This window comes from Pelotalea chapellei, assembly GCF_018531195.1.
Classification (GTDB): Bacteria; Desulfobacterota; Desulfuromonadia; order Geobacterales; family Pseudopelobacteraceae; genus Pelotalea; species Pelotalea chapellei.
In genome coordinates, this window is sequence record NZ_JAHDYS010000007.1 from 1 (window position 1) to 115,343 (window position 115,343).

The following is a 115,343-nucleotide window of genomic DNA, read 5'->3' on the forward strand; positions in this document are numbered from 1 at the left end:
TTTGTAAAAATAATTGAAAAAGAACAAAAGACCGAAAAACCTAAGTTAAACCTGGTTTTAATGTAGGGGTAAGGTCAGATGAAAACACATAGAATCATTAGTGACAAAGATCAAAGCTAAATATGAAAGTGGGCTTGACATCGAAGTTGGTGATGACAGCCTTTGGATCGAGAGGATCAGGGGCCAACCAAACTGCCATCCGGATCAAGGCAGATGACATCAATTGTTTCAAAAATGTATCAGTCACTGACTACTTGGACAGCTTGGACAGAACGACCCAGGAACTTCACCGGAACAACTATGGCAATAGAGCAACAATAAAATTGACCTCTTTGGAGAAGGTGCATGCCGCATTTTTAGCGTAGCATGAGCTATAACCACTTAGCGATACGCGGCCTCCGCTACCCTACGCCGGTGCGCCTCGGCCACGTTGAAAGGATACATGATGATTGAAAAATTAATTAACTCACCAGCTGACCTACACGAATTGGCCTCTTCGTTTAGAAAAACCCATCCCATTTTCAGGGGGCTAAGCGATTCCTCTTTTCAATTAATCCCTAGGTTTGGCCGAAGCATTATAAAAAACAGAGAATTTAGAAGTAAGAACCCAACATTTTCATACGTCATTGACCAAGCAAAAGAGAACGTAGTGCTAAATCAATTCAAAATTCTAACAGCGCCTCATCTTACTTCACGTCCGGTAAACGAGTGGGAGTGGCTAGCAATTGCTCAACATCATGGTCTACCCACAAGATTGATGGATTGGACAAGCAACCCCCTTGTTGCGGCCTACTTTGCAACTTCATACAGTCCATCAAAATCAGATACTGTCATCTATGTTATCAGTAATAAATATACTCTGAAGGAAATCAGTTTTGAGAAATCACCATTTGATTTAGATAAACCTGCAGTTTTTACACCTCGTCATACAACTCAAAGGATAACAGCTCAATCAGGAGTTTTTGTCATAAATCCTATAGTTGATGAGCCTTTCTGTTGTGACGGTATGGAGAAGTGGATTGTGAGCAAGAAGTGTCGAATTGAGATGGAGATAATGCTATGCCGCTATGGAATTACCCACGCTTCCATGTTTCCTGGTCTTGATGGAATAGCTAAATTCCTGGTAAGCGATTATGGACTATGATGGAAGCAGTGTGTAGCTATACGCCTGCAAGGTGATTCCGATTCGTAAGAGGCACCGGTCGAAAAACCCGCCGGTGATCTTCCGCACCGTTATCTGAGAAGAAGTATGAAACCAAAAATTGCGGGACAATAAGGGGACACGGGACAATAAGGAGACGGGCTGATTATCGAGATTTATGAGCAAACCTTCCGCTACATTCCCTCGATGCCTCTTTATCCTTACAGGGTACCAACAAAACAGGGAACTTCTCTTTCAACGATCCCCGAACTAACTCCAGCACATCTTTCGCCTATTCGGTATGAAAGAGCCGATATAACAGGCCCGCCGATAGCAGGACTAAAACAGACAAGGGGACCAACTGAGTTTTATTAATAAAGCTCGGTTGGTCCCCTTTTTCATCAGCTCGATCATGCGCTGGCTTAATAGCTGGAATTGGAGTGTGAAATCTCCAGGGCATTCACCTGCAGAAAAGCGGGTACAACAATCGAGGTGGGGTTGCGAGCCCCATAACTCATCGACGTGTTATAGACGGTCTGAGTCCGGGAAAGCCAGGCCAGTCTGTCCCCGAAAATATCCGACAGGCTCTGGGTGATACGCACGTTATAGGGCACGGCAACAGAGCCATCTTTCTTGAGCAGCAGCGCTCCAAAGCGCGAGCTGGCGGTGATCAGGCCCTTTGAAGGGTTAACGATGTTCATGTAATGCAGAAAGGGAATATAGAGCAGGTCGTTCTCGCGCGGCAGATTGACCAGCTCTTCGAGCGTGCCGACCTCCCTGCCCCCACCCTCCAGCACAAGACTGTTGTGCATGACCGTATGCCCCGTGGGTGTTGCGCCAAACTCATCGGCATCATCCTGGGACCAGGTGAAGGAATTGAAAATCCCCTGCTCAAAAATGGGGAACGGTTCACGGGACATGCCGGTCATATCGCGCCGGAATGGAAATGTTTCCAGGCGGGTGGGATCATCGGTCAGGTTGAATTTGTCTGAAAACACCTGCTGCCCCACCTGATCTTCTGCAATGAAAGAAAATCCGCGTTTCATCGAGCCACCGTCAAAACCGATGTAGTTCATGATGCTGATCAGCTCGGCAATGGCGGCTGATCCGAAGACTATGTCATAGGAGCCCACGGGAAGTTGCTGCGGCGTATCGTGCAGATAACGCTCCAGCAGGAAAGCCAGATCCCGCCGCAGCAGGGCCGGGTTCAGCTCGGTTTTTTTCTGGGCTGACTGCTCTGCAATCACTTCCCACTTGAGGGTGCTGTGGGAAAGGACAACACTGATCTGTGCATCGGTACTCTTGAAATACTGAAGATGCTCCGAACGGGTGGTGATCTGAGCGATGGTGTTCACGCCGCAGGAGAAAATGCCGGAGAGTCTGATTTCATCCGTTTCCAGCCCTGCCACCGCCTGGTTGAAATACCCCAGGCGCTCTTCGTTGCCAATCCCCGCCAAAGCAGCGTCGTAAGAGGTCTCATCGATATGGGTTTCCCCATAGGCAGGCACGGTGGGCTGGTAATTCAAAGCCTGGGCATGTTTGACCATTTCCGCTGCGATATCCACGCCTTGTTTCATTTCATCCAGCTTGCTCAGATCAGTGATCATTTCATAGCTGGCGCGCTTGCGGTCTTCGTAGGCAGTAATCTCCAGGCGAATGAGGTGTTCATTGGTGTTGAGCGAGATAGCCGAGTTGGCGAAACGCATCAGATAGCTCTCTTCTTCGTGATAGAAAAAGGTTGCATCAACGTTTTTAGAAAGGGCATAAGCGCGCAGGTCACACAAAGTCTGCAGAATCAGTTCCTTCACGGTTACTCTCCTATGGTCACATTGTCAAAACGGCAGACCGGAATGCCATGCCCAAGTTGCATGACCTGATTGGGTTGTCCCTTGCCGCAGTTATCCACGCTGCGCACTTCCCAGGTGGACTCATCCCCCACCGCTGAAAGTGAATTATAGAACGGGACCGTCTCCCCCTTGTAGGTTGGATTTTTGACGACTCGCGTGACTTTGCCATCTTCCACCAGCCAGCCGATATCGGTGGCAAAGTGAAACTGCTCGCGGTTGGACCCGATCGACCAGCTCTTGTCGCCATCCAGAATGATCCCTTTTTCGGTATTTTTCACGATATCATCCAATGACCCATCGCTACCGGGATCGATGTTGATGTTGGTCATGCGCTCAATCGGCACCCGATAAAACGCCGTGGCACGGTTGGCGCCGCTGCTGCCGTTAAAAATCGCTTTGCCGGCGCGAACATTGGCCTCTTCCACCATCTGACGACCGGTGATTGCACCAACAAGCAGGCCCTTGTCGATCAGCAGATTATCCTGAGCGGCAACGCCGTCGTCATCATATCCAAAACTGCCGGGGCTGTTGGGGAGGGTGGCATTGGCGCGGGCGGTCAGCTTAGGGGAACCATAGCGCAGCTCACCGAAATCGCCCAGTTTGACGAAGGACCCGCCCGCGTAGGCCAGTTCGTAACCCAGAATACGATCCAGTTCGAGCGCATGCCCGATGGTTTCGTGGGTTTGCAGGTACATGATGCCGGGAAGCAGAATCACGGAACGCTGGTCAGTGGGACATGTTTCCGCCACCAGGACTTCATTCATCTCCCGCACGATTCGCTCGGCATTTTCGCTGAACAGGTGCGGATCAAGCGTCTCCCAGCCCCGGGTGGCACCGCTGAGCGACGGGCTGAACTTCCGCGAATGGGACTCGCCCTGTGCATCCACCCCCATCACCTGAATGCTGGGAAACACTTCGATAATGTTCTTCTCGATCTCGCTCCCTTCAGAATCGAAGTATACGATCTGCTTGCGCATGAAGATCAACTCGCACACCCGCTGGGCAACACCCGGCTGGTTCAATTGCTCATCCAACTTTTTCAGGAACTCGACTTTTTCCCCTAGCGGCACGGAAAAGGGATCAATCCGGTTCGGGCTTTTGAAAGAGGCCTGAATGGATTCTTTCTCGGCCAGCCGAACCGGGAAGGTCACCCGCTCCGCAGCCACACGGGCATTATCCAGGGCTTTGTCAAAGAGCGAAGTCAGATTGCCGACATCCGAAGATGCCGAAAAGCCCCACGCCCCCTTGTAAAGCACACGAATCCCCACCCCGCTTTCTCGCGACGAGGAAACGGTCTTCAGGTTCCCATTCCACATCATCAGTTGGTTGGTTTCTTCAACGGGATACCAGCGCGCGTCGACGTAGGTCGCCCCCGCCGCCTTGAGCCGCTGGATCTGCTCTTGAAATTTGTTTCGCATTAAATTCTCCAATTGGGACAATCACTTTTCCGCACATCCACCGCCACGTCATACAAGGTGCTGCCCCGCCCTCCATCAGTCAGCCGTTGTGATGTCAGAGCATTCACGCCGCGTTCACCGGGAATGAATTCCCTCCACCAGACCCCTTCAGTGACCACTGTGCCAGATGGAACCCGATCAGTGATCTTCAAGGTGAACGTGACCTGGCCACGTTCATTACAGGCGATCACCTGCTCTCCATCCGCCAGACCGCGCTGCTCAGCGTCTGAGCGGCTCATCATCAGCACCATTGGTTCCTGTCGTAGCCGCAGATCATCCTGCTCATAAAAACTGGAGTTGAGTGCATAGGGGGTCGTTGCCGGCTGCAGTCGCAGGGGCAATCCATCCTGTTCGGCATGGGTCGCCAATAACCGCGGCAGCGATTCCGCCTCCTGCTCATTCAGAATCTCGATACGTCCGGAGCGGGTCTGCCAGGGACGTTGCGGGTCGAGCGGCGGATTGAGCAGCACTGGCTCTCCATCAGACAGCCGCCTGGTCAGGGCAGCGTCACGCCAGGAGGTATCGTAATCAAGCAGCTGGTCGATCAGATCATCGGCAGATTGACGGAAGAAAGGCTGATCCCACCCCATGCCCTCCGCGAGTATGGAGAACACCTCCCAATTGCTCTTGGAAGCCCCCACTGGCGGAATGGCGGCAGAGCAGCGCTGGGCATGATAACCGCCGTAGCTGCGGTACAGGTCCGGATGTTCCAGTGACGAGGTGGCAGGCAGAACGATGTCGGCGTAGCGGGCGGTGTCTGTCATGAAGCGCTCATGCACTACCGTGAACAGGTCCTCTCTCTCCAGCCCCTGAATGACTGCATTCTGATCCGGGGCTATGGCCGCGGGATTGGAGTGATAGACATACAGGGACATGACCGGTGGCTCATCAAGGGTGGTGAGGGCGCTGCCAAGCTGGTTCATGCTGACCAAGCGGGTGGGATGTTCCAGAAAGTCTTCCCTGACCACACGGGAGAGCGGAAAAGCGCCTCCGGTAGAGGTCCCGCAGAAGATACCTCCACCCCGTCGCTGCCAGGCACCCACCAGGGCCGGCAGACAGGAAATGGTGCGTACGGTCATGGCGCCGTTGGCGTAGCGGGTAAGCCCGCTTCCAAGACGGATGAAGGGTGCCTTTGCATGGGCGTATTCCCGTGCCAGACGCTCGATGTTTTCCGGAGATACTCCGCAGGCAACGGCCATCTTTTCGGGAGTGCAATCAGGAAGTATGTCCCGGCAGAGCTGCTCGAAACCTTGAACATTGGCGGCGATAAAACCTTCGTCGATCAGGCTCTCGCGCACCATGACGTGCATCATGCCCAGGGCAAGCGCGCCATCACCGCCGGGCTTGACCAGGAATACCTCGTCAGCCGCCTTGGCCGTGGGGGTCTGATAAGTATCGATGACCACGATCCGCGCGCCGCGCCTGCGGGCATCCTTGGCATCGCGCATGGCATGAATGCTGGTAGCGGCGGCATTAATACCCCACAGGATCACGAGGTCACTGTGAGCTATTTCCCCCGGATCAATGGCAGGAGTTTCCCCCATGATCATCTTCCAGCCGGCATCTTTGGCAGGTGAGCAGATGGTGCGCTCCAGCCGTGAGGCTCCCAGCTTGTGAAAAAAGGGATGGCCGCTGTTCCTCTGCACCAGCCCCATTGTCCCGGCGTAAGAGTAAGGCAATATGCATTCGCCACCGTAGGCTGCAGTGAGTTCTTTCCAGCGCGAGCAGATCGTGGAGATGGCCTCTTCCCAGGAGATCGGCCGGAATATGCCCGCGCCTTTTGCGCCCACTCGCAGCAGCGGGGTGGTCAAACGCCGATCGGAGTGAACCGTCTTTTCATAATGGTTCATCTTGGGACAGAGCAGACCGCGGGTCATGGGATGAGCCGGATCCCCGGCGACCGCAACACAGCGATCATTTTCAACCTCAACCAGCATTCCGCAGGTATCCGGGCAATCGTACGGGCAAACTGAGCGGGCAGTGAATCTGGCCATGGACATTTTCCTTTCAGGGCGTATTATTGGAGCTTCCATATTTAACAAAAACATTTGCAGATGAAAACGAATGGTGATAACCAGATTGCATCAAATTCTACAGAGGCTTTCCATGAAACATCATCCAGAAAAAGCTCATTATGCCGTTTCCGTTGTCGGCAAGGATCAACCGGGCATCGTAGCCGGCATCGCGGAGGTGCTGTTCCGCCTTGGCTGCAATATTGCCGATTCCAGTTGCACCATGCTGGCCGGCGAGTTCGCAATGATCCTGATCGTATCCCACATGAAGCCGTTCAGCAAGAGTCGCTTGTTCGAGGAACTGCATCCTGCCTGCGAGCAGATGGGAATGTCACTGGCAGTGCGAACCCTGCACGCCGATGAAGTCACCCGTCAGGAGTCGGTTGGAGAGATCTGCCTGGTATCGGTCTACGGTGCCGATCAGCCCGGTATCGTATTCCATGTAACGCGGGAACTGGCCCAGCGAGGCATCAATATAACCGATCTTTCAACCAAACTAATCGGGACTGAGACAGAACCGGTATATGTGATGATGCTGGAAGCTGCGGTGGGACAAGGAATGACCCCGGAAGATGTTGAAAATTTGCTTGAAAACCTTAAAAAGGAGCTGAACGTGGAGATTGGCGTGCGTATCGTGACGCCAGTCTCTCTTTGATAATATGCCAGTCCAAACTATTTTGCGCTACCCTCACCCGCTGCTGAAAAAAATCTGCAATGAGGTAGATTTTGTAGACGAGCAACTTCATACCCTCGTTGAAGACCTGTTGGACACCATGCGGGCCGGCCCCGGTTCGGTGGGCGTGGCAGCCCCTCAGATAGGCGTCACCCTGCGCGTTTGCGTGGTTGATGTATCGGCCAGCCGACATGGCAAAGACAACAACCATGGCCTGCTTACCATGATCAACCCGGAGATTCTGGAGAGCAGAGGAGTCGCCACCATGCGTGAAGGGTGCATGAGTGTTCCTGATTACACCGGCGACGTGGACCGTGCCACGGAAATCAGAGTTCGATTCAGTGAACTGGACCAGACCGTGCGGGAGTTCACGGCCACCGGCTTTGAAGCTGTTGCCATCCAGCACGAGATGGATCATCTGGATGGAATCCTTTTTCTCGATAGGATCATCAGTGTCAAGACAGGGCTCTTCCGACGAAAAAATTATAAATAAAATGGTTTTGTTCTAAAAAAATGAAGCCGGAAGAAGGCGACCGGATTACCGACAGGAGGAGTACACATGTCCGAGCTGCTAACAACCGCAGAACAAAAAGAATTGCTCAAAATCGCCCGTGAAACCGTGATGGCTTGTGTCAAAGCTGAAAAGCTCCCGGTTTTCACAGTCACCTCTCCCGGGATGTCAGCGGCGCGCGGGTGCTTTGTCACCATAAACCAGGAGGGTCATCTGCGGGGATGCATCGGAAATTTCGTTTCTGACAAGCCGCTCTACAGCCTGGTTCAGGAAATGGCCATTGCTGCAGCCACCCAGGACCCCCGCTTTTATCCGCTCAAGCCCAAAGATCTGGAAAATTTTGAACTGGAGATATCGGTACTGTCAACACTGAAAAAGATCTCATCAGTCAACGAAATCCAGGTCGGCACTCACGGGCTGTACATTATTAAAAATACCTATCGTGGTGTACTGCTTCCACAGGTTGCTGCCGAATACGGTTGGGACCGGGAAACGTTCCTCAACCATACCTGCATCAAAGCCGGGCTCCCGGAGAATACCTGGAAAAAAGAGTGTGAAATTTACACCTTCACCGCCATGGTGTTCCGTGAAACAAATATCATCTAAAACTGCGTTACAACACCTTGATTTCGGTCTCATTAAAGAGTAAATTACTCGGGAATTTATTTCGAGGTGAATTTATGTTTTTGTGGAATCTGTACCGCAACCAATCCATCAAGGTCCGTTTTTCAATCCTCTGCGTCTGCTACACGTTCTGCATGGCAGGAGTCGCAGTAGCCGCTCATTTCGGCGATCTGGCTCTCTATGCCACATTCATCATATTCACAGTGTTGGGAGCTATTTTCGGTATTGTGAACATTGTTTCAGTGACCGGCCCCATCCAAAGGGCCATCGGTTACCTTCAGGAAATGGCACGCGGTGACCTTTCCCGCCAGGTCGTTATCCGCCGCAAGACAGAGATGAGTACCATGTTCCTGGCGATTATCGATCTGCAGCAGTCCATGAAGGGAATGATTTCCGAAATGCAGACAACATCAGGGCAGGTCGCCGATGCCTCCACCACGCTGCGCAGCTCCTCTTCACAAATCGCCATCGGTACTGCAAATGCATCACAGCAGTCGACGTCCATATCCACTGCAGTCGAAGAACTGGCCTCTGTCAGTACCTCGATCTCACGCAGTTGCCAGGAAATGGCTGAAAAGGCTTCTGAAACAGAGGATGCAACACGTAGCGGCGAGACAATCATCTGCAGCATGACTTCTATGATGGGGGAAATTGAGCGCATGGTGATTGGAACAACCGAGGCGGTCAAGGCCTTGGGTACGAATTCCGAACGCATCGGGGACATCGTGATCGCCATTAGCGATATTGCTGACCAAACCAATCTTCTGGCGCTCAATGCAGCAATCGAGGCTGCCCGGGCAGGGGAACAGGGACGCGGTTTTGCGGTCGTTGCAGATGAGGTGCGAAGTCTGGCGGAACGGACCACCAGGGCAACGCGTGAAATCCAGAATATCATCGGGGCTCTGCAGAAGGATGTGACCAATGTGGTGACTTCCATGGAACAGAGCGCGGGCAGTGTCCGAAACGGTACCCGCGACGTACAGCTCTCAAGTCAGGCCATGGGGACTATCAGGGAACATATCGGTCCGCTGATGGATCATGTTTCCCAGGTAGCAACCGCCGCTGAAGAACAGTCCGCCACCGCTGCCAACATTACCGACAGCATTCACCAAATATCCCAAATCATCGATACGGCAGCCAAAGGTGCCCATCAAACGGAAATGGCCGCCGGCGACCTGGCAAGGACTGCAGGAGATCTGGATTCAAAAGTGCGTCGTTTCAAAGTAACTTCCTGACCAGAAACAAATAAAGTTGATAAAAAAAGAGGTGGATTCCAACGAATCCACCTCTTTTTTTGTACTTAACCTGAATGTATTCTTAGGCAGCCAATGCCGCATGCGCAGCAGCCAACCTGGCAATAGGCACCCGGAAGGGTGAACATGATACGTAATCCAGTCCGATGTTATGGCAGAAAATAACAGATGCGGGATCACCGCCATGCTCGCCGCAGATGCCGAGCTTTATTCCCGCGCGGGTCGAACGTCCCAGTTCACAGGCTATCTTGACCAGCTTTCCAACCCCGCTCTGATCAAGCGACACAAAGGGGTCTTCAGGCAGAATGCCGTGATCAACGTAAAAAGGCAGAAACTTGCCTGCGTCGTCACGGGAAAGACCGAAGGTGGTCTGGGTCAGGTCATTGGTACCGAATGAGAAAAATTGAGCCTCTACGGCAACCTCATCGGCGGTCAGAGCGGCGCGGGGAAGCTCGATCATGGTGCCGATCAGGTATTCGACCTTGACGCCGTAGGAAGCTATCACCTCTTCGCAGATCGCCACTGCATTCTCTTTGAGCACTTGCAGTTCTTTGGCTGTAGCTATCAAGGGAATCATTATCTCGGGAACGATATTGAAGCCCTCATTCTTGACCAGCTCACAAGCGGCCTCCATGATGGCACGCACCTGCATGTCGTAAATCTCAGGAAATGTAATGCCGAGGCGGCAGCCACGGTGCCCGAGCATGGGGTTGAACTCGTGCAGGAATTCGACCTTGTGCTTGATGGCATTAACCGTGACTTTCATCGTTCTGGCCAGATCTTCAATATCCTTTTCAGCCTGGGGGAGGAACTCATGCAGCGGCGGATCCAACAGACGGATAGTGACTGGCAGCCCCTTCATCTCGCGGAAAATGCCGATGAAATCTCCTTTCTGCATGGGCAGAATCTTGGCAAGTGCCCGCTCGCGCCCTTCCAGTTCCTCTGAAAGAATCATTTCGCGAACAGCTGCAATACGCTCGGCATCAAAGAACATATGCTCGGTTCGGCAGAGGCCGATTCCCTCGGCACCGAAATCACGTGCAACCCTTGAGTCGTGTGGCGTATCGGAGTTAGCGCGCACTTTCATTGTACGGAAGGTATCCACCCACTCCATCAGTGTCCCAAAATCGCCGGTCAGCTGAACGGGAACAGTTGGCACTGCACCCAGCATCACTTCTCCGCTGGAGCCGTCCAAGGTTATGATATCCCCTTTTTTAACCGTCACGCCGTTTCTGGCGCTGAAAGTCTCGCCATTATAGTCAACCTTGATATCGCCACAACCGGCCACACAGCACTTGCCCATGCCGCGCGCAACAACCGCCGCATGGGAAGTCATTCCGCCCCGGGCAGTCAGGATTCCCTGGGCTGCATGCATGCCGTGAATATCTTCAGGCGAGGTTTCAATGCGAACCAGAATTACCTTGTGCCCCTGCTTGGCAGCAGTTTCCGCCTCGTCGGCGGTGAAGACCACTTCTCCTGACACAGCTCCCGGGGATGCCGGCAAACCTTTGGCAATAACCTTCTTTTCTGCTTTTGGATCGAGCGAAGGATGCAGAAGCTGGTCAAGCTGAGCCGGCGCCACACGCAGAACAGCGGCCTTTTTATCGATCAGCCCCTCGTTGACCATGTCCACGGCAATCTTTATCGCCGCAGGCGCGGTACGCTTTCCGTTGCGGGTCTGCAGCATGTAGAGAATGCCCTTTTCAATGGTGAATTCAATATCCTGCATGTCTTTGTAATGGGTTTCAAGAATAGTGCGGATCTGGGCAAGCTGACGGTAGCATTCCGGGAGGACCTCCTCCATGGAGGGAAGCTTGCCATCCTTGTCCTTGACGCGATTGATCGGCTGCGGAGTACGAATGCCGGCCACCACATCCTCTCCCTGGGCATTGACCAGGAATTCTCCGTAGAAGTAGTTTTCACCAGTCGAGGGATCGCGGGTAAAGGCAACGCCGGTGGCGCAATCATTTCCCATGTTGCCGAATACCATGGACTGCACATTAACTGCTGTGCCCCACTCGGCAGGGATGTTGTTCAGCCTGCGATAGGTAATTGCCCGCTGGTTCATCCATGAACCGAAAACAGCTCCAATGGCTCCCCACAGCTGCTCTTCCGGATCTTCGGGAAATTCCTTGCCCAGCTCTTCCTTGACTGCGGATTTGAAAACGGCCACCAGCTCTTTCCAATCCTCAGCAGTCAGCTCCGTATCCAGATGGACGCCACGCTGCTCTTTTTTCTTTTCAAGAAGATGATCGAGAATCTCTTTCTCCATGCCCATTACAACATCAGAATACATCTGGACAAAGCGACGATAGGCGTCGTAGGCAAAACGCTCGTCACCGCTCTGGGCGATGATACCCTGCACGGTGACATCGTTGAGGCCGAGGTTGAGCACAGTATCCATCATGCCGGGCATTGAAGCCCTGGCTCCTGAACGAACGGAAACGAGCAAGGGATTGACCGGATCGCCGAATTTCTTGCCCATCAGCTCTTCAACCCGTTTCAGGTTGGCTGAAACTTCAGCAGCCAAGGATGAAGGATACTTGCGATCATTCTTGTAAAACTCGGTACAAACTTCTGTACTAATGGTGAAGCCCGGGGGGACCGGCAAGCCGATGCTGGTCATTTCGGCCAGATTGGCGCCCTTGCCGCCCAGCAGATTTTTCATATCAGACCTTCCATCTGCCTGGCCATTACCAAAGAAATACACAAATTTTTGAGCCATGGTTTTTCAAGCCCTCCTGGGATGATAAGATAAAGCCTTTAGACGTGCTAAAAACTTTTATTCATAATAAAAATAATAAGTTAGACAAAAGAATATATGCGCTCGAATTAAAAAATACAACTATATTCGAAAATAACAACCGGGAAAGATGCACTGTTGACGGCGGAAAAACTGAGGGAATAAAAAGCAGTTCAGGGAGTTGGACATGTGCCAACCCCCTGAAAATGTGTAGCGAGGAATATGCGTCAGGCTATTTTACGTCCCAACTGGAGATATCGGCATTTTTGCCCTCCCCACCTTTGACCCCATCCCCCCCGTAGGAAGAAAGATCATAGTCTCCATGCTCGCCGGGCGAAACGTAGATATAGTCATTGCCCCAGGGATCCTTAGGTACTTTGTGGCTCTCAAGGTAACCACCCTCCTTATAACTGTTGGGGATGATACCGACAGCAGGCTTGGCGACCAGAGCGCTCAGTCCCTGCTCGGTGCTGGGGAAATTACCGGTATCCAGTTTGTATAGCTTGAGTGCAGTCTCAATGTTCTTGATCTGCACCCTGGCATCAGTCATTTTGGCATCGTCGGTTCGACCCATTAATTTAGGGCCTACCAAAGCGGCCAGCAGAGCCAGGATAACGATCACCACCATGATCTCGATCAAGGTAAAACCACCTCTGTTTTTAAGCTGTTTCATCCTCTCATTCCTCTCTTTTGTATTATGGACAACGTCTTAACTTTACACATACTGACCGCTGTAAGGCAAGTTTTACAATGACGGAAAATGGTTTCTGGAGCAGATATACGACTGAAAAGATATGACGAATACCTTAATTGCGGCAACCGATCTTCCCTGGCCGGATTCCGATTTTAATCTTTGTACAGGTAATTCCAGCTGATACGAAGATTTGAGGATCTGGCACGGTAGTTGAAGAATAAAATCCAGATTTAAAAGACATCCTCCTGCTAACAGGATGGAAAACAAAAAGAAGGAGATTCACATGAAAAAAATCATCATCACCATGCTTGGACTAGTCGCATTCGCAGGAACCGCTTGTGCTGCCGACATCATTGATCTGCCCGCCTCCATGGGAAAGGTCGCTTTCCCTCACAAGCAGCACCAGGAAGCTCTGAAAGACTGCAAGGCCTGCCACCAGAACGGTCCGGGCAAAATTGCAGAGCTGAACAAGGATTGGGCACACAAGACCTGCAAAGGCTGCCATGCCGAGATGAAAAAAGGGCCTACCAGCTGCAAAGAGTGCCACAAAAAATAATTTTTTACCTGAAAGTGGAATCAGGCGGGGCAAGCTATATCAGCTTCCCCGCCTTTTTTATTTGCAATCCTGCACTTCCAACAGACTGTTAAAGACCAAGGTTGTTCAAAAATAGTCAGATCGTCGCACCCGGAGCAAGCCCCGCGGAGGCCAGCCCTCTCTCTATCTCTCCCCCAGAGGGGGAGAGCATGCCTTGCCCTCTCCCTCTGGGAGAGGGATTGGGTGAGGGTCTGCAGCGCTACGACGCACAAGCGGGCTGACGAGGACAGCGGCGAGATGGCTGTTTTTCAACAACCTATCAATGCTGCCTGACGTACACCTCGTCACCTTCCCTGACAACAAAACCTTCCCGCTCCATAGCCTGCAGATTCCTTTCAACAGCCAGAGTGTCCGCTTCCAAAGCAGCAGCCAATGCACCTGCCGCCACGCCTGAATGTGCCATGATCATGCTCAACATACGGCTGCGCAACTGGCGGTTCGATCCCTTGAAAGGAGATTGCTGTGCGTAGTGTGCGCTGCGCCGTCCAGGATTCACATGACAGCGCTTCAGCATCACACCGTAATCCATCAGGGCGTAATACCACTCCCTCGGATTTCCATGATCAATGGTGGCTTCCACCAGCGGCATAATTTCGCGGTCATGGACATGTTCTCTGCCGTGAAAAAAGAAATGAAGAAAAACGGTGCGAATATTGGTCTCTATAAAAGGTTCGACCACCCCAAAGGCAAAGAGCGCCACCGCCCGTGCCGTATAGGGACCGATGCCGGGAAGGGACTCCAACTCAGCCACTGTTCCGGGGAATGACCCTTCGAAACTGGTCATGATCTCCTGGGCACAATTTTTCAAGGCAATGGCGCGCCGGTTATAGCCCAATCCCTGCCAGACTCCCAGCACCGCCGGCAGTGAAGCTTTGGCCAGGGCGGATACTGTGGGAAATGCAGCCAGGAACTCTGCATATTTGCTTTTCACCCGCTCCACCTGGGTCTGCTGCAGCATTATCTCGGAAACCAGAATACGATAGGGATCGCTGGTCTCGCGCCACGGCATTGGACGTGGGTTGTCGCGAAAGTGACTATGGATCGTTTCCTGAAATTTGCGGATCAAGAGGGGAGAGATTGTGGCAGCAGTGCCATACTCTTCTGAAAAGTACTCGGGGCGTATCATTTATCTCAGTGTCAGCTCCATTTCTTCGAGTTTTTTGACCCTGTCCCTCAACTCTGCCGCGCGTTCGAAATCCAGCTCCTTGGCAGCAGCCAGCATTTCCTTGCGCAGCTTCTTAACCGTCTTGGGAATATCCTTGAGGGCAACATCGTACCCGACACCCGCTTCGGCCACCGCTCCCGGTGGAGTCACATAATCTTTCTCCTCGATCGATCCGAGAATGGTGCGCATCCCCTTTTTGACCGTCTCGGGAGTTATGTTGTTCTCCTCATTGTAGGCCAGCTGCTTGGTCCGGCGGCGCAGGGTCTCGTCAAGACAGGCCTGCATGGAACGCGTCACCTGATCAGCGTACATCAGCACCCGGCCATTGACATTGCGGGCCGCCCGGCCACAGGTCTGGATCAATGAACGTGTGGAGCGCAGGAAGCCTTCCTTGTCCGCATCGAGGATTGCCACAAGCGACACCTCGGGCAGATCGAGCCCCTCCCGCAAGAGGTTGATCCCCACCAGTACGTCATACTCCCCCAGACGCAGGTCACGCAGGATCTGCATCCGTTCAATGGTGTCAATGTCGGAATGCAGATAGCGAACGCGCACCCCCAACTCACGATAATAGTTGGTCAACTCCTCGGCCATGCGCTTGGTCAGAGTGGTTACCAGCACCCGCTCGCCGCGGGCCACGGTCTCGCGCACCTCGTGGAGCAGATCATCGACCTGGCCGGCTGCGTTGCCGTCAGCAGTCGCAGGACGCACCTCTATCACCGGGTCCACAAGCCCTGTAGGGCGAATGACCTGCTCTACGAACACGCCGCCGCTTTTCTCCATCTCGTAATCAGCCGGTGTAGCCGAAACATAGACCACCTGATTGATGCGTGATTCGAACTCTGAAAAGTTGAGCGGGCGGTTATCCAGGGCAGCAGGCAGGCGGAACCCGTAATTGACCAGAGTTTCTTTGCGGCTGCGGTCACCGCGGTACATGCCCCCCACCTGGGATACACTGATGTGGGATTCATCTACAAAAAGCACAAAATCCTTTGGAAAATAATCAATCAGTGTGTAGGGAGGTTCATTCTCGTTGCGCCCGTCGAAATAACGTGAATAGTTCTCGATCCCCTGGCAGAACCCCATTTCCTCCATCATCTCGATGTCAAAGAAGGTGCGCTGCTCGATGCGCTGGGCCTCCAGCAGCATGTTCTGCGATCGGAACCAGCGGATGCGCTCCTCCAGATCGAGACGAATCTGTGCCACTGCCCTCTCGAGAGTTTCACGGCTGGCCACGTAGTGCGAAGCGGGATAGATGGCGCATTTAGTCAATCGGGTCAATACAACGCCCCGCAAAGGATCGATCTCGCTGATCGCTTCAACCTCATCGCCGAAAAACTCTATCCGCAGTGCCTTTTCATCATCATAGGCAGGAAACACTTCGATCACATCACCGCGCACCCGGAATGTTCCGCGGTGGAAATCGGTATCGTTGCGCTCGTACTGAATCTCCACCAGCTTCCTGAGCAGCGTGTCCCGGCCATACTCCTCCCCCTGTCGGAAAAATATATGCAGACTGGCATAGGCCTCGGGGGAACCAATGCCGTAAATGCAGGAGACAGAAGCAACGATGATCACATCCGGGCGGGTCAGCAGACTGCGGGTGGCCGAGTGACGCATCTTGTCTATTTCATCATTGATAGCGGAATCTTTTTCGATGAAGGTGTCGCTGGTGGGAATGTAAGCTTCCGGCTGATAATAATCGTAATATGAAACGAAGAACTCCACCGCATTCTCGGGAAAAAGATCCTTTAACTCACCGTAAAGCTGGGCGGCCAGTGTCTTGTTGGGCGCAAGAACCAGCGCCGGCCGGCCGGTACGGGCAATTACATTGGCTACGGTAAAGGTCTTGCCAGAGCCGGTGACCCCCAGCAGGACCTGATGCTTGTCGCCCCGTTCGATTCCCTCGGTCAATTCATCAATGGCCCCGGGCTGATCGCCGCGAGGTGTATAGTCTGTAGCAAGATTAAAAGAAGACATTATTTATGCGTCCCCGGGTCAATGCAAATGTATGTGAGTTCTGTTACGGATTGGGAGGAGGTATGTTTACCTGCCTCCCAAGATTAATAAGTGTAGCATGATTCACAGTGCTAAAAAAGTGGCTGTTGTTTATTGGTGTATCAGATCCTGAATCCGCTACGGGAGCTGATACCTTGCAAGATCTTGATCGATTTGATAGGTTGTGATGTTTTTAATGTTTGTCGTTCTATCAGGAAGGAACCACTTTTTGGCTCATCTTCGACTGCAATTGGTAGTGATGATAATTGTAATACTTGCGGCGGCAGCAGCATGGGGAACTCCCGCGCCGCTGAGTGTCGCTTTCTATTATGCCGACAATCCCCCTGTCAATGAACTCAAGGCCTTTGATATCGTTGTGGTTGATCCTGATCACAGCCTGAATCCAGCCAGCTATGGCGATGGCCCCAGCCGGCTTTTTGCTTATGTAAGCGTAGGGGAAGCGGATCCGCAAAGAATATCCACCAATAAAATGGACCCGGCCTGGCTGATCGGCGACAACAAAGCCTGGAAATCACGGGTAGTTGATGTTTCCAATCCCGAATGGCGGCAGTTCTTTCTGGACAAGGTCGTTGAGCCGCTCTGGCAAGCGGGCTACCGCGGTTTTTTTCTCGACACTCTCGATTCCTACCATCTGGCTGCTTCCAAAGAGGCCCTGCCAGCCATGCAAGCGGGTCTCGTCGAAACCATCCGAGCCATCAGAAAACGACATCCGGAAGCACGTTTGATCCTCAACCGGGGCTTCGAGATCTTCGAGCGTATCAAGGGTGATGTTTTTGCAGTGGCTGCCGAATCGCTTTTCCATAATTTCAATCCTGCTACGGGGCAATACGGCTCGGTTACGGAAGAAGACAGACAGTGGCTGCTGTCCAGATTGAGCGAAGTGCAGAAGTCCGGGGTTCCGGTTATTGCCATTGACTATGTCCCGCCAGGCAACCGCAGCCTGACGCGGCAGACAGCAGCAAAGATCAAGGCCCTGGGTATCACGCCATGGGTAAGTGACAAGGCGCTTTCCGGCCTGGGTGTCGGCAGGCTGGAGGTCATGCCGCGCGTCATACTCGGCCTGTATGACGGGGCAGAGGGAGATGGTGACGCCTTTTTTACCAACCTGCAGCGCTATGCGGTCATGCCGCTCAACTACCTCGGATATTCAGTCAAACTGCATGACCTGAGCACCCCGCTTCCCGCGGAGATTCTAGCTGGACGTTACGCCGGTGTGGTTGTCTGGGCAAACTCGGGCCAGTCGGGCGAAAAGCAGGACCTTAAAAAATGGACGCTGCGCTGTATTACCGAAGAGGTACCGATCGTTTTTCTTGAACGATTCGGCTTCCCTCTTGACAGCGAATTCGCCGCCGGGTTGGGATTGGAACTGACTCCTTTCAATCGACTTGCCCCACCGGCCCGGGTTGTATCCAAAGATGCAATTTTCGGCTTTGAACAGCAACCCTTGCCGAACATCGAGACCTTTTTGCCAATGAAGTTAAAGTCGGGCACCCCGCTGCTGCAACTTGCCTCAGCCAACGGTATTACCAGCGATGCTGCAGCGATCACCCCCTGGGGGGGCTACGTGTACGGCAAGTATGTGCTGACTCAACTACTGGAAAGCCAGGCTGCCTGGGTAGTGGATCCTTTCCGGTTTTTCAAACAGGCGCTACGGTTACCCGACATGCCGATTCCTGATACAACCACGGAAAATGGGCTGCGCCTGCTGCTGTCCCACGTGGATGGAGATGGTTTCGAGAGTCGCGCAGAATGGCGGGGAGGCAGACTGGCGGCCGAGGAACTGAAAAACTCCATCTTGGATCGCTACAAAATTCCGGTGACCATATCGCTTATTACAAGTTCCCTGGCCCCGGATGGACTGTATCCGAAAAAATCTGCCCAGCTTGAAGGAATCGCCCGGGGCATCCTCGCTCTTCCATGGGTGGAGGGAGCCAGCCACTCCTTTTCTCACCCCTTCCGCTGGAAACCGGACCAGAGCGATACAGGCATCGAGGCGGAGAGCTGGCATACGGTCAAGGTTCCCAATTACACCTTTAATCTTGATGCAGAGATTAGCGGTTCACTCAACTATATCAACGAGCGCCTGATGCCCCCCGGCAAAAGAACACGCATTTTCCAATGGACCGGAAACTGTCTGCCGGGAGAAGATGCCTTGCGTCTCGCCTATCAGGCAGATGCCCTCAATATCAATGGGGGCAGCACGCTGATCTCCACATCAAACCTCACCGTGACAGAGGTGGCTCCGCTCGGCATCTCCCGCGGACCCTGGTTCCAGGTTTTCGCACCCAACCAGAACGAAAATGTCTATACCAATCTCTGGTCCGGGAATTTTTACGGTTACAGCCGCATCATCGAGACCTTCCAATTAACCGATTCCCCTCGCAGACTCAAGCCGGTCAACATCTATTATCACTTTTATTCGGCCACCAAAGAAGCCTCGTTGAACGCGCTGCGCCGTGCCTACGATTGGGCGATGGCACAGCCCCTCTTCAGCATCTACACCTCCGAATACATCGAGAAGGTGCTTGATTTCAATCGTACTGTCATCGCCAGAGACGATGACTCCTGGCTGGTGCGTAACAACGGCAAGTTGAGGGAATTGCGCATTCCGCGTGAATCCGGCTATCCCGATCTGACTGCAGGCAGCAATATTGCCGGCTTCACGGATAATAACGACAACCGTTACCTCCATCTGGGCCCGGGCGGAGAAGCCCGCGTGCGTCTGACTTCATCAGTGCCGGCCGCCCCATATATAGAAACTTCCGGAGCTTATCTCGATGCCTTTGAGCGCACACCAGCCGGATTGCAGATGATCACGCGCGGATATGTCCCTTTTGAAGTCAAAATTGGTAACGGGCAAGGGTGCCGCCTGATCACACCATCTGCACCGGTACTCCCCGGTGCGTCAGACACAACATCAATCAAACTGCCGGAAGGAAGCCATGCACTGGCAGTCTCCTGTCAATAAACCCGAAAACGGTCAGCGGGAACGATTTTCGTCTCCTCTGGCAGTGCTGGGAATTTTCTGTTCTTTTTTAGCAGTGCTTGCCCTGCTCTTTCCGGAACAAGGACTGCTCAGCATCCTGGATCAGGGGGACGACCCCGCAACCAGTCGTTATCGAGAGGTACTGCTAAGGGTACGCCCCAATGACACCGACCTGCGCCTCAAAGTCGCATCTTCCCATCAGAGCTCAGGTAATCCGCACCAAGCCCTCGAAACACTTTCACTCCTGCCATCCCGGTTGACAGCCGAACAGCAGCAAAGGGCTGTGGAACTGCGCTATCAGGCCCTGGTCGGCATGTTTGCCCAAGCCCGGCCAAACGGCACTGAATGGCAGCGCCTCCGGCCGCAAGTTGCCACTGCTGCGAGGGAGCTTGCCGGTCCATCCCCACCCGCCTGGCGCCTGAATGCTTTTGCTGCCGATGCCCGTAAAGCGGGGGATCTGGAGACATCGCGCGAATACCTGCGCAAGGCTGAATCACTGACAGTCGCGGAGAAACAGCCGCCAAAGCCGCTCGACCCGGTGGCTGACGCAATCGCACGTGGAGAATACCGTGCGGCGGCGGCTCTCTGTTTTCAGGATATGGGCAAGGCGGTCACACTGAACCGACGCCGTGCAATGTTCATGCGCGGAGTGCGCATCCTTCAGGCGGGAAATCTGCCACTGGAGGCACTGGATGCCGGGGAACGCCACCTGAACGGACTTAGCGGCGACAAGACCACCCTCATCTTTCTCACCCGGGTCGGATTAGCTGCAAATCAGCCGGCACGCGCACAGTCGATAATCAGGAAAGCACTCGGCATGGACGTTGACACGTCGGGAGCAGGCCCCTCATGAGGCGCATGCTGATCATAATTCCCCTGCTGTTGCTGGGCGTCCAGCAGATCACCGTCCCTGCCTGTTTCGGGAAAGAGCCCCAATCTACCACTGCAGGAATGGCCCCTTTTGATGCTGAACTGTTCACTCTCGGCTATGAAGTTTTTCTGGCCAACGGCAATCCGAAGGAAGCCTTTCGGCTTGCGGAAAGAGCGGTGGCGAACCTGCCGAACGATCCTGACTGGCTCCGCAGGGCTGCACAAAGCGGAGAATGGTCCGGCAACAGTGTGCAGGCGCTCGATCACTGGTTCCACCTTGCAACAACCACCGGACAGCCCGAGGCCGAAGACAATGCACTGCGCCTGGTCCGGAGCCTGGGGGATAACCGCCGTCTGAAGCAGCTTCTGGAGAAACGGGGAGTGGACTCTAATCCGGAACTACGGGAATATGTGGCGGCGTGTGAGGCACTGGGAAGTATTGAAGATGCCATTTCTGCCCTGGAACGCCAGCGGCAGGGGGCAGGCCGCAGGTATGCTCTGGAGCAGCTTGCCCGCCTGTATGAAGCAACCGGCCAACCCGACAAAGCTATCGAAGCTCATTTGGAAGGAATCTCCAGCTATGGCGCAACTGCCCCGGCCATCCTGAAAGCAGCCTCACTTGCTTATGGTACTCGTGATGTGCTTTCAGCTTACACCATCCTTACTCTTGGCAAACGTCTTCCTGCCGCTGAGCGGGAGTACTGGCAAAACTTGGGGGACCTGGCCTGGACGCTCCAGGACATACGCACAGCCGAACTGGCAGGACGGCACCTGCTGGAAACCGGCGCAGGCCGGAAAGAAGATTACCAGCGACTGATCCTGATTACCCGCGACAAGGACACCCAGGAAGCATACCGCCTGGCAATGGCAGGCTGGAAGCGGTTCGGCATTCCGGATTATTTGAATGCTATGCTCGAGCTTGGTATCGCCATGAAAAAATACGATCCTCTGGTTACCTTTCTGCACGATGCAGAAAAAGCAGGAACCTTGAAGCCCCAGGAGATGGACGCATACTACTGGAATCTGGTTTCCCAGGTGTACCGGGGAACCAATGATGCCAGGACCAGTCTACACAGTTTTCAGGAAGCGCTGAAGCGTGCCCCGGCAGATGGTGAACTCGCAGCAGGCTACATCTGGCTGCTGCTGGATCTCGATCGACGCGAAGAACTGCACCGGACGCTGCTGGAGTGGAAGGGGCGCGAGAGGCGCATGCCGGTTCTCAACGATGCTTTCGGAGCAGCCCACGCCTATCTGGGGCAGTATCGGGAGGCTCTTGGTTTCTTTCAGGCGGGGTACGGGCGAAAAAAGAACGATCCCGGCTGGCTGGCAGCCTATGCCGACATTCTGGAACAGTCGGGGCGGTCGGAATCGGCCTTTACCGAGCGTCTGCACGCCTTGCAGGCGGCACGGCAACGCATGCAGGCGGGTGATGCAACTATGACCACTGACACGCGAACCTTGCAGATGGATTACATACGGGTTGTAATGCACGTTACACCGGGAGACCCGCTGAACAGCCTCATGCAGGGGGTGGTTCGCAATCGTCAGGATGAGATAAGCCGTGAGCTGGTGGCAGCCTGGGCACTTTCAGAACAGCGCAGTGATCTGGCCCGGCTCTGGTTCTGGCGTGAATATGCCCGCCTCACCCGGCGTCCGCGATGGCTTGAACTGGCCCTGGCCCTGGAGGACAATGACCGGGAGCGCATCGCCCGGCTGCTGGAAGCTGACCTGGAGCGCCTTCCCTACCGGGATGCGGTGGAGGGAGCGGTCCGAACCGGTCAAATACCGCTGGCAGAGACCCATGTTTTCGAACGTTTTCAGGTGAATGACCAAGACCATCTGCTCGACCAGCAGCTCAGACAACTTTACGGTTCCCGTCGGGGAGGCTTCGGATACCACCTCTCCCTGATGGAGCTGAGCGGCGTCGGATTTCTTGCGCAACAGATTTCGCTGACCTCTGCCCTGACTCCTCGAATTTCCCTTGGGGCGGAGCTTGGTAATACCGATATCCGGCATCAGAAAACAGGGGCGTTGGGGGCCTACCCCGCCAGCGAACAGACAGCCCGACTGGGGCTCATCTATCGTCATGACAAGGGAAGCAGCGAGCTTTTCGGCGGCATTCGCGACGGCCTTTCCCGGCATGCCATGGCCGGTATCCAGGGGGACTGGAAAGTCGATCACCGCCTCACCCTTGAAATGGCACTGCTGGCTGGGGCCGATGCGCCTGAAAGTGTAGGACTCAGGATTGGTGGCATGAAAGATGAAATCCGTCTGGGGTTGCAGCAGGGACTTACCCCGCGCGACATCCTCGGTCTGCGTATATCCGCCAGGAATCTCCGCGACCAGGATTATAACAGCCTGGGAGATGGTGTTTCCGTTGAAGGGGATCTGAACCACCGCTTGCTGGCAGAATGGCCGGACACCACACTGAGACTGTATGGAGGCTATCATTATTACGGCCGCAACGGCACCCCAACCGGCAAGGCCCGCAGTCTCATGCCGGCAAACGCTGACGGTTCCTGGTTCGTTCCATCATCTTTCAGCCAGGCTGGGGCAGGAATCGCAGTCGGCCAGGAGGGGCGCAGTGCCTACATTCGCAACTGGAGGCCGTTCGGCATCCTTGATACCGGTTGGAACAGCACCACAGGCATTGGTTTCCATTACGAGCTGGGTCTGGTCGGGCCGGTATTCGGCCTGGACAAACTGGAAGGTTCCTTCTCCCAGGAGAACGGCACCTTTGGCACAAGCGACATCACCAGCCGCTTCGATGTCCGCTACAGGTATTACTTCGAATAGCGAATAGGATCTATCATGGGATTTAAAGATATTCCGGCAAAAACCGCTCTGGCTTGTACGCTCCTGTTGGCGCTCTCCGGCTGCAGCAAGGAAACCCTGAATGGAAGCGGGGGTACACAATCGGGCGGTGGCACTCCCCCACCCGCATTTACGGGGCCTGATCCAAACGCAGGTTTTCTCAGTTCTAAGAAACTACGCGAAAGAGCCGCCAATGCTGATTCATATGCCATTACCTACGGCGCCTTAACTCCCTCGATAATCGCCACCCTCAAAACCTACCCGCTGGTGATCGTACACCCTTACAACGGTGACATTACCCGCGACCAGATCATGCAGATCAAACAGGGAGTAAAGGCAGACGATCCGAGCGATAACGTTGTGGTGCTGTGCTATATCTCCATCGGCGAAGACTCACGCACCTTTAAGCTCAGCGATGCTCAGATGCGGTCGGATGCCAGGTTCACCGGAGACGGCAGCGGCCCGGTCATCGATCCCCGCGGGCCAGGGCCGAGCGGCAGGCCGCTGACAGGTCTCGATCCCCGGGGGACTCCAACTAACGGAGGTTTTGCGTCATATTATGTCAACGACAATGCCGTGCGCTGTAACGGTGCACCGAACAAGAGTCCCGACCAGAATGGCAACTTCCTGACGCGCTTCGTCAATGCCGGCGATCCACTCTGGTATGCGACGGTCAAGGACATGCTCATGGATATCAGCAGCCACACTCCGCCGGGGCTGAGGGAATTGTTTACCGAGACCTATGGCCGTGGTCTTGGCTGTGACGGCGTTTTCCTGGATACGGTCGATACGGCAGCGCCGAACAAATATACAACCTGCAGCGACAGCAACCATTCCAGCTCGGAATGGACCGCAAAAGGTTTTTCCGACTTCATCGGCCGGATGCGCAGTGATTATCCCGACAAGGTCATTTTGCAAAACCGCGGCCTGTTCTTTTTTGATCCTCGTGAACCGCATTACCAGGTCTCTGCCCGTGGCAAGATCGATATCGGCTTCTTCGAAAGCTATCATTTGGACAATGATTCACTTAGCACCATCTCCCCCTATTTCCCGGACAACAAGTACAACTCGGCCCCCAAGCTGATGGCTGAAGCCAACCGCCCGGACGGCTTCAAGGTACTTTCCCTCGGCTATGCCGACGGTTTCAATGGCCCTAAACCGGGCATGGATCTCCTGACGCTGCTGAACAACAGCGGCAATGGACTGCAGATATTCAAGGATGACATCCAGGAAGCCCATTCGGTCGGCTTCAGGCATTACATCACCAACGCCCAGGTCGACTTTGTTAATTCTTTTGTGAAGAACAATGCCGACATGACTGACACTTCTCCACCGGTATGGTCCAGCGTGTACAATGCGAACTATGATCCACCCGAGGCAATGGCCCCCAGAGTCGGCATCCAACAGGCTGCCTCGAATAACGCGGGCAGTGTCGCGGTTTCATGGGATGTGGCCCTGGACATGAACAGAGTCAACTATGTCCTGTACTACGCCCCCTTTGATTTTTCTGCGGATCCAGATTTCGCAAACGCCACCAGAGTCGTGCTGTCTCCAGCCGTTGGTGCAGGCTACTCCGATATCTGGAGCCAAGCCAATCCAAACACCGCCCTGCAGTCATTCTACCCCTACCAGTCAACAATAAGCGGTCTGACCCAGGGTGTTACTTATTACTTCATAATCAGGGCTGTGGACAGCAAGGGCAATGAAGACAGCAACAGAGTCGTTTTGACAGCACAACCATAAGAGTCACAGACCTTAATTCACCGCACTCAGCGTCTAAAACATGGAGGAGTTATGAAAAAGATTATGATCCTGGCGATTGCCCTGCTCATGGCCGGTTGCGTCACCCTGAACCAGGGGGGGCGTTCGGTATCGTTCCAGGAAAGCTGGGCGCTGCTGCCGTTCATCAACAACACCGAGACCCCCTATGCAGGGGAGCGGGCCGAGGCGGTAACCGCCGCGCTGCTGTATGCCCGCGGGGTGCAGCAGCTTAAGCGCGGCACGGCAGAGCCTGCAAAACCTGAAGAAATCAGCCTTGACCGGGGTGAACAGCGCCAGCGTGCCGCCATGGAACTGGCCAAACAGAAAAAAGTGAAGTACGTGCTGATGGGGACGGTAAACGAATGGCGTTATAAGGTCGGGCTGGATGGCGAACCAGTGGTGGGTTTCACCCTGCAAGTAGTGGAGTTGCCGGAAGGGCGGGTGATCTGGAGCGGGGCAGCGGGCAAAAGCGGCTGGAGCCGTGATGCAGTCAGCTCTGTTGCCCAACAGGTGCTTGAGCGCCTGCTTTCCGAGTTTACAGAGAAGAAATAAACCATGGCCAGCGTACGTCTAACGAAAGTTGTTGCCGGTAAATTGGAGTGTTGGCTTGAAACAGTCATAATCACTGCTCTCTTCCTGATCGGCGGCTACTATTTCAACTCTGATGATCCGTTTTTCATCCAGGCCCAATTCCCCTGGATCTGGTTCGGCCCACTGCTGATAGCACTTCGCTACGGCATTGGGCCCGGCATCACTTCTGTCGTTATCATCAGTATTGCATGGCTTGTTCTCCAACACCAAGGGGTCCTGAAAGAAGATTTTCCAACCGAATTCATTCTGGGAGGGACACTGCTTACTTTGATCAGTGGTCAGTTCAGCACCATCTGGCATCAGCGCCTGAGACGTTCGGACCAGTTGAGCAGTCATGCCGCCGAACGCATTGAACAGCTCTCACGCGCCTATTTCATGGTGCGTCTTTCCCATGATCGCCTGGAACAGAACCTGATCAGTCGCCCTGTCACCCTGCGTGATGCCATGCTGGACCTCCGCAATCTGCTGGCACAGCACGCCGGACAACTTGACAGGGAAACCACTGGGGCGCTGATGTCGATTCTCATTCATTACTGCAGCCTGGAGAGTGCGGCACTTTATCCGGCTGACAGTAAGGGACGCCTGCAGGAAGAGCCGATAACCACGTGCGGCAAGGGCGCCCCGCTTGCTGCCAATGACCTGCTGCTTTTGTCCGCGATGGAATCGGGGCACACCGCTTACCAGGCGGTCAACCGCCTGCAGGAAACCGAATCCAGCGCATACCTTGTTGCTGCCCCCTTGCGCACCAGCAAAGGCGCGTTATTGGGTATGCTGTTGATCACGGAAATGCCTTTTCTCGCCCTGCAGCGCGAGACTTTGCAGATTCTTGGCGTGCTGCTGGCGTATGCGGCCGACCATGCCGACTCCGCTTTGGAGGCACGCCCCATACTGGCCTACTTACCGGATTGTCCGACTGTTTTTGCTGCCGAAATGGTGAAAATGGTCCGGTTGAGGCGCGATCTAGACATCAGCAGTGCCCTGGTGACTGTCTGCATTAAGCCTGATACACGTCTTGATGAGATTTGCACTGCACTGGAGCGCCAGCAAAGGGGGCTGGACCATTCCTGGCGTCGCAATGTCGGCTGGGGTGTGCAATTCACGACACTGATGCCTTTTGCCGGGCCGGCCTCCATCGAGGGGTACCAGGCACGGCTGAATGAACTGCTGCGGAAACAGTTCGGCAAGACGATCGGTGAGGAGGGATTGACAGTCCGTTCAACAATGATTGCAGCTGACGAACCCCTGTATCAGCTAATCGACCTGCTTGTGGAAAAAGCATGAATAACTGGTTACCTTTCCTGATTTGGATATTCAGCCAGGTAATGGCAGTGCTGGCATTGTTCGGCAGCCAACCGGCCTGGAACAGGTTGCTGCTTTTCGTGACCGGACATGCGATTGCTTCCGCCTGCCTCTCTCTGTTGCTTACCACAGCACTCCCCCGGCGAGTCAATGATCGGCGCTGGAGCCTGGCATTATTTTTCAGCTTCTCTTTTTTCATACCGATTCTCGGAAGTCTGGGAATGCTCGCAGCATTGGTTTACTTCCGTTTTTTCCAACGTTTCGAGGGACGTACGGAATTTTCCAGTGTCCCCATGTCCCCTTTCATGAGTGAGTCCGGCACCCCCGCCACTGGTATGGGGGAGGGAGGGGCCTGGTCGCGGCTAAGAGCGACCCAACTTCCGCGTCAGGTGCGTCTCAAGGCGATCATGGCAGCAAGTTCCGGCGGTGGTCCCAATACTACTCGCCTTCTGCAACTGGCCACGAGCGACAGCGATGATGAAATTCGGCTGTTGGCCTTCAATCTTTCCGATCGTCTGGAAAAGCTGATCAGCTCCGCTATTTCCGAATCGCTGAAAGCATTGCGCGCAACGGCAACTGAGGCTGACCGTGCACCACTCTGTCGCAAGCTGGCCTTTTCCTACTGGGAAATGATTTTTAATGATCTGGCGACAGAGGAACTGGCTGCTTTCTTTGCCCGGCAGTCACTTTTCTATGCCCGGCAGTCATTTGAAATCACCCCCATTGATGCTCCCCTGCTGGTCTTAATGGGACGACTGCATCTGTGGCAGGGAGATGTTCCTTCAGCCGAAATAGCGATTACCAACGCCTTGGAACAAGGTGCGCCCCGTGATCGGGTTGTTCCCTATCTTGCTGAAATTGCTTACCGCAAACGTGATTATCTGTCTCTGAAACGATATTTCGAGACAGATCCCCTGCTGCGGCATAAGCCTGAAATTGGCCAGGTTGCCAAGTTCTGGATGGATATACAATGAACGCATTCCCAAAAGCCGATCACGTCGACATCATGCTACTCCTGGAAGGCACTTTCCCCTACGTCAGCGGTGGTGTATCCACGTGGGTGCACCAGATCATCAGCGGATTCCCTCAATATACCTTCGGAGCGGTTTTCATCGGCAGCAGACGCGGCGATTATGCAGAGATCAAATATGAGCTGCCTTCAAACCTTATTCACCTGGAAACCTGCTATCTGTACGACTTTGCCGATGCGCCGCTGATTGAGGAGCTGGCCGGAAGCCGCACACCATTTGACACTATCCGGCACATGCATGCCATGTTTCACAAGCGGGATTTGACAGAACTTGAAAACTCTCTCAAAGTTCCTGATTTCTTCCTTGATCCTGTCTCCGGAGTCGACTTTCAGAACTTCCTTCACTCCCACCGGTCATGGGAGCTGATTTCTCAGCTTTATCAGCAACGCTGTAAAGACCCATCCTTTGTTGATTACTTCTGGACTGTTCGCAACATGCACGCTCCGATCTGGCTGCTGGCGAAGACTGCCAACACACTTATCCCCGCACGCCTCTACCATACCGTATCTACCGGGTATGCCGGATTTCTTGGCACATTGCTGCATCACAGCAGCGGCCGCCCTCTACTGCTGAGCGAACATGGTATTTATACTAAAGAACGCAGGATTGACATTTTCAATAGCGACTGGATCCAGGACAACCGTAACGCCTTGCAAAGAGATCCCACAGAGGTCAGCTATTACCGGGACCTGTGGATCCGTTTCTTTGAAACGCTGGGACGCTTTTGCTATGGCGCATCCAGCACCATTGTCTCACTGTATGAAGGAGCCCGAAATCGGCAGTTGGATGATGGTGCACTACCGGAACGCACTACTATAATCCCCAATGGAATAGACATTGACCGCTATGCACCTCTGCGCGAAGTCGTCCATGAAACCCCTCCCCTCGTTCTGACTCTGTTGGGCAGGGTCGTACCCATCAAGGACATCAAGACTTTCATCAGGGGATTACGCCTGATTGCCAACCAACTGCCGTTTGTTCAGGGTTGGATTATCGGCCCTGAAGATGAAGATCCGGAGTATGCGGCGGAATGCAAGGCCCTTGTGGAAAGCCTCGATATTGCGGACCAGGTTCGCTTCATGGGGTTTAAAGACCCGCTGGACATCTTCCCCGGCACTGGCCTGGTGGTGCTAAGTTCGGTCAGTGAGGGATTGCCGCTGGTTGTTCTGGAAGCTTTTGCCGCAGGCATACCTGTTGTAGCCACTGATGTGGGCGCCTGCCGGCAGTTGATCCTGGGCTCTGGCGCTGAAGACGAGGCAATCGGGTCTGCTGGCGGAATTGTGGGCATCAATAACCCCCTGGCTCTGGCGGCTGAGTCACTGAGACTGCTCCAGGATCCGCAGCAATGGAAACAGGCCAGACAGGCGGGAATCGACCGCGTGGAACGTTTCTACAAGCACCGGCAAATGTTTGACAAATACCATGAACTGTACCATATGGGGCTGGTCTGATGGCGGGAATAGGGTTCGAACTTCGCAAGCTGCTCAAACGGGATTCATACTTTTCCCTACTCCAGACCTATGCCTACGCCGGCATCATCAGCTCGGGACCCTGGATACTTTCAATCATAGCTGTGCTGATCATTGGTATCATTTCCGTGCCGGTCGTCATTCCTGCGGTGCTGGTTTCCCAATTCCAGACTTGTATCACCTACCTGATCGCACTCTCCCTGATCTTTACCGGTTTGATGCAACTCTCCTTTACCCGCTATTGCGCCGACCGGATCTTTGAAAAGGAGCACTTCAGACTGTTGCCCAACCTGAACGGCCTTTTGCTGATCGTCACCACCCTTGGCGGCATCATTGCCTTTCCTCTGAGCCTGGTTCTTTTTCCCGATAATTCAATTATTTTCCGGTTGGTGTTTGCAACCACATTTGTTGTGCTCTCCTGCGTCTGGGTAGCGGCCATTCTTCTTTCCGGCCTGAAGGCCTACAAAGCGATATTGATAAATTTTGCGGCCGGCTACGGGATCGCTTTGATCCTGTCTATTTTTCTGCGTTTCTGGAAATTGGAAGGATTGATGCTCGCCTTCCTTACCGGGCAGTTCGTGCTGCTCAAAGGGATGCTTTTTGTTATTTTCCGCAATTACCCCTCACGCAATTTCATAGAATTTGATTTCATCCGTCCCCGACGCATGCACGTGTCCCTGATTTTGACCGGGTTGTTCTATAATTTAGGGATCTGGATTGATAAATTTGTCTTCTGGTTCCATCCGTTTACCGGCTCAAATGTGATTGGTCCTTTAAGAGCTTCCGAAATTTATGACCTGCCCATTTTTTTGGCATACCTTTCCATTCTCCCCGGAATGGCCGTTTTTCTGGTACGCATGGAGACTGATTTCGTTGAATACTACGATCGATACTATGATGCAGTGCGCGAAGGTGGATCTCTCAGCTACATTCAGGAGATGAAGGATGAAATGGTGCGCATGGCGCGCGAGGGGATCTACGACATCATCAAGATCCAGGCAATTGCCACTATTGTAGTTTTTCTAGCCGGCCGCACATTGCTTGAGATGGCGGGAATCTCAGTCGTGTACCTTCCTCTGATGTATATTGATGTGGTTGGGGCAGGTTTGCAGGTCGTCTTTTTGGGAATAATCAATATTTACTTCTATCTCGACAGACGTGGCAGGGCATTGACTCTTACGGGGGTTTTCGCAGCGCTCAATTGTGGGTTTTCTATATTTTCCATCCTCCTTGGCCCCTACTTCTATGGCTACGGCTTTGCCGGCTCGCTCTGCATCAGCATTCTGTGCGGCATGCTACTGCTCGATCGGGACCTGGTTTCCCTGGAATACAAGACTTTCATGCTGCAGTAAGCGTGAGGAACTGGGACTGGGAACCAACTGGGAATAGTAAAATTTATTCAAAAGCTTACGAAAAAGCCCCTCCGGCCATATGACCGGAGGGGCTTTTTCGTGGTTTAGAATCCCACCTTATTGGTTAGATTGTTTCAAGTAACAGTCCGCCTTATAGAGACTGGCATCTGCCGCCAGGGGAGATGCCGGATCCGCTGCCAGGAAGCGATCGAAAAGATCAAGAGCAGTGCGACAATCATCCTGCCGATACGCTTTCATGGCACGCTCAAATAAATTTTGTGCTTGTGCCGAGCGGTTATCAGCAGCAGGAGCAGAAGACTGCTGCGGTGCAGGTGCAGCAACAGGCGAAGTGGCCTTGGTAGCAGGAACAAAAATTTCCTTTGCCGACTCACGCTTGATTGGTTTCTTGACGCTGGTTCTCTCTGTTTGTTTCAGATCGTCCGGGGAAAGTTCGGCCTTTGGTTCTGCCGATCCTTTAACTGAGCCTTTAGGAAGATGTGCAGATAGAGGCTTCTTTCGTGGTCCCACAGCATGTTTGGGAGCAGTGCGCTTTTTTGTTTGCTCTTCCGGTTTCCGTGTCACCGGAACCTTGAGAGTATCACCGGCATAAATCAGATCAGGATTGCTGATATCATTGAAAAGCAGAATCTGTGGGAAATATGTCCCGTGCCCGCTGAATTTTCGCGAGAGTCCGGACAGTGTATCCCCCTTCTTCACAGGAACCTCTCGCACCAGAACACCATCCTTGGGCTGGCTCTTCTCTTCATCGGAAACCGGAGCAGGTGAATAAAGATAGTATTGCTGCCCAAAAACCGGAACTGCCATAAGAAGCAAGGCTGCCAAGGTAATTCCCGGTGCGCGTCGAGTCATGTCAGTACCTGTTCCCCAGTTGATCTTCATACTTCAGAACATTGGTTACCTTGATGTTGGTGCCTACACTCGTGCCGAATTTTATTCTGAACGAGACTTTTATGCTTCGCTTTTCACCGGCACCGAGCTCTTTGAATTTCCAGACGATATTGCCACCACTTACCGAGCTGTTGGCCGGATCGGATGCGACCAACTCCAACTGCTCCGGCCAGGCGCTCTGCAGCTCCACAACCTTGGCCAGATTGGACCCACGATTGGTAATAGTCAGGTCAAATGAGGCAACTTCGCCCGGTTTAAGACGACCGTTTTGTCCGGCCATAGACATCTGCAGGACCGGGCGTGAGAACATCAGGTGGGTCGATGCCACACCGGCCCGAATTGGTTCACCTTCGGGTGCGAGAGTTATTTGAATAGTTCCTTCGGAACCATCAGCGGCCGTACGCGTTGTTGTAATCTCCAGCCCAAAACTGGCCTCTTCCTTTGGTTCGAGGGGACCCAGTTCAGTAATGACCGGCTCATTGGCCTGCCTGATACTGTCACGGTTAAGATCGTGGAAAATCGTTATGCCCTGTACACCGGTTACGGTGGGAGCCAGTCTGAATTTTTCACGGACGTTACCGGTATTAGTCACCACGAAAGGAACCGTAAAGGTCTGCCCGGGAATAATGCTGAGACGCTCGGAACCGGCCTTGACTGCTACGCCATGCACTGCTTTGACATTGGCTATGTTCGAAACAAACGCGGCACTGGTACCGAGTTGTTTATTGACCAGATCGGCCCGACAAAGTAGTTCCTGACCAGCAAGCGAATCCTCCTTGAGCTGGAAGGAAAGCAGGTATTCCTTGCTTTCGCCCGATTTGATCTGGAGACCGTCCAGCACGAGTGCACCCTTGGATTCAAGCCTGAATCCTGCAGCGGCAAAATCGACAGGCTCAAGCTGTGGAGGGAAACTGAGCCGGAAGGTTATGTCCTGGCCGGAGGTTGATCCGACATTAAGCACAGCCACGCGATAGGTAATTTTTTCACTCGGCAGCGGTTGTGGCTTGTCAACTTTAAGCACAGCCCTCAACAGAGGCGCCGCAGCAATTAGGCCGAGCTCACGTGACTGACTGGCCTCGCTCGCTAAACGGGAAGAAGCTTTGACCGGATGAGTTATTCGCAGCCCATCGATACTGGCAGAAGGAATTGTCAGACTTACTACGCCTTTGAAGGCTTCACCCGGAGCGAGTGAAGGAGTCTGGGTAATTGCCTGGTCAGGCGCCGCTGCTGATGCGAAAACAGTATTGAACCCGACCGGAAAGCCGGATTCCAAGGAGAAGGAATCGTTACCATTGCCACGATTGATAACTTCGAACGGAACGCTGATGCGACGGCCGACTTCATAGGAGGGCAAGCGCTCCAGCAGGTTGAATTCAAATCCGGCAAACTGGGCTACTTCCAGCCTGAGTACCTGGGCGTTTTCCGGCAGCTCGGTCGGTGCAGGCTCGGTTGCTGCAACTTTTGGCGGCAGGGCCACGGCAACCCCCAGCTCTTTGAGCTTAGCAGTTGCTGATGCGGCAGCAGTGGAACCGGGATACTTTTCAAGAACTGATTGATACTGTGCAATGGCCTTTTCCCGCAGTGCCGCTTTTGCGATACGAGCCTTCTCATCCGACTCGCGCTGACGCGCCACGCGCTCTTCCTCGGCCTTGACCGCTGCCTGGCGCTGCTCCTCCTGACGAACGGCGGCCTGGCGGGCCAACTCGGCATCCGCTGCGGCTCTTTCGGCTGCCAAGCGTTCCTGTTCCTGTCGAGCGGCAGACAGACGCGCAGACTCTGCAGCGGCAGCAGCCTGCTGCTCTTTTGCAACTTTTTCAGCAGCTGTCCGTTCCTGTTCAGCTTTCAAAAGGGCCAGGCGCTGTTCTTCTGCCCGTTCCCGGGCAAGCCGCTGCTCTTCGGCCTGGACTCGGGCAAGCCGTTCCTGCTCCAGTTTCTGGGCTGCCTGTCGAGCAGTTTCTTCAGCAGCGATACGTACCTGTTCGGCTTTTACTGCAGCCTGACGATCCTCTTCAGCTTTAAGCGCCGCGATCCTGACCTGTTCAGCCTGCTCTGCAGCTTTGCGATCCTCTTCAGTCTTTATTGAAGCGAGACGATTCTTTTCTGAAACAGCAATGCGCTCTTCTTCAGCTTTTTTGGCAGCAGCTTGCTCCTGCTCTATTTTTGCGGCAGCCTGACGATCCTGTTCTGCTTTTAGCGCTGCGATCCTGGCCTGTTCAGCCTGCTCTGCAGCTTTGCGCTCTTCCTCAACCTTTATTGAAGCAAGGCGATTCTTTTCTGAAACAGCAATGCGCTCTTCTTCAGCTTTTCTGGAAGCGGCCCGCTCCTGCTCTATTTTTGCGGCAGCCTGACGATCCTGTTCTGCTTTCAATGTCGCCAAACGCGCTTTTTCATTTTCAACAGCTATTCGCGCCTCTTCAGCTTTCGCAGCAGCATTCCGCTCTTCCTCGGACTTCAGAGCTGCCAGCCTTTGCTGTTCAGCTTTCTGGGAAGCCTGTCGATCTTCTTCCGCCTTCAGCGCTGCCAGTCGAGCCTGCTCAGCAGCCGAAGCAGCCGCGGCTCGGGCCTCTTCCGCCTTTACAGCCACAATGCGCTCTTCTTCAGCCTTGGCGGCAGTGATTCGCTCCTGCTCGGCCAATTTGCGTGCCAGCTGTTCCTTATCCGCCTGTTCTTTGGCAAGGCGGTCCTTTTCAATTTTGGCCTTCAGAGCTGCCGTCTGAACCGGCTTCCCGGCAGCCGAGGCACCACTGGACAGTTTCTCACCCTTTTCATAACGACTGGTCAGGGCGAGAAGTTCTTCTTCAACAGTACCTCTAAGCGGATTATCGGGATATTCTTTGGAGAATTGGGACATGAAGCGGGCAGCATCCTGCTGATTACCGCTTTTGAAATAGGCGCGGGAAAGCCAGAAAAGTGCCATGTCCCGCAGAGGAGTGTCGGGGTACTTTTGCAGTACCTCGTTCATCTTGGCTATTGCACCGGCATAATCTTTTTGTTGATATGCGTTGAATCCGGATATGAAAACCTGAGAGTCTTCGGTTTCCTGACAGAAACCGGGTGGGACCACAAGTGATGAAATTAGTGCCAGCGCGACGAAGAGCCGGGAAAAGGTGTTGCGGCATAATTTCAATGAAATCACAGTAATGGACCTCTTATGGCCGGCACGGGAAAAAGGCGCACGGAGAGCGAATATATATCAGGTAAAATGGGGATTAAATAGCACCTCTCCGTGGTATTGTCAACGAAAGAAACAGGTTCAAAGTGCGGTAGGTACGGCACTTTCAGGGATTTTACTCCATCTGGATATTAGCGGACGTGGTCTTCTGGGTATGCTCCGATTTTATGAATGCTCAGGTCAGCACCATGATACTCATCCTCTTCCTCAAGGCGTATGCCAAAGATTTTTGATAGTAATCCATAGACGACAACGCTGCTGATCACGGCAAAAGCAACAGCGGCGACTGTGCCGGCCAACTGGGAAATGAAACTGACGCCCCCCATGCCTCCCAAAGCCTTCTGCCCAAAGATACCGGCCGCAATGCCTCCCCAGGAACCAATCACTCCATGCAACGGCCATACACCCAGAACGTCGTCGATTTTAAGTACTTCCTGCTCATAATGAAAGCCATACACAAAGATGATTGAAGCAATTACGCCAACAGCAAAGGATGCGAGAGGATGCATGATGTCACTGCCTGCGCACACTGCAATCAGCCCGGCAAGGGCACCATTGTGGATAAACCCGGGGTCGTTTTTGCCTGCTACTAATGCAGCCAGGATGCCCCCCACCATGGCCATCAATGAGTTGACCGCTACCAGACCGGAAATTTTTTCGAGGTTTCCCGCGCTCATCACATTGAATCCGAACCAGCCTATGGCAAGAATCCAGGAACCAAGAGCCAGAAAAGGGATGTTGCTGACCGGAATAGGATGAGATTTTCCGCGGATGTAGCGTCCCATACGCGGGCCAAGAATAATTACAGCAGGAAGGGCGATCCATCCGCCAATGGAATGAACTACTACGGAACCGGCGTAATCATGAAATTCTGCACCGCCGATTTTCTTAAAAATGCCCTGGAGCAGGGAGGCGTTCTGACCCCAGATAAGTGATTCGAATAGAGGGTAGGATAAACCGGCAAAGATTGCACCTGCTGTCACCTGGGGCCAAAACTTGGCACGCTCGGCGATACCGCCGGAAATGATGGCAGGTATGCAAGCGGCAAAACAGAGCAGGAAGAAAAAGTGCACGAGATCATAGCCCTGTGTTTTGCCGAGCAATTCTTCGGCAGGTTTGAAAAAGGAAATACCGTAGGATATGGGAAAACCAACGAGGAAATAAACGAACGTAGAAACCGCCCAGTCAGTGAGGATCTTGACAAAGGCATTAACCTGATTTTTCTTCCGTACAGTTCCGACTTCCAAAAATGCAAATCCGGCGTGCATGGCAAACACCATGACAGCACCCAGCATCAGAAAAAGAACATCCGCACTACCCTTTAGCCCTGTCACCGTTGACATGGTCTCCATGTACTACCCCCGCCATTTTTAATTTACCAACTACGGCCCCCGCCAGCAGCAAGAAGGCTGCCAAGAACGACATTGGCCTAACACTCTAAAAAAACTGAAATTGCTTATTTTGTACACACCGAACCGAGCCATATAATTAGGCAATAGTGCCTCTATTTTAAGCAGCAGATCCACTTTAAGAGCACTTTTAATTCCGGCCAGGACCGGCTAGAATGTCTGGCATGAACATTGAGGAAAAACTACGACAGATTCCCCCATCGCCGGGAGTGTACCTGATGCGGGACGCCCAGGGCGATATTATCTATGTTGGCAAGGCGCGCAGCCTGAGGCAACGTGTGCGCAGCTACTTTGCCGCCTCGGGTGACTCCCGCTACCACGTCAAGTTTCTGGTGGCCAGAGTGGCTGATATCGAGGTGATGCTTACCGATACGGAAAAAGAAGCTCTGCTGCTGGAAAACACGCTTATCAAGCAGCATCATCCCCGCTATAATCTCAGCCTGAAGGATGATAAAACCTACTTCTCCCTGCGCCTGGACCCTCGTGAACAGTTTCCCCGCTTCAACATCGTGCGTAAAGCACCCCGAGATGGCGCACGCTATTTTGGGCCTTATGCATCTGCATCCTCTGCCCGGGATGTGCTGCGCCAACTGCAACGCATGTTTCCGTTGCGCCACTATCCGCTGGCCCGCTGCATGTCTCGTGATCGTCCCTGCCTGTACCACCAGATCGGCCAGTGCAGTGCCCCCTGCAAGGGGAAGATATCATCGGCCGACTATGCCATGCTCGTTGCCGGAGCCACACTTTTTCTGGAAGGAAAAAACCGGCAGCTGATGACTGAATTCAAGCGACGGATGCTTGAAGCTTCCGAAGAGCTGCGATTTGAAGAAGCTGGGCGATGGCGCAACCTTTTGCGTTCCATTGAAGTCACTGTCGAAAAGCAGAAGATGATCACGCGCGGCGGCGACAGCGATGCGCTCGGTTATCATCGTGAAGGAGACCGTCTGGAGCTGGCGCTGCTCTTCATAAGAGGAGGAGTTGTCACAGGAAGTCGCCTGTTTGATCTTAAATGGGAACTGGATGACGCCGAAGGTATCGCTGCTTTCATGCATCAGTATTACAGCGATGAGAACTTTATTCCAGAGGAGATACTGCTGCCCCTGGAGATTGAAGAACCAGAAGCATTGGCCGAGTTGCTGGGGGAGATCAAAGGGCGCAAGATCACTATTTCCCGTCCGGTACGCGGCACAAAGCGGGAACTGGTAGAACTGGCGGCCAAAAATGCTGCGGCCGCGCTGCGAGAGCGCCATGATCAGCGCGCATCCATCCAGACGACACTGGAATCCCTACAGCAGCGTCTACACTTGTCCAGACTTCCACGCCGCATCGAGTGTTATGACATCTCCACCATCCAGGGGCGCTTCTCGGTAGGCAGTGGCATTGTTTTCAGCGATGGGAAACCTGACAAGGAACGCTACCGCCGTTACCGCATCCGTGAGGTAGAAGGTCAGGATGATTTTGCCATGCTGTCCGAAATCTTCAGCCGGCGGTTTCGGCAGGAGGTTGTGGACCGGGAAGGATTGCCCGATCTGGTGGTTGTGGATGGCGGCATCGGACAGCTGAATGCGGTACGCGCCATCATTGACGGCTTGGGCCTGGAGGGCAGCTTTGACCTGGTATCGCTGGCCAAGAGTCGGCTGGACAGTGATATGACGGGCTCATCCCTGCAGAAAAGCACTGAGCGCATTTTTTTACCGGGGCGGCGCAATCCGGTGGTGCTCAGACAGAACTCTGCACCACTCCTGCTGCTTGCTGCCATCCGTGACGAAGCCCATCGTTTTGCCATTGGATATCACCGCAAATTACGCGGCAAGGGCAGCAGCAGCTCTGCGATAGAAGAGATTCCGGGCATCGGTACCAAGCGCCGCAATGCGCTGCTGAGGCATTTCGGAAGCCTGCAGCGGCTGAGGGAAGCCACCCTGGAAGAACTGGCGGCGGTTGAGAGCATGTCACACAGGAGTGCAGCAGCAGTATATCGCTGGCTGCACGGCGAGGACCGGACTTTGCTTCCGGTTCCGAAGGAGTAGCCGTGGCAGCAATAGACCACCAGGAAATCGCATGCCAACAGGTACTGGTCGAGGATTCCTCCGTTTTTTCCATCCAATGGAGCATCTTTCCACATGCAATTGCAGCCGGTTTAACCCCTCACCTGCTACTTGAACGTTACCTGTGTCATATCCGCCGCTGCACATGTACCCTTATCCGTCCCCGCTATACACCGGAAGGGATTGAATTCCGTCTGGCTGCCAGCAACATGAGCCTGATAAGCCTTCTACCTCCCGTGATAGAAGAGGGGGCTCTTGTGCTGCGGATCTGTGGGGGTTTTCTTGTGCAGCCCCAACAGTGCGAACGGGGCGAATTACGCTTCAGCGTCGACTCAACTGAAAAGGGAGTAAAGGTTGTGCTTCAGCTTTCGGACTACTGCCCCCTGCTCCTGGGAAGCCCCTCCCCCTCTTTTATCAGGCGCTGGTTTTACCGCTGGACCCAGGCTGCCATACACCGCCTGGTAACGGTGCGTTTTCTTACCTTGCTGTACCGGGACCTGACCGGCAGCCGTTCGCCTGTCAGCATTATAAAGGTCAGGGAGCGCGAGGGACGGTCCATCTGAGCCACCCCCTATTGTTCCAGTATTTCCAAAGGGATACCTCTTCGAGCCCTTACGTTGCCTGCCTTCTTATATGTTGAAACTAAGTTAAAGTGTGCTAGAGTTAATTCTCACTACAGCCACACAAAGGACTCTCTCCATGCCCCATACCAACATAGAAATACCCGAACAACTTCCTATCTATGGACATAAAGAGATGGTCGCCTTTCCCTACATGATCTTTCCGGTCTTTGTGGACGATCATGATGTACAGATATTCACGGAAGCGGATAAATACGAGAAGCTTGTTGCAATAGTGCTGAGGCGAACTGGAGAAACTGGCGATGCAGCCTCCGATTTGAGCGGAATAGGAACACTCTGTCGAGTCAACCAGATAAAAAAAACCGGCGACGGAAAATTCAAGGTGACCCTGGAAGGGCTCAACAGGCTGAAAATACTGGAGCTGGACAATTCAGGACCGTTGACTCTTGCCCACTGTGAAGTGGTGCGCGAATTTGTTGAAAAAAGCATGGTTTCAGAAGCCCTTGTGCAGAGCCTCAATGCCCTCCTGAAAATTTCACTCTCCTATGGCAAGCCTTTGCCTGACGATGTCATGAAAATGATTGATTACATCGACAATCCGGCACGCCTGTCAGACCTTGTTGCACTGTACGTTAACCTGCCGCTGTTGGATCTGCAGGAACTACTGGAGACCGTGGACCCGCTTGAAAGGCTTAAAAAAGTCTACGTTCACCTGACGAACGAAGTACAACGCATGCAGGTCAAGAGCGAGGTAACCAGCGAAGTAAACCGCAAGGTTGGCAAAAACCAGAAGGAGTACATCCTCCGTGAGCAGATGAAGCACATCCAGGAAGAACTGGGTGAAGACGATCCGCGCTCCGCAGACATGAGCGAACTGCGCCGTCGCATCGAGGAGGCAGGACTGCCCGAAGAGGTGCGCAAGATTGCCGACAAGGAACTGCAGCGACTGGAACGCATCAACCCCGCTTCCCCCGAGTATACGGTTTCCCGCACCTACCTTGATTATCTGGCTGGAATGCCCTGGAGCACCTCCACCTCTGACAGCTTGGACATTATCCGGGCAGAAGAGATACTTAATGAAGACCATTACAATCTAAAGAAAGTAAAGGAGCGCATCCTTGAGTTCCTGGCTGTCCGTTCGCTCAAGGACAACATGAAAGGCCCGGTACTCTGTTTTGTCGGTCCCCCGGGGGTTGGGAAAACAAGTCTGGGCAAGTCAATTGCCCGCTCGTTAGGGCGAAAATTCGTACGAATTTCACTTGGCGGGGTGCGGGATGAGGCTGAAATACGCGGTCACCGCCGCACCTATATCGGCGCCCTTCCCGGTAGAATCATCAAGGAGATCTTTCGCTGCGGCAGCAACAATCCGGTCTTCATGCTGGATGAAATTGATAAACTGGGCCAGGACTTTCGCGGGGATCCCTCAAGTGCGCTGCTGGAGGTGCTTGACCCGGAGCAGAACTTTTCTTTCAACGACCATTACCTTGATGTTCCTTTCGACCTGTCGAAGGTGATGTTCATTACCACGGCCAACCAGATGGACCCCATTCCAGGGCCGCTCAAGGACCGCATGGAGGTAATCCGCCTCGCAGGCTATAGCACTGCCGAAAAGCTGAACATTGCGCGCAATTTCATCATCAAGCGGGAAATCGATGAAAACGGACTCAAGGAGATGCCGCCGGTTTTCATGGATGAAGCAGTTGAAAAAGTAATCACCGAATACACCCGGGAGGCCGGCGTACGCAACATGCAGCGTACCATCGGTTCCATCTGCCGCAAGGTAGCAAAAGAAATCACACAGAAAAAACCGCTGCGCACCCCCATCACTCCGGAAGTTGTCAGCGAACTGCTCGGACCGCGCAAGTTTCACAATGAGGTCGCCGCCGAAAATGACCGGGTCGGCGTGGTCACCGGAATGGCCTGGACCGATACGGGTGGCGACATTTTATTTGTGGAGGCGACCAACATGCCGGGCAAGCCGGAACTGATCCTGACCGGCTCTCTTGGCGATGTGATGAAAGAATCGGCCCGGGCGGCACTCTCTTATGTAGAGGCTCATTTTGCCGATTTCGGCATTGCTCCCAATGCTTTTGACAACCAGATACTCCATATCCACGTCCCCTCAGGAGCTATCCCCAAAGATGGCCCCTCGGCTGGTGTCACCATGGTAACAGCCCTGGTATCGCTGCTGACGGACAAACCGGCCAAACGCGGAGTGGCCATGACCGGCGAGATTACACTTACTGGTCGTGTCCTGGCTATTGGGGGCCTCAAGGAAAAAGTGCTGGCAGCCCACCGTGCCGGTGTTCGCAGGATTGTAGCTCCAGAGCGCAACCGCGACGACCTTGAAGATATCCCCGACAACGTGCGCACCGACTTGGAGTTCATTTTTATCAATGAGGCGCGTGAAGCTCTGGCAGTGGCACTGTAAGACGGCAAACAAGATGCAGTTAAAAACGGAGGAATAGCAGGTAAAGCAAGCAACCGGGATGCTTCAAGGGAAAAATAAGTAGTTTTGGATTTAATCCTGGTTTATCTTGTAACCGTTTTCTTTATGGCTTTTCCTCCGTCCCCTGTATCTGTGTCTTGCAAATGTTTTCCTGTCATAGGTTTTGAATGAATATCGCTGTTATCGATAAAATCCTCATCAGGTTCTTCAGTGAACTGCAAAACTATTTTGCCCTGGCCGGCCAGACCCTTATCCGCCTGTTTATCCGCCCCTTCTACTACCGTGAATTTGCCATCCAATTCGACAAGCTGGGATTTTCGTCTCTGTTCATCTGTGTCCTGACCGGCTTGTTCACCGGCATGGTGATGGCACTCCAGGCACTGATCCAGCTCAAACCCTTTGCCGCCACCAGTTACGTGGGAGGCATGGTGGCAGCCACCATGGTTAAAGAACTTGGTCCGGTCCTGGCATCGATGATGGTAGCAGGACGGGTAGGATCCGCCATTACCGCGGAACTGGGGACAATGGTGGTCACTGAACAGGTAGATGCCATGAGAGTTGAAGGCACCGACATCATCAAGCGACTGGTCGTGCCGCGCCTGCTTGCGCTGTTGCTGGCTCTGCCGCTTCTTACAGTGGTGACCGATGCTATTTCACTGGTGGGAGGCTACATCATGTCCGCCGGTTACGGCATCAATCCAACCATGTACATCAAAGGCATTCCCCAGTTCATGGTCTTTCAGGACCTGATTGAGGGAGTCACCAAACCACTCTTCTTCGCCTTGATCGTTGCCATGACCGGCTGCTACGTGGGGCTGAACACAAAGGGAGGAGCCGAGGGGGTGGGCGCTTCCGCCAAGCAGGCTGTAGTGCTGTCATCGGTAATGATTCTGGTAACAGACTTTTTCCTGTCAAAGATCTTTGTGGCGTTCAGGTAAACGAGGGTACTCATGTCTTTCTGGCTGTTTAAAACCGAACCAGGCTGTTTCTCATTCGAAAACCTGAAAAACCGCCCTAACATGACTGAGCATTGGGATGGTGTGCGCAATTTCCAGGCACGCAATTTCCTGCGAGATCAGATCAAGACCGGAGATTTAGTACTCTTCTATCATAGCAGCATCCCGGAGCCCGGAGTTGTAGGCCTTGCCGAAATCGTGCGGGATGGCTACCCGGATTTCACCGCACTGGATCCGAATGGCGAGCATTTCGACCCCAAGGCATCGCCAGCCAATCCAATCTGGTTCATGGTGGATGTGCGCTATCTTAAAGAGCTACCGCGCATGGTTACTCTGGCGCAGATCAAGAACCACCCCATGTTGACCAACATGCCACTGGTCAAGCGCAGCCGCCTTTCCATTCAGCCGGTCCAGCAGGAAGAGTGGCAGATCATACTGGCCATGGGAGGGATGGACACTCCATGACAGGCAGCGATTCCATCGGCATGGAGAAGCTTTGCTATTCCATCAACAACCGCGCCATCCTTAAAGACTTTGATTTCCTCCTGGAGCGGGGAGTCAACCGCACCATTCTCGGTGTCAGCGGGGCCGGAAAAACCACCATACTTAAGCTGCTGCTCGGCCTGCTGAAACCTCAGTCAGGCAGGGTCTTCTTTGGTGATCTGTGCATTACCGGGCTCCGGGAATCTCAATACAGGGAGCAGCGCAAACGCATCGCAATCGTTTTTCAAGGGGGCGCACTCTTCGATTCCATGACAGTAGGAGAAAATGTCGGTTATCGACTCTTTGAGGAAGGTAAACTGACGCAGGGAGAGATCGAAAAAGTCATTTGCGAAAAGTTGAGTTTTGTCGGCGTGGAGAGGGCTATTAATTTATATCCATCCGAGCTCTCGGGTGGCATGAAAAAGCGGGTGGCCATCGCACGGGCACTGGCTGCGAATCCGGACTATATTTTTTTCGACGAGCCGACCACCGGTCTGGACCCTATTGGCGTCTACAACATCTGCAATCTGATTCAACGGCTGCAGGCGGAAGGAAAGACGACCCTGATGGTGACCCATGATCTGCCCACCGCCTTCGCCACCTCGGAGCGCTTTACGTTTCTACACCAGGCGCGGCTGATTTTCGAGGGAAACGAGCAGGAAATGCGGAACAGTGATATTCCTGAAGTGAGGGAGTTCCTGCATCCGACAGAGCAATCGCTGTTTGTATGACGACATAAGGCAGGACGCATCCGCACGAGGAGCAGCACCATGGAACGAAGCAATCAAATAGGTTGGGCCCAGGTCCGCGCCGGAGTATTTATACTCGCGGCTTTGATTATTTTTGCGGCCGGGGTGCTGCTGATGGGACAGAAAACAAAAATGTTCACCCCAAAAGGCAAACTGCGTGTTGTTATGGACGATGTGGCCGGTCTCAAGGAAGGAGCCCCGGTCTGGCTCGCAGGGGTAGACGTAGGCGTAGTCACAGCGGTCTCCTTCGATAACCCCAAGCACAGCAATGAAGTTAATATCCTCCTGGAAGCGGATTACCGTGCCCTGCGCAAGATCGGGTCCGACTCACTCATCACCATCAAGACTCGCGGTCTCATGGGTGAAAAATATGTAGATATCACCCCATCGCGCACCTATTCCGAAACACCTCCGGCTGTATTGCACGGCACCTCGGTTGCTAAACTCGACGATGTCGTTCAGAAAGCAGGCATGACTTTCGACCGCCTTAACACCATTGTGGATAGCGTCACCCAAGGCAAGGGCACTTTGGGCAGATTAACCACGGATCCGGCTCTGTATCAGAACATTGTCAAACTGACTGAGGAGCTGAGCGCCCTGACCATCACCATTAACAGGGGAGAAGGCACCCTTGGCAAACTGAACCGCAGCCCTGAACCCTACAACAAGTTGATCAGCATTCTGAACCGAGCCGATCGCACCCTGCAAGACATCCAGGCCTCCAATGGCACCATGAATAAACTGATCTATGACACCACCCTCTACACCAAACTGGTTGCTCTGGCGGACAAGAGTGTCCAGGCAGCAGATGACGTGCGCGAACTGAACAGAAAGTTTACCTCCAAGGATAGCACCCTGGGCATGTTGATCGGAAACCGGGAATTCTATGACAAGGGGCTCTCCCTGCTTACCCGTGCCGACAACTCTGTCAAGGCAATTGAAGAGATTACAGGCAGGATTAACAATGGTGATGGAACCGTCGGCAAGGCGATCAATGAGAAAGAGCTGTATGAACGGATGAGCCGCATGGTGGACTCGGTTGATCTACTGGTGGGCGATATCAAGAAAAATCCTGGACGCTACGTCAAGTTTTCCCTTTTCTGATTATTTAAGACATGCGAGGCAACCATGAATAATGTGCGGATAATAACAACAGCACTTTGGCTGACCACTATTCCATTGCTGGCAACAGCTAAAAACTTTGCTCCATCGACACCCGCGGCCACCGCTCCGGTCTCTTCTTCACAACCAGGATCAGCCCTGGAGGAAAAGGTAGTCGAACACACGTTAAAGAACGGCATGAAACTTCTGTTGGTAGAACGTCACACCTCACCAACTGTATCCGCCTGGATCCGCTTCCAGGTGGGAAGCTGCGACGAAAAAAGTGACGAGCGCGGCATTGCCCACCTGCTGGAGCACATGCTCTTCAAGGGTACGACCACCCTGGGCACCACGGATTATGCAGCTGAAAAACCGCTCCTAGACAAGATTGAGGGGACAGCCCAGGCATTGATTGCCGAGAGAGCCAAAGCAGACAAGGCCGAGCCGGCCAGGCTCACGGAACTGGAAAAGCAGCTTAAAGCTCTTGAGGAAGCGGCTTCCAAATTTGTCATCAAGGATGAATTCTTCGAGTTGTATTCTCGTAACGGAGGTGTCGGTTACAACGCCTTCACCAGTCGTGACGGCACCACCTATCTGATCAGCCTCCCCTCCAACAAACTCGAACTCTGGGCAGCAATCGAATCCGATCGTATGCAGAACGCAGTGCTGCGCGAGTTCTACACCGAACGCTCGGTTGTAATGGAAGAGCGACGGCGCTCATACGATGCCGATCCAGAAAGCAAGCTCTGGGAAACTTTTCTCGCCTCCAGCTTCCTGACCCATCCCTATGGTCAGCCGACCATAGGCTGGATGTCGGATATTGAGCAGCTGACCCGCACCAAGGCCGAGAAGTTTTTCCATAATTACTACGGTCCCCACAACGCTATCGTGGCCATTGTTGGCGACATTGATGCCAAGGCCGCTATTGAGCTGGTTGAACGCTACTTTGGAGCCATCCCACCGGGCAGCAAACCGGCACCGGTCACAGCAGTCGAGCCAAAACAGGGAGGTGAACGACGCATCGAATTGGTGGCCGAGGCTGAGCCGACCATCATGATGGGCTTTCACAAGCCTGCCATCAATGCACCCGATGATTATGTGTTCGATGTGATCTCCATGCTGCTGGGACAAGGACGCACGTCGCGTCTCCATAAGAAATTGGTGATTGAACAGCAGCTGGCAACTGATATCGGCGTCTTTGATGCTCCCGGCAGCCGCTATCCAAACTTGTTCCTGATAAATGCCAATCCACGCGCCCCGCACGCTGTTGCCGAGGTAGAGACATCCATCCTTGCCGAGCTGGAACGCCTTAAGACAGAGCCGGTCACGGCACGCGAACTTCAACAAATCCTCAATAAAATTGAATATGAGGAGGCACGGCGCATGGGCACCAACGGCGGACTGGCCCGGAACCTGACTGAATATGAAGCTGTTGCCGGCACCTGGCGTTATATGATCGAATATCGTCGGAAAGTTGCTGCGATCACTCCGGCCGATATCCAGCGCGTGGCACGAACCTACTTCACTCGTGAAAACCGCATGGTCGGCTTTATCACCACCAAGGGAGGGGCAGGCAAATGAAACTAAAACAATTAATACTCACCATTTGTCTGACACTCTGCACAATTACCATGGCCCACGCTGCCACCAGCGCCTCCAATCCCCGTACCATGGCCTTTCCTCCATTAGACTTCCAGATTCCAAAAGCAGAGAGGGTCGTTCTTGAATGCGGCATGCCGGTCTACCTGCTGGTCGACCCGGAGTTGCCCATCGTCAATCTAACTGCAATGGTGCGCACCGGCTCGGTATATGAACCTGCTGCCAAGGCGGGTCTTGCTGCAATGACCGGTACAGTCATGCGTAGCGGAGGAGCCGGCAAACTAACGCCGGAGCAGATGGATGACGAGCTGGAATTCATGGCCTCGGCTGTAGAAAGCAGCATTTCGTCAGACATGGGAATGGTTTCACTGACCTCTCTCAGCAGAAACTTCAACCGCACGCTGCAAATTTTTTCAGATGTTCTGCTGCGCCCCACCTTTAATGAAAAGCGTGTGGATATTGCACGCAAACAGCTCATAGAAGGGCTGCGCCGCCAAAATGACGATCCCAAGGAGATTGCCGGACGTGAAATCGGCAAGGCCATCTATGCCGGTCATCCGCTGGGTGTTGTACCGACCATTGCTTCTGCCGGAGCTATAACTCGCCAGGAAATGCTTGATTTCCACCGACGCTTCTTCCGCGTGGACAACATCATTCTCGCAGTCTCGGGCGACTTTGACCGCACCACCATGCTGAAAGAGCTGAATAAAGTCTTCGGTACAAAACCTGCTCTCGCACCCCTTGCTTTGCCGGAGATCCCACAGCCGTTGAATGCTTTTTCTTCGGAAGTCATTTATGCCAGAAAAGATGTCAATCAGACTGTGATTCGAATGGGACACCTGGGTGTAACCAAAGACACGCCGGACCTTTATGCCATACGGGTTCTGGACTATATCCTGGGGGGCAGTTTCACCTCACGTCTGACCACGGAAATTCGAACCAATCAAGGCCTGGCATACAATGCAGACAGCCACTTCGATATCGGCCGTCGCTTCACAGGCACATTCATTGCGGAAACAGAAACAAAGGCGGAATCTACTGTAAAAGCTATTTCTACTATCAAGGAGATTGTCGCCACCATGACCCGGGAACCGGTCAGCGAGCAGGAGCTGAAAACGGCCCGCGAACACATCATCAACTCATTCATGTTCGGCTTTACCAGTCCCGCCTCGATTGTCACCCAGCGAGCCAGGCTGGAATTTTATAATTATCCACCCGATTACCTGGAAACCTACCGCGACAGAATTGCCGCTGTTTCCAAAGAGGAAGTACTTGCTGCAGCCAGAAAATATCTCAAGCCGGATGCCTTCAAGTTAATGGTGGTCGGTGATGCGGAAAAATTTGATTTGAAAAGCTTTGGAAAAATTCGAGAGCTGGATCTGAAACAAAATTTCTAAAGGAGGAATTACTATGGATCTCTTTGAGTGGGACGAGAGCTTCTGTACCGGCATACCTCACATTGATGAACAGCATCAGCGGCTCATTTCAATGATCAGCGATCTGGACAAAGCCGATCGTGAGGGAACCGGTGGCCTCCTTATCAGCTATGTTCTTCAGGAGCTCATGCGTTACGTGACGCTACATTTCGAAGAAGAAGAGCAGCTTATGATGAGCTATGATTTCCCGGGTCTGGTCAGCCATCGCCAGGAGCACGATTTCTATGTCATGCGACTAAAACATGTCCAGGAAAGCTATCATGATGGAGATGCACTCAGTAAAAATACGCTCGCTTTTCTTAAAGATTGGATATCCTGTCACATCAAAGGGACAGACCAGATCTATGCTGAATTCATCCGCACCAAGACAGGTACTGTGAAATCAAACTGAAGAAAATGAATAAAAGGTTCAACTTTCGTTACAGGCTGCCGATGAATCCTGTAACGAATGCAATCCGGAGATATGTATGAAGATTGAAAACACTGTGCCTCAGCCAGTCGCTACGGCCGATCGACCGCGTAAAAACCAGCTGCTACCGAAGGAAGAGGCCCAACAACCAGAGAATCAGGGTAATGCTGCCTTCAATGTGCACTTGTCAAATCTCATGGAACGGAATGCGCCCCAAGGGGATGAAGATGAAATTCGCCGCGCCAAGGTAGCGGCGATCAGGGACCAATTGGCAGCAGGAAGTTACAACATCAGCGGCAAGGATGTTGCCGGTAAAATCCTGGAGGCTCTTAAAAACTGATCACAAAAAAGCCCCGCCAAAACGGCGAAGCTTTTTTGTTCCAATTGATATTCCCTATCAGGATGAAAGCGCCCGGGGTGCACAAAGATTTTTTGCTTCATTTGCCCTTGCGCCGCAATTACCACATTCATAGGCAGGCTTATCCGAAAGACTCCGGATACATTCATCCTCACCTTGTGCCCTCAGTTCACACATATGCAGCTTGTGAGATTCAATATCGCATGCCATGGCTTCTCCTTTCTCCGCTGTAATCAAGAGTCGATCCTCTATTAAAAATTCTAGCAGAGTTCCCATGCCGTGCAACCGCAGGTATAATCAGACATTCATTCAGCTTCGTTAGATTACAGCGCTGATTTCCTGGGAATAGCCACTTTCGTTTCCGTTCGCATCAAAAGCAGTGAGGACAAAATAATAATTACCAGGGGTCAGTCCGGGGACTGTGGCAGTCGTCACCTTGTCTACTGTTACAGTTGCGGAATATTGCCCTGGCTGATTGCCATAATGGATCTTGTAGCCAACAACCGCTGCATCAGGCTGTCCTTCTGCATTCAGCGAGGCATTCCAGGCCAGACCGACTTCTTTGGCAACATTCTGCACTGGTGGAACTTCTGGAGCAGCTGATGGTGTGCCGTTTTCAGCGACAGCAGGCGAACCGGCCGCAGGCGTGCCATTGTCAGCGACACCCGTTGAAGCAGCCGCCACCGGTTGGGCACCGCCGGCCTCAACGCTGGTACCGCCACCACCACCGCCACCACATCCTGCAAGCACCACGATCATCATCAGGGACAGAAACAAAAACTTCACGGGCATAATCTCTCCTGTATATGTAGCTGGAATAACTGCAGGAGCCATTAATCAGGAACCTGCAGTGAACGTAGCTACACCATAGCGGTTAGAAAAACTTTTAGAAGTGACCGGTATCACCCATGAGGAATAAAAAGATGTAGTTCGAATGAGGAAGGAGGAGATATATTTTCATGCATAGAAGTCATGTGGCCCAACAGCCGAAACAGCGCCAGCTATCTGAAATCTCTGGAAAATACGAGAATCATCTGTTATAAACAGGTCACATTTCGGCCTGCGCATCCGGCTTGCAAGGAGAAAATTCATGAGGTTTTTATTGTGTCTGCTGCTGCTCGTTTCCTTTGGCTGTGCGAGCAATCATTTCAACGTGCCAACACAGAATTTTGCCGATCGGGTCAAGGTATTGGGAATTGCACCGATAATGGTCGATACCGACTCGGATATCCTGATCCCGCAGAAGGAACAGTTACTGTCCATGATCACGGAGATGAACCGCAAATACGAACAACAGTTTGTGCGCAGGATTAAAAGCACCGGAAATTTTTATACTGTTGCGCTTCTGGATGGCGATCCGGCTGCAACCTTTACCACAATGCTTTACCGGCGCGAAAAACGCGACGATGCCACTATCCAGTACAACAAGTACTTCTGGAAAAACGAGGAATTGCGGGAATATATCCGCAAGAACAATGTGGATGCAGTCATGACTATCGTTGTCAGTGGCTTGAACAAGACTGATACGATTTATTCAAACACTCTGCTGAACTCCCAGAAAGGCGATTACAATTACCTGATCATGACCGCCCAGATTCTGGACGCCAACGGCACCATCCTCTGGGAATACCCAAATTTTCGAGGGAGAATACTTAAGTTTCCACCACTGGCCAGTCTGCAGTACCCGGATTTCAATGAGGCAGAAGCCAACCTTTCCGATCAGGCCAATATCAAGTTCAAAACCATCGATGGGATCAAAAACCATTTCAACGTAAAGCGAAAAGATTATCTGTTACGGGCAACACAGGAATCCGAAGCCTATGCAGAGCAGTTCGATGAGATGATTTTGAGACTTGATTTTGATCCGCATTCTGCCAGTAAAGCTTCAGCACCAGCAGCAGCAAAGCCGGTCGTAGAGCAGTCTGTCGCAGCTCAGCCTACATCAGGGCCAGGCACTTCCCCGGCAGCAGCCCCTGTGGCGGCAGCTCCGCAGCCCCCTGCCAGACAACCCGCCCCTGCCGTCACCTCCAAATCTCTGGCTGCCGAGGAGATCAAACCGGTTTCAGACGAGATAGTGCCTGCCAGCGGAAGCATTAACTAACACCACGTTATCAGTCAAAAAGCGCCACTGCCTTTCCTGCACCAGGAAAAATAGTGGCGCTTTTTTATTGGGTTTTTAGAGGCTGTTGATTTACTCAGGTTGTTCAAAATAGTCAGATCGTCGCAACCGGAGAACGCCCCGCGGAGGCATGAACTTAATCCGCCGCACACTTTCACCTGTGAAAGTGGACCGCGAAGGCGCCCGAAGGGTGAGGCCACAGGCCGAAGTCACAAGGTGGCTTTCGAGGATGGCGGCGAGATGGCTGTTTTTCAACAACCTGTTTTTAGTCGTGAGGGGTTGTTACGATTATCAGTGAGAGGTAATCAGGGGAATGGGTTGCCATTGCGTCAACGCCTCGCAGAACCTTCTGCCTCGCCGATCCGGCGCGCTCCACAAAGATGCTGTTGCTGGCCCGGCCGGTCTGCTTGAGCAGCTCCAGAATATCAGCATACAGCGGTTTGACTTTCAACAGGACAACCGTTTCATATTTGGCAAGGGCTTCGATAATTTTCTCAATGCCTGCAGTGGCCGGAATAATGACGATGCGATCCTCCGACTCTGCCAGGGAAACTTCTGCAACCGCGGCTGCCGTATTGATGCTGGAAATACCGGGCACAATTTCTACCGCAATCTCCGGATATGAAGTGCGCAGAATACGCAACAGATAAATGAACGTGGAGTAAAGCAGCGGATCTCCGATAGTTATAAAAGCCACGCTCCGTCCCAGCCTGACCTGTTCAGCCATCATGCTGACAGCCGCCTCCCAGGCAGGCACAAGTATCGATGTGTCGGCCGTCATGGGAAACTGGTGCAGTATTATCTCCTGACGCTCGCCGTCCAGAAACTCTTTAACCGTCTCCAGTGCTACACTGGTCTCCCCCAGCCTGGCCACCGGAGCCAGAATTACATTGGCCTGGCGCAGGATCCGCTCCGCCTTCCTGGTGACCAGTTCCGGATCGCCCGGCCCCACACCGATAGCATAAATCTTTGCCAAATCCATCATTCCAGGCCTTTTCCTTTGCCGGCAGTGATTATGTACACCGGATTCTGCGCTTCAAACATTTTGTATTCGGTCAATCTGCGGGTTTTGGAGATATTGACACAGGTAGCTTCCACTGTGTAACCATGATCCTCCAGAAACTCAACCGCTTTGGCCAGGGTATCAAGGGTTACCGCATTCAGCACGATGAGCCCATCGGGCCTGAGACGCTTGTCAATCGCATCGATGATTTCTTCCAGGTGTCCCCCTGCACCGCCTATGAAAACCCGATCAGGATCCGGCAATTCATCCAGCCCGTCAGGGGCCAGCGCTTCAACCAATTTGACGTTGCGGGTGCAGAATTTTTTAAGGTTTTCATGGATAAAGCCGACGCTTTGGGGATTACGCTCCACCGCGAAAATTCGACCATTGGGCATCAGGTTTGAAGCTTCTATGGATACCGAACAACTGCCTGCTCCGATATCCCACATCACCAAATCGTCCTGCAGTTGCAGCTTGGATAGCGTAACCGCGCGAACCTCCTGTTTAGTGATCAATTTTTTGAAGGTCTGGAACTCATCATCATCTATTCCAATCAACGGATACTGGACCAGGTTGGGCTCGTAGGTTCTGATCAGGATCAGAATATTCAGGTCGGAAGCCTTCAGTTCCAGTAAACCGCGTACATCGCTGCGGGTGAACTTTTCAGTCGTCAACCCCAGATCTTCACACAGCCAGGCCTCATATCCTTCGGCCCCTCTGGCGATCAATTCCCGTGCAATGGCTGCCGGCGTATTGACCTTATCGGTCAGTACACAGGCTTTCTCCGCAGCAATGATCTTGTCAACCGCCGCATGCATGCCGCGCCCATGGACAGAAACGAAAATTGCATCGTCCCAGGGTTCCTTGATACGTGAAAAGGCATACTGCATGCTGGTGACGTTGGCGAAGATCTCGATGCGTTCCTTGGACAGATTGCGCAGCAGAAAGCGTGAGATCCCGAAGAAGGTAGGATCACCAGAGGCCAGTACGACCACGAGCTTGTCAGTCTTCTGGAGGAAGTCGAGCAGATCAGAGAGATCTCCAAGCACCATTTTTTTGCCAGAGAAATCGGGAAAAATATCCAGGTGCCGCTGATGCCCGACCATCACTTCGGCTTGGGAGATTATCTCGAGCGCTCTGGTACTGAAACCTTCCCAGCCGGCCATGCCGGCACCAACCAGGTATATTTTCTGCTGTGTCATGACATATTCCCCCTGCGGGTTTCCTGTGTGTGAAAGGGCCAAACTATACCATTGCACATGCTAAAAATCATCTCTTTATCCATCCCTCAACCGTTCACAATGGCAGGGAACATGCATCTCCCCTTTGTGCTTAAGCTGTCAAAAGCTGGTAAAGAGGCTGACACTTTACGTCAAAACACTAGGGCAAAAAGAGAGGCACGAAAGAATGTAGCCTCGAAAGATTTGATATTTTTCGGTTTTTATAAAAAGAGGATAAAGGCATACTATGTGCTAGCAGGAAGAGTTACGCAAATTGGCGGGATACACGAGAATACTAAACCATCCGCGAGGATGGGACGGAAAGCCTACAGGGTCTCTCTGAGACAGCCGGGTCGCCGAAATATCTCAAGATATTGGCACCCGGCTTTGTCATGCCGGGATAGCGGCACCGGGTGCATGCCCGGCAGCAGGAGTCCGCAATGTCAGGCTTTGAGAGAAGAGTACTTGGTACAGCGCTTGGACTGTGTGTCCTGATCGGCACCCTCCTCCCCTCGGCACCAGCATCCGGAGAACCGCTTCTGCTGCTGCACACGACCGGCACCCCAACACCAACCCCTGCCCAGCAAGTAATCCGGCAAGACCTGCATATCGGGCTCAGAGAACAAGGCGACATGGTAATACAACATGGAGCAATGGCCTTGATAGTAGCCAGTGTATCGCCAGACCTTATAAATGAGCTCCCGGAGCGTTACCGGAATGCGCAAAAGCAGGATATTCCAGTCCTTAGCGGCATCAGTTTGACATTACAACTGATGTTCTAAAAGGCTGTTAAACTCTGGTTGTTCAAAAATAGTCAGATCGTCGCAACCGGCGAACGCCTCGCGGAGGGGTTATCCAGCATCCGCCGCACACTTTCACCTGTGAAAGTGGACCGCGAAGGCGCCCGAAAGGTGAGGCCGCAGGCCAAAGTCACAAGGTGGCTTTCGAGGATGGCGGCGAGATGGCTGTTTTTCAACAAGCTACTAAAGATCAATCACCTGCTGATCTGATTGCGCCCCCTGTTCTTTGCCTTGTAGAGGGCCTTGTCGGCTGCCTTGATGACATCCTGTGCAGTAACTCCATCCGCATTTTCCGCCACACCGATACTGATGGTAACCCCCACGCTGGCACCCTCCCCACGACTGCCGCGCTGCCCCTTTCCCTGCCGTTTGTCGGCGGGACGATCTCCACTCCTCAGCATCAGGCGGTAATTCGCAATCGTCTCTCTTACTGATTCAAGGTGCGGCAGGACATCGGCTGCGCTACGACCAGGAAAAAGGATGGTGAACTCCTCGCCGCCATAGCGATACGCCTTTCCCCCTCCCCCCACGGCCGCAATTTTTGCTGCCACGAACCTGAGTACCTGATCACCCACAGCATGGCCATAGCTATCGTTGAATTTTTTGAAATGGTCCACATCAAGCATAGCCACAACATAGCGCCGACCCAGCCCATGGAGCGCTTCGTTCAGAGCACGTCGCGATGGGATTCCGGTAAGGTCGTCGCGAAAAGCCAGGTTATGGGAATCACGCATGACGCTCAAAGCAACAACAACCGTCCCGGCAACAAAGAAGGCGGTGTGAACAGTGTGGGAGGTCAAGCCATTGGCAGCAACAAAAAAAGCGGTCAATGCTCCCAGTATGCCGCTATCAATTGCAGCCTGTCTGCGTATTGCCAGCACGGCAATCACAATGAACCACAGGGCTCCAAGCAACATGGCAGGTTGGGGCACCAACATACACTTGGAAAAAGGCAGTGACACCAAAGTTCGTGCCAGATACGGCAGAAGATCAACAAAGTGATAGTGGAAGAGCCAGATGAAAAAGAATGCCTGCACAACCATGAAAGCCAGACGCACCCTTCCTGCCAGGGAGAAAATACCACGCTCTCGCATCAGGGCCACCAAGGCCATATTAGGGGGTATCAAGAGAACAAGCGCCTGATATGCAGAATTGAAAGCAGGCTCTATCTGCTCGGGAAGAGAGCGAAAAACACGATAGGAAACTGCCAGCATCAGCAGAACAAAAAGTGGGCGACCACGATGGAAATGTATGGCCAGCAGCCCTCCCCCGGCTGCCGCCAGATAGGGTGCAACCGTGACAAGCTCCTGACGCGGCAGTGGCAAAGTGGCTATCTGGGGTGCCAGGAACCAGGCCGCAACCAGAAGTGCCGTGGGGATAAAAAAAACTGGCGTTCGTTTAAGTATGGCAGATAGCAAAGGAGGAAGGCCTCCGGCAGTTTTGGGTGGAATAAATGCTATGACATCGACTCAGGGACTGATCGCTATGCCGGCTACTTTTCTATCGGTAATCCGGCTTTTTTCCAGCCCGGAAAACCTTCATTCAGGACATATAGATTGATAAAACCATGCTGAGCCGCCAGCCTGGCAGCTTGTGGACTCTGCCCTCACGAGAAGCCGTTGCAGTAAAAAACTATCTTGTCCGAGGTGGGGTAATGCAGCAGAGCTGGATTAGCGGCCATGTCGTTATATGGTATGCTGACAGCTCCAATGATATGCGCTTCACGGTATTCCGCAGAGGGACGGCTGTCAACAATCACAAGCGGTTCACGGCGGTCAAGCATTGCTTTAAGCTCCTGCAATGTCAGGTTCTTGTACGGCTCCGCAGCGCTAACAGCGACAGCCCCCAATAACAGCAATCCAAACATCACCAGAAAGCAGCGCAGCTTTTTCATCCCAAGCCCTCCTTGCTATCAGCACATACGACAAAGGCCGGGAAAACATCCCGGCCTTACATACCGTTACTAACCTTTGGATGCCCGTTTACGTTTGGTCGGATCAAGTTCTTTCTTGCGTAGACGGATAGATTGGGGAGTAACCTCCACCAATTCGTCATCGTCGATGAACTCAAGAGCCTGCTCCAGGGTCAAGAGACGCGGAGGAGTCAACTTGATGGCATCGTCAGTGCCGGAAGCACGCACGTTGGTCAGCTTCTTACCTCTGCTGGGATTGACTTCCAAGTCGTTATCCTTGTTGTGCTGGCCAATAATCATGCCGCCATACACTTCAACTCCGGCGCCTATGAAGAGAATTCCGCGCGGCTGAAGCGCATCAAGGGAATAAGCAGTTGTTTCTCCGTTTTCCATGGCCATCAGCACGCCATTCTTGCGGCCGGGGATGTCGCCTTTATAGGGAGCATATTCGTGAAAGGTATGGGTCATGACAGCGGTGCCGCGAGTATCGGTCATCACCTCGCCACGCAGGCCGATCAAACCACGGGCAGGAACAATGAATTCCAGACGGACCATATCGCCCATGGGCGCCATGGCAACCATTTCACCCTTGCGCGGACCCATTTTCTCAATAATGGCACCCTGGAATTCCGAAGCGACATCCACAACCAGGTATTCCATCGGCTCCATCTTCTGGCCATCCTTGACACGCACGATGACTTCCGGCTTGGAAACGGCCAGCTCGAAACCTTCGCGGCGCATATTCTCGATCAGGATCGACAGATGCAGCTCGCCACGACCGGAGACCTTGAAGGTATCCGCACTTTCTGTGTCCTCCACTCGCAACGAAACATTGGTGCGCAATTCCTTGGTCAGACGATCGCGGATGTTTCGTGATGTGACCCATTTGCCTTCACGACCTGCAAAGGGGGAGGTATTGACGATGAAGTTCATGGACAGGGTCGGCTCATCAATTGAAACATAAGGCACAGCCACCGGATTCTCTGCAGAGGCCAGAGTCTCACCGATACTGATCTCATCAAAACCGGCTACGGTAACAATATCTCCGGTGCCTGCTTCTTCGATATCAACCTGCTTGAGGCCTTCGTACCCGAGCAGCTTGGTAATGCGCCCTTTGGTGATCGTTCCGTCAGCCTTGATCATGGCCACGGTCTCGCCCGCCTTGATCTTGCCGTGGAAGATACGACCAGTGGCCATGCGGCCAATGTAATCGTTATAGTCGATGTTGGCGATCAACATCTGAAAAGGTGCGCTGGCATCCCCCTTGGGAGGACGTACATTTGATTCCACAACAGCAAAGAGCGGCTCCATGCTGCTGGACTCGATATTGATATCCAGTTTGGCATAGCCCATCTTGGCGCTGGTGTAAACCACCGGAAAGTCGAGCTGTTCGTCGGAAGCGTTCAGTTCACAGAACAGGTCGAAGACCATATTGAGAACTTCATCAGGGCGCGAACCGGGACGATCGATCTTGTTGATGACAACGATCGGCTTCAACCCCAGGTCGAGAGATTTCTTCAGTACGAAGCGGGTCTGGGGCATGGGGCCGTCCAGAGCATCGACCAGCAGCAGTACTGAGTCGACCATCTTGAGCACGCGCTCCACCTCGCCACCAAAATCGGCATGGCCGGGGGTATCAACGATATTGATTTTGTACTGGCCATGATGAATGGAAAGGTTTTTGGCCAGAATGGTGATGCCGCGCTCTTTTTCAAGGTCATTGCTGTCCATTACGCGCTCGGTAATGGCTTCATTTTCACGATACACGCCGGCATGTTTCAGCATGGCATCCACAAGGGTAGTTTTGCCATGGTCAACGTGGGCGATAATGGCGATATTTCTGATTCTTTCCTGCATGATTAAAGCTCCTCAATTCTCTCAAATAAAAAGACGGGCAAAAGGCCCGTCCATAAGTGTCGGCAGTATGGCAGTTTTTTGCCATGCTGGCAAGTTATTATCGCGTTACAACACGCTTCTCTGCTCTCATACCTCCACGGTTTGTTAAAACCCATCAAGCTGTTTTTAGAACCTTTTGGCCGTTATTGTTTAAGCTCTCAACCCTCCCAAGGCTTTATCCTCACCATGCACTCCCCCTTGGTTCGAGCCGGGATATCAATGATCATGATAGCCCATAACAACCAGCAGACAGCTGCCGTCGGCAATGACATTGATCCCCCGCTCGCGGCAGAGCGCCACCGCCTCGGGATGTTCTGCACCCGGCTGCATCCAGATGTTTTCAATCCCTTTTTCAATAGCAAGCGGAACCAGTTGTGCCGTCACTGCCGGCGGGGTTATCATCGAAATGCTTTTGACCCCGGCCGGCAGATCACGGACATTCGCGACACAAGGCACACCTTCTATTTCAGGTTCACTGGGATTCACCGGCACAACGCTTTTACCGTTCTGCTGGTAACAGCGCAGCACCTTGTTGCCGTACTTGTGGCGATTGGCAGAGGCACCGATAACGCCGAAGCTGGGAGATGCCAGAAATTTATCGATCTGCTCTTGCATATTCATGATTGACTCCTTTCTACGGGGTAATGAGTTTCAATGAAGGGAAATACGTGCGATAGCGTGCAGCATCACGAGTTAGAAGCGTCAGGCCCGCAACCGCTGCATGGGCACCAATAAAAAAATCCGGCAAAGGCGAGCTTTTCGTTCCTCCAAGCTTACGGTAGCGTATAAAACATTTGCCGGCTAGAAACGCTGCTTCCCATGGAAGGGGCGCTCTTTGGAAAACAGCCAACGGCAGGACTTCTTCCATTTCTTCAATTCTCTTAAAACCAACTGAAACCTCCGCGTAGATGATCGGATTAATGATTAAGGAACAGCAGTCAGCCGCTTTTTGCAACTGCATAGCCGACCATTCGTACCAGTGGATATCCTCCTCCAGCACATCAAGCAGCACGTTGCTGTCCACAAGAACGTCGCCTGCTTTCACCCTTCGCCTCTCGTAAGCGCCATTATTTCGTCTGTTGTCATTCGCACAGTGGCGCGTCCGCGCATAGTTTCAATCAGCTTCTTCCCTCTACTTGCTTCACTGGTGACAGTACGTAAAATAACTGTATTCCCCTCAACAACAAATTCAACTTCACTCTGGGGAAATATACCCAGTCGCTGACGAACGCTGCGCGGAATCGTTACCTGGCCTTTGCTGGTCACTCGCATTCTAACACTCCTTTTACAATGTAATACCATTTGAAGTATTACATTGAGATTCCAGGCCTGTCAATGTGCTTCTGACACCATCCTTTTGAGCCTGATAAATGAAAAAGCCCCGCCAGGATATCTCCCGGCGGGGCTTTTTCGTAATGAATAAATACTACTCCCGGACCTGCCCATCACCATAAACTATAAACTTGGTAGTAGTCAGATCTTCCAGCCCCATGGGGCCGAAAGAATGCAGCTTGGTGGTGGAGATGCCGATCTCCGCGCCCAGGCCAAGCTGGTTGCCATCAGCAAAACGGGTGGAGGCGTTGACCATCACGCAGCTGGAGTTGACTTCACGAATGAAGCGTTGGGCTTTGGAATAATCTGAGGTAATGATGGATTCGGTGTGCAGGGAACCGTAGCGGTTGATATGCGCGATGGCTGCGTCCATATCGTCCACAACCTTGCAGGCCAGGATCAACTCCAGGTATTCGGCGTGCCAGTCCGACTCATCGGCCGCCTTGGCAATGGGAGCAAGGATACGAAAAGCTTCATCCCCGCGCAATTCGACCCCAAGATCGGACAGGGTCACCGCAATGCGGGGAATAAAACCGGCTGCGGCATCTTTGTGGATCAGCACGGTTTCCAGGGCATTACAGACACCGGGACGTTGGGTCTTTGCATTGATGATGATTCGCTCGGCCATGTCGAAATCAGCCTTGTCATCGACGTAGACGTGGCAGACACCCTTGTAGTGTTTGATGACCGGAATGCGCGAGTTCTCCACCACGAATCGAATCAGGCTTTCGCCCCCGCGGGGGATGATCAGGTCAATCAGCTCCTCCTGCTTGAGCATTTCCAGTACCCCTTCGCGTTCGGTGAAGGGAATCAATGAGAGCGCTGCCGTGGGGATGCCCTGTTTGGCCATGACACTCTGGAGAATTCCTGCAATGGCCAGATTGGAGTTGATCGCCTCGGAACCTCCACGCAAAATCACGGCGTTGCCCGCCTTGAGACAAAGGGCAGCGGCATCGGCGGTCACGTTGGGACGCGCCTCGTAAATGATACCGATAACACCCAGAGGAATGCGCATCTTGCCCACCATCAACTCATTGGGACGCTTCCACATTTTCGTCACTTCACCCACCGGATCAGGCAGGGCCGCCACTTCCCGCAGCGCGTCAGCAACAGCGGCAATCCGCTTTTCATCCAGCATCAGCCTGTCCAGCATGGCGTTTGAAAGCCCCTTCTGCCTACCGATTTCCAGATCCTTTGCATTTTCTGCAATCAGTTGGGGAGCCTGGGCTTGCAGCGCCTCTGCCATGGCCAGCAGCATGTCATTCTTCGCTTTCGTACCAAGGCGGGACATGACAAACGATGCCTGGCGAGCTTCCGAGGCTATCTGTGCAACCTGTACGGCAATATTCATGGGAAAATCCTTTGCTTGGAAAGTTTTCAAGACCGAAAAGTGTACGGTAAATCAATGATGGCTTCAAGTGAATTGAAATGCGACTTGTTCAACTCGATCAACAGCCCCCTACCTTAGAAGGCTGTTGAACCAGGTTGTTCAAAAATAGTCAGATCGTCGCTACTGGAGAAAGTCCCGCGGAGGCATGAGAGTATCCGCCGCACACTTTCACGTGTGAAAGTGGACCGCGAAGGCGCCCGAAGGGTGAGGCCGCAGGCCGAAGTCACAAGGTGACTTTCGAGGATGGCGGCGAGATGGCTGTTTTTCAACAACCTGTTAAGTACTTTAGCCGAAGCGGTAGATCAGCCGTCCATCCTGGTACAAATCCACCGGCCCGTCCTGGGACACCTTGATCACCTTGCCGAAGAACGAGGCAGCGCTGGCAGCAGTGGTTCTGCCACCGCCGGTAACCACCTCATGGGCATGTGAAGTATCGATTATGAAACCGATCTCCAACAGCTTGCCGGTTCGACTGAAGACCGTCATGCCGTCGGACGAGAGGATACGCAACAGGGTGCCGGCACGTTTCAACTCACTGATCGTCCGACCCTTGGCCTGACCGATCAAAAGGCGCCCGATGGGATCATCCCCGCCCACTGAACCTTTCTTGAGGTTAGCCAGCTGACGCGGCTTTCCATCGTAGATCAGGATGACTGTACCGTGGCGGATCTTGGAAAGAGCGTAGACCGTCCAAAGCAGTTCATCGATGGATTCCTCATCCAGACTGTCCGCCAGGTAGGAGCGCATGATATCAGGGTCAAAAATAGCCCAGAGCCCCTTGCGCCGTACCAGCAGCCTGGCCGGACTGACCAGTATCTCTATCTCCGAGGCTTCATTGACCGTTATGGCAAAAGCACCACGCCCGGAACGTCGTACCAGGGAAAATATCTCCCGCTGAGTCAGGCGCTCAACATCGGTATGCAAACGGGATGAGGTGCGGATGACGCCACTGACCTGCATCTGGATGTTGGCTACAAAAAACAGGTTAACGCCGTCGATGAAGCGATAGGTCAGTGGATTATCGAAAAATGTGGGGGAAAGCTCTTCATGCGGCTGCAAAGGAGTCAGCATGTGCTGACGTTCTTTCAGCAGATTCTGCAAAGCCTGGACAGTGGTGCGATGAACTATCAGCCCTGTGGTAGCCGGTTTACCTTCGTAGCGCTGGTAGGAGAGGTTTTTCAGCAACTGGATCACCTGCTGAATCGGCCAGAATGCCTTACGGTGATCACCCCTCAGCGAACGGGCCACAGTGATATCCATGATCGAGGCCAAAAGGGCGGTGCGGAAATGGGCTGCATAGCCCTCTTGACGGAACCCGCTGTACATTGCAGAAAAAGCTGTCAGCAACTCACGGCAGAAGCTTTCCTCGGTGCGGGTAAACGGAAGAAAATCGCGCCTGGCTGTGAAATGGTAGTCATTGTCCTCTATAGTGACCGCTTCGCGAATTGCATGCCCCTGAACCTGCTCCTCTAAAGGCCCGGGCGCAAGATCCACCTCTGCTCCGCCAAGAAATGATCGTACATTCCCTTTGATTGCCTCAAATACCGTAATTGGCATGTACCCCCCCTTGGACAATCAGGTTAAGGTTAAGGTTAAGTTTGAGGTTTAGGTTGAGCTACCTGCCTTTCCTCAACCTCAACCTAAACCTCAACCTCAACCTAAACCTGCCGTTCCTCAACCTGCCGTTCCTCAACCTGCCTTCAAAGCCAGCCACCACGCCACCATTACCACACCAGCACTGAGCAATGCCAGCAGTCCATTCAACATTCTGCCGGGCTGCCCTTTCCTGGCGATAAGATGTTCGGTGAGCAGTCCGAAGATGGTTCCCGCAGCAAAACCGAACAGGTGCGCCCCCAGGTCTGTATTTTTTCCCTCTGTCCCCAGCACGGCCAGCAGTGCCAGGGCAGAGGCCACCGGGAGCAGCCAGCGTCGCTGCAGTTGGTGACGGTAACGCAAGAGACTTATCGCTCCCAATATGCCCACCGCACCGAACACGGCGGTGGATGCGCCAACGGAGCTGTGGCTGGGTTGTTGAACCATGGCATTAATCAGATTTCCGAGCATCCCGGAGGCCAGGAGCAGAGTCCAGGCCAGTCCGGAACCTAGTTCACGACAGAGAAAGATGATGAAAATACCACCGATTCCCAGGTTGCTGGAAAGGTGCAGCCAATCGGCATGAAGCGTCAGGGCAGTAACAACCCGCCACCACTGGCCATCCATAATGGCAGCAGCACTGGCTTTGCCAAGGCTGGTCCAGTCAGGGGAATATATACCGGGCAAAGCAAGATCCAACTGGATCAGGTTATGAAAAATTGCCAGCAACAACAGAATAGAGACGGTAGCCAGAGTGTTCTCTTTTAAAGAACGGGGCGGAGGAGCAAGTGGCGGCCAGTTCCTGTTCTCCTTTTCAAAAAGGGAAAGTTCAGTGCAAGCAAGTCGAATAAGATGCGGCGGCACCAGCAGACGCTCCATGCCCTGCTCTCCCGGCTCAAGACGACATGGAATAGAACGAGCCTCCAGCACCAGGGCCCATAAATTTACGCGCCGGCTTGAAATATTTCGGCGCGCCCCCCTCTCGATATATTCCAGTGGAAGAGCCTGCCACTCCTCTTCCACAGGGACGTTGTCTTCATCACCATTTTCCATAGGACAACTATAACCATCCCGACTCCGCTTTGCCATATCTATGAAAAAAAAGATGCCTCACGGCCTGGGGGAATTTCGGGGGTACATTGTCTTTTTCAGCTTTTGTCCTATAATTTTCAAGACAGTTACTGCCTGTTTTGGAGGGGTGCATGCCAGAGACAGCTTGTGGTGCGGTTGCAGGAGAAGGCAATTCCTTTCGACAGATTCAATTAAAAAAAGGGGGAAGCTGCAAGCAATTAACTCTTGATCTCCAGAAAAAAGCTGTTTCTGATGACTGCATTACCCTGGAACGCGCTCTTGCCCGAACAGAGGAGCAATGCCGCCACTTGGAGATGCAGCTTTCAGGTGCCATGGCAGCGGCCCAAGCGGCTGACCGGGCGAAATCGGATTTCCTGAACCTCATGAATCACGAAGTCCGTACTCCCATGAATGGAATCGTTGCCCTTGTAGAACTTCTTAATTCCCTTCCGAAAAGTAAACAGCAACAGGAATATCTGAATGGTATTCAGGCATCTTCAGACAGCCTGCTGCACATCATCAATAATATTATCGACTACTCTCATCTTGCTTCTGGTGAACTGGCGCTTGAAGATGAGAGTTTCTCTCCTCGCGCTGTAATTGAGGAGGCTGTTGGACCTCTGCTGAAGCTACCCAAAGAGAATATTGACTACATTCAGGATGTTGAGGAGACGGTTCCTGCCTTGCTCCGTGGCGACCCCCGCAGGCTCAGGCAAATCATAGGCAACCTGATTTCAAATGCCATCAAGTTCACCGAACAGGGCACCATTCGCCTTTCCCTTCACCTTACCCAGCAGACTGACACACACGCCACACTTCATTTCACCATCGCGGATACCGGAACAGGCATTCCTCCCGGTTTCAGAGAAAGGATCTTTGACCCTTTTATACAGGCGGATTCCTCAAGCACCCGGAAATGTGGCGGTGCGGGGCTGGGGCTGACAATCGCCCGGCAACTGGCGGAATTGATGGGAGGCAGCATCCGGCTTGGTCGTGAAAGTGACAAGGGCAGCACTTTTCATTTCGACGTGCCGCTCAAAATGGATATCAGACAGGAAACCACCGCATGTTCGGCGGAAAAGGATCAGCGGAGTCTATTGCAGTGGGGGGGGCGTTCTCTTCACATTCTGCTGGCCGAAGATCATGAAACCAACAGGAATTTAACTGAAAAAATCCTCAGAAGATTGGGACATACAGTATCCGCGGCTTATAACGGCAAAAAAGCCGTCGATATCAATGAACAGGAATCTTTTGACCTGATCCTGATGGATATGGAAATGCCGGAGATGGATGGTTGGGAGGCCACCAGTATTATCAGAAAGCGTGAAGCGGCGGGCACGAGACATGTGCCCATAATTGCCGTTACCGCTCACGCCATAAAAGGAAACAGGGAAATGCTGATGGCTTCCGGATTCGATGGTTACATGTCGAAACCCATCGATTTCGTAGCTCTGACAAGGGAAATGAAACGTCTTGCGTCAACAATCGTTACCGGAGTACCGCCTCGGCCATAACCTCAGCCAGGTCCCTGACCCTCACTCCTTCACTCTTGACGTCCTTCAGCCCATCCTCGAACATCGTCATGCAGTAAGGGCAGGAAACACAGATAGTCTCGGGCTTCTGCTCAAGCGCCTCTTTCACACGGGCAAGATTGATTCGCTCCCCGCCATGCTCTTCCATCCACATGCGGCCTCCACCGGCGCCGCAGCAGAAAGCATTATTCCGGTTGCGCTCCATTTCTGCTGGAGCTGCACCTGTGGCTGCGGCAATGACTTCTCGCGGCGCATCGTACACATCATTATGGCGCCCGAGGTAGCAGGAATCATGAAAAACCACCGATCCGAACTCTGCCGTGGTCTTATCAAGAACAAGCCGACCATCCTGAACAAGATTGCGCAAGAGTTCCGAGTGGTGAATCACTTCCAGCTCCAGCCCAAACTGACGGTAGTCGTTCTTGAAGGTCGTGAAACAGTGGGGACATTGAACAATTACCTTCTTCACGCCCCGTTCCTTGAATAACGCCACGTTTTCCCGCGCCATTTTATCAAAAAGGTATTCATTGCCCAGACGCCGCACACTGTCCCCGCAACATTTTTCCTCCTTGCCGAGAATCCCCCAGGAAACACCTGCCTTGTCCAGCAGTTGGGTCATGGCAACGGTCACATGTTTGTTGCGTGCATCAAACGAACCGGCGCATCCTACATAGAACAGGTATTCGGTCGTGTCGCTGTCAAAAGGTTTGACATCAAGGGTGGCAGACCACTTTGTGCGTTCCGAAGGAGCAATGCCCCAGGGATTGCTGCGCCCCTCCATGTTTTCAAAGAGGTTGAGCAATTCTTCTGGGAACCTGGCTTCGGTTTCCACGAAATGACGCCGCATCTGAATGATCTTGGGCATCTGTTCGATAAAGACCGGGCAGGCTTCCATGCAGGCACCGCAGGTGGTGCAGGCCCAGATTGCTTCATCACAGCAATGTTCCTCACCCTCTTCACCAATCAGCGCCTTTACCGGCTGCTGACCGTTTTTCAGGCCGGGGCCGTTTTTCAACAAGTTCACTTTAATATCATGAATAATTCCACGCGGGTTAAGCGGCTTTTTAGTCAGGCTGGCGGGGCATGCATTCTGACAGCGCCCGCATTCAGTACAGGAAAAGGAATCAAGCAGGTCTTTCCAGGTAAAGTGATCGACCCGATCTACTCCAAAGGTGTTACCCGCCTTGAATTCTTCACGTGGCACGGTATTTGGTTTCTCAAGACGCCGGAAGAAACAGTTTGGAATTGCTGTCAGGATGTGCATGTGCTTGCTGTTGGGCAGATAGCAGATGAACGTCAGCAGGGCCAAGGCATGCAGCCACCAGGCTGCGCCGTGAATTGAACCAAGCTGGGCCTGGGGAAGCAGACCTGCAATCAGTGCGGAAACCGGCATCATTTTCCCGGCAGTCGCCAGGAATGAGGCTGGGTCAGAGTTGGAACGGTACATGATGGTGGCCAGTTCCGAGGCATTAAGGAAGAAGTAGGCAACCATCAACATGCCGATCAGGGTCAGAATAACAAAAGCCTCGGCAGTGCGGGCCTCAGGGAACGGCGGAGCAACAATCCTGCGCACATAGGCAATGACAACCGCCCCCAGGGCCAGGATTGAAGCCATATCAATCATGAAGACAAGCGGGACATACAGCTCGAAAGGGAGCTTGATCAGCTTGATGCTCGGAAACAGGCCGTTCAGAATGAACTCGCTGTTCGCTACAAGCAGGATCAGGAATGTCCAGAATATGACGAAATGATTGATGCCGAATGGCTTGGCCAGCACCCGCTTCTGGGCAAAAGCATATTTCAGCATTTCCAGCACCCGCTGCCCCGGATTGTCGAAACGGTCTTCCCGCTGCCCGATGGTGAGCAGACTGAAACGGCGCCAGCATCCCCAGGCAAAGATGGCAAGAGAAATAAAAAGAAGAACAGCGAATATGGTCGGACGTGATGTCATGGTTGAACCTCAGTAATATCGAAGGCTGGAAAGAATTGGAACAGTCGTCAAAGGAGTAATTCCCAAGGGAGCTAGGAGTTTTTCCGTTTAATTTCCCGGATTTTTTTTGTCAGGGCCGGTATCACCTGAAACAGGTCGCCCACTATTCCATAACTGGCAACTTCAAAAATCGGAGCTTGTGGATCCCTGTTGATGGCAATGACCATATCTGAATCCTGCATGCCCACCAGATGCTGAATAGCGCCGGAAATGCCGCAGGCGATGTAGATCTTGGGGCGAACCGTCTTACCAGTCTGTCCCACCTGACGATCTGTCGGCATCCATCCGGCATCAACGGCACTGCGGGATGCGCCCACGACACCGCCTAATTCCTCGGCCAGTTCATGAAGAATGGCAAAGTTTTCAGGAGACATCATGCCGCGTCCTCCGGAGACGATAAATTCGGCACCGGTAATGTCAACTGCACTTTTGTTGTGGCTGTCTCGTATGATTTCGATGACCTTGGTCAGAATGCTTTCTTCAGGAACAGTGAAATCCTCGCGAATGATCGTACCAACCGCACCCGGTTTGTGTTCCGGCATCGGCATGACATTGGGACGCACCGTAGCCATCTGGGGACGGAACTTGTCACACATAATGGTGGCCATGATGTTGCCGCCAAAGGCAGGTCGTGTCTGCATCAGGTTGCGCTTGTCGTCAATGCCCAATCCGGTGCAGTCGGCGGTCAGGCCGGTGGCGACTTTGGTGGCAACGGCACCCGCCAGATCGCGCCCCATGCCGGTGGCTCCCATCAGGATTACTTCCGGCTTGTGTTTTGTGATCAGGTGGCAGCAGGCTTCGAGATAGGCTTCGGTGCGATAGTGAAAAAATACGGGAGCATCGACGAGATACGCCTTGGTTGCGCCATAGGCAAAGGCTTCTGTGCAGAGATGCTCGACCTTGTGGCCGATGATCAAGGCACACAGTTCAACACCAAGTTTTGCTGCCAGTTCCTGGCCTACGCCAAGCAGTTCCCAGGAAACCTTTGCCGACTCCCCTTCAGTCTGTTCGATGAAAACCCAGACACCACGATATTGGGCCAGTTTAGCGGCAATGGCAGCCGCTTCGGGGTCAAGCTCCTCTTCCACAGGTGCAGCTGAAGTGGCCAGTTGTTCCAGTATCTTCAACTCTTCCGGAGTAAAGTACATCTCCAGGGCGCTGGCCGGGCAAATCTTGACGCACTTCTGACAGCCAATGCACTTGGCCGAATCGATGATCGGCTCCCCTGAGTCGGTCATTTCAACACAGTTTACCGGGCAAACACTTTGGCATCGAGCGCCGCAGGCAATACAGGTATCTGCCAACAGACGGGCAACGCCGCGCGGCCGCTTTGGTTTAGGCTTTTGTTCAGTCATGTCACATCCTTATTGTAAAGGCTGAGGTTAAGGCTGAGGTTGAGACAAGGCTGTTACCTTGACCTTAACCTCAACCTTAGCCTGCTAGATTGGAAGCATATCCTTGGCCATCAGTTTTTCAATCAACAGCGCAGCCGTTCCTTCCGGATCGGCATAGCCATCTCCCAAAATCTCCCCTACCACCCGTTCCGGGGAAAAAATCTTGCTGACCCATGTCGGAGATCCTTTGAGACCTATGGACTGCTCATCCAGCTTGAGCACCTGATTGTTCCACACCTCCACCTGCGCATCGGCAGCAGCCAGGCGCATGGGAACTTTCGGGTAGCGCGGCCGGTTCAGCTCCCGCACTACGGTCAACATGGCCGGTAGAGGAGCTTCAACTATTTCGTGGCGCCCTTCCAGTTTGCGACTGACGCGAATCCTTTTTTGGGAAAGGTCAAGATTTTCTATACGGTCAACCAGGGTAAGCTGCTGATAACCGAGTCGACTGGCAATGCCGGGTCCCACCTGGGCCGTATCGCCGTCAATGGTCTGTTTGCCGCATAGCACCAGCCCCACCTCGTCCATTTCGGTATTCAGCTTGCTAATGGCTGCAGAAAGTACGTTACTGGTAGCCAAAGTGTCGGCTCCCCCGAATACACGATCCGAGAGAAGAATGGCTTTATCAACTCCCAGAGCAAGCGCCTTCTTCAAGGTAGCTTCGGCATTGGGTGGTCCCATTGATATGGCTGCCACTTTGCACCGGAAGCGGTCCTTCAGGCGCAGGGACTCCTCCAGAGCGTGGGTGTCATAAGGGTTGACGATGAAAGGGATACCTTCCCTGACCAAAGTATTGGTGACCGGATCGATTTGAACCTGGGTGGTGTCCGGAACCTGTTTGATACAAACAACGATAAGCATGGACGCCTCACTTAATTTGCTCAAAAATTAATCACTTTAGAAAAACTCTTTTGCGTACAACGCCAAACCCTATTACCTCATGCCACAAGAAGATGCAAGTGTTTACAATTTCACGAAATATTGTTACTTTAACTAAAAATGGATCTGCGTCGTCAGAGTAACACTATTAAAATATTATGAGTACCATCACAACACAACTCCGTCCAAGCACTTTCAGAAATTTCTTACGCTGATTCCTCACCTTCTTGCGAATGCCCAAAAATCAATCATTTGCACATTTTTTACACAAGCTGCACATTATAAAAGCAAATAGGCGCGCTTTGTGCTTACATTTTAAGCACTGCACAAAAAAGTGCTGGCAAATTTTTAATCACCTAAGGAGAGCACAGCATGCCAAAAGTAGACGAGAAAATTGAAGGAATGTATCAGGAAGTCCTGAAGAGAAACCCTGGTGAAACAGAATTTCATCAAGCTGTTCTCGAGGTCCTCGAATGCCTTGGACCAGTTGTGACCAAGCACCCCGAGTATCTTGAGCGCAAAATTATCGAGCGCATCTGCGAGCCCGAGCGTCAAATCATTTTCAGGGTACCCTGGCAGGACGACAAAGGTACGGTTCACATCAACCGCGGCTTCCGGGTTGAATTCAACAGTTCCCTGGGACCCTACAAAGGCGGCCTGCGCTTCCATCCTTCAGTTTACCTCGGAATTATCAAATTCCTCGGTTTCGAGCAGATTTTCAAAAACTCCCTGACCGGCCTGCCGATCGGTGGAGGCAAAGGGGGCTCCGATTTTGACCCCAAAGGCAGGTCAGATGATGAAGTCATGCGATTCTGTCAGAGCTTCATGACCGAGCTTTATCGTCATCTGGGCGAGCACACCGACGTTCCTGCCGGCGACATCGGCGTGGGCGGTCGCGAGATCGGCTACATGTTCGGCCAGTACAAACGCATCACCAACCGTTACGAGCCGGGCGTACTGACTGGCAAGGGCCTAACCTGGGGGGGATCACTGGTTCGCACCGAAGCGACCGGTTATGGTGCCACCTTCTTTGTCAATGAAATGCTCAAAGCTCGCAAAAACTCTTTTGACGGCAAAACCTGCCTGGTTTCCGGCTCCGGCAATGTCGCCATCTATACCATCGAGAAAATTCATCAACTGGGCGGCAAGTGTGTGGCCTGCTCCGACTCAAATGGTGTGATCTATGACGAAAAAGGTCTTGATCTCGATCTGATCAAGCAGCTCAAGGAAGTCGAGCGTCGCCGCATTCAGGATTACGCCAGTGTCCACAAACACGCCAAATACATCCCCAACGGCAACATCTGGGAGATCCCCTGCCAAGTGGCAATGCCGTCGGCAACACAGAATGAAATCAACGGCAAAGACGCCGCAACCCTGGTCAAAAATGGCTGCATCGCCGTCGGCGAAGGTGCCAACATGCCAACCACTCCGGAAGGGGTCAAAGTGTTCCTCGACGCCAAGATTGCCTACGGCCCGGGCAAGGCTGCCAATGCAGGCGGCGTTGCCACCTCGGCTCTCGAGATGCAGCAGAATGCCGGCCGCGATTCATGGAGCTTCGAGTATACCGAGAAAAAACTGGAAGACATCATGATCAACATCCACAGCAACTGCTTTGAAACAGCCGATGAGTATGGCGCACCCGGCAATTATGTGCTCGGCGCGAACATATGCGGCTTTATCAAAGTGGCCAACGCCATGGTTGCCCACGGTTTGATCTAACAGCTGCTAGCACCTGTCTTTATCGAAATTGTTTCACTGAAAGCCCGGCTTCGTGCCGGGCTTTTCTATATTGTACACATTACCTTGCGCACCCGGTAATCGCCACCTATCACCAGGTATTCCTCTTCTCCCTTCAGAATGCTGCCCGGCAGCAAGCCCCCGTAGAAGAAGATCTTGGCAAGTGGAACGTGCACCTCCCACACTGTTGATCCGAACTCCCAGGCGCGCTCCTCTTCAGCGGTACATGAAACCAGATTATTGAATCGCACTATCTGCTCGCGACGGCTTACTTGCTCAAGCAGGTCATACTCCGCTGCATCACAGGTACCTCGATAGAGAATCTGAGCTGCAGTTTCAGAATTGCTCCGCTGCAGCTCGTACTGGCAATATTCATAGAGCAGATCAAGTTGGGACTGAATCGCATTGGTACGTGCGCTTCCCCTCATCACATCAACCGTAAAGTTGAAATATTCCTCACCATGCAGATCAGTTATCCTGGCACGATGAAAAGTTGGGGCAATTCCCATCCTGCTCTCAACCCAGCGTTTCAGCACCGCTCCTTCAACTGAATTTGAATCCATCATCCAGCCGCGCAGAAACCTGAGATAGCTGTTTTTGATGCTCTTGCGCGCACTGTCGGTGGCCTGGTCCTGCCAGAGATGCAGCTGAAACTTCACAGACATGTAATCGTTGAACACCACCGCACGCTCTTCCTGTGAGGCAATGTCGGCCAGTCTTTCAAACAGGAACCGGTTTCCTTCCCTGACCCCCTGGATCGATAGAGGCTGGGGATTGTCGTTAAAATGCCGCGAAGCGATCACCCAGGGGGGAAGGTTACAATGATTGAAAGAATTATGGCTCATTCCGGTATTCACAGAATTTTTGCCACCTCCACCAGCGTAAAGTGGATGGGACCGCATAATGTAAATGGTTCGATGCCGAGTTGCTCAAGCTCGCTCCGGGGATGTTCCCCCATCTGGGCAGTAACCACCGCCCTGCAGCCGGCAAGTGCAGTACCGATGTCTCTGAGCAGATGCCCGCGCAAGGGGTGCTCCGGGTCATAGCTGCAATAGCGGTCAACCTTCTTCTCGTCAACCAGCCTGACTTCACCGTTCTCCACCTCATAGATCAGAAAACGCTCGGCATGACCGAAGTGCTGATTTATCTCTTTGCCATCTTTTGACGCAACCGCGATGAGCATAAACCACCTCCGAAAACAGGTTGAGTTTGAGGTTGAGGTTAAGGAAGACCTTTAGCTCAACCTTTAGCTCAACCTTAACCTGAACCTGTTTTTTCTGTTTTTCCCTGTTTCTATGCTTCGAGCGGTGCGAAGGAAAAGCACTTCTTGGGGCATGTCCTTCCGCAGGCCTGACACCCGATACAGTTGCCCTCCTTGCCAATTGTCATGTAAGCCTTGGCGGAATCATCCTCATCCACCTCTTCATACGCCAGCACGTCCATTGCACAGACCTTGTAACAGCGGCCACAACCAATGCAGACTTCCTTGTCGATAGCGGTAATAAACTGCGGGGTCCATTCCTTTTTGCTCTTGGTCAATCCGGTAATGTAGGCCATTTTCTTATACCTCCTGTAGGGTTGGTTAGTTTGTCTTGTCAGGCTAAGGTTAAGGGTAAGGTTGAGGAATTTCCAGTCCCCGATCCCCAGGTTCAATCTTCCATGAAAGAGGCCATTTGCCCCTTGTTCATCGCCTTCCTCAGCCAAGGTGGCGGATTGCCCCGCAGTACCTCCTGGAAACGCTCCACGGTCTCCTTAAGGCTGACTTCAGTGTTGGTTTTCATGGGGTGGATCTTCAGGGCTACCAGTTTGGCCGCGGCCGGACCGCCAATCTGCATGGTGTAGACGATGGCACAATCAGCAAGAAGCTTCGCCCGGGCGGCAATGCGATCTTCCTCGTCCGCTCCATGCTCCCCCACACTGATGGTTTCGATGAAATCTGCCTCTTCCGGCCCCACTTCCCAAATCTGGAAACTCTCGGCCTGCCCGAAATGCAGATCGATCATCTCACCTGTCTTCGACGTAAATGCAATTTTCATTGGTCTCTCTCCTTTCCTGAAACAGCCGATGCTGCTGATTTCCCCTGAACCTTAATCTCAACCTGCCTCAGTTGTGAGCAAGCTTCTGTGCCTCCTTGGCATTCGCCTGAAACAAATTGGCCACCTCGAAGACCAGGTTCATTGTTCCGCGGTACCCGACCCAGACCTTCTGATGAGCACCTAGACGGTCAAAAACCGGCAGGCCGGCCCGCAGATGAGCACCGATCTTGAGCTTGGCCGCTGCCTGCCGGCCATTGCTGTTGGCAACCAGCAGATCTGCACCAACTGCAGCCTCCTCCAAATCCTCCAAGTCTCCGACCGCTACATTCTTGCAGGGGAGAGCGTCAAGCCCCCGGGTGCGGGTGGCGCTCAGCGCGGCCTGGATCTCGCAGCCCATGCCTGCCAGGAAGCCGGTCAGAGTCTTGAGGTTATCCGCCTCCAGAGCAATGGCGACTTTTTTGTTGCCGAACTGGTAATGGCTGTCAACCATCGCATCCATCAAACGGCTGCGCCAGCGGCGGTGCTTGTCCGGGATCGGTCGGCCCGAAATTGCACTGAGAACGGCCATGAAGCGATCGGTCTCAGCCAGGCCGGTCAGAGAGGTAAAACCGTAGGCCGGAATCCCAAACTGCTCTTTCAATTTCAGACCGGCCTTTGCCAGAGAATCTCCGACATAAAGTGTTGCCACGCTGGAGCCTGCTTTTCGTATTTCATCCACCGCTATACCGCCGGTAGACAACGGCGAGACAACATCATCGATATGGCCATCCATTGCGTTGGAGATATCGGGGATCGTCAGCACCGTCAGCCCGAAAGATTCCACCAGTTCCTTCAACTCCTCCACATCGGCCGGGGTCAGGTGTGCGCCGGGCAACAGATTGACCTGATCCGGAATCCCCTCTCCCCGACCCTCTCCCACGGGGGGAGAGGGGGCCTTAATATCCCCCCTCCCTTCATGGACCCCAGTAGCGGGCCTAAAGGAGGGGGCCAGGGGGAGGGTGGACACAATCGCCTCCACTGCGGCGGCATAACCTTCCTGCAATGAACCGCAATAATCGGGAGTGGAGGCCCAGACAATCGGTACTTCGTCATGCTCCGGGTGTTCCACCCGAAACTGATGGATGGCGCTGCGCACGTCATCGCCCATGGTTTCAGTCAGACCGGTTGTCATCACCCCCACCACCTTGGGACCAAACTTCTCGATCACCCGGGTAATGCCCTTTTTAAGGTTCTCCCAGCCACCGAAAATGGCGGAATCTTCGCTCATGGCAGTGGCATTCAGAGCTATGGATTCCTTGTAATGCCGTGAAAGCTGCAGGCGGATGAATGTGGAACAGCCTTGGGCTCCATGCAGCAGACCAAGCATGTTATCTATTCCGAGATAAGCCATGGTGGCTCCCAGGGCGGGCGAATTCTTCTGGGGATTGACCGTGGCATATTTTCCCCCTCCCGCAGGGGGAGGGGGAAACAGGCTTTCCGCCGGCGGCATGGGCAGAGCCAGGAAGGCCTCGGCATGCCCGGCAGTCGCGGTCAGCTCCCCGGCCAGCTGCTCATCGCTCTTCTCCCAGGGTGCCGGGGCATTAAGCACCGGCCAGATTGGGTTATTGACCGTCATGTCCAGCTGCTTTGCAAATGTGACCATTCCTTCGTATCCCGCATAGGGATGGGAACGGCCGTGGTTGATATCCAGAAAAGGGGTTTTGGTTTTGAGCGCAAGGAACTTGGTCTTGCCGCCGGCCACAATCAGGTCGGGCAGCTTTTCAGCCATGACCGCCAGCAGTCCAGCAGTAGAAGTATCTTCGATGATCTTGGCATCCTGATGCATCAGTCCTTTCATGCGATAGAAATCTTCCAGGGTTGAGTTCTGTGTGCCGGCCGCCAAAATCTCCACCCCCAGCTCCGCCAACGAATTAACCATTGACCATGTCTTGACCCCACCGGTGAAGAGCACGGCCCGCTTCCCTTCCAGCCTGGTCCGATACGGAGCGATCGCCGCACGGCATTTCTGTTCCTCCTCTTCCAAAAGTCTTTCGACCCGATCCTGCATGACTCTTTTTTCCAATCCATTAACAGCGTTGTCCAGTTCACGGGCAATGTCGCGCAGAGCTTTGGCGGTGTCGGTCATGCCATAAAAGGACTCTTCGACATACGGCATGCCGTAGGTTTTCTGCATCTTCTTGGCAAGGTTTGTCAGAGACTTGGAGCAGATGATCACATTCAACTTGGCCCTGTGAGCGTAGCGCAGGTCATTGAAACTGGCGTCCCCGCTGAAACAGGAAAGGATCTGGATGCCCAGTTTGTCAAAGAGCGGCAGCATGCCCCACAGGTCACCGGCAATGTTGTACTCACCGATCAGGTTGATGGGATACTCACCCAACTCCTCCGGTTCGCTCGTTCCAACTACGTATTTGAAAAGGATCTCACCGGCAAGACGATTGCCGATGTTCTTGTCGCCGATAAACCCTGGTGTATTTACCGGTATGACCGGTAGTGCGACTTTTTCTGACGCAGCAAGACATACTGCCTCAACATCATCGCCAGTCATGGCAGTCACACAGGTGGCATAGACAAAGATTGCTTTGGCTTCGGGATAGCGGACCGCCAGGTCGAGAATCGCCTTGTAGAGCTTCTTCTCGCCACCGAAAATCACGTCGTTCTCCTGCATCTCGGTGGTAAAGCCGCGCCGGTAGAGTTGCGAACCGGAAGAACGGGCACCGCGATTATCCCAGGAGTTGCCGGCACACGCGATGGGGCCATGCACCAAGTGGATCACATCTGTGATCGGCATCAGCACCACCCGGGCACCATCATAAGCGCAGGAGCGTTCGGTTCCCTCCCCCGGCTCAGACTTTTTACAGAACTTGGGCGCGCCCTTGTCGTTGGTTTCACAGTCGGTTACATCGTAGTAGTCGGGCTTTGCCATGTTTTACCTCCACCAGTTTCAAACAAAGCAAAAAGGCGCCCCATTGTTTTGATGGTTGGCGCCTTTGCCAAAGAATAATCGTGAAACCATTGTCTTGTGCTAAGGACATAGCATGGGGCATGCCAATATGGCTAAAACGCCTAACATGCCGATTTTAAAAATAAATAAAGGATTACGACTTCATTTGTTCGGGACTTCTGCCTGTTTGTTGTGCAGTTGGCCTATCTTGTTGCACGTATGTCAGCTGTTCCGATAGTCACAAAGTAGTTTCAATGGGGACAGCAATAATAGAGAGGAACGTTGACTCTGACTGAATCTAGTTTATGATGCATCTACTTTCAGCACGGGAAAGGCAGGAACGCATGCCTACTACACCTCAGAACATGGAAGAACATCTGGCCCTCTTTGAGCAGGCTTGCAGAGCAGCAGGTCTGAGAGTCACCCATCAGCGCCTGCAAGTATACCGGCAACTGGCCTTATTGGACACGCACCCCACTGCCGAAATCCTGCATCAGGAACTGCGTAAGAAGATCCCCACCATTTCACTGGACACGGTGTACCGCACTTTGGCCACTTTTGCGGCACACGGCCTGATCAACAAAGTGGAAACTATTGAGAGCCAGGCCCGTTTTGAAGTTGCCCTCATGCGTCATCACCATCTTATCTGCAGCAGTTGCAAAACAATCATGGATTTCCAATGGCAGTCAGTGGATGACGCGCTACTTCCCTCAGAAGTATCCGCCTGGGGGCGCATTGACACCAGAAGTGTAGTAGTCTACGGCATCTGCCACACCTGTCTCCAGCAAACACCCCTTCCTGGAAAATAAAATCTGTCTAACTTTTCTTGACAAGAATAATTCTTATCTAGTAAATACTAGGAACAGTATAAATGGCTTCTACCGGTCTACTCAAAAAATCACTTACAAAGGAGAGCGAGATGACCCAAAAAAGACTCACCACCAACGCAGGTGCCCCGGTTGTTGATAATCAGAACATCATGACCGCCGGACGTCGCGGACCTGCGCTACTGCAGGATGTCTGGTTTCTGGAAAAACTGGCCCACTTTGATCGCGAAGTGATTCCCGAGCGCCGCATGCACGCCAAAGGGTCGGGCGCCTATGGCACCTTCACCGTTACCCACGACATCACCCGCTATACCAAGGCAAAAATATTTTCCGAAGTGGGTAAAAAGACCGAGCTGTTCACCCGTTTTTCCACGGTGGCCGGTGAACGTGGAGCCGCAGATGCGGAGCGTGACATCCGCGGCTTTGCTACGAAGTTCTATACCGAGGAAGGTAACTGGGATCTGGTGGGCAACAACACACCGGTATTCTTCCTGCGCGACCCGCTGAAGTTTCCGGACTTGAACCACGCAGTCAAACGCGATCCCCGCTCGAACCTGCGCAGTGCCAAAAATAACTGGGATTTCTGGACCTCGCTGCCCGAGGCGCTGCACCAGGTCACAATCGTGATGAGTGATCGTGGTCTTCCCACCAGCTATCGTCACATGCACGGTTTCGGCAGCCACACCTTCAGCTTCATCAACGCCAATAACGAACGGCACTGGGTCAAGTTTCACCTGCGAACCCATCAAGGCATCCAAAATTTGAGTGACGCTGAAGCCGAAGCGTTAGTGGGCTGTGACCGTGAAAGCCATCAGCGCGATCTGCTGGAAAGCATCGACAACGGTGACTTCCCTCGCTGGACGCTCTATGTACAGATCATGCCTGAAAAAGATGCGGCCACGTACCGCTTCAACCCCTTTGACCTTACCAAAGTCTGGCCCCACAAGGATTACCCGCTGATGGAAGTTGGCGTGCTGGAATTGAACCGCAACCCGGAGAACTACTTCGCCGAAGTGGAGCAGGCCGCCTTCAATCCCGCCAATGTCGTTCCCGGCATCAGCTTCTCACCGGACAAGATGCTTCAGGGACGGTTGTTTTCCTACGGCGATGCCCAGCGCTACCGGCTGGGAGTCAATCACCACCTGATCCCGGTCAATGCGGCCCGTTGCCCGTTCCACAGCTACCACCGCGATGGCGCCATGCGCGTGGATGGTAATCATGGAAGCACCCTCGGCTATGAACCCAACAGTTATAATGAGTGGCAGCAGCAGCCCGATTTCGCCGAACCCCCGCTGAGCCTGGAAGGGGCTGCCGATCACTGGAACCACCGAGAAGACGAAGATTACTACTCCCAGCCTGGGGCACTCTTCCGTTTGATCACTGAGGAAAAGAAGGCACTGCTCTTTGCCAACACCGCCCGTGCCATCGGCGGCGCACCGCTAGAAGTACAGATTCGACATATCGGCAACTGCCTGAAGGCCGATCCTGCCTATGGACAGGGCGTGGCTAATGCTCTCGGAATACCGTTGTCCGAAATACCCACGAACTAATCAGACCGACACAGAATTTTGATTTGACTGCAGCCAGGAGCTTTACAAGGAAGACATCGGAGTTACTGCTGCACGACATGCAAGATGATAATTCAAAGGAGGAGTATCGAATGGCGGACATCAAAGGAACCAAAACAGAACAGAACCTGAAGGATGCATTTGCGGGAGAATCCCAGGCTCGCAACAAGTACACCTATTTCGCTTCGGTGGCAAAAAAGGAAGGATTTGAGAAAATTGCAGCCATTTTCCTGGAGACAGCCGACAACGAGAAAGAACATGCCAAGCTGCATTTCAAACATCTGGCCGGGATTGGCTCCACCATCGACAACCTCAAAGCTGCGGCTGCCGGAGAAACCGACGAATTCACCGACATGTACCCCCGTATGGCAAAGGAAGCCCGCGAAGAGGGTTTTGCAGACATTGCTTACCTGTTTGAATCAATCGGCAGGATCGAGAAGTTCCATCAACAGCGCTACCAGCAGTTGGTGGAAGAGCTGGAGGCAAACACACACTACACAAAGAGTGAAAAAGTGACCTGGCACTGCAGAAACTGCGGTCACATCCACGAAGGAACAGAAGCACCCAAAATTTGCCCGGTCTGCAAGCATCCACAGGCTTATTTCGAGCAGATTTAGAATAATTACCTAAGATTCCAAAGACAAAAGAAGGGCGCCACCCGTAAACGGGTAGCGCCCTTTCTTACTTTTAATTCACTTGCGAGTGAGTTTTTTTCGTCAGGTCGGTGGCGCCTAGGAAGAGCGCGGAGGCGTAGCAGCGCTACGTCGCACAAGCGATGACGACGGCACCGCCGAGATGGCGGAAAAGGCTCGCTCGCATTACCTCATCATCTCGAAGAAGCGGTCTTCGCACGTCTCATCCTTAATATCGATAAACTTATTACAGATAAAAGTGATCATGTTGATGATCCCCTGGTAGCCGACCAGCGGGTAACGGTGCAGATTGACCCGGTCAAAGATCGGGAAGCCGAAGCGGAACAATGGAATACCTGCGTCGCGGGCGGCGAACTTGCCGTGGGTATCACCAATCATGGCGTCAACCGGATCTGTCACCACCAGGCTGCGCATATGCCAGAGATCCTTGTTCATGTAGATTTTGCAATCCTTGCCGTAGAGGGAAGCATCCAGCAGTGCCTGAATCTCCTTCTCCAGCTTCTTGCTCCCCTTGCTGCAGAGAATGTGGTACGGCTTGGCTCCCATTTCCAGCAGAAAGGTTACATAAGCGATCAGATAATCGGGATCGCCATAGACTGCGAACTTTTTGCCATGGATGTACTGGTGCGCATCGGTCATGGCATCGACTGCACGGCCGCGCTCTGCCTTCAGTGATGCAGGAACCGGCTTGCCGAACAGTTCGGCAATCTTCATCAGGAAGGCATCAGTTTTCTCAATTCCCACCGGCATCGGCATGGAAGCATGTTTGCCGGAGTAGTTGTCCTTGATCCAGCCGAAGGTCTTGGAAGTGGCATAGGGGCCCAGTGTGATGGTTGCCTTACCGTTGATCGAATCCGCTGCATCCTCAAGTTTGGTGCCGCCGGCATACATACGGTAGGTACCGTCGCAGGGAGAATCGAAAGTTTCGGAAATATCTCCCAGAACGGTGCACGGGATTCCAAACGCTTCCAGAATGCGCTTGTACTCGCGGTAGTTGCCGGTATTGAAATCGCAGCCGGCGATCAGGTTGAGCTTGCCGGTGCAGCGGCCCTCAATCTGTTTGCCTTCGGTCAAAGTCTGCAGGATGGAGAGCAACATGGCGTCGTAGCCGTGAACGTGAGAGCCGTTGAAGCTGGGGGTATTGGCGTAGGGTACCGGCAATCCCTCGGGAACACACCCCTTCTGCTTGGCGTTCTTGATGAAGGCGGTCAGGTCGTCGCCGATTACCTCAGGCATGCAGGAGGTAAAGATCGAGATCATCTTTGGTTTGTAGAGCGCAACAGCGTTTTCCAGCGCCTCATGGAGGTTGTTCTGCCCGCCGAACACGGCGCCATCCTCGGTCATTGAATCGGAGACGGCCGGTGCCGGCTCGCGGAAGTGACGGTTAAGAGTTGAGCGGTAGTAGGAGGCACACCCCTGGGAACCATGGGTAAACGGCAGGCTCCCTTCAAAGCCGTGAGCCACCATTTCAGCACCCAGCGGCTGACAGCCATGGGCCGGATTGATCACCAGCGCCTGGCGGGCGAAATTTTTCTCCTTATACTCCTCAGAGTTGATCCACTCCTTGACCCGTGCGATTTCTTCCGGCGGTGTTTCAGTTACATATTTAACAGCAGCTGCCGATTCGGTTGCACTCATAAAGATCTCCTTTAAACCGGCGACCAATCTGTCACACGGCCTGTAAGTTGTGTCGGCTTCGCCGGAGGTCCACCTGCGGCGTTGCGCTCGTCGCATGCTGTTCAACGTAGCGCTGCTACGCCTCACAACCTGCTCCTCCCGCGCCTTGCATCTGGAACCTCGGGCTGTGCCGAATAAGATAAAAAGCAAAACCCTAAACCTGCTACCAACAATTTTCCTGCAGTTACCTACCGGCGTCCGATTTTGATGCCAGGTCGGTGGCGGGCTAGCGCTCCCGCGGAGGCGTAGCAGCGCTACGCCGCACAAGAGGAGCGTGACGCCCACCGCCGAGATGGCGCAAAAGCGGGCGTCGTAACATACCTAGAAAGGTGATTTAACCAACTTCCAGGTCGGGCTGTTGAGTGCCATGTCAATGTCCCTGGCAAACACCTCAAACCCCTGATAGCCATGGTACGGGCCGGAGTAATCCCAGCTGTGCATCTGGCGGAACGGAATACCCATTTTCTGAAAAACATACTTTTCCTTGATACCGCTGCCGATCAAATCAGGCTTGAGCTTGTGCACGAACTGCTCGAATTCGAACTCGGATGGATCATCATAGATGACCGTAGCTTCCGGCATTTCCGGCATGGTGCGCTCGTAATCATCGTTGTGGGCAAATTCGTAGCCGGAGCCGACGCATTCCATGCCCAGGTCTTCATAAGCGCCGATGGTGTGACGCGGGCGCAGACCGCCCACCAGCAGCATCACTTTCTTGCCTTCCAGACGCGGCTTGTACTCATCGATGATGGCCTGCATGATCGGCTCATACTTGGCGATCGCCACTTCCACCTTGTCCTGAATCGTCTGGTCAAAACGGGCGCCGATTGCGCGCAGGCTCTCCTTGATCTTGGTCGGCCCAAAGAAGTTGAACTCCAGCCAGGGAATTCCATATTTTTCTTCCATCACCTTGCACATATAGTTCATCGAACGGTAGCAGTGGATCAGGTTCAGCTTCACCGTGTGGGTGGCAGCAATCTTTTCCAGCTCTCCGTCGCCCGTCCAGACCGACTTGACGTTGAGGCCGATCTCTTCCAGCAGCGACTTGGCAGACCAGACGTCGCCGCCGATGTTGTAGTCACCGATCAGCGAGATGTCATAGGGGCTGGCCGGTTCGGCAAATTCCCGCGTGCCGATGATATGGTCGCGGATGGTATCGTTGGAAATGTGATGCCCGAGGGACTGGCTGACTCCCCGAAATCCTTCGCAATTGCAGGGAATGATGGGTATATCCAGTTCCTTGGAAGCCACCTTTGCGACGGAGTTGATGTCGTCGCCGATCAAACCAACCGGACACTCGGACAGCACCGAAATACCTTTGGCCAGCGGGAACAGCTCATGAGCCTCTTCCAGCAGGGTGCGCAGCTTTTTGTCGCCCCCATAGACGATGTCCTTTTCCTGAAAGTCGGAGGTAAACTGCATGCCGAACTGATCAACACCGTTGGTACCGCTCATCAGGTTGCGGCGAGTACCCCAGGAATACCAGCCGCAGCCGACCGGACCGTGGGAAACATGGACCATGTCGCGGATCGGTCCCCAGACCACCCCCTTGGCACCTGCATAGGCACAGCCGCGGGCACTCATCACACCGGGAACTGTCTTACGGTTGGATTTGACGCAGGATGAACTACCTTCGGGATCATTGGGCGCCAAGTGCGGAGCGCGCTTTTTCCTGCCCTTCTCGGGGTAAGCAGCCAGGGCAGTATCGATCATGGCCTGGGTGGATTCTTTGGTAATGCCTTCTATTTTTTTAGGTGTCTCTGACATAATATGTCTCCTATAAATGATTTTCCTACTGGCGAACGATTTTGAGGTCAGGTCGGTGGAGGGCTAGGATTTCGGCGGAGGCGTAGCAGCGCTACGCCGCACAACGTAAATCCGAAGACCACCGCCGAGATGGCCCAAAAGCGTTTGCCACTAAGCAGCTTTCTCGACTACTCCTACTACGCTCTCATCCTCCGCTTCCATAATTCCAAACTCCATCAGCAAATCTTCCAACTCTTCCATCTCCAGCGGAGTCGGCACGACGAGCATCTTGTTGTCGGCAATCTTCTGTGCCAGGGTACGGTACTCGTTGGCCTGGGGATGATCGGGGGAGTACTCGATAACTGTCATCCTGCGCAGCTCGGCCCTCTGCACCTGGTTGTCGCGAGGTACGAAGTGGATCATCTGGGTGCCCAGTTTTGCTGCCAGGGCACTGATCAGTTCATATTCCATGTCGGTCTTACGGGCATTGCAGATCAGGCCGGCCAGGCGAACCTTGCCTGAAGAAGCGTACTTGAGAATACCTTTGGCAATGTTATTGGCAGCGTACATGGCCATCATCTCGCCGGAGCAGACGATGTAAATCTCTTCTGCCTTGCCTTCACGGATCGGCATGGCGAAGCCGCCGCAAACAACGTCGCCCAGAACGTCGTAGAAGACAAAGTCAAGATCCGGTGTATAAGCGCCGTTTTCTTCAAGGAAATTGATCGCAGTGATAACACCACGGCCGGCACAGCCAACACCAGGCTCTGGTCCACCGGACTCGACACACTTGACATCACCGTAACCGACCTTCATCACATCCTGCAGTTCCAGGTCCTCAACCGTACCCAGCTCGCGCACCAGATCCATAACCGTATTCTGTGCTTTGGCATGCAGAATCAGACGGGTTGAGTCTGCCTTGGGGTCACAACCGACGATCATGACCTTTTTGCCGAGTGATGCCAAACCGGCTACCGTGTTCTGGGTTGTGGTTGATTTGCCGATGCCGCCTTTGCCGTAAATCGCGATCTGTCTCATGTGAAACTCCTTTCAGGTTGGTGTGCTGAACAATGCTGTGTGATCACGAGACATTGCACGCTGCACTAGTTGTTGGTGAGGTTGAATGAAAAAAGGCGCCTCCATTTCTGCTGGAGGCGCCTTTGCCTGTCATCATCTTCTTTCACGTTCTTTGTCTAGTTTTTAGCATGTACCATGCCAAAACAATTTATATGTTTAATTTCAATATGTTATATATTAGTGAATATAAGAACTGAAAAGATGGGTATGGAAAGTGGGGGTCCAGGAGGGTATCACATGAAGCAGATGCTCAAAAATGAAGCAGGGACTCTGTTTTTACTGCAGCTCTGCCGCCTCCAGAAAATTTAAGAGCAAAATTTCGGCTGCAAAGCGGGGTCATTCTGGATTATGTGCAGCATGTCTACTCTCATGAAATGAATTTTCCCGATGGCCTAAAGCCTGGGAGCCTGAAAGCCGAAGCTTTGACGGCAGCATATACGGTGTTTCCCTTGGCTATTTCCAGTTCATTGATGGCATCGTCGGCAACCTCTGAAATCAGGGTATTTCCGCTGCAGTCCAGCTCAATGCCGTTGGTGCCGCGTGAGTCAAAGATGGAGCGGACGGTGCATTTTAAAAGATTGCGGGCACTGATGGCGACGGGATGATTTTTGAAGAGAATGATATCTTTGGAGGAGAGCTCGGCAAGCACCTCCTCATTGTCCGAGACTGCCGACAGCAGGAGCCGCGAGTTACCCCAGGGGTAGGAATACAGGCTGGAGGCGGGCGAAGGGCGCCCCAGCTTCAGCAGATTTATGTAACCAACCTGGCTCTTGCCGATACGGTTTCGGGCCAGTTGTTCGCCGGTTGTCTGCTCAACCAGCCTGCCCTTTTCAAATACAAGAGCCGTATCAGTCATGAGCCGCATTTCGACCAGCGAATGGGAAATGAACAGGTAAGGAATGCCGAAACGTTCGCTGACGCTTTTCAGATAAGGGATGATCTGGAAACGCAGGCCATCGTCCAACGCCGAAAGAGGTTCATCCATCAGCAGCAGGCGCGGATTGGCCAATATTGCACGCCCCAGTGCAACGCGCTGTTTTTCGCCACCCGACAGTCGGGTGACGCCACGATCAAGAAGCCCCTTCAGTTGCAGCACATCCACCAGCATGTTGAAATCGATATTCCTGAATTGCGGGGGGCAGCGATTAAAACCGTAAAGCAGGTTGTTGCTGACACTCAGATGCGGAAACAGGCAGTGCTGCTGAAAAACCATGCCTATCCTGCGCTGTTCGGGGCGCAGGTTAATCTTTGAAGTGCTGCTGAAGAGACATTCACCATCAAGTATGATCTCGCCGCTATCGGGTTCCACAAGTCCGGCAAGCATGCTGACCAGCGTTGACTTGCCGCTGCCCGAGACACCGAAGATGCCGACCCTGTCGCCGGAAGCGGTAAACTCGGCAGAAAGTGTAAAGGCGCCGAAACTCTTTTGTGCAGTCATGCTGATCTGCATGTCAGTCTCTCCGAATCATTTTTTTGGCCATTATCTCGTGCATAAAAAGCACGATCAGTGAAATTACGACCGAAACAAGGCAGAGAGTCAGTGCCATCTCGTCGCTGGATGGAGAAGCTGCATAATCATAGATGGCCAGCGGGATGGTCTGGGTGATACCGGGAATATTGCCTGCCACGATGATTGTCGCACCGAACTCGCCCAGACTGCGGGCAAACATCAGAGAAGAACCGGCAGCCAGGCCGGGAAGGGAGAGCGGCAGGATCACAGTCAGCAGGGTATCGTGCCAACGGGCTCCGAGAGTCCGGGAAGCATGGATGAGCTGCGGGTCAATGGCCTCCATGCCGATGCGGAGCGATCGCACCAGCAAGGGGAATCCAACCACCGCGGAGGCGATGACCGCCGCCTTGAGCGTGAAGATCAGCCGGATGCCCGCCAGGTCCAGCAGAGACCCCAGCCAACCGTGCCTGCCCAAAAGAAGCAGCAGGAAATAACCGACCACCACTGGAGGCAGGGTGAGCGGCAGATTGACCAGAACCTCAACCACGACCTTGCCCCGGAATCTGACAAAGGTGATCAGGTAGGCTACGGCAAAACCGAATGGCAGTGACAGCAGAGTTGCCGCCACGGCAACCTGAATCGAGAGCCTGATTGCATCGAGATCGGTGGACGATAATGGAGTCATTGCCTGCCTGTGCTGTTCTGCAGAAGTCTTTTCAAGCCATGGAACACGGATCTACGCTGATGCAGCGGATAAAGGCGGATTATATACAGATGCAAGCTTGGGCCACGTTCACACACCAACGCTCCCCCCTTTGAAAAAGGGGGGTCGGGAGGGATCTGGTTTTCGCTCCATTGCCTTTTATAAGCAGCTTTCAGTAAATAGAAAATCCATATTTACCAAGCACCGATTTTGCTTCATTACTATGCAGATAGGTTAAGAATGCTGCAGCGTCCTTGTTTTTTCTGCCTGCAGCGGTTAAGGCATCGGGATATGTCACCCGTGAATAGAGTCCCTGGGGAACCACAAAAAGAATTTTTGCCTGCTTCGCCTGGAGTGCATCGGTTTTGTAGACAAAGGCACCATCAACTTCACCCCGTTCGGCATACATCAGACACTCACGCACATCCCTGGCCATGACCAGCTTTTTTTCAAGCAGCTTTTCGAGCCCTGCCTTCTTCAAGGCTTCCATGGCATATTCCCCTGCCGGGACACTCTTGGGGCTCCCCAGTGCAATCCTCTCTAACCTGCTCAATTCCTGCATTGAAGATGCCTTGCCGGGCGAACCTGCAAATACCAAGGTGTTGTAGGCAAAAATCGCAATGCTGGAGGTATCGATCAGCTTCCTTTCCTTCAGGTAATCCATCCACTCCGGATTGGCTGAGATGAAGATGTCAGCCGGGGCACCGCTCTCGATTTGTTTTGCCAGAGCCCCGGAAGCGCCGTAGTTCTTGATGAACTTCAAGTTGGGGTGTGTCTTTGCAAAGCTGTCGGACAACTCGTTGATGACCTCTTTCAGACTGGCTGCGACAGAAAGATTTACCGTCCCGGCTGATGCCGGGACGGTAAATGCCATAATTATCAGCAGCGCCAGTAAAATCCGCATCTTTACCATCAATTGACACCGATGATGACGCTGGAAGCTTTGAAAATTGCACAACCATGGCCTCCGACCTTCAATCCCAGCCGCTTGGCGCTTTCATGGGTAATGACAGCGCTGACAATATTGCCGCCACCGATCTCCACATCAACTTCGGTGTTAACCGGGCCCTCGATGATCGTGGCAATGGTGCCGCAGAATACGTTGCGGGCGCTGATCCTGGCGTCGTGAAGATCAGTTCCAAGGATGACCGAACTGGCCTTGATGATGGCACAGGCCTCATCGCCGACTTCAAGTCCAAGGTTTTGAATAGCGCCATTGGTGATCGTAGCGATCAGTGGGATGCCACCTTTTAGTGTCAGGGCAACCTCGGCGTTGACAGCACCTTTGGTAATTGCGGATACGATACCTTCAAATGTGTTGCGTGCACTGACTTTCATGGAATCCTCCTTCAGGTTGTACAAGCTTTAGCTGTTAAGCCTGTATCAGTTCGCCCTAACGGGCCTTCCAAGAATCTCCTGGTCTACTCAGTTTAAATTATACATGCCAATGATGAGCAGACAAAAATACTGTACAAACAGCCTTTTACACTACGATATCATTTTATGATTTAATTACAGATTTCTCAAGAATTGATCCCTGAACAGTCATGCGTGGTGCAGGAAAGAGCTTTAGTTATGGTGCGATTGAGGGAAACTGATGACGGTAAACCGGTCGTCAAAACAGCAGGTCAGTAAAGGACGCACTTCCCGCCACTGCAAGCCTCCACCGCCGCAACCAGGCCGCGGCACGACAACCTCTGTCCAGCCCATGAGATCCGCCAGCATACGCAATTCCCCAGCAGAGCGGGCAATCAGGCGCGGATCAGGCTGGGACCAGGGTGTTTCCTCCACCGGAAAGCTGACGATTCCACTGCCAAGATCATAGACATGATTGCCATGCGTTCCAAGCAGTTCACCCAGTCTTGCCGCCAGCCAGGGAAAGCGGTCGGAGGCTTGTCCCGCAACACCGTTACCGAAGATGGCTCTGCCCTCCTGTGTGACTGAACCATTGGTGGTGATTGCAATAATGGCTCTCGCCCGATAATCCCAGATGTCGCCTGTTATCTCCTGCATTCCCGCGCCGTTCCAATCAGATAATCGTACACCTCTTCGCGGGTGGCAATGAAGCCGGGCGCCACATTGAGAATATCTTCCAGCATGTGCAGATCGCGCCCGTCATCGCTTCCCAACTCGTTCATCACCACCGTCATCATCGCCAGAACCTCGTACATGTCGTGGCGGTTGAAAGGGGCCGGATCCGGCAGACCGCTGAATTTGGGTTCTTCGCGCCGGGCAATGTCCCGGGGATATCTGTATTTCAAGTCTGAAGCTTTAACTGCAACAGCCATGTTTCCTCCTATATCAATCGGTATGACGGCTTTACGTCCCAGCTTGAAAAGATATATTTGCATTGGACGTACCAATACAGACCGATCTAAGCGTTCAAAAGCCCAATCAAGGTTTAAACTATTGCCATCACTGCTTTAATGAGATAAAAACTGTACTAAAAATAGTCACTTCTGCATAACAACCCATTGCGCGGGGCTTGATAGCTCAGGAATAAATATCCAACTATTTTCGCTCCATTATTAAAAAAGGTGTTTTCTCCATGTCGAAAGAGATCAATATTTCTACCGCACATGCCCGTATTTTAATCGTTGATGACGAGGAATTTTCTCTTTTATTTCTTGAAAATCATCTGCTGAGCCAAGGCTATGTTGTCATCTGCGCCTCCAATGGCCAAGAAGCCCTTTCCATTCTGGAAAAACAGACTGTGGACCTGGTAATTACAGACCTCGCCATGCCGGGAATGAATGGCATCCAACTTCTGCACTCGGCTAAGGAACGGCACCCTACACTCCCCTTTATCGTCCTGACAGCCGAGGGAAGTATCGAGAGCGCCGTGGCTGCAATTAAAGAAGGCGCACTTGATTACCTGGAAAAACCAATTTATCCGCAAACGTTTGGTGTGGCACTGCGGCGTGCGCTGGAATTCGGGCGTCTCTCCGGAGAAAACGCACACCTGCGGGAGCATTTTCGCGAGCGATTCAGCTTCCACAACATCATTACCCAGGCACCAACCATGCGGCAGGTTTTGGAGCTGGCGGCCCGCGTAGCCGCCTCACCCAAAACCACCATCAGCCTGACCGGTGAAAGCGGCGTCGGCAAAGAAGTGCTGGCGCGTGCAATTCATTTCACCGCTGGCGGCCTGCCAGGAAATTTTGTGGCAGTCAATTGTGCGGCGATTCCCGAGTCGCTCCTTGAAAGCGAACTGTTTGGCCATGTGCGCGGGGCATTTACCGGAGCAGAGCGGGATCGGGAAGGAAAGTTCAGCATGGCAAAAGGTGGGACTGTCCTCCTGGATGAGATCGGAGATATGCCGTTGTCACTCCAGGCCAAGCTGCTGCGGGTGCTGGAGGAAAGGACATACGAGAAAGTGGGTGCCAACACACCCTTGCCGGCCGATTTCCGGGTGATCGTAGCGACCCACCGCGACCTGTCCGAGCTGACCAGACAAGGCACATTCCGCGAAGACCTGTTCCACCGCATCAATGTTGTTCCCCTTGCCATTCCCTCGCTAAGAGAACGCAGCGAAGACATCCCGCTACTGGTGGATTTCTTTCTGGACCTCTTTCGCAAGCATCAGGGCAAGACCCTTCCTGGTATCTCAAAAAAAGCCATGGATCTGCTCGCGTCCTACAGTTGGCCGGGCAATGTGCGCGAACTGCGCAATGTGCTCGAATACGCCGCCATCATGGTTTCCGATGAACTGATCCGACCGGAACACCTGCGCCTGCCGGCCGTCCATACATCAAACGGTACACCTGAAAAAGACACCATTGACTTCCCAATCAGCATCTCTCCTGATGAAATTTCCCTGGACAACATAACCGCTAAAGTTCTGGAAATGGCCCTCCAACGTTGCGGCGGCAACAAATCACAAGCAGCAACGCTCCTTAAAGTCAACCGCAAGATGTTCTACCGCTAGGAGCCTGTCGGACTTAGGAAGATTTATCCCTAAGTCCGACAGGCTCCTGGATGTCCCTTCCCGCCACACGGTGTCCCTAATACGGACACCACCATTCCCCTTCCACATCATAACCCGCTGGTATTACCAATTTTTTCAGATTGGCACCCTTCCTGTAACTATTATCCCCAAGAACAGCATAGATCATGACAGTGTCCTTTTCCGGGACAACTGTAAGGGGGTACGAAAATGTCACAAAAGGAAGTCGAACGTTGCCTGGGGAGACTCATTACCGATGCCGATTTCCGGGCAAAAGCCACACTATCGCTGAGGAGCGCCTGCAGTACAGAAGGGATAGTTCTCTCACCGGAGGAGATGACCTTTTTGCAGTGCCTTGATTTCAACGAATTCGGTGCGGTGGCAGAATCGATCGATGACTCGATCAGGAGAAAGTAGCGGTACGTCGAAGCAACAGGATCGCTACCACGGGTAAGGTAAGCAGCAGTGGCACCAACCGGAAAAGGAGTGATAACACGATGAAAAATTTTCCTGAACATTCCTCCCTCCACAGAATTATCCTCGTTGATGGAGATAGCCAGATGTTGCAGATGCTGGAGATGTTTTTGTCCAGAGAGTATCACATCGTCACGGCCCGTTCTGCCGAGGAAGCTCTGGAACTGATGTCAACAACCGAACCGTTCCAGGCTGCCCTGGTTAGCTTTAGTCTGCCCGGCATGAACGGTCTGAATTTCCTGCTCCGGGTGAGCGAGGCATTTCCGCAGACAGTACGCATCCTGATGACCAGCAGTTTCGGCGACATGGATGGCATAGTAAAGGCCATCCGCGAAGGAGACATCAACCGGATCATGGTGAAACCGTTCTCCATGAGCACCCTGCTGGAACAACTACGTCATGATGTAGCGGAACAATATGTAGTGACCGGAACGATTCTAGAAAATTACTTGCAAGGGGAGAGCAATGATTAACAGCATGAAGGTGGGTACAAGACTTTACATTCTGATCGGTTTTCTATCGATTCTTTTGATCTCGATAGGTTTCCTGGGGCTGCACAGCGCCAAACTGTCCGAGTCTGGCCTTGATACGGTCTACAAGGACCGGGTTGTCCCGCTGAAGGACCTCAAGGTGATTGCCGACATGTATGCGGTCAATATTGTGGATACCTCCCACAAGGTCCGTAATGGCAACCTGAAATGGGACGAAGGACGTAAAAATGTAGATCAGGCAATCAAGATCATTGACGAAAAGTGGAAGGCTTATCTGGCGACCACCCTGGTGGCCGAAGAGAAGAAACTGGTCCAAGAGATAACCCCACTGATGAAAACGGCCGATGCTGCCGTGACGAAACTATCCGGAATTCTGAAAAAAGAGGACGCTAACGACCTGACTCAATTTACCATCTCAGAGCTGTATCCGGCAATTGATCCGGTATCAAGCAAGTTCAGCGATCTGGTGGACCTGCAACTCAAGGTAGCCAAAGAAGAATATGACATCAGCTCCACAACCTATCATCGGAGCAAGAACATCTCAATTGCATCGATCATCCTGGGAGTACTGATGGCAACTGGTTTCGGGGTACTGATCGTCCGCTCGATCACCGGCCCGCTGGCTGCGGGCGTAACTGCTGCCAATCGGTTGGCGCAGGGCGATCTGACCGCCGAGATCGAGGTTACCGGCACGGATGAGACCGCCCACCTGCTGACCGCCATGAAGACCATGACCGAAAACCTGCGTTCAATCATCAGCCATGTATCCAGCACCTCGTCCCAGGTGGCTGCAGCAGCACATCAACTCCATAGCACTGCCGAACGGATTGCAACCGGTGCCCAGGAGGTCGCGGCACAGACCGGCACAGTTGCCACTGCCGGCGAAGAGATGTCGGCCACCTCCAACGATATCGCCAAAAACTGCCAATATGCCGCCGAAGGCGCCCAGCGGGCTTCTCAATCCGCCAGCAACGGCGCTGAGGTAGTAGAGAGAACCGTGGCTGTCATGGGACAGATCGCCGAGAAGGTACAGGAGTCGGCCAGGACGGTTGAGACTTTGGGTGCGCGCAGCGACCAGATCGGGGCAATTATCGGCACGATCGAGGATATAGCCGACCAGACCAATCTGCTGGCCCTGAACGCTGCCATCGAGGCGGCCCGGGCCGGCGAGCAGGGGCGCGGTTTTGCGGTGGTGGCCGACGAAGTGCGGGCCCTTGCCGAACGCACCACCCGCGCCACCAGGGAAATTGCCGAGATGATCAAGGCCATCCAGAAGGAAACCAGGGGCGCCGTGGCCGCCATGGAGCAGGGCGTGCATCAAGTGGAAGCCGGCACCAGCGAAGCGGCCAAATCGGGTGAAGCGCTACGGGAGATCCTCGATCAGGTCCATGCAGTGGCAATGCAGGTGCACCAGATTGCCACCGCTGCCGAAGAGCAGACTGCCACCACCAGCGAAATTTCCAGCAATATGATGCAGATCACCGAAGTGGTGCAGTTGACTTCCCACGGCGCCCATGAATCCGCCACGGCGGCAGCGCAGCTGAACGGCAACGCGGAGGAGCTGCAGCGGCTGGTGCAGCAATTCAAACTTTAGCAGAGGAGAAAAATCATGGCTTCACTTGCACTTGTAAAAACTGACGATAACGCCCGGCACGACGAACTGATCCAACTGGTCAGCTTCCTGCTGGCCGATGAAGAATACGGCGTTGAGGTTCTCAAGGTACGCGAGATCATCCGCATGCCGACCATCACCAAAATGCCCAACACACCTCAACATGTTGAAGGCATCATCAATCTGCGCGGCAAGGTGATTCCGATCGTCTCGATGCGCAAATGCTTCGGGCTGCCGGAGAACGAAAACAACGTTAATACCCGCATCATCATCATGGATGTGGCCGGCGGCCTGACCGGCTTCATCGTCGACGGGGTCTCGGAGGTAATCCGAATCCACAGCAGCGAAATCCAGCCACCTCCTTCGCTGGTACTTTCCAGCGGGGTCGGTCAGGAATTCATCACCGGCGTCATCAACCACGCCGAACGGCTGCTGGTCATCATGGATGTGGACCGGATGTTCTCGGATGACGAGCGTCAGGTTTTAGGGGAGATCTAGCCAGTAAAATTGAAAAGGACCATGCGATGGGCTGCTGTCGGTCGCAACAGGCAAGAGCTCTCGGAACTACTGGAAAATATTTTATCAAAATGCATCCACAAGAGGAGTAATCCGTGTTGGCGCAGCGATTTCAAGGCGGTAACCAACCTCTCCAGGTAATAATGTACAACGATTCTAATTATATTGATGGAATGGAATAATTCACTACTTGCAGCAGATTCTATTCCTGGAGGTGTCGTATGAGCATCGCAAAAAAAATGATGATAGCCTTGGGGATGACAGGTGTAATCGTACTGATTTGCATCATGATTCCACTGAAGACGTCCAAGGGTCTGACAAGTGTGACTGCTCAGCTTGCCGGTTACGAAGCACTACAGGAGGAGATTTCACTTACGCTGGACCTTCAGTTGCAGGTGGCCAATGTCTGGCAGTTTATCACCGATGCCAGCCTGACCAAGGATAAGGAGGTTATCGAGAAGGAGGCAAAACCGGCCTATGAAAAGTCACAGCAGATCATCGGCAAACTGCTGGAACTCAACAAGGATGACAAGAGCCATTCCGCCAGGCTGAACTCGATTCAGCAGACGCTTCCTGCCATGTGGCAGACCGGGATAAAGATGTTTGAAGCCTATGGCAACAGTTTTGAAGAAGGCAACAAGGCAATGGATGAGTACGACAAGGCCTGTGACCGTGTCATATCTGCGGCCGCGGCAATCACTTCCAAGAGCAAGCAAGATGGGCGTGCAACGATGCAGCAGGTCAACGGCAAACTTTCAGAGTTGACCGGGCAGGTTGTAAGCAGCGGGGGAATCGCAACCGGCATTGGCATTTTGGCCATCATCCTGATGTTTCTCCTTCGGCGCTCGATAATCAGGCAATTGAAAGTGATTATTGACGAAATAAGCTGCCTGGCAGAATGTGATCTCAGCAGGCAGTTCGACGCAAGCGGCAGCGATGAGATCGCCAAAGTCAGCAGAATGCTTAACCAGCTTACAGAAAGACTGCGCAGCGTCATCGGCAGCATATCCACTACTTCGGATCAGGTCACGGCCTCCGCACATCAGCTTCGCAACACTGCCGAGCATATAGCCGGCGACTCGGAAGAGGTGGTAGTACAGGCTGCAACCGTAGCTACCGCAGGTGAAGAGATGGCAGCTACTTCAGGGGATATCGCCCAAAATTGCCAGATGGCCGCGGAAGGAGCGCAACGCGCCTCCCAGTCGGCGCTTAATGGTGCGGAAGTTGTTGATAAGACCGTGTCGGTCATGAGCCGGATTGCCGACAAGGTTCAGGAGTCGGCCAGGACAGTGGAGAGCCTGGGAGCGCGTAGCGACCAGATCGGCGCCATTATCGGCACCATCGAGGATATCGCCGACCAGACCAATCTGCTGGCCCTGAATGCGGCCATCGAAGCGGCCCGCGCCGGCGAACAGGGCAGAGGTTTTGCGGTAGTTGCCGATGAAGTCCGTGCCCTTGCAGAGCGCACCTCCCGCGCTACCAGAGAGATCAGTGAAATGATCAAAACTATTCAGAGCGAGACAAAAGGCGCTGTGGCCGCCATGGAGCAGGGAGTGTATCAGGTGGAGGCCGGCACCATGGAAGCAGCCCGTTCCGGGGATGCGTTGCGCGACATCCTGGAGCACGTTAACGCTGTCGCCACGCAGGTCAACCAGATCGCCACGGCAGCCGAGGAGCAGACCGCAACCACCAGCGAAATCTCCAGCAACATGCAGAAGATTACCATGGTGGTGCAGCAGACCTCCCACGGCGCGCAGGATTCGGCTACGGCAGCGGCACACCTGAGCAGCAACGCCGAGGAGTTACAACGTCTGGTGCAGCAGTTTAAGCTGTGATCACCAGTGGGGGTAAATCAATGCCCGCCGCACCCGCTGCCGCAACCTCCGCCGCAGCCTGGCTTGACGATATCGCTGGCTTTCGGTCTGTCACACAGCTGCAGGGAAGAACGGTCAACATACCAGGCTTCGTCCACCAGTTTTCCTTGCAGCTCGTTTTTTTTGAGCATCATCAACACCCGCATTTCAGTCGTTTCCAGCAATTTTGCCGCATCGCCAATCGCTACAAAAGATGTTCCGGCTTCACACATGGTCTGGCTCCTTATGCCGCCCTGGGCAGCTTTTCATTTTCGAGATAAATGCCCATCAGTTCACAGTTGGACAGATCCCGCTTGCGTCTGCACGACATTGCCCGCGCCATCTCCAGCAGTGCTTCCGCCTCGATGCGATCGATACTGATACCCATGCTGCGGTAGCGTTCGATCAGGCCGCTGCTGCCCGAGTGTTTGCCGATCACGATGCTGCGGGTCAGCCCCACTTCAGCCGGATCAAAACCTTCATAGTTGTGGGGATCTTTGATCACTCCATCGGCATGCAGACCGGATTCGTGGGCAAAAACCCGTTCGCCGACCACCGGCTTGGAAACTGAAAGGGGGCGATGGGAGGCTTTGGCCACAAAGAGCGACATCTCCCGAAAACGGTGGGTATCAATACCGGTCTCGATGCTGCAGGCATGCTTGAGCCCCATCACAACCTCTTCCAGGGCCGCGTTGCCGGCACGTTCACCCAGGCCGTTGATAGTGGTATTTACAAACCTGGCACCGGCCCGGACACCTGCAATGGCATTGGCCGTCGCCATTCCCAGATCATTGTGAGTGTGCACTTCAATATCGACTTCCGGAACTGCTTTCCTTAAAAAAGCTATCTTCTCGTACATCCCAAAGGGGTCCATGATCCCCAGTGTGTCGCAGAAACGGAAGCGGTCGCCCCCCATGGAACGGGTGATTTCCATCAATTCCACCAAAAAAGCCGGATCTGCGCGACTGGCATCCTCCCCTCCCACCGAGACATACAGGTTGTGCTGCTTGGCGAAACCGAGCGCCACTTTCAGCTGTTCCTTGACCATCTCCCGGTTTTTACGCAATTTATGGATGATCATCTGATCCGAAACCGACAGAGATATGTCCACCGCCTGCACACCACAGGCAATACTTGCCTCTATTTCAGGCACCAAAGCGCGGTTCCAGGTAATCAGCCGTGCATTTAAGCCCAGGTCTGCCAGTGCTTTTATTCCATCCTGTTCCTCTTTGCCCATGGCAGGGATCCCACATTCGATTTCCTGAATACCGATGCTGTCCAACATGCGGGCAATGGCTGTTTTTTCGCGTTTCGAAAACACAACGCCGGCAGTCTGTTCCCCATCCCGCAGGGTCGTATCGTCGATGATAATGTCATGTGCTTTGTGCATTGCCCCTCCTGATTTATTCGTCACGCTATTATTTTTTTTCATGGACAGCATGCACTGTCTGCTATTTAGCCGCAGCTGCCCATCGTGGCCAGGCCATGCAGGTATTCCGGCCTGTAAGCCGGCCTCATACCGGAAGACATCAACTCATTACTGCCTGAGATACGCATACCCTTCCGCTTGAAGAGCCGCAAGGCAGTGCGGTTGGCAGCCGGTGCATCCAGGTAAACCTCGCTACCCATCGGTACGGAATGCAGTGCGGCATTCAGCAGAGACTCCGCTGTGCGGTCATCCAGCGCCGAAAACGGGCCGATCTGGAACGCATCACCACATGGCTGCACCACGGCAAAACCCAGTTCCTCAAGCAGAAGCTTCCCCCGCGCTGCAGTCGCCGTCAGCAAAACGTCCCGCCGGTCACCCCAGGTCTGGCAATCGATGCTGTTCACGAGCAGGCCTGGGGCATTACCGTCGCCACATTGATCATGCGCCGCATGTCGCTGTCTCCCCACCCCATTCCAACGAATAATGGTGTCCACACGGGTAAAGCCATGTTTTTCGTAAAGGGCCTGGCCTGACCTGGAGGCGGTCAGCCAGAAGGTCTCTCCGCCGACTGCCTGCAATGCTTCAAGAGCAGTGACAAAGAGTCTTTCGCCAACCCCCTGTCCCCGATACCCCGGCGCCACAATCAGATTGCCGATCCATCCGCTCGCCTCATGGTGCAACGAGGTCACGAATCCAGCAGCATCCCCGTTATCAGCCACAGCTGCAAAGCATCCTCGAGGAAATCGGGACAAGAGGAATTCGAACTCCCAGGCATCCGCCATCCAGTTTTCCGCTGCAGCCATTTTAAGAAATGGCCCGATATCATCTGCATGGAATTGCCGGATGATCATCGCGTTGGACATGCCGCTTCTGCGATTGTCAGGTTGAGATCCTGGCCGATCAGGCCGATTGCATCAGCCCGGCACTGTTTGCAGTGCGCAAACTGGCCAATGGTCCCCTCATTGGCTTTTCTGATCTCTGCCAGATATTCTTCGCTGGGGGGGGTGATGTGTGCCAGCTCAGCCTGGGGGATGATCGGCATAATGTTCATCACAAAGGCGCCCAGTTCTTTGACCCGTGCCGCAATCAAGGGAATCTGGCCATCATTGATGCCGGGAGTAAGGACAGTATTGATCTTTATCGTCATACCCAGCTCACCGGCCCGCTTAACACCTTCAAACTGGTTGGCGATCAGGATCTTCGCCCCCTCCACGCCTGTGTAATGCTTGCCATGGTAGATGATGTGGCTGTAAATCTGCGCCCCCACCTGGGGATCCATGGCATTGATGGTGACGGTCAGGCTGTGCAGGCCCAGTTCGTAGAGGCGGTCGATGGATTCCGGCAGTAAGAGGCCATTGGTGCTCAGACAGAGCATCAACTGCGGAAACTCCTGCTTGACCATTTCAAACGTGGTAAAGGTCTCTTCATTGGCCAACGGATCTCCCGGTCCGGCAATGCCGACGACTTTGATTATCGGTCCGGCTATGGGGCTGGCCATAACTTCCCTGACTTTTGAAATTGCCTCCATCGGCGTCATGATGCGACTGGTCACTCCGGGACGGGACTCGTTGGCGCAGTCATGCTTGCGTGAGCAGTAGCCACACTTGATGTTGCACTTCGGCGCTACGGCAAGGTGCATACGGCCGTTCTTCTGATGGTTGCCGCCAAAACAGGGGTGCCCCTGAATTTTTTTCTTCATTTCGCATGCAGTTGCCATTGTGCTCTCCTCTCTGAATGAAAAACGCCCGCTGGGAAAATCCCTGCGGGCGTCGTTGCCTCGTTGCCGGTACTCATAGCATAAGACGCGCCAAGTCCATAAAGTACTGCTGCTGCTGCATCTGTGCTCCAAACGGTTGCTCATCAGATGGCAAAATCATCCTGCTTGTCTGTTTTTGCCTATTTTTTAGTCAGTAGCTAAGCGATTTAAAAAGTAAAAGCGATTCACCACAGAGACACTGAGATCACGGAGAAAACTAAAGCAAAAGGGGAGTGCGTATTCTCAAAAATTTGCTGCTCACCCTTTTGGTAAAAGATGAACCCTTAAAAAAACTCTGTGACTCTTCTGTGTTCTCTGTGCCTCAGTGGTCCATAACCTTTTTAGGTTAGTTAATTGCAGGACCACGGCAGTCTCTTTACTGGAGGTTCCGCTTTGTCCACTCAGAAACATAATGATGAAATACTTTCGCGTGCCCGAGCTTCTTTTATCGGCATGGCTATTGGCGATGCATTAGGTGCAACGGTGGAGTTTCTGACCGCGACCGAAATCCAGCATAAATTTGGCACATTCAAGGAGATTGTCGGGGGAGGATGGCTGCGCCTCAAGCCAGGGCAGGTAACCGATGACACCCAGATGGCATTATGTATTGCTCGTGCAATCACCACCGCCGGAGGATGGTCTTTGGAGGGTATCGCGCAAAACTTTGCCGCCTGGCTCCAGTCTCGTCCGGTGGATTGTGGCGATACCTGCCGCAAAGGCATCCGTGCATACATGCTGCATGGCCACCTGGAAGTCCCACCCAGCAAATGGGATGCAGGTAACGGGGCAGCCATGCGCCTTTTGCCGGCTGCACTTTATGCGTTTCCCGACAAAGAGCTGCTCAGCAAATATGTTGTGGAGCAGGCTCACCTGACGCACAACAGTCCCCTCTCCGACGCCGCCTGCATCAACCTTGGGGAACTGCTGCATCTGGCTTTATCCGGTGCATCGAAGAATCGCCTGCGGCGCAGGGTGGACAACCTGACGGAGGAATTCCCTGCCTTCAGCTTCACTCCATATCACGGGCTTGCCAGCGGCTATGTGGTCGATACGCTTCAAACAGTCTTTCACTGGTTCTTCAAGGGCAGGAGTTTCGAGGAATGCCTGGTGGGCACGGTGAATCAGGGGGGCGATGCGGATACGACCGGTGCAATCTGCGGCATGCTGGCCGGTGCCTATTACGGGATGGAGGGCATTCCGGCACGGTGGATTAAAAAGCTCGATCAAAAGGTACTTGCCGAGTTGGAGCAGGTGACGCCGCTGTTGCTGAAGGCTCGTCCGTGAACTTTCATGGTGATATAAACTGAAATCGCTAATACGCATAACACGGAGCAACGGAGAAATCAGGAGATTCCTTAGAAGCAAAAAGGGAAAAAAGAACCTCCAGGATTTCTCTTTAAATTTCAATCCGTTGCTCCGTTGCTCCGTGTTTCAAAAACTTCAGTATAAGCCCTTCCCCAGCACCTCATCTGCAACTTTCCTCAGACTTTTGCGCCGGTCCATTGCTGTTTTCTGCAACAGACGATAGGCGGCCGCCTCAGTCAGCCCATTCAATTCCATTACCTTGCCTTTTGCCTTTTCAATTACCTTCTGATCCTCGATCGTTTCCTTCAGATCTTCAATCCGCTCGCGCAAAACTTCGACCTCTTCAGTGTGGGCTACGGCGAGTGCAATTGCGGGAGCAAGATCCTGAGTCCGCAGAGGTTTGGTTAAAAAAGCGGCAATGCCGTTATCGGCTGCACGTTTCACAATCTCCGCATCGCATCGCTCGGCAAGCAGCAGCACGGGGATTTTGAGACGCGACCGGATCTCCACCGCCGCGGCCAATCCGTTTTTTCCGGGTATATCGAGCCCCAGGATCACCAGGTCCGGATAGCAGCCAAAAGCCTTGTCAACAGCATTTATCCCGTCATGGCAGACCTCTATTTCCGTAAACCCCACCCTGTAGAGTTCGTTACTGAGGCTTAAAACAACTCCCGGATCAGTATCACTTATCAGTGCTGTACGTGCCATCATTCCCCCCGATACCAAAAGTGATGACACCCTTTGTGCATCGCCCGTGCCAGCATGTCAGAGCAGCGATAACAGAGGCGCCAAAAGCTTATCTTGTGCTTGACGGTGGCTGGTTGAACGACTACAAATGAAAGTTGCAACTTTTTTAATTTTTAATTCTTTTTGGGATATTATCGTGACCCTCAAAATACGACCGCTACAGCAAGGAAGAACTGATCAAAATCATTGAAGAGCCACCGGAAACCGAGACTGGGACTGGTATGGGAGCGAGACGATATCGAGAATAGGGGTTTCTTATGAGAATGGAGGAGTTCAACTCCGGGGTCTTCAAACAGCAATATCAATATAAAAGTTTTTCGCCATCACTTGTCAACCAGGTCTGGACCTGGGAAGAGCCAAAAGTGAACACCTTGCTGGAAAAGGCCACGCAGGCTCTGAGTGCGCTAAATGCCTATTCGCTTATTGTTCCCAATGTGGACATTTTCATCCGCATGCATATTGTGAAGGAGGCCAATAAATCAAGCCGCATTGAAGGCACTCTGACGGAGATGGATGAGGCCCTGATGGATGTGGAGCAGCTTAGCCCGGAAAAGCGGGATGACTGGCATGAAGTGCATAATTATGTAAAGGCCATGAATCAGGCACTTGTGTCTTTGGAAAAACTACCGTTATCAAATCGGTTATTGAAGGACACTCACGCTATCTTACTTCAAGGGGTGCGAGGCGACCGCAAGACCCCTGGGTACTACCGCACAAGCCAAAACTGGATTGGTGGTTCAAGTCTGCAGGACGCAGTTTTTATCCCTCCCCATCAGGCTGAGATTGATGAGCTTATGGCTGATTTGGAAAAATTCTGGCACAATGACGAAATTGATGTGCCCCATTTGATTCGCATCGCCATTAGCCATTACCAGTTTGAAACCATACATCCTTTTCTTGATGGCAATGGCAGGATCGGACGCCTGTTAATCACCTTATATCTGGTCAGCCATGGTATGCTGCACAAACCATCCCTCTACCTTTCCGATTATTTCGAAAAAAACAAAGGGGCTTACTATGACGCCCTCACCACGGTCAGATCCTCAAATAATTTACTGCATTGGATCAAGTTCTTTCTTGTAGCCGTTATTAATACTGCTGAAAGAGGGCAGGAAACATTCAGGAGTATTCTGGCCTTGAAAAATGAGGTAGATGGACAAATTGTTTCACTTGGTAGGAGAGCTGAAAATGCGCGCAACCTTTTATTGCGTCTCTATCAGAATCCACTTGTCAATGCCTCTTCTGTTTCCACCATGCTTGATCTTACTCCCCGGGCAGCCAATGCCTTGATAAACGACATGGTCAGCTTGGGCGTTCTGAAAGAAGTTACGGGATTTAAACGTAATCGCCTTTTTATGTTCGAAAAGTATATGCACCTTTTTTAGGTGTTTCAGAAACATGAGATTCCATATTTTCTTTTTTAGCAAAAAAGTAAAATATGGAATCTCATAGTGTATTTTATTTTGGAAAAGTGAAATATAACTTCTCCTTTTCGATAATTCCAAACAGCACCACTTAAAATGCTGACATGTAACGGATAATTATGGACCTGCTCAAAAACCTCAACCCGCCCCAAAAGGAAGCCGTGCTGCATGGCGAAGGGCCTCTGCTGATCCTTGCCGGTGCCGGCTCAGGCAAGACGCGCGTCATCACTCACCGCATCGTCAATCTGATCCATAACCACGGGGTCCGCGCCTGGAACATTCTGGCGGTGACTTTCACCAACAAGGCGGCAAAAGAAATGGCCGAGCGGGTTGGCAAGCTGCTGGGAGGGGGCGACCTACCCCGCATCTCCACCTTCCATTCCGCCTGCGGCTACATATTGCGCAAGGAAATTCACCACCTCGGCTATGAATCCAATTTTGCGGTCTATGATGACAGGGATGCGGAGCGGCTGCTCAAGGATGTCCTTATCCAGCTGGACCTGGATGATAAAAAATTCCCGGCCAAAGTTATCGGTGCCAAAATTGATGATTACAAGAACCGGGGACTGTTTCCCGAAGACATCGACTCGGTCTCAACGGGTGATATATTCAATTCAAAGGTGGTTGAAGTCTATGCCTGCTATCAGGAGCGGCTGAGGAAGTGCAATGCTCTTGATTTCGGGGATCTGATGATCCAGACCGTGCGGTTGCTGACAAAATTTCCCGAGGTGCGTCACCGCTATCAGGAACGCTTCCAGTGGATCATGGTGGATGAGTATCAGGATACCAATCCGGTGCAGTATCATCTGATACGCCTCTTGGCTGGAGAGCGCAAAAATCTTTGCGTGGTTGGTGACGATGACCAGTCTATCTATTCCTGGCGCGGAGCCGACATCCGCAACATCCTTGAGTTCGAGAAAGATTTTCCCGGCGTCAAGGTCATTCGGCTGGAGCAGAACTACCGGTCCACGTCGAGGATTCTAAAAGCGGCGGGCGAAGTGGTAAAGCAGAACTTCGGCCGCAAAGGCAAGACCCTTTGGACTGAAAACCCGGAAGGGGAGCCGATCCAGTACCGCCGGGTGGACTCGGACCGGGAAGAGGCCCGTTTTGTCAGCCGCGAGATCTATAACCTGCGGGGCACGGGGATTCCGCTGGAGGAGATGGCCGTTTTCTATCGTACCAATGCCCAGTCACGGCAGATTGAGGAGGCGCTGGTTTCCGAAGCGATCCCTTATCATATTGTTGGTGGGGTCCGCTTCTATGCCCGAATGGAGATCAAGGATATCCTCGCCTACCTGCGGGTGCTGGACAACCCGGCCGATGAAATATCTCTGAAGCGGATCATCAACGTTCCGGCCAGGGGCATCGGTGCCGCCACGATCGACCGGATCTCATTCCAGGCCGCCAGCAACGGAACAACTCTGTATCAGGCGCTGCAGGAAGCCCCCACAGGCAGCCTGCTCGGCTCCGGCCCCCGCGGCAAGGTAGCTGCCTTTGCGATTATGATGGAAAGTTTCCGGGACCTGCTCGCCTCAAAGGATCTGGTCAACATCACCAGGGTTGTGATGGAGGAAAGCGGATATCTGACACGGCTGAAAGAGAGCCGGGACGAGGAAGATGCCGAACGCGTTGAAAACCTGGAACAGCTGGTGGCGGCTGTGGAGGAGTTCAGCGAGAAGAATCCGGAAGCCGGACTATCGGAATTCCTGGAACAGGTCTCGCTGGTTTCAGATCTGGAGCAGGACGAACATGGCAAGCCCTCCGTCACCCTGATGACTCTACATGCTGCCAAGGGCCTGGAGTTCAAGGCGGTATTCATGATCGGGATGGAAGAACGCCTCTTTCCCCATATCCGTGCCCTGGACGATCTGGACGGCATGGAGGAAGAGCGCCGTCTCTGCTACGTCGGCATGACCCGGGCACGGGAGCGGCTTTACCTGCTCAATGCCCGTCGTCGCTACCTTTTCGGCCAGGAACAGTCCAACCAGCCTTCACGTTTTCTGCGGGATATTCCGGCAGAACTTCTCGATGAAGGAGACAATGCATCCCTCTTTCAGGTTTCTCGACCCCAGCCTTCCGGATACCGGTCCCAGGCCCCCGGCACCCAGTCCCCGCCCCCGGTGCACAATCTGGCCGCTGCGGCTGCCTATTCGGGTTCCGAAGAGATCGAGATAATCCCTGAACCGCCCGACGAGCAGGAGGGAGTCGTTATCGGCATGAAAGTGCGCCACGCCAAATTTGGTCTGGGCACGATCCGCAAGACAGAGGGAAGCGGTGATTCCCAGAAGGTGATTGTCTGGTTCAACTCCGTGGGTCCTAAAAAGCTTATGCTGCGCTTCGCGGGTCTGGAAAGAGCATAATTTCGAATGTCATCCACCTGCAGTAAGGTTTTACCCTTCTCCCTGGGGAGAAGGTGCCCAGAGGGCGGATGAGGGAGTTTTTCCAGAAGCTACTGCACTCTACCAATCTGATAGTATAAATCTAACAAACTGCTGAATAATTTAGGTTATTCAAAAATAGTCAGATCGTCGCACCCGGAGAAAGCCCCGCGGAGGTGTTATCCAACATCCGTCGCACACTTTCACCTGTGAAAGTGGACCGCGAAGGCGCCCGAAGGGTGAGGCCGCAGGCCGAAGTCACAAGGCGGCTTTCGAGGACGGCGGCGAGATGGCTGTTTTTCAACAACCTGTACGGGAGACCGGATGGAACACGCAGCACTACAGGACATGGTAATCCTTTTCGGACTTGCCCTAATTACGGTACTTCTCTTCCGCAAGCTGATGTTTCCCACCATCATCGGTTTTCTGGTTACCGGCATCCTTGCCGGTCCCCGAGCGCTCGCTTTCATCAAGGATGCACATCAGGTCGAGCAAATGGCCGAGATAGGGGTGATGCTGCTGCTGTTCAGCATCGGCATCGAACTCTCCCTCAAGGAACTGATGCGCATCAAGCATCTGCTGCTCTGGGGAGGAGGCTTGCAGGTGCTGGTCACCATTTTGGCCGTTGCCGCAGCAAGCTCCCTCTTTGGATTCCCGATGCAACAGTCACTTTTTTTCGGGTTTCTTGCGGCTCTCTCCAGCACTGCTATCCTGATGAAGCTGCTCATCGATGCAGGACAGGTTGATGCTCCTCAAGGCAAACTTGCCATGGGCATCCTCATTTTTCAGGATCTCTGCATTGTGCCGCTGATGCTGCTGACCCCGCTTCTGGCAGGCAATGGCGGCAGCATAAACTCACTGCTGTCCATCGCCGCCAAGGCCGTGGCCGTGATTCTAGCGGCTCACTACGGCTCCCGGTTTCTGGTACCGTGGATATTCAAACAGGTAGTCAGGACCAGAAGCCGCGAACTCTTCATCCTGACGATCATCTTCATCGGTCTCGGCACCGCCTGGCTGACAGCCCTGGCCGGCCTTTCACTTGCACTGGGCGCTTTCATTGCCGGGCTGGCCATCTCGGAATCGGAATACAGCCACCAGGCCCTGGGGGATATTATCCCCTTCCGTGAAGCCTTCATGAGCCTGTTCTTCATTTCAGTAGGCATGCTGCTCGACCCTTCCATTCTGCTTACCTACCCGCTCCAGATTGCTACACTGGTGTGCGCCATTTTAGTGATTAAAACGGTTGTGACCACAGGGGCGGCCATGGCACTGGGGGTGCCGATGCGCATCGCCATCCTCGCAGCACTTTCCCTGGCCCAGATCGGCGAGTTTTCCTTTGTGCTCTCCCAATCGGGAGTCAAGTTCGGGCTGCTGACGCCCGAACTGTACCAGATCTTCCTGGCCGCCTCCATTGCCACCATGAGTCTTACTCCACTCTGCCTGAAATACTCTGTCCGCTTTGCCGATATGATCATTGCTTTCCTGCCCAACAGGCTCACTCGCGGCAGAGGTGTGCTATCTCATCATGTGAAGCCGGCCGCATTGAACGATCATGTAATTATTGTCGGCTACGGGGTTAATGGAAAAAATCTGGCTCGAGTTCTCAAAAATCTGGACATCAACTATGTTGTCATTGAAACCAACCCTTTTACCGTCAAGAAAGAGGGTAAAAAAGGAACTCATATCATTTTCGGAGATGCCTCCAAACAGGAGGTGCTCGAGTACGCCCATCTGGACAAAGCCCGCGAAATGGTGATTGCCATCTCCGATGCTGCCGCCAGCCGCAGGGTTGCGGCCCAGGCCCGGCAGGGCAATCCTTCAATCCACATCATCGTCAGAACCCGCTATGTGCTGGAGGTGGAGCCGCTTTATAAACTGGGGGTCAATGAGGTTATCCCCGAGGAGTTTGAAACATCGATCGAGATCCTTTCGCGTGTTCTTAGGAACTATCTCGTCCCTCAGGATGACATCGAACGCTGCATTGCCGATGTGCGCAGCGACGGCTATGAGATGCTGCGCACCATCAGCCGCAGACACAGCCATGCCGTCGGCATCAGCGGCTATCTTTCCGGTGCCGAAATAGCAACATTTCGCGTACACGCAGGCTCGGCTCTGGAAGGGACATCACTGCGGGAAGGGGTTTTGAGGAGCAGGTCCGGTGCCACCATCCTGACCATCAAGCGGGGCGAGGAACTCATGCCGAATCCTGACCCGGTCTGGGAACTTCAGGAAGGGGATATCGTACTGCTGTTGGGAACTCCGGAACAATTGGCTGCTGCCGGGAAATTATTCGAAGCGGGGAAAGGGAAGCAAAGTGCAGTATCTGTAAACAGGGATCAAAAAGGAGAGCGTTATGAAAATACCTGGTAAACTTCCTGCTATTCTAATTGCTATAGTCTTTTGCCTGACAATCGGCACACCAGGTCCGGCCGCCGCATCCAGTTCTCCGGAATACAGGCTTTCAAAAGGGCAGACCGTCTATGTGCCTGTATATTCCAATGTTTTCACCGGACCCAGGAAATTGCCTTATCAACTGGCGGCTACGCTGAGCATCAGAAACACAGATCCATCCGCTTCACTGCGCCTGACAGCCATTGATTACTTTGATACCGGCGGAAAATTGGTCAGGCGCCATATCGAAAAACCGTTTATTCTCGGTCCGCTGGCATCAACCTATATTCACATCGGAGAAAAAGACACCACCGGAGGGTTCGGGGCAAACTTCGTGGTCAGGTGGCAGGCCGACCGGCTGGTAAACGTACCAATCATTGAGTGTGTCATGATCGGAACCACATCCGGTCAAGGTATCTCGTTTGTGAGTCAAGGTCAGGAAATCAAGGAAAGTCCATAGATCTTGTTCTTGCTGTAGGAGATTAGGTTGTTCAAAAATAGTCAGATCGTCGCACCCGCAGGAAGCCGTGCGGAGACATGAACTTGATCCGTCGCACACTTTCACATGTGAAAGTGGACCGCGAAGGCGCCCGAAGGGTGAGGCCGCAGGCCGAAGTCACAAGTGGCTGACGAGGATGGCGGCGAGATGGCTGTTTTTCAACAGCCTACTAGGGACCTTCTACAGCACCACGCTGTGCAGGTCCCTCTGCTTATAGCGCCAGGCAAAAGCCGCACCGCGGAAGTACCAGTCGATCAGAAATACTCCCCACACGGCATACAGCGAAAGATGCAGCCAGCTGGCCGCCACCCATGACAAAGCGACACGAATCCCCCACATGGCAACCAATGTCACTATGAAGACATAGAAGGTGTCGCCTGTGCCACGCAGACTGCCGGCATAGACGAAGGATATTGCCAGCGGCACCTGGGCAAACGCCACCAACCGCAGAAACATGCTCCCCTTTTCTATGACATCCGCATCATGAGTAAACAGGCCTATCAGATGATGGGGCAGCAGAAAGAAAACCAGCGCCATGACAGTCATGACAATGATCGCAAGCCGCAGCGCCTCCGTATGACTGATATGGGCCCGACGAAGCTTTTTCGCACCCAGTGCCTGGCCCATCAGAGTGGCAGCGGCGATGCCCATGCCGGCCCCCGGCATGAACGAGAGCGACTCGATTGAAAGTCCGATCTGATGGGCAGCATAGGCGCTGGTGCCGTAGCCGATGATGAAACTGGAATAGAAGAGCTGACCGCTCTGCTGGGCGATGCGCTCCAACGCCACCGGCCAGCCGACACGCCAGACCCGGTCAAACTGGGAGAAATCGGGACGGCCGAAGATGATATATTTCTTGCGCAGTGCCTGCAGCAGCAGATAGGCGAAGCCGATGAATTCCGAGGTATTGATCGCGATAGCCGCCCCTTTCACTCCCAGGGCAGGCAGGCCGAACTTGCCGTAGATCAGCGGCCAAGCCATAAGGACATGGAGAATGTTGACCACAATGATCGCTTCCATCGGGGTACGAGTATCGCCGACACCATGCATGATTGCCGAGAGAATGTTCAGCCCGGTAGTCCAGATCAGACAGAGAAACACAAGCCGGGTATATTCCGCGGCCAGCGCCTGTACATCCGGGGCAGCTCCCATGAGACGGGCGACGTCTCCACCCCAGGCAGATCCCAGCACCGTACAGACTGCAGTCATTCCCAGACAGACAAGACAGCAGACATAGGCAGCACGCCCGCTGTCATCCCTGCGCCCTGCGCCCCAGAGATGGGCAATGACCACCGTTGCCCCGGTAGACAGCCCCCAGAAGACCGTCATGGTAACGAACATCAGCAGCTGGCCAAGACCGGTTGCTGCGATGGCCCCCGCCCCCAACCCGCCAGTGAGAAAGATATCTACAATTGAAACGAGCCGCTGAAACAGGGATGACAGCAGCACCGGCATGGAAAGGCGGAATACATCGCGACGAATCGAGACCGGTTTACGGCGGGAAGGGCCAAATAGCTTGTGCATGAACAGCATGTTGATCCTTTAAACGAAAAAAGCGGGATCAAATGATCCCGCTTAGAAACTTGTTGAAGCCCTTTTATCACATATAGTCCAGCAACGAAAGCTGGGAAAGCTTGGCTGTAGATGACAGTGACGCCTCAAAAGCGATCTTCTGCTGGTTCAGCTGGACAGCCAGTTTGGCATAATCAACATTTTGGGTGTTGCCGTAGATTGTTTCCAGGGTGTTTCTGGTATTGTTATTGAGCTTCGCTGTGCTGTCGAGCCGCACGATACGCGAAGCTACATCGGTCTGGGCATTGGTGATCTGTTTAGCGCCGTCTCCAAGTGCCGTTGCACCGGCCTTGATGCCTGCTACATTATTGGCCGTAACAGCGGCGATGAGATCGTCGAAAGTCTGCAGTATATTGGTGGTTCCGTATGGTTGGGTAGTTGCCGTATCTGCAGTGAGCAACTGGTTGCCAGGGATGTTCATCTGCTGGGTGGTTGCCGGTCCTACCTCGATTTTGAGAGCACTTTCATCACCCGAGTAATAGGGGGCTGTAGCGCTGAAGGGTGCGGTCGTGTTTTTAACGCCTCCAAAAAGATACTGATCACCCATCTGGATATTACCCATGTCGATCATCTGCTGCTTAAGTGTCTGTAACTGAGAGACCGCGTTCTGCCGCTCGACCGGATCGTTGCTGCCTGCGGTTATTGTAGCCACCTGTTGCTTAGCCAGACGCATGGTGTCCGCCATCCCGGTCAAAGCCGTGTTGGCGAACTCCTGCCAGATTTGTGATTTCTTGATGTTGCTGAGATACTGGGTCCCTGCCCTGAGCTTGTCCCCCACATCCAGTAACAGGTTTGAACCGATCGGATCATCGCTCGGTTTGTTGATGTAACTCCCTGATGAAGTCAACTCCTGGAGCCGATCCAGTTTCTTACGTCCCTGCTGGATATTGTACAGGGAACTATCCGCCGACATATTGGCTGTAACACGCATGACAAACTCCTATCGTATGAGACCCATGACGGTATCCATCATTTCAGTCGCTGTAGCAATCAGTTTGGCCGAAGCCTGGTAGGAACGCTGGTATTTCACCAGGTTGGTCAGTTCTTCATCAAGAGAAACACCGGAGTTTGACTCACGAAGGTTTGTCAGCTGCTTGGTAAAAGCTTCGTCCTGGGCAACAACGGTCTGGCTGGACTTCACCTCCAGACCGACCGTGCTGACCAGACTGTCAAAATAGCTGTTAAACGAGGAGGTTCCGCCGGACATAAGCCTTTGCCCCTGAAGCTGGGCCAACTTGAGGGCATTGCTGTTGTCACCCAGCAATAACGCATTGCCGGAAGCAGCGATCTGATTAGTGGAGATAATGGCGGGATTAAGTCCGAATGTGGCGGCATTTGTGGCAGCTGGATCGAAAAAATCTATTCCGGCCGCACCGGTCTGATCAAAGCCGAGTTTATGCTGGGTATTTACCTGGCTGGCAATGGCCATGGCCAGCACATCAACCTTTGCCTGGTATCCAGGAATGATGGAATCACGCAATGCCAGCGTCGCACCAAGTTGCCCCTTGGTGGGTGCAGTCAGCACAGCCGCTGCTGAACCGGCCGCGGTTACATATACATCGGAAACAGCTCCGTTTGGCACAAGAGAAAAAGAGCCAGCTTTCACTCCTGAAACCAGCGTTGCTCCGCCATCTGCAAAAAAGACATCAGTGGTACCATCACTGTTTTCGGTGTAGGTGATACCAATTTTCTGAGCTAGGTCACGCACCATCTGATCCCGCTGGTCCCGTGTTTCATTGGCATTGCCGCTGACCAGTTCTGTTGTCCTGATCTGGCCGTTCAAAATTGCAATGCTTGACAAGGTGGCATTGATGTCGTCGGTCAGTGGAACAAGGGAAGCGTTTTGCGTATTGATAGTATCGTTGAGAGTAGTACTGATTGAGCGAAAGTTATCCTGCAAGATCTTTGCACGACTAAGGACGGTCTGTCGCTCAGGCGCCCCTGCCGGATTGAGGGTTAGATCCTGCCAGGCACCAAAAAAATTCGATACAGCAGCACCCAGCCCGTCATTGGATACTTCATTGAAGTTTGGCTCTATCTGCTGCAGTACATTTGACTTGGTCGTATCATACCCCAAAGTTGTCTGAGCGTTCACCAGCTGCTGCTGAAGCAGTCCGTCGTAAAAACGTTCCACTGAAGCGATATGCACACCGGTTCCCATCGGGAAACCATTGTGGGTGGTTGGCGGTGCGGTTTCCAAAACAACCCGCTGACGCGAATACCCGGGGGTATTGACGTTGGCGATATTTTCGCTCGTTACCTCGGAGGCGACGCGATAAATCGTGAGACCGTTTTTGCCGATCTCCATTGCTGCACTCAACCCCATATCATGCCTCCCTGTTAATCATGACCGATCCCGCCGGACGCTGTTGGTAGCCGCCTCCGGAACCGTAAATACTGGACTGGTTTACCAACCTCGTCAAAAGCTCCAGCGATGAACTGACCGATGCTGTAAAACGCTCTGCAACTTCCCTGTTGATCTCCAGCACCTGCCGTATCCGCTGTGCGACCTGGTGCAGCTCTTCGTACAAACGGGACACTTCCTTGTTACCCTTTCGCGTCAGGCTGTCGGCTACTTCCCCCAGAGAAGAACCTGCCGGGAGTCCCTCACGGGCGGCAACAGCGGCAATCGCACTGCGCAGCGGGTCGGCATGTGCCTCAATACGCGCCGCGACGTCAGCCTTCCGGGTATTGATCTCAGTCATGGCATCCAGATGTATGTCGGAAAGTTCGCTGGTCTCCTGTTCCGTGAGGATCAGCAGCTCTTTAAGCAACCCCAGCTGGACCAGCAGCTGAGTGGTCAATGTTTTCTTCTCCATGACTGATCCTCCACAAGCAGGCACTATTCGTGACTGTCTATTGTCTTGCCGATCTTTCTACTCTCTTGCCGGATAATTTCTTTTTCAATCTGTTTGGCCAGTCCAAAACCGCCCCGTTTGACGGCAGCTTCCACATACTGCTGATCAAGCATGGAACGATAAGCATCTTCTCCATGCCCACCGGCGGTAATCGGATCCTTTCCGACTGTTTCCCGCATTGATTTCATCATCATGCCTATGAAGAGTCCCTCAAAGTCCTGGGAAACCTTTTTGGCCTGCTGGCGCTGTTTTTCGCTCAACCCGTCGGTGCCGGAGCGCTGGCGTTGCAGTTGCCGCACTTTTTCGGCGGCATCATCTCCGGCCAGCGGTATGGTAGGGGTAATCATGTCCATAGTAACCATTTCTTCCTTATCGCCCGATTCGGCGGTAACTTTAGGTCCTATATTATGGTCAGCTCGGCCTGCAGGCCGCCTGCTGCCTTGATGGCCTGAAGGATCCCGATCAGATCCCGGGGAGTCACTCCCAGGGTATTGAGTGCCCGGACTACGTCGCCGATGGTGGCGCCCTCTGTCAGTAGCGACAGGCGACGGGAATCCTCTTCAACTTTCAGTTCCGTACGCGGCACCACCTTGGTTTCTCCCCCTTTACTCAGCGGAGCCGGCTGGGACACCTGGGGAGTTTCCCTGATCAGCAGCGAGAGGTTGCCATGGGATACCGCAACGGTGGATATGCGTACATTTTCACCCATTACGATAGTCCCGGTGCGTTCATTCAACACGACCTTGGCAATTACATCGGGGCGCACATCCAGAACCTCGACTGCAGAGATGAAATCAATCATCCTGTTCTGGTAGGCATCAGGTATCTGAATGGCAACGGAACCAGGGTCTGAAGTAACGGCGGTGCCTCCACCGAAGGTGGTGTTAATCAGCGCTGCGACCCGTGATGCAGTAGTAAAATCGGCCTGCCCCAGGTTCAGATGCAACTTGGATTTTCCGGCCAGAGTATTGGGTAATTCCCGCTCCACCAGCGCCCCTCCCGGAACCCGGCCGGCGGTGGGATGATTTTTCTGGGCACTGGCCGCCTGCCCCCCAAACGCAAAGGAATTGGTGAGAATCGAGCCCTGTGCCACGGCATACACCTGATTGTCGGCACCTTTAAGCGGTGCCATGATCAGGGTGCCGCCGGCAATGCTCTTGGCATCACCCAGGGAAGAAACCAGGACATCCAGACGGTTGCCCTGTTTGGCAAACGGAGGCAAGGTGGCAGTAACCATAACGGCTGCAACGTTTTTCAGCTTGAGCAGATTGGCATTTACGCTGACCCCCATCCGCTCCAGCATGCTGGCAGTGGACTGGATCTGGACGCGAGCCTGATCGCTGTCTCCTGTGCCGTTGAGACCGACAACCAGGCCGTATCCAACCAGTTGGTTTTCCCGGACCCCTTCAAAGGAAGCCAAATCTTTGATGCGAACGGCATGAGCGCTGGAAGCCATCAGAAATACGCAGACAATTATTACAAGGAAGTTCTTCATTTATTCACCTGTATCCAGTACTCACACCTAAAGAATTGTCTTTCTTTGCGGCTTTGCGGCTTTGCGTGAGACAAAGTCTTTTAAATGCTCGCTTCGCTTAAGGCGCCAAGGCGCTAAGTAAGTCTAACTTCTAAAACGGCCACAACTTGTCAACAATATTCATCAGCCAGCCGGGGCTTTGACGATCCGAGATAATTCCCTTGCCTGCATAACTGATTTTGGCATCAGCGATAAAGATTGAATTGACGATGTTGTCCGGCCCTATGTCAGCGGGGCGTACCGTGCCTTCAATAATGATGATCTGATCTTCATTATTAACCTTCACATTGCGGCGTCCCTCGATCAGCAGGTTGCCGTTCGGCAGCACATCAATCACCTTGGCGGTGACCGTCGCATTCAGCCGCTCCTGCCGGGAAGTAGATCCTGCACCGCCGTAGGTGGAATCAACACTTGCATTGACCAGCTTGCTCAGATCGACGCTGTTCTTGAGAAAGCCAAGCTGTTCCATCCCCAGAAAATTGGGAATCCCGGCATTAACAGCAGTACTTCGTTTGGTGTCGGTTTTTGCCTCCTTAGAAGCACTGGCATTCTCGGAAATGAGGATGGTAACAACGTCTCCTCTGCGGCGAGCCTTGGGATCCTCGGTAAGGCTTATGGAGCTGGCCTGCCAAATGGACCCACTGGAATAATCGGCCTGCGGTTTTGGAAGCTGCTGGTCAAAAGCGGGAGTCTTAACCTCGGTTGTATGGGTGATACATCCGCTCAGCAGGGTGGCCAGCACTATCAGACAGAATCTTTTTTTCATGGTTTTCCTTCTTGTATAATTAGTTCCCAGCCGGAGACTAATTAAAAACTACCGCAACAGTACCTGCATCAATGATGCGGGCGGGAACATCTTTCAGAGAATTCAGGTTCTGAACAGTGATCGTATCACCAACCGCACCTGAACTTTTCGCTTTACCGGTCACCGTGATTCTCATGCGTTCGTTTTCTGCCACAATCGTAACAAGCTGACCGGTTTTGACCACAGGTACTTTTTCCAGCTGATCGCTTCTGAGCGGAGCATTAGCCTTGAGAGTAATGCGCGCCTTTTTCCCAACTGCATCTGCAAGGTTCCCCAGAAAGCGTCCCTGAACCGTGGCAATGTCCTGCTTGCGCAGGGCCAGATCATCTGCTGAAAGGATGCTGCCGTGATCTATCTGACGCACTGTAACCACCATGTCGGTCAGAGCTTCGACCTCCAGGCGGGCCGGAATGTTGCGTACCACGCGGTCGCCCTTGCGGACGATGACACTGATTCCGGCAGTTCCCCAACCTTCCCACTGCTGGGGTGCCACTACCTCATATTCCAGAGTTCCCTCGGGAAGCACCGGATTATCGATGACAGACAAACGCTTGATGCGTACTTCGCACCCAAGATTGGCTGTCTTTTGCTGAACATACGCTGTCACCGCCGCCCTGATCTCGCTATCACGGAGGGATGGTGCAGTTGCCTGGGAATAAGCCGGCGCTGCAAACAGCAGCATCCAGACGATGATGACAAGGACACTTCTCATTGTTCTGATGATTACCTTCTCAGGTTATTGGCTGTCTGCAGCATTTCATCAGAAGCCTGGACAGCTTTGGAATTGATCTCGTAGGCTCGCTGACCGACGATCATGTTAACCATCTCTTCTGCTACATTGACATTACTCATCTCTATCAATCCCTGGGCGATCGTACCCACGCCGTTCTGGCCCGGAGTGCCGGTGGTGGCTGCTCCGGAAGCATCTGTCTGCTGATAGATGTTTTTGCCCACGCTGGAGAGACCCGATGGATTCGAGAACATCGCCAACTGAATGGAACCGACGCTCGTGGGAGCATTCTGCCCGGCTTGAATCACCGATACCGTACCGTCACTGCCGATGTTGACCTTGGTGGCATTGCTTGGAATGACTATTTCAGGCAACAGTGGATTACCGTCCGGTGTCACCACTCGTCCCTGACTGTCTTTCTTGAAAGCGCCTGCTCGTGAATAGCCGGTGGAACCATCCGGCTGCTGGATCTGGAAAAAACCATCCCCTTCGATGGCGATATCAAGTTCATTTCCGGTCTGGGTAAAATCCCCGGGTGCAAATATTTTGGATACTGAAGCCAAACGGGTACCGAGACCGATCTGGATACCGTTGGGCACTTGCGTGGAATTGGTGGAAGGTGCGCCGCTGGATTTCAGATTCTGGTAGATCAGGTCCTGAAAGTCGGCCCTGCTTCTCTTGAAACCGGTGGTGTTGACGTTGGCAAGGTTGTGCGCCACAACATCGATGCTTTTCTGCTGCGCCTGCATTCCTGAAGCTGCCGTCCATAATGCTCGTATCATTGGGTTCTCCTTTTTTTAAAAGCTTATATGCAAATACTACAAACGACCAAGTTCATTAACCGCTTTGGCGGCAATGTCATCATATCCTTTGATTACCTTTGAACATGCCTCGAAATAACGGCTGGTTTCAATCATCTGCACCATTTCTGAAATGGCTTCCACATTTGAACCCTCCAGATTTCCTTGGCGAATACCGGCAGTGGAGGGCTGTGGGGTAATCTGGGAATCGGCAGGAAGGAATCGTGCGCTGCTGGTCTTAACAAGGTTGTATGGTTTTGGAAAATCTACGACATTGATAGTTCCGGAGACAGTCCCGTCAACGGTCACGACCCCCTTGGCATCAATTTCAATATGACTGCCCTGGACCCGAATCGCGCCGCCGCGTCCCATCACGGGGAAACCGTCAGCGGTCACCAGGGTACCGTCAGCACCGCGGCTGAAATTCCCCTGGCGTGTGTAGGCCTCGCCCTCAGGTGTCTGGATCACAAAAAAACCTTCACCATCAATGGTCAGATCCAATGGATTGCCGGTCTGGGCAACAGGACCAGCGACATAGTCGATATACACGTTTTCTTTCTGAAGAATCGGATCAGCCGTTGTCCCTTGGGGCACTGCCGGAGGATTAGCGGAACCGGCCAGCATGCTCTCGAAGCTCATTTTTTCTTTTTTGTATCCAGGAGTATTTACGTTAGCCAGATTATTACTGATTATATCCAGCCGTTTCATGGCAGCCAGGTTCCCTGATAAGGCCGAATACATGCCGCTGTTCATTGTGCCCCTCCCTAATAGTTTGTTGAAAAACAGCCATCTCGCCGCCGTCCTCGCAAGCCCTCTTGTGCGGCGTAGCGCTGCTACGCCTCCGCGGGGCTTACTCCGGTGCCGACGATCTGACTATTTTTGAACAACCTGAGTTTAACAATCATTAATTCTTGTAGAGCTTGAGTTTGCCTCTCAGTCTGACCATAGCCTGACTGAGTATCTGTGATATGCGGGATTCAGTCAGGCTGAGCGCCTCACCGATCTCCTTGAGATTAAGATCTTCATTGTAATAAAGCGTAACAGCAAGACGTTCCTTGTCCGGCAGGCTATCGATTGCCTTCCCCAATGCAGTGGTCATCTGCATCATCATTAC

General features: G+C 53.2%; 99 protein-coding genes and 1 riboswitch (1 of these 100 running past the window's edge). Of the genes, 44 read left to right on the forward strand and 55 right to left on the reverse strand.

Going from position 1 to position 115,343, the window contains the following annotated elements; genetic code table 11:
* Positions 1–442: 442 nt before the first annotated feature.
* Complete coding sequence (locus tag KJB30_RS08570; RefSeq protein ID WP_214298049.1) at positions 443–1,144, forward strand: FRG domain-containing protein; 702 nt, start codon at positions 443–445, stop codon at positions 1,142–1,144.
* 419 nt (positions 1,145–1,563) lie between these two features.
* Here KJB30_RS08570 and KJB30_RS08575 read toward each other — a convergent pair whose 3' ends face one another.
* From KJB30_RS08575 to KJB30_RS08585, 3 genes are read right to left on the reverse strand one after another with little or no spacing between them, the layout of a single operon-like run.
* A complete protein-coding gene (locus KJB30_RS08575; RefSeq protein WP_214298051.1) occupies positions 1,564–2,949 on the reverse strand; it encodes a metallopeptidase TldD-related protein in 1,386 nt (461 codons plus the stop codon).
* Between the two features lie 2 nt (positions 2,950–2,951).
* On the reverse strand, positions 2,952–4,406 hold the full coding sequence (locus KJB30_RS08580) for a TldD/PmbA family protein (RefSeq protein ID WP_214298053.1): 1,455 nt from the start codon (positions 4,404–4,406) through the stop codon (positions 2,952–2,954).
* Positions 4,406–6,439: a molybdopterin-dependent oxidoreductase gene (locus tag KJB30_RS08585; protein WP_214298056.1), complete on the reverse strand. Its 2,034-nt coding sequence runs from the start codon at positions 6,437–6,439 to the stop codon at positions 4,406–4,408. Before KJB30_RS08585 ends, KJB30_RS08580 begins: the two co-directional genes overlap by 1 nt.
* Positions 6,440–6,551: 112 nt before the next feature.
* Between KJB30_RS08585 and KJB30_RS08590 the strand changes: the two genes are divergently transcribed.
* From KJB30_RS08590 to KJB30_RS08605, 4 genes are all read left to right on the forward strand, one after another.
* The gene (locus tag KJB30_RS08590) at positions 6,552–7,112 is read left to right on the forward strand and encodes a glycine cleavage system transcriptional repressor (protein WP_214298058.1); all 561 of its coding nucleotides are present in this window, start codon (positions 6,552–6,554) and stop codon (positions 7,110–7,112) included.
* Between the two features lie 4 nt (positions 7,113–7,116).
* Complete coding sequence (def, locus tag KJB30_RS08595) at positions 7,117–7,623, forward strand: peptide deformylase (protein ID WP_214298060.1); 507 nt, start codon at positions 7,117–7,119, stop codon at positions 7,621–7,623.
* Between the two features lie 66 nt (positions 7,624–7,689).
* The gene (gene amrA, locus KJB30_RS08600) at positions 7,690–8,247 is read left to right on the forward strand and encodes an AmmeMemoRadiSam system protein A (RefSeq protein ID WP_214298062.1); all 558 of its coding nucleotides are present in this window, start codon (positions 7,690–7,692) and stop codon (positions 8,245–8,247) included.
* A gap of 74 nt (positions 8,248–8,321) precedes the next feature.
* Complete coding sequence (locus KJB30_RS08605) at positions 8,322–9,500, forward strand: methyl-accepting chemotaxis protein (RefSeq protein WP_214298064.1); 1,179 nt, start codon at positions 8,322–8,324, stop codon at positions 9,498–9,500.
* An 82-nt stretch (positions 9,501–9,582) separates the two neighbouring features.
* Here the strand turns inward: KJB30_RS08605 and ppdK are convergent, their stop codons facing one another.
* Both ppdK and gspG read right to left on the reverse strand, forming a co-directional pair.
* Positions 9,583–12,243: a pyruvate, phosphate dikinase gene (gene ppdK / locus KJB30_RS08610; RefSeq protein ID WP_214298066.1), complete on the reverse strand. Its 2,661-nt coding sequence runs from the start codon at positions 12,241–12,243 to the stop codon at positions 9,583–9,585.
* Between the two features lie 250 nt (positions 12,244–12,493).
* Complete coding sequence (gene gspG / locus KJB30_RS08615; RefSeq protein ID WP_214298068.1) at positions 12,494–12,934, reverse strand: type II secretion system major pseudopilin GspG; 441 nt, start codon at positions 12,932–12,934, stop codon at positions 12,494–12,496.
* A gap of 304 nt (positions 12,935–13,238) precedes the next feature.
* Between gspG and KJB30_RS08620 the strand changes: the two genes are divergently transcribed.
* Positions 13,239–13,511 (forward strand): cytochrome c7, encoded by a 273-nt coding sequence (locus KJB30_RS08620; RefSeq protein ID WP_214298070.1) that lies wholly within the window; start codon positions 13,239–13,241, stop codon positions 13,509–13,511.
* A 298-nt stretch (positions 13,512–13,809) separates the two neighbouring features.
* Here KJB30_RS08620 and KJB30_RS08625 read toward each other — a convergent pair whose 3' ends face one another.
* The gene (locus tag KJB30_RS08625) at positions 13,810–14,676 is read right to left on the reverse strand and encodes an HhH-GPD family protein (RefSeq protein ID WP_214298071.1); all 867 of its coding nucleotides are present in this window, start codon (positions 14,674–14,676) and stop codon (positions 13,810–13,812) included.
* The gene (gene uvrB / locus KJB30_RS08630; RefSeq protein WP_214298073.1) at positions 14,677–16,695 is read right to left on the reverse strand and encodes an excinuclease ABC subunit UvrB; all 2,019 of its coding nucleotides are present in this window, start codon (positions 16,693–16,695) and stop codon (positions 14,677–14,679) included.
* A gap of 247 nt (positions 16,696–16,942) precedes the next feature.
* On the opposite strand from uvrB, the gene KJB30_RS08635 reads away from it, so the two are divergent.
* The 9 genes from KJB30_RS08635 to pelG are packed head-to-tail and all read left to right on the forward strand — an operon-like array spanning position 16,943 to position 30,907.
* Positions 16,943–19,702 (forward strand): bifunctional glycoside hydrolase/polysaccharide deacetylase family protein, encoded by a 2,760-nt coding sequence (locus KJB30_RS08635; RefSeq protein ID WP_246545598.1) that lies wholly within the window; start codon positions 16,943–16,945, stop codon positions 19,700–19,702.
* Positions 19,677–20,573, forward strand: coding sequence for a hypothetical protein (locus tag KJB30_RS08640; protein WP_214298077.1), 897 nt, complete (start codon positions 19,677–19,679; stop codon positions 20,571–20,573). Before KJB30_RS08635 ends, KJB30_RS08640 begins: the two co-directional genes overlap by 26 nt.
* A gap of 5 nt (positions 20,574–20,578) precedes the next feature.
* Positions 20,579–23,386 carry a tetratricopeptide repeat protein gene (locus KJB30_RS08645; RefSeq protein WP_214298079.1) on the forward strand — a complete coding sequence of 936 codons (2,808 nt, stop codon included), beginning with the start codon at positions 20,579–20,581 and terminating at the stop codon, positions 23,384–23,386.
* A gap of 15 nt (positions 23,387–23,401) precedes the next feature.
* Positions 23,402–25,147, forward strand: a complete 1,746-nt coding sequence (locus KJB30_RS08650; protein ID WP_214298081.1) for a fibronectin type III domain-containing protein — start codon at positions 23,402–23,404, stop codon at positions 25,145–25,147.
* 51 nt (positions 25,148–25,198) lie between these two features.
* Positions 25,199–25,717 (forward strand): penicillin-binding protein activator LpoB, encoded by a 519-nt coding sequence (locus KJB30_RS08655; protein WP_214298083.1) that lies wholly within the window; start codon positions 25,199–25,201, stop codon positions 25,715–25,717.
* Between the two features lie 3 nt (positions 25,718–25,720).
* Positions 25,721–27,037 carry a PelD GGDEF domain-containing protein gene (locus KJB30_RS08660; protein WP_214298085.1) on the forward strand — a complete coding sequence of 439 codons (1,317 nt, stop codon included), beginning with the start codon at positions 25,721–25,723 and terminating at the stop codon, positions 27,035–27,037.
* Complete coding sequence (locus KJB30_RS08665) at positions 27,034–28,029, forward strand: hypothetical protein (RefSeq protein ID WP_214298087.1); 996 nt, start codon at positions 27,034–27,036, stop codon at positions 28,027–28,029. Before KJB30_RS08660 ends, KJB30_RS08665 begins: the two co-directional genes overlap by 4 nt.
* The gene (pelF, locus tag KJB30_RS08670) at positions 28,026–29,537 is read left to right on the forward strand and encodes a GT4 family glycosyltransferase PelF (RefSeq protein ID WP_214298089.1); all 1,512 of its coding nucleotides are present in this window, start codon (positions 28,026–28,028) and stop codon (positions 29,535–29,537) included. The genes KJB30_RS08665 and pelF overlap by 4 nt, the downstream gene beginning before the upstream one ends.
* Positions 29,537–30,907 (forward strand): exopolysaccharide Pel transporter PelG, encoded by a 1,371-nt coding sequence (pelG, locus tag KJB30_RS08675; RefSeq protein ID WP_214298091.1) that lies wholly within the window; start codon positions 29,537–29,539, stop codon positions 30,905–30,907. The genes pelF and pelG overlap by 1 nt, the downstream gene beginning before the upstream one ends.
* Positions 30,908–31,024: 117 nt before the next feature.
* Here the strand turns inward: pelG and KJB30_RS08680 are convergent, their stop codons facing one another.
* From KJB30_RS08680 to KJB30_RS08690, 3 genes are all read right to left on the reverse strand, one after another.
* A complete protein-coding gene (locus tag KJB30_RS08680) occupies positions 31,025–31,777 on the reverse strand; it encodes a LysM peptidoglycan-binding domain-containing protein (RefSeq protein WP_214298093.1) in 753 nt (250 codons plus the stop codon).
* 1 nt (position 31,778) lies between these two features.
* Positions 31,779–34,952 carry a tetratricopeptide repeat protein gene (locus KJB30_RS08685; protein WP_367618956.1) on the reverse strand — a complete coding sequence of 1,058 codons (3,174 nt, stop codon included), beginning with the start codon at positions 34,950–34,952 and terminating at the stop codon, positions 31,779–31,781.
* 167 nt (positions 34,953–35,119) lie between these two features.
* A complete protein-coding gene (locus tag KJB30_RS08690) occupies positions 35,120–36,340 on the reverse strand; it encodes an ammonium transporter (protein WP_214298095.1) in 1,221 nt (406 codons plus the stop codon).
* A gap of 221 nt (positions 36,341–36,561) precedes the next feature.
* Here KJB30_RS08690 and uvrC point away from each other — a divergent pair, with 221 nt between their 5' ends.
* The 11 genes from uvrC to flgM all read left to right on the forward strand — a co-directional run bounded on the left by uvrC (position 36,562) and on the right by flgM (position 48,545).
* Complete coding sequence (gene uvrC / locus KJB30_RS08695; RefSeq protein ID WP_214298462.1) at positions 36,562–38,424, forward strand: excinuclease ABC subunit UvrC; 1,863 nt, start codon at positions 36,562–36,564, stop codon at positions 38,422–38,424.
* A 2-nt stretch (positions 38,425–38,426) separates the two neighbouring features.
* Positions 38,427–39,005, forward strand: coding sequence for a hypothetical protein (locus KJB30_RS08700; protein ID WP_214298097.1), 579 nt, complete (start codon positions 38,427–38,429; stop codon positions 39,003–39,005).
* A 136-nt stretch (positions 39,006–39,141) separates the two neighbouring features.
* Entirely contained in the window at positions 39,142–41,454 is a 2,313-nt protein-coding gene (gene lon / locus KJB30_RS08705; protein ID WP_214298099.1) for an endopeptidase La, read from the forward strand.
* 185 nt (positions 41,455–41,639) lie between these two features.
* A complete protein-coding gene (locus tag KJB30_RS08710; RefSeq protein ID WP_214298102.1) occupies positions 41,640–42,410 on the forward strand; it encodes an MlaE family ABC transporter permease in 771 nt (256 codons plus the stop codon).
* Positions 42,411–42,422: 12 nt separating this feature from the next.
* Complete coding sequence (locus tag KJB30_RS08715) at positions 42,423–42,893, forward strand: EVE domain-containing protein (protein WP_214298104.1); 471 nt, start codon at positions 42,423–42,425, stop codon at positions 42,891–42,893.
* Positions 42,851–43,642, forward strand: coding sequence for an ABC transporter ATP-binding protein (locus KJB30_RS08720; protein ID WP_496198532.1), 792 nt, complete (start codon positions 42,851–42,853; stop codon positions 43,640–43,642). Before KJB30_RS08715 ends, KJB30_RS08720 begins: the two co-directional genes overlap by 43 nt.
* A gap of 39 nt (positions 43,643–43,681) precedes the next feature.
* Positions 43,682–44,764, forward strand: a complete 1,083-nt coding sequence (locus tag KJB30_RS08725) for an MlaD family protein (protein WP_214298106.1) — start codon at positions 43,682–43,684, stop codon at positions 44,762–44,764.
* Between the two features lie 24 nt (positions 44,765–44,788).
* The gene (locus tag KJB30_RS08730; protein WP_214298108.1) at positions 44,789–46,342 is read left to right on the forward strand and encodes a M16 family metallopeptidase; all 1,554 of its coding nucleotides are present in this window, start codon (positions 44,789–44,791) and stop codon (positions 46,340–46,342) included.
* The gene (locus tag KJB30_RS08735) at positions 46,339–47,757 is read left to right on the forward strand and encodes a M16 family metallopeptidase (protein WP_214298110.1); all 1,419 of its coding nucleotides are present in this window, start codon (positions 46,339–46,341) and stop codon (positions 47,755–47,757) included. The genes KJB30_RS08730 and KJB30_RS08735 overlap by 4 nt, the downstream gene beginning before the upstream one ends.
* Positions 47,758–47,770: 13 nt before the next feature.
* The gene (locus KJB30_RS08740; RefSeq protein WP_214298121.1) at positions 47,771–48,187 is read left to right on the forward strand and encodes a bacteriohemerythrin; all 417 of its coding nucleotides are present in this window, start codon (positions 47,771–47,773) and stop codon (positions 48,185–48,187) included.
* Between the two features lie 76 nt (positions 48,188–48,263).
* Positions 48,264–48,545: a flagellar biosynthesis anti-sigma factor FlgM gene (gene flgM / locus KJB30_RS08745; RefSeq protein WP_214298131.1), complete on the forward strand. Its 282-nt coding sequence runs from the start codon at positions 48,264–48,266 to the stop codon at positions 48,543–48,545.
* Positions 48,546–48,881: 336 nt separating this feature from the next.
* On the opposite strand, the gene KJB30_RS08750 is transcribed toward flgM, so the two are convergent.
* The gene (locus KJB30_RS08750; RefSeq protein ID WP_214298133.1) at positions 48,882–49,355 is read right to left on the reverse strand and encodes a fibronectin type III domain-containing protein; all 474 of its coding nucleotides are present in this window, start codon (positions 49,353–49,355) and stop codon (positions 48,882–48,884) included.
* 298 nt (positions 49,356–49,653) lie between these two features.
* Here KJB30_RS08750 and KJB30_RS08755 point away from each other — a divergent pair, with 298 nt between their 5' ends.
* Complete coding sequence (locus KJB30_RS08755) at positions 49,654–50,664, forward strand: hypothetical protein (RefSeq protein WP_214298135.1); 1,011 nt, start codon at positions 49,654–49,656, stop codon at positions 50,662–50,664.
* Positions 50,665–50,947: 283 nt separating this feature from the next.
* Here the strand turns inward: KJB30_RS08755 and cobI are convergent, their stop codons facing one another.
* Together cobI and cbiE are read right to left on the reverse strand one after the other, a co-directional pair.
* On the reverse strand, positions 50,948–51,667 hold the full coding sequence (cobI, locus tag KJB30_RS08760; protein WP_214298137.1) for a precorrin-2 C(20)-methyltransferase: 720 nt from the start codon (positions 51,665–51,667) through the stop codon (positions 50,948–50,950).
* Entirely contained in the window at positions 51,664–52,887 is a 1,224-nt protein-coding gene (cbiE, locus tag KJB30_RS08765; RefSeq protein ID WP_214298139.1) for a precorrin-6y C5,15-methyltransferase (decarboxylating) subunit CbiE, read from the reverse strand. Before cbiE ends, cobI begins: the two co-directional genes overlap by 4 nt.
* Positions 52,888–53,189: 302 nt before the next feature.
* A riboswitch (cyclic di-GMP riboswitch) is annotated at positions 53,190–53,266 on the forward strand.
* Between the two features lie 79 nt (positions 53,267–53,345).
* On the opposite strand from cbiE, the gene KJB30_RS08770 reads away from it, so the two are divergent.
* Positions 53,346–53,687: a hypothetical protein gene (locus KJB30_RS08770; protein WP_214298141.1), complete on the forward strand. Its 342-nt coding sequence runs from the start codon at positions 53,346–53,348 to the stop codon at positions 53,685–53,687.
* A gap of 212 nt (positions 53,688–53,899) precedes the next feature.
* On the opposite strand, the gene KJB30_RS08775 is transcribed toward KJB30_RS08770, so the two are convergent.
* The 9 genes from KJB30_RS08775 to KJB30_RS08815 form a co-directional block, all read right to left on the reverse strand.
* Complete coding sequence (locus tag KJB30_RS08775; RefSeq protein WP_214298143.1) at positions 53,900–55,123, reverse strand: GGDEF domain-containing protein; 1,224 nt, start codon at positions 55,121–55,123, stop codon at positions 53,900–53,902.
* A gap of 188 nt (positions 55,124–55,311) precedes the next feature.
* Positions 55,312–55,599 carry a rhodanese-like domain-containing protein gene (locus KJB30_RS08780; RefSeq protein ID WP_214298145.1) on the reverse strand — a complete coding sequence of 96 codons (288 nt, stop codon included), beginning with the start codon at positions 55,597–55,599 and terminating at the stop codon, positions 55,312–55,314.
* A 69-nt stretch (positions 55,600–55,668) separates the two neighbouring features.
* Complete coding sequence (gene typA / locus KJB30_RS08785) at positions 55,669–57,474, reverse strand: translational GTPase TypA (RefSeq protein WP_214298146.1); 1,806 nt, start codon at positions 57,472–57,474, stop codon at positions 55,669–55,671.
* Positions 57,475–57,729: 255 nt separating this feature from the next.
* Complete coding sequence (locus KJB30_RS08790) at positions 57,730–58,134, reverse strand: CoA-binding protein (protein ID WP_214298147.1); 405 nt, start codon at positions 58,132–58,134, stop codon at positions 57,730–57,732.
* A gap of 13 nt (positions 58,135–58,147) precedes the next feature.
* Positions 58,148–58,558, reverse strand: coding sequence for a type II toxin-antitoxin system VapC family toxin (locus tag KJB30_RS08795; protein WP_214298149.1), 411 nt, complete (start codon positions 58,556–58,558; stop codon positions 58,148–58,150).
* Entirely contained in the window at positions 58,555–58,785 is a 231-nt protein-coding gene (locus KJB30_RS08800; RefSeq protein WP_214298151.1) for an AbrB/MazE/SpoVT family DNA-binding domain-containing protein, read from the reverse strand. Before KJB30_RS08800 ends, KJB30_RS08795 begins: the two co-directional genes overlap by 4 nt.
* Before the next feature lie 154 nt (positions 58,786–58,939).
* Entirely contained in the window at positions 58,940–60,196 is a 1,257-nt protein-coding gene (locus KJB30_RS08805; RefSeq protein WP_214298153.1) for a glutamate-5-semialdehyde dehydrogenase, read from the reverse strand.
* A 324-nt stretch (positions 60,197–60,520) separates the two neighbouring features.
* Complete coding sequence (locus KJB30_RS08810; protein WP_214298155.1) at positions 60,521–61,792, reverse strand: hypothetical protein; 1,272 nt, start codon at positions 61,790–61,792, stop codon at positions 60,521–60,523.
* A gap of 132 nt (positions 61,793–61,924) precedes the next feature.
* Complete coding sequence (locus KJB30_RS08815; RefSeq protein WP_214298157.1) at positions 61,925–62,881, reverse strand: rhomboid family intramembrane serine protease; 957 nt, start codon at positions 62,879–62,881, stop codon at positions 61,925–61,927.
* A gap of 149 nt (positions 62,882–63,030) precedes the next feature.
* On the opposite strand from KJB30_RS08815, the gene KJB30_RS08820 reads away from it, so the two are divergent.
* Positions 63,031–64,413, forward strand: coding sequence for an ATP-binding protein (locus KJB30_RS08820; protein ID WP_214298159.1), 1,383 nt, complete (start codon positions 63,031–63,033; stop codon positions 64,411–64,413).
* Here KJB30_RS08820 and KJB30_RS08825 read toward each other — a convergent pair.
* From KJB30_RS08825 to KJB30_RS08835, 3 genes are all read right to left on the reverse strand, one after another.
* A complete protein-coding gene (locus tag KJB30_RS08825) occupies positions 64,388–66,382 on the reverse strand; it encodes a heterodisulfide reductase-related iron-sulfur binding cluster (protein WP_214298163.1) in 1,995 nt (664 codons plus the stop codon). The two genes, KJB30_RS08820 and KJB30_RS08825, sit on opposite strands and share 26 nt — an antisense overlap.
* A gap of 71 nt (positions 66,383–66,453) precedes the next feature.
* Complete coding sequence (locus KJB30_RS08830) at positions 66,454–67,776, reverse strand: electron transfer flavoprotein subunit alpha (RefSeq protein WP_214298164.1); 1,323 nt, start codon at positions 67,774–67,776, stop codon at positions 66,454–66,456.
* A gap of 84 nt (positions 67,777–67,860) precedes the next feature.
* Positions 67,861–68,676 carry an electron transfer flavoprotein subunit beta/FixA family protein gene (locus KJB30_RS08835; protein ID WP_214298168.1) on the reverse strand — a complete coding sequence of 272 codons (816 nt, stop codon included), beginning with the start codon at positions 68,674–68,676 and terminating at the stop codon, positions 67,861–67,863.
* Positions 68,677–69,066: 390 nt separating this feature from the next.
* Between KJB30_RS08835 and gdhA the strand changes: the two genes are divergently transcribed.
* A complete protein-coding gene (gene gdhA / locus KJB30_RS08840; protein ID WP_214298169.1) occupies positions 69,067–70,413 on the forward strand; it encodes an NADP-specific glutamate dehydrogenase in 1,347 nt (448 codons plus the stop codon).
* A gap of 65 nt (positions 70,414–70,478) precedes the next feature.
* Here the strand turns inward: gdhA and KJB30_RS08845 are convergent, their stop codons facing one another.
* The 5 genes from KJB30_RS08845 to nifE all read right to left on the reverse strand — a co-directional run bounded on the left by KJB30_RS08845 (position 70,479) and on the right by nifE (position 75,390).
* Positions 70,479–71,276, reverse strand: coding sequence for an NAD(+)--dinitrogen-reductase ADP-D-ribosyltransferase (locus tag KJB30_RS08845; protein WP_214298466.1), 798 nt, complete (start codon positions 71,274–71,276; stop codon positions 70,479–70,481).
* An 8-nt stretch (positions 71,277–71,284) separates the two neighbouring features.
* Complete coding sequence (locus KJB30_RS08850; RefSeq protein ID WP_214298171.1) at positions 71,285–71,614, reverse strand: NifB/NifX family molybdenum-iron cluster-binding protein; 330 nt, start codon at positions 71,612–71,614, stop codon at positions 71,285–71,287.
* Between the two features lie 110 nt (positions 71,615–71,724).
* Complete coding sequence (fdxB, locus tag KJB30_RS08855; protein WP_214298173.1) at positions 71,725–71,988, reverse strand: ferredoxin III, nif-specific; 264 nt, start codon at positions 71,986–71,988, stop codon at positions 71,725–71,727.
* 92 nt (positions 71,989–72,080) lie between these two features.
* The gene (gene nifX / locus KJB30_RS08860) at positions 72,081–72,467 is read right to left on the reverse strand and encodes a nitrogen fixation protein NifX (protein WP_214298174.1); all 387 of its coding nucleotides are present in this window, start codon (positions 72,465–72,467) and stop codon (positions 72,081–72,083) included.
* Between the two features lie 67 nt (positions 72,468–72,534).
* A complete protein-coding gene (nifE, locus tag KJB30_RS08865) occupies positions 72,535–75,390 on the reverse strand; it encodes a nitrogenase iron-molybdenum cofactor biosynthesis protein NifE (RefSeq protein ID WP_214298175.1) in 2,856 nt (951 codons plus the stop codon).
* 362 nt (positions 75,391–75,752) lie between these two features.
* Between nifE and KJB30_RS08870 the strand changes: the two genes are divergently transcribed.
* The 3 genes from KJB30_RS08870 (at position 75,753) to rbr (ending at position 78,420) form a co-directional block, all read left to right on the forward strand.
* Positions 75,753–76,217 (forward strand): Fur family transcriptional regulator, encoded by a 465-nt coding sequence (locus KJB30_RS08870; RefSeq protein ID WP_214298176.1) that lies wholly within the window; start codon positions 75,753–75,755, stop codon positions 76,215–76,217.
* A 110-nt stretch (positions 76,218–76,327) separates the two neighbouring features.
* Positions 76,328–77,785, forward strand: coding sequence for a catalase (locus KJB30_RS08875; RefSeq protein ID WP_214298181.1), 1,458 nt, complete (start codon positions 76,328–76,330; stop codon positions 77,783–77,785).
* Between the two features lie 110 nt (positions 77,786–77,895).
* Positions 77,896–78,420: a rubrerythrin gene (gene rbr / locus KJB30_RS08880; RefSeq protein WP_214298183.1), complete on the forward strand. Its 525-nt coding sequence runs from the start codon at positions 77,896–77,898 to the stop codon at positions 78,418–78,420.
* 201 nt (positions 78,421–78,621) lie between these two features.
* Here the strand turns inward: rbr and nifK are convergent, their stop codons facing one another.
* The 9 genes from nifK to KJB30_RS08925 all read right to left on the reverse strand — a co-directional run bounded on the left by nifK (position 78,622) and on the right by KJB30_RS08925 (position 87,397).
* Positions 78,622–80,094: a nitrogenase molybdenum-iron protein subunit beta gene (gene nifK / locus KJB30_RS08885; RefSeq protein ID WP_214298185.1), complete on the reverse strand. Its 1,473-nt coding sequence runs from the start codon at positions 80,092–80,094 to the stop codon at positions 78,622–78,624.
* Between the two features lie 360 nt (positions 80,095–80,454).
* Entirely contained in the window at positions 80,455–81,900 is a 1,446-nt protein-coding gene (nifD, locus tag KJB30_RS08890) for a nitrogenase molybdenum-iron protein alpha chain (protein WP_214298187.1), read from the reverse strand.
* A 150-nt stretch (positions 81,901–82,050) separates the two neighbouring features.
* The gene (gene nifH / locus KJB30_RS08895) at positions 82,051–82,917 is read right to left on the reverse strand and encodes a nitrogenase iron protein (RefSeq protein WP_214298189.1); all 867 of its coding nucleotides are present in this window, start codon (positions 82,915–82,917) and stop codon (positions 82,051–82,053) included.
* Positions 82,918–83,323: 406 nt separating this feature from the next.
* Complete coding sequence (modC, locus tag KJB30_RS08900; protein WP_214298195.1) at positions 83,324–84,406, reverse strand: molybdenum ABC transporter ATP-binding protein; 1,083 nt, start codon at positions 84,404–84,406, stop codon at positions 83,324–83,326.
* A gap of 1 nt (position 84,407) precedes the next feature.
* Complete coding sequence (gene modB / locus KJB30_RS08905) at positions 84,408–85,091, reverse strand: molybdate ABC transporter permease subunit (RefSeq protein ID WP_214298203.1); 684 nt, start codon at positions 85,089–85,091, stop codon at positions 84,408–84,410.
* A 190-nt stretch (positions 85,092–85,281) separates the two neighbouring features.
* Positions 85,282–86,022, reverse strand: a complete 741-nt coding sequence (modA, locus tag KJB30_RS08910) for a molybdate ABC transporter substrate-binding protein (protein WP_214298206.1) — start codon at positions 86,020–86,022, stop codon at positions 85,282–85,284.
* The gene (locus KJB30_RS08915; protein ID WP_214298208.1) at positions 86,022–86,447 is read right to left on the reverse strand and encodes a TOBE domain-containing protein; all 426 of its coding nucleotides are present in this window, start codon (positions 86,445–86,447) and stop codon (positions 86,022–86,024) included. The genes modA and KJB30_RS08915 overlap by 1 nt, the downstream gene beginning before the upstream one ends.
* Before the next feature lie 231 nt (positions 86,448–86,678).
* Positions 86,679–87,122 carry a macro domain-containing protein gene (locus KJB30_RS08920; RefSeq protein ID WP_214298210.1) on the reverse strand — a complete coding sequence of 148 codons (444 nt, stop codon included), beginning with the start codon at positions 87,120–87,122 and terminating at the stop codon, positions 86,679–86,681.
* Positions 87,110–87,397, reverse strand: coding sequence for a hypothetical protein (locus KJB30_RS08925; protein WP_214298212.1), 288 nt, complete (start codon positions 87,395–87,397; stop codon positions 87,110–87,112). The genes KJB30_RS08920 and KJB30_RS08925 overlap by 13 nt, the downstream gene beginning before the upstream one ends.
* 260 nt (positions 87,398–87,657) lie before the next feature.
* Here KJB30_RS08925 and KJB30_RS08930 point away from each other — a divergent pair, with 260 nt between their 5' ends.
* The 6 genes from KJB30_RS08930 (at position 87,658) to KJB30_RS08955 (ending at position 93,983) form a co-directional block, all read left to right on the forward strand.
* Positions 87,658–89,037, forward strand: a complete 1,380-nt coding sequence (locus KJB30_RS08930; protein WP_214298214.1) for a sigma-54-dependent transcriptional regulator — start codon at positions 87,658–87,660, stop codon at positions 89,035–89,037.
* Positions 89,038–89,265: 228 nt separating this feature from the next.
* On the forward strand, positions 89,266–89,472 hold the full coding sequence (locus KJB30_RS08935; protein WP_214298216.1) for a Franean1_4349 family RiPP: 207 nt from the start codon (positions 89,266–89,268) through the stop codon (positions 89,470–89,472).
* A gap of 80 nt (positions 89,473–89,552) precedes the next feature.
* Positions 89,553–90,002, forward strand: coding sequence for a response regulator (locus KJB30_RS08940; RefSeq protein ID WP_214298219.1), 450 nt, complete (start codon positions 89,553–89,555; stop codon positions 90,000–90,002).
* On the forward strand, positions 89,995–91,614 hold the full coding sequence (locus KJB30_RS08945) for a methyl-accepting chemotaxis protein (protein ID WP_214298221.1): 1,620 nt from the start codon (positions 89,995–89,997) through the stop codon (positions 91,612–91,614). Before KJB30_RS08940 ends, KJB30_RS08945 begins: the two co-directional genes overlap by 8 nt.
* A gap of 15 nt (positions 91,615–91,629) precedes the next feature.
* A complete protein-coding gene (locus KJB30_RS08950) occupies positions 91,630–92,130 on the forward strand; it encodes a chemotaxis protein CheW (RefSeq protein ID WP_214298223.1) in 501 nt (166 codons plus the stop codon).
* 239 nt (positions 92,131–92,369) lie between these two features.
* Positions 92,370–93,983 (forward strand): methyl-accepting chemotaxis protein, encoded by a 1,614-nt coding sequence (locus KJB30_RS08955; RefSeq protein ID WP_246545599.1) that lies wholly within the window; start codon positions 92,370–92,372, stop codon positions 93,981–93,983.
* Between the two features lie 17 nt (positions 93,984–94,000).
* Here the strand turns inward: KJB30_RS08955 and KJB30_RS08960 are convergent, their stop codons facing one another.
* The 4 genes from KJB30_RS08960 to KJB30_RS08975 form a co-directional block, all read right to left on the reverse strand.
* On the reverse strand, positions 94,001–94,234 hold the full coding sequence (locus KJB30_RS08960; protein WP_214298225.1) for a hypothetical protein: 234 nt from the start codon (positions 94,232–94,234) through the stop codon (positions 94,001–94,003).
* Between the two features lie 11 nt (positions 94,235–94,245).
* The gene (gene nifV, locus KJB30_RS08965; RefSeq protein WP_214298227.1) at positions 94,246–95,391 is read right to left on the reverse strand and encodes a homocitrate synthase; all 1,146 of its coding nucleotides are present in this window, start codon (positions 95,389–95,391) and stop codon (positions 94,246–94,248) included.
* Between the two features lie 65 nt (positions 95,392–95,456).
* Positions 95,457–96,293 (reverse strand): GNAT family N-acetyltransferase, encoded by an 837-nt coding sequence (locus KJB30_RS08970; RefSeq protein WP_214298229.1) that lies wholly within the window; start codon positions 96,291–96,293, stop codon positions 95,457–95,459.
* Positions 96,278–97,147: a radical SAM protein gene (locus tag KJB30_RS08975; RefSeq protein ID WP_214298231.1), complete on the reverse strand. Its 870-nt coding sequence runs from the start codon at positions 97,145–97,147 to the stop codon at positions 96,278–96,280. Before KJB30_RS08975 ends, KJB30_RS08970 begins: the two co-directional genes overlap by 16 nt.
* Before the next feature lie 432 nt (positions 97,148–97,579).
* Between KJB30_RS08975 and draG the strand changes: the two genes are divergently transcribed.
* On the forward strand, positions 97,580–98,470 hold the full coding sequence (gene draG, locus KJB30_RS08980; protein ID WP_214298233.1) for an ADP-ribosyl-[dinitrogen reductase] hydrolase: 891 nt from the start codon (positions 97,580–97,582) through the stop codon (positions 98,468–98,470).
* Between the two features lie 156 nt (positions 98,471–98,626).
* Here draG and KJB30_RS08985 read toward each other — a convergent pair whose 3' ends face one another.
* A complete protein-coding gene (locus tag KJB30_RS08985) occupies positions 98,627–99,199 on the reverse strand; it encodes an ANTAR domain-containing response regulator (protein WP_214298235.1) in 573 nt (190 codons plus the stop codon).
* 302 nt (positions 99,200–99,501) lie between these two features.
* Between KJB30_RS08985 and KJB30_RS08990 the strand changes: the two genes are divergently transcribed.
* From KJB30_RS08990 to KJB30_RS09005, 4 genes are all read left to right on the forward strand, one after another.
* On the forward strand, positions 99,502–100,623 hold the full coding sequence (locus tag KJB30_RS08990; RefSeq protein WP_246545608.1) for a Fic family protein: 1,122 nt from the start codon (positions 99,502–99,504) through the stop codon (positions 100,621–100,623).
* A gap of 158 nt (positions 100,624–100,781) precedes the next feature.
* Complete coding sequence (locus KJB30_RS08995; protein ID WP_214298239.1) at positions 100,782–103,022, forward strand: ATP-dependent helicase; 2,241 nt, start codon at positions 100,782–100,784, stop codon at positions 103,020–103,022.
* Positions 103,023–103,364: 342 nt separating this feature from the next.
* A complete protein-coding gene (locus tag KJB30_RS09000; RefSeq protein WP_214298241.1) occupies positions 103,365–105,410 on the forward strand; it encodes a monovalent cation:proton antiporter family protein in 2,046 nt (681 codons plus the stop codon).
* On the forward strand, positions 105,394–105,891 hold the full coding sequence (locus KJB30_RS09005; RefSeq protein ID WP_214298243.1) for a DUF3124 domain-containing protein: 498 nt from the start codon (positions 105,394–105,396) through the stop codon (positions 105,889–105,891). Before KJB30_RS09000 ends, KJB30_RS09005 begins: the two co-directional genes overlap by 17 nt.
* A gap of 219 nt (positions 105,892–106,110) precedes the next feature.
* Here KJB30_RS09005 and KJB30_RS09010 read toward each other — a convergent pair whose 3' ends face one another.
* The 11 genes from KJB30_RS09010 to KJB30_RS09060 all read right to left on the reverse strand — a co-directional run.
* Positions 106,111–107,454, reverse strand: a complete 1,344-nt coding sequence (locus tag KJB30_RS09010; protein ID WP_214298470.1) for an MATE family efflux transporter — start codon at positions 107,452–107,454, stop codon at positions 106,111–106,113.
* A 76-nt stretch (positions 107,455–107,530) separates the two neighbouring features.
* Positions 107,531–108,433, reverse strand: a complete 903-nt coding sequence (locus tag KJB30_RS09015; RefSeq protein WP_214298246.1) for a flagellin N-terminal helical domain-containing protein — start codon at positions 108,431–108,433, stop codon at positions 107,531–107,533.
* 9 nt (positions 108,434–108,442) lie between these two features.
* Positions 108,443–109,828, reverse strand: coding sequence for a flagellar hook-associated protein FlgK (flgK, locus tag KJB30_RS09020; RefSeq protein WP_214298248.1), 1,386 nt, complete (start codon positions 109,826–109,828; stop codon positions 108,443–108,445).
* A 1-nt stretch (position 109,829) separates the two neighbouring features.
* Positions 109,830–110,321 (reverse strand): flagellar protein FlgN, encoded by a 492-nt coding sequence (locus KJB30_RS09025; protein ID WP_214298250.1) that lies wholly within the window; start codon positions 110,319–110,321, stop codon positions 109,830–109,832.
* 23 nt (positions 110,322–110,344) lie between these two features.
* Positions 110,345–110,713, reverse strand: coding sequence for a rod-binding protein (locus tag KJB30_RS09030; protein ID WP_214298252.1), 369 nt, complete (start codon positions 110,711–110,713; stop codon positions 110,345–110,347).
* Positions 110,714–110,760: 47 nt separating this feature from the next.
* Positions 110,761–111,855: a flagellar basal body P-ring protein FlgI gene (locus KJB30_RS09035; protein WP_214298255.1), complete on the reverse strand. Its 1,095-nt coding sequence runs from the start codon at positions 111,853–111,855 to the stop codon at positions 110,761–110,763.
* A gap of 130 nt (positions 111,856–111,985) precedes the next feature.
* Positions 111,986–112,660, reverse strand: coding sequence for a flagellar basal body L-ring protein FlgH (locus tag KJB30_RS09040; protein ID WP_214298257.1), 675 nt, complete (start codon positions 112,658–112,660; stop codon positions 111,986–111,988).
* Positions 112,661–112,697: 37 nt separating this feature from the next.
* Entirely contained in the window at positions 112,698–113,411 is a 714-nt protein-coding gene (gene flgA / locus KJB30_RS09045; RefSeq protein WP_214298259.1) for a flagellar basal body P-ring formation chaperone FlgA, read from the reverse strand.
* Between the two features lie 11 nt (positions 113,412–113,422).
* Positions 113,423–114,211: a flagellar basal-body rod protein FlgG gene (gene flgG / locus KJB30_RS09050; RefSeq protein ID WP_214298261.1), complete on the reverse strand. Its 789-nt coding sequence runs from the start codon at positions 114,209–114,211 to the stop codon at positions 113,423–113,425.
* Between the two features lie 36 nt (positions 114,212–114,247).
* On the reverse strand, positions 114,248–114,982 hold the full coding sequence (gene flgF, locus KJB30_RS09055; protein WP_214298263.1) for a flagellar basal-body rod protein FlgF: 735 nt from the start codon (positions 114,980–114,982) through the stop codon (positions 114,248–114,250).
* Positions 114,983–115,133: 151 nt separating this feature from the next.
* On the reverse strand, positions 115,134–115,343 hold the end of the coding sequence (locus KJB30_RS09060) for a FliA/WhiG family RNA polymerase sigma factor (protein WP_214298265.1). Its footprint extends 531 nt past the window's final position; only the last 210 of its 741 coding nucleotides appear in the window; its start codon lies beyond the right edge, outside the window; the stop codon is at positions 115,134–115,136.

Coding starts and splice junctions, on each gene's coding strand:
- KJB30_RS08570 (WP_214298049.1), top strand. CDS start 443: ATGATGATTGAAAAATTAATTAACTCACCAGCTGACCTACACGAATTG.
- KJB30_RS08580 (WP_214298053.1), bottom strand. CDS start 4,406: ATGCGAAACAAATTTCAAGAGCAGATCCAGCGGCTCAAGGCGGCGGGG.
- KJB30_RS08585 (WP_214298056.1), bottom strand. CDS start 6,439: ATGGCCAGATTCACTGCCCGCTCAGTTTGCCCGTACGATTGCCCGGAT.
- KJB30_RS08590 (WP_214298058.1), top strand. CDS start 6,552: ATGAAACATCATCCAGAAAAAGCTCATTATGCCGTTTCCGTTGTCGGC.
- def (WP_214298060.1), top strand. CDS start 7,117: ATGCCAGTCCAAACTATTTTGCGCTACCCTCACCCGCTGCTGAAAAAA.
- amrA (WP_214298062.1), top strand. CDS start 7,690: ATGTCCGAGCTGCTAACAACCGCAGAACAAAAAGAATTGCTCAAAATC.
- KJB30_RS08605 (WP_214298064.1), top strand. CDS start 8,322: ATGTTTTTGTGGAATCTGTACCGCAACCAATCCATCAAGGTCCGTTTT.
- ppdK (WP_214298066.1), bottom strand. CDS start 12,243: ATGGCTCAAAAATTTGTGTATTTCTTTGGTAATGGCCAGGCAGATGGA.
- gspG (WP_214298068.1), bottom strand. CDS start 12,934: ATGAAACAGCTTAAAAACAGAGGTGGTTTTACCTTGATCGAGATCATG.
- KJB30_RS08620 (WP_214298070.1), top strand. CDS start 13,239: ATGAAAAAAATCATCATCACCATGCTTGGACTAGTCGCATTCGCAGGA.
- KJB30_RS08625 (WP_214298071.1), bottom strand. CDS start 14,676: ATGATACGCCCCGAGTACTTTTCAGAAGAGTATGGCACTGCTGCCACA.
- uvrB (WP_214298073.1), bottom strand. CDS start 16,695: ATGTCTTCTTTTAATCTTGCTACAGACTATACACCTCGCGGCGATCAG.
- KJB30_RS08640 (WP_214298077.1), top strand. CDS start 19,677: ATGCACTGGCAGTCTCCTGTCAATAAACCCGAAAACGGTCAGCGGGAA.
- KJB30_RS08645 (WP_214298079.1), top strand. CDS start 20,579: ATGCTGATCATAATTCCCCTGCTGTTGCTGGGCGTCCAGCAGATCACC.
- KJB30_RS08650 (WP_214298081.1), top strand. CDS start 23,402: ATGGGATTTAAAGATATTCCGGCAAAAACCGCTCTGGCTTGTACGCTC.
- KJB30_RS08655 (WP_214298083.1), top strand. CDS start 25,199: ATGAAAAAGATTATGATCCTGGCGATTGCCCTGCTCATGGCCGGTTGC.
- KJB30_RS08660 (WP_214298085.1), top strand. CDS start 25,721: ATGGCCAGCGTACGTCTAACGAAAGTTGTTGCCGGTAAATTGGAGTGT.
- KJB30_RS08665 (WP_214298087.1), top strand. CDS start 27,034: ATGAATAACTGGTTACCTTTCCTGATTTGGATATTCAGCCAGGTAATG.
- pelF (WP_214298089.1), top strand. CDS start 28,026: ATGAACGCATTCCCAAAAGCCGATCACGTCGACATCATGCTACTCCTG.
- pelG (WP_214298091.1), top strand. CDS start 29,537: ATGGCGGGAATAGGGTTCGAACTTCGCAAGCTGCTCAAACGGGATTCA.
- KJB30_RS08680 (WP_214298093.1), bottom strand. CDS start 31,777: ATGACTCGACGCGCACCGGGAATTACCTTGGCAGCCTTGCTTCTTATG.
- KJB30_RS08690 (WP_214298095.1), bottom strand. CDS start 36,340: ATGGAGACCATGTCAACGGTGACAGGGCTAAAGGGTAGTGCGGATGTT.
- uvrC (WP_214298462.1), top strand. CDS start 36,562: ATGAACATTGAGGAAAAACTACGACAGATTCCCCCATCGCCGGGAGTG.
- lon (WP_214298099.1), top strand. CDS start 39,142: ATGCCCCATACCAACATAGAAATACCCGAACAACTTCCTATCTATGGA.
- KJB30_RS08710 (WP_214298102.1), top strand. CDS start 41,640: ATGAATATCGCTGTTATCGATAAAATCCTCATCAGGTTCTTCAGTGAA.
- KJB30_RS08715 (WP_214298104.1), top strand. CDS start 42,423: ATGTCTTTCTGGCTGTTTAAAACCGAACCAGGCTGTTTCTCATTCGAA.
- KJB30_RS08725 (WP_214298106.1), top strand. CDS start 43,682: ATGGAACGAAGCAATCAAATAGGTTGGGCCCAGGTCCGCGCCGGAGTA.
- KJB30_RS08730 (WP_214298108.1), top strand. CDS start 44,789: ATGAATAATGTGCGGATAATAACAACAGCACTTTGGCTGACCACTATT.
- KJB30_RS08735 (WP_214298110.1), top strand. CDS start 46,339: ATGAAACTAAAACAATTAATACTCACCATTTGTCTGACACTCTGCACA.
- KJB30_RS08740 (WP_214298121.1), top strand. CDS start 47,771: ATGGATCTCTTTGAGTGGGACGAGAGCTTCTGTACCGGCATACCTCAC.
- flgM (WP_214298131.1), top strand. CDS start 48,264: ATGAAGATTGAAAACACTGTGCCTCAGCCAGTCGCTACGGCCGATCGA.
- KJB30_RS08750 (WP_214298133.1), bottom strand. CDS start 49,355: ATGCCCGTGAAGTTTTTGTTTCTGTCCCTGATGATGATCGTGGTGCTT.
- KJB30_RS08755 (WP_214298135.1), top strand. CDS start 49,654: ATGAGGTTTTTATTGTGTCTGCTGCTGCTCGTTTCCTTTGGCTGTGCG.
- cobI (WP_214298137.1), bottom strand. CDS start 51,667: ATGATGGATTTGGCAAAGATTTATGCTATCGGTGTGGGGCCGGGCGAT.
- cbiE (WP_214298139.1), bottom strand. CDS start 52,887: ATGACACAGCAGAAAATATACCTGGTTGGTGCCGGCATGGCCGGCTGG.
- KJB30_RS08770 (WP_214298141.1), top strand. CDS start 53,346: ATGTCAGGCTTTGAGAGAAGAGTACTTGGTACAGCGCTTGGACTGTGT.
- KJB30_RS08780 (WP_214298145.1), bottom strand. CDS start 55,599: ATGAAAAAGCTGCGCTGCTTTCTGGTGATGTTTGGATTGCTGTTATTG.
- typA (WP_214298146.1), bottom strand. CDS start 57,474: ATGCAGGAAAGAATCAGAAATATCGCCATTATCGCCCACGTTGACCAT.
- KJB30_RS08790 (WP_214298147.1), bottom strand. CDS start 58,134: ATGAATATGCAAGAGCAGATCGATAAATTTCTGGCATCTCCCAGCTTC.
- KJB30_RS08800 (WP_214298151.1), bottom strand. CDS start 58,785: ATGCGAGTGACCAGCAAAGGCCAGGTAACGATTCCGCGCAGCGTTCGT.
- KJB30_RS08805 (WP_214298153.1), bottom strand. CDS start 60,196: ATGAATATTGCCGTACAGGTTGCACAGATAGCCTCGGAAGCTCGCCAG.
- KJB30_RS08810 (WP_214298155.1), bottom strand. CDS start 61,792: ATGCCAATTACGGTATTTGAGGCAATCAAAGGGAATGTACGATCATTT.
- KJB30_RS08815 (WP_214298157.1), bottom strand. CDS start 62,881: ATGGAAAATGGTGATGAAGACAACGTCCCTGTGGAAGAGGAGTGGCAG.
- KJB30_RS08820 (WP_214298159.1), top strand. CDS start 63,031: ATGCCAGAGACAGCTTGTGGTGCGGTTGCAGGAGAAGGCAATTCCTTT.
- KJB30_RS08825 (WP_214298163.1), bottom strand. CDS start 66,382: ATGACATCACGTCCGACCATATTCGCTGTTCTTCTTTTTATTTCTCTT.
- KJB30_RS08830 (WP_214298164.1), bottom strand. CDS start 67,776: ATGACTGAACAAAAGCCTAAACCAAAGCGGCCGCGCGGCGTTGCCCGT.
- KJB30_RS08835 (WP_214298168.1), bottom strand. CDS start 68,676: ATGCTTATCGTTGTTTGTATCAAACAGGTTCCGGACACCACCCAGGTT.
- gdhA (WP_214298169.1), top strand. CDS start 69,067: ATGCCAAAAGTAGACGAGAAAATTGAAGGAATGTATCAGGAAGTCCTG.
- KJB30_RS08845 (WP_214298466.1), bottom strand. CDS start 71,276: ATGAGCCATAATTCTTTCAATCATTGTAACCTTCCCCCCTGGGTGATC.
- KJB30_RS08850 (WP_214298171.1), bottom strand. CDS start 71,614: ATGCTCATCGCGGTTGCGTCAAAAGATGGCAAAGAGATAAATCAGCAC.
- fdxB (WP_214298173.1), bottom strand. CDS start 71,988: ATGGCCTACATTACCGGATTGACCAAGAGCAAAAAGGAATGGACCCCG.
- nifX (WP_214298174.1), bottom strand. CDS start 72,467: ATGAAAATTGCATTTACGTCGAAGACAGGTGAGATGATCGATCTGCAT.
- nifE (WP_214298175.1), bottom strand. CDS start 75,390: ATGGCAAAGCCCGACTACTACGATGTAACCGACTGTGAAACCAACGAC.
- KJB30_RS08870 (WP_214298176.1), top strand. CDS start 75,753: ATGCCTACTACACCTCAGAACATGGAAGAACATCTGGCCCTCTTTGAG.
- KJB30_RS08875 (WP_214298181.1), top strand. CDS start 76,328: ATGACCCAAAAAAGACTCACCACCAACGCAGGTGCCCCGGTTGTTGAT.
- rbr (WP_214298183.1), top strand. CDS start 77,896: ATGGCGGACATCAAAGGAACCAAAACAGAACAGAACCTGAAGGATGCA.
- nifK (WP_214298185.1), bottom strand. CDS start 80,094: ATGAGTGCAACCGAATCGGCAGCTGCTGTTAAATATGTAACTGAAACA.
- nifD (WP_214298187.1), bottom strand. CDS start 81,900: ATGTCAGAGACACCTAAAAAAATAGAAGGCATTACCAAAGAATCCACC.
- nifH (WP_214298189.1), bottom strand. CDS start 82,917: ATGAGACAGATCGCGATTTACGGCAAAGGCGGCATCGGCAAATCAACC.
- modC (WP_214298195.1), bottom strand. CDS start 84,406: ATGCAGATCAGCATGACTGCACAAAAGAGTTTCGGCGCCTTTACACTT.
- modB (WP_214298203.1), bottom strand. CDS start 85,091: ATGACTCCATTATCGTCCACCGATCTCGATGCAATCAGGCTCTCGATT.
- modA (WP_214298206.1), bottom strand. CDS start 86,022: ATGGTAAAGATGCGGATTTTACTGGCGCTGCTGATAATTATGGCATTT.
- KJB30_RS08915 (WP_214298208.1), bottom strand. CDS start 86,447: ATGAAAGTCAGTGCACGCAACACATTTGAAGGTATCGTATCCGCAATT.
- KJB30_RS08920 (WP_214298210.1), bottom strand. CDS start 87,122: ATGCAGGAGATAACAGGCGACATCTGGGATTATCGGGCGAGAGCCATT.
- KJB30_RS08925 (WP_214298212.1), bottom strand. CDS start 87,397: ATGGCTGTTGCAGTTAAAGCTTCAGACTTGAAATACAGATATCCCCGG.
- KJB30_RS08930 (WP_214298214.1), top strand. CDS start 87,658: ATGTCGAAAGAGATCAATATTTCTACCGCACATGCCCGTATTTTAATC.
- KJB30_RS08935 (WP_214298216.1), top strand. CDS start 89,266: ATGTCACAAAAGGAAGTCGAACGTTGCCTGGGGAGACTCATTACCGAT.
- KJB30_RS08940 (WP_214298219.1), top strand. CDS start 89,553: ATGAAAAATTTTCCTGAACATTCCTCCCTCCACAGAATTATCCTCGTT.
- KJB30_RS08945 (WP_214298221.1), top strand. CDS start 89,995: ATGATTAACAGCATGAAGGTGGGTACAAGACTTTACATTCTGATCGGT.
- KJB30_RS08950 (WP_214298223.1), top strand. CDS start 91,630: ATGGCTTCACTTGCACTTGTAAAAACTGACGATAACGCCCGGCACGAC.
- KJB30_RS08955 (WP_246545599.1), top strand. CDS start 92,370: ATGAGCATCGCAAAAAAAATGATGATAGCCTTGGGGATGACAGGTGTA.
- KJB30_RS08960 (WP_214298225.1), bottom strand. CDS start 94,234: ATGTGTGAAGCCGGAACATCTTTTGTAGCGATTGGCGATGCGGCAAAA.
- nifV (WP_214298227.1), bottom strand. CDS start 95,391: ATGCACAAAGCACATGACATTATCATCGACGATACGACCCTGCGGGAT.
- KJB30_RS08970 (WP_214298229.1), bottom strand. CDS start 96,293: ATGTCCAACGCGATGATCATCCGGCAATTCCATGCAGATGATATCGGG.
- KJB30_RS08975 (WP_214298231.1), bottom strand. CDS start 97,147: ATGGCAACTGCATGCGAAATGAAGAAAAAAATTCAGGGGCACCCCTGT.
- KJB30_RS08985 (WP_214298235.1), bottom strand. CDS start 99,199: ATGGCACGTACAGCACTGATAAGTGATACTGATCCGGGAGTTGTTTTA.
- KJB30_RS08990 (WP_246545608.1), top strand. CDS start 99,502: ATGGAGGAGTTCAACTCCGGGGTCTTCAAACAGCAATATCAATATAAA.
- KJB30_RS08995 (WP_214298239.1), top strand. CDS start 100,782: ATGGACCTGCTCAAAAACCTCAACCCGCCCCAAAAGGAAGCCGTGCTG.
- KJB30_RS09000 (WP_214298241.1), top strand. CDS start 103,365: ATGGAACACGCAGCACTACAGGACATGGTAATCCTTTTCGGACTTGCC.
- KJB30_RS09005 (WP_214298243.1), top strand. CDS start 105,394: ATGAAAATACCTGGTAAACTTCCTGCTATTCTAATTGCTATAGTCTTT.
- KJB30_RS09010 (WP_214298470.1), bottom strand. CDS start 107,454: ATGCACAAGCTATTTGGCCCTTCCCGCCGTAAACCGGTCTCGATTCGT.
- KJB30_RS09015 (WP_214298246.1), bottom strand. CDS start 108,433: ATGCGTGTTACAGCCAATATGTCGGCGGATAGTTCCCTGTACAATATC.
- flgK (WP_214298248.1), bottom strand. CDS start 109,828: ATGGGGTTGAGTGCAGCAATGGAGATCGGCAAAAACGGTCTCACGATT.
- KJB30_RS09025 (WP_214298250.1), bottom strand. CDS start 110,321: ATGGAGAAGAAAACATTGACCACTCAGCTGCTGGTCCAGCTGGGGTTG.
- KJB30_RS09030 (WP_214298252.1), bottom strand. CDS start 110,713: ATGGACATGATTACCCCTACCATACCGCTGGCCGGAGATGATGCCGCC.
- KJB30_RS09035 (WP_214298255.1), bottom strand. CDS start 111,855: ATGAAGAACTTCCTTGTAATAATTGTCTGCGTATTTCTGATGGCTTCC.
- KJB30_RS09040 (WP_214298257.1), bottom strand. CDS start 112,660: ATGAAAAAAAGATTCTGTCTGATAGTGCTGGCCACCCTGCTGAGCGGA.
- flgA (WP_214298259.1), bottom strand. CDS start 113,411: ATGAGAAGTGTCCTTGTCATCATCGTCTGGATGCTGCTGTTTGCAGCG.
- flgG (WP_214298261.1), bottom strand. CDS start 114,211: ATGATACGAGCATTATGGACGGCAGCTTCAGGAATGCAGGCGCAGCAG.
- flgF (WP_214298263.1), bottom strand. CDS start 114,982: ATGAACAGCGGCATGTATTCGGCCTTATCAGGGAACCTGGCTGCCATG.